Raw genomic sequence first — 115,343 nt, 5'->3', positions numbered from 1 at the left:
GGTCCTTTGTACATCGGTGCGAGCACTTGAATATCACGGGGTTCGTATCCTTTTCCTGCTGCATTTTTAACGACCTTTTCAATGACTTCTGGAATTTGTTCAGTCCGGCAGCGAAGAAAAGAGCGGTCTTTTTGTGGCTGTGTAAGCGTATCAGGCACATGGCCGTCTTTTATGCTGTGCGCCAGGCTAATAATAGACGAGCCTTCTTCCTGTCGATAAATATCCGTTAAACGGACAGACGGAATCACTTGGGATGCCAGCATATCTCTTAATACTTGTCCGGGACCGACCGACGGCAGCTGATCCTCATCACCAACGAGCACAATTTGCATATCATCCGGTACCGCTTTAAACAGTTGGTGCGCAAGCCAAATGTCCACCATCGACATTTCATCCACAATTAACAGCCGTCCGGCGATTTCTTTTCCTTCTTCTTCTGGCTCTTCCTGTCCGTTAAAACCGAGCAGCCGGTGAATCGTAACCGCAGGCAGACCGGTCGATTCCATCATTCGCTTAGCTGCACGTCCAGTCGGCGCGCACAATTTAATTGGAAACGGCTCTTCTTTATCGTACCGCTTCGAATCAAGGGACAGTCCGTGCAGTTCACCGTATAGTTCAACAATCCCTTTAATAACAGTCGTTTTTCCGGTACCGGGTCCACCTGTTAAAATCATTAACGGAGATGACAGCGCCGTTTGAATTGCACGCTTTTGGGATGGTGCGTATGATATACCCGTACGATCTTCGAGTTCACCAAGCGCCAATAAAAATTCAGATTCAGGAAACGAATTTGACTCTTGATCGAGCACTCTCTGTATATTCGTCACAAGCCCTTTTTCCGAAAAATAAAGAGACGGCATATAGACGCGCTTATCTTCACCTGACACCTTTCCTTCTTCTTCAAGTTCGATAAGACGAGATGCAATAACGTCAAATTCAGCCGTGCCATTCGCACTTTTGTCCAGCAGTTCCTTTATATGGGTTAAAAGCGTGTCCGCTTCTACATAGCAATGCCCGTCTTGTAAGCATTGCTGTTCAAGCGTAAATAAAATCGCCGCTTTCAGCCGGTCCGGATGTGCCCCGCTGATCCCGATTTTCGCCCCAATTTCATCTGCACGGATAAAACCAATCCCATCAATGTCTTCCACAAGTTTATACGGATTTTCTTGAATAATATTTAATGACTCATTGAAATACATTTGATAAATTTTCATCGATAGCTGGGGCCCAAAGCCGAAATCATTTAATGCAATCATAATTTGTTCAAGACCCTGGTGTTGCATTAACGTTTCGTATAACATGTTGGCTTTTTCTACAGGAAGCCGCGGCACTTCTTTTAAACAGGTCCGGTCTGCAATAATTTTCGAAATCGCCTGTTCACCAAGTGTTTCAACAATCATTTCTGCTGTTTTTTTACCGATTCCTTTAAATAGATCGCCGGATAGATAGGTGATGACGCCCTGCTTCGTCTTTGGCATTTCTTTTTGTGCTGTCCTAGCAATAAACTGGCGTCCAAATCGTGGATGATCTTTAAATTGACCATGAAATATATACATCTCTTGCTCATGAACAGCGGGGAAATAACCCGTCACGACCGCTTCTTTTTCTTCATAATTTCCATCCGTTTCCGTGACGCGGACACGAAGAACAGTGTAAAAGTTTTCGGTATTCCGAAAAACCGTCACAATATGCCGTCCTTTTAGAAACTGTTCACCTTCTGTAAATAAATCTCTTTTCTCTTGTGCCACCGTGCCTCCACTCCGTTATTCTGCTTTTTCAAGCAGTTTTTTGCCATATCCAGCGAGCATATGATCCGGCTGAATATCCAGTGCATGGTCGAAACACTCGTGCGCTTTTTCTGTATTTTCAAGGTGTCCCGCATATAAGACGCCAAGATTATAATAGGCATCTGCATGATTTGGATCCTGTTCAATCACGGTCTCTAGCTGACTTGTCGCATCCGCGTATTGCTCCGTTTTAGCGAGTGCCAATGCAAATTGAAATCGTGCTTCTGTATCTTGTTCATTCAATTCAACCGCCCGCATTAAAAAAGGAAGCGCCATAACGGTCTGTTCAAGCTGTACAAACGACAGTCCCAGCATGAAAAAGGCATCGGCTTCATCCATACCATTTCGGGTTGCTTTTTCAAATGACTTGGCTGCTTCTTCAAATTGCTCTTGACTGAAATAAAAGGAACCTAGTGCATAATGAGCGGCGCCTGCAGCGGAGTCCACTTCTACCGCTTTTTTATAAAATTTCAATGCCCGTTCGTCGTTTCCCATTTCAGCTAATACATGGCCGAAATTAATGTACGCGGCTGAATCATTGGGCTTTTCCTCAATTTGCTCTGTAAATAACTTTAGTGCCTCTTCCCATTTTCCTTCTTTTAAAAATTCAATACCTTGCTCGTTTTTGTCCATCGTATCCTCCGAAAAAGTTGTTTCTTTCATTATAACAAAGACAAGTAAATGTCCCAAAAAATACTTTAAGCCAACCGATCTATTATTTTTATAAATCGCCTTCAAATAAAACAATCCCGCCGGGCATAAGCGGCGGGATTGTTTTATCATCCTACATAGTCAAGCTGTTTTCCTTCTTTAAATACTTCATCGATCGTGCCCCCGCCAAGACAAATGTCCCCGTCATAAAAGACGACAGCCTGACCCGGTGTAATGGCGCGTACTGGTTCGTCAAATGTAACACTTGCCTGGCCGCCAGCGATCATCTTAACCGTTACGCCTGTATCTGCCTGGCGGTAACGAAATTTTGCCGTACAACGAAATGTATCCGGCATGTCCCTATCTGATGTAAAACCAACATTTACAGCAGTCAATGAATCCGAATATAGCTTTTCGTGATCAAATCCTTGCACCACGTACAATTCATTTTTCTTAAGATCTTTCCCACCGACAAACCACGGGTCGCCGGAGCCGCCGATGCCAAGACCGTGGCGCTGACCTATTGTATAGTACATTAACCCGTCATGACGGCCCATTTTCGCACCGGCAAAGGTCACCATATTCCCCGGCTGTGCGGGTAAATACTGGCCTAAAAACTCTTTGAAATTGCGTTCACCAATAAAACAAATACCTGTTGAATCTTTTTTCGCAGCAGTTGCAAGTCCTGCTTCAGCCGCGATTTCACGGACGCGTTTTTTCTCGAGCTCACCAATCGGGAACATCACTTTATCAAGCTGACTTTGCGATAGCTGATTTAAAAAATACGTTTGGTCTTTATTGTTATCAACACCGCGCAGCATTTTGACTTCGCCGCCGCTCCGGTCAATTCTTGCGTAATGACCTGTCGCTAGATAATCGGCACCTAGCTTCATAGCGTGGTCTAAAAAGGCTTTAAACTTAATTTCCTTATTACACATGACATCCGGATTTGGCGTACGTCCCGCTTTATATTCATCTAAAAAGTACGTAAATACTTTATCCCAGTACTGCTTTTCAAAATTGACGGCATAATATGGAATGTCAATTTGATTGCAGACGCGGATGACATCCTCATAATCTTCCGTCGCCGTGCAGACGCCAAATTCATCTGTATCATCCCAGTTTTTCATGAAGATGCCGATGACGTCGTATCCCTGCTCTTTAAGCAGCAGAGCCGCAACCGAAGAATCGACACCACCGGACATGCCGACTACAACTCGTGTATCTTTCGGTGCTTTCATTTCTTCACTCTCTTTCTATGAGAGCCGCTTGACGATTTCAGCCGTTTTTACCGCAGCTCGCTCAATTTGTTCTTTTGTATTGTTTAATCCGAAGCTGAATCGGATGGATGAACGTAATTTATCAGAATCTGTACCGAACATCGCTGTTAATACGTGAGATGGCTCGATGGATCCTGCTGTACATGCCGAACCGCTCGATGCTGCAATTCCTTCCATGTCAAGATTGACAAGAAAAGCTTCAATATCGACTCCCGGAAAAAATAAGTTTAGCACATGTACAAGTGACTGTTCAACTTTACTGTTTACCGAAAAATCGATGTTCTGTTTCTCTAATGTTTCAATGAACATCGATTTTAATTCTTTGTATTGACTGGTTCGTTTTTCCATCGATTCGACCGCAATGGAGGCTGCCGCAGCCATTCCAGCAATGGAGGCAACATTTTCCGTTCCAGCCCGACGTTTTCGCTCTTGTTCACCGCCATATAAGAGCGGGGATAGCGGCGAGCCTGCCTTTGCATACAAGGCACCAATTCCTTTAGGCCCATTAATTTTGTGGCCCGAGATGGCTAGAAAATCAACATTTAATTCCTGAACGTTAATGGGTAAAATACCATACGCTTGAACGGCATCGACATGGAATAGTGCCGAATGTTCACGGAGAAGATCTCCAATTTCTTTCACAGGCTGAATAGCCCCTGTTTCATTGTTCCCATACATAATTGACACAAGAATGGTATCCTCGCGGAGCGCTTTCTCTACATCTTGAACGCTGACGACACCTGATTCATCTACTGGCAAATATGTAATGTCAAATCCTTCTTTTTCAAGTGCTTTGCACGCGTGCAGGACAGCATGATGTTCTATTGCTGTTGTAATAATATGACCTGTTTTTTTCAAACGGGCCGTGCCAAAAATAGCTAAGTTGTCTGCTTCTGTACCGCTCCCGGTGAAGATAATATCATTGTATCCAGCATGCAGCGTGCCTGCAATTGTCGTTCGTGCTTCATCCACTACACGGCGGGCATCACGCCCAAAAGAATGAATACTTGATGGATTTCCATGCGTGTCGGATAACACATCAAGTATCACCTTTGCAGCATCCGGATGAACAGGAGACGTGGCAGCGTGATCTAAATAAATTCGGTCCATTTTCACACCCCGTTAAATATAAAACATGTACGCATCAGATTCGCCGGTTGCCGTATGGTTTGCCAGGTCATCAAGCGTTGTATTTTCAAGCACATTTTTAATGGCATCACTGATCCGGATCCATAGTTCGCGTTTCGCAGGCTCTTCCTCTTCAATGCCTTCAACAAGCGTAATCGGTCCTTCAAGCACACGAATAATGTCACCTGCTGTAATTGTTTCTGGCTCATGACCGAGCACGTATCCACCGTATGCACCGCGAATGCTGCGGACAAACCCTGCATTGCGCAGCGGTGCAATCAGCTGCTCTAAATAATGTTCTGATAAATTGTGTGCTCCGGCAATTACTCGCAGTGATGTCGGTCCGTCACCATGTCGTTTTGCCAGTTCAATCATAATCGTTAATCCGTATCGCCCTTTAGTAGATATCCTCAATTTTTACACCTCTTTTTTCTTCCATACAAGTATTTTGCTATTGTTATATCCTTCATTTATACACCATTTTTATTCATTACATAATAAGTTCCATCACCTGCTCATCATAGTATACCATTTCATAGGAACAAAAAACATGCCGGAATACTATGGATTATGATACAGTGAGACAATATACAATGATTGGGGGGTTTTTATGAAGCCGCTTGCCTACCGGATGCGGCCGCGTACGATCGATGAAGTCACCGGCCAAGATCATTTAACTGGAAAAGGAAAAATTATTCGCCGTATGACAGATGCAAAGCAATTGTCATCGATGATTTTATACGGACCGCCTGGCACCGGGAAAACGTCTATTGCCGGCGCGATTGCCGGTAGCACAAAATATGCGTTCCGGATGCTGAATGCGGTCACAAGCAACAAAAAAGACATGGAAATTGTGGCAACTGAAGCAAAAATGTCAGGCAAAGTTATCTTGCTGCTAGATGAGGTTCATAGGCTGGATAAAGCAAAACAAGATTATTTATTGCCGTTTTTAGAAAACGGGATGATTACACTGATCGGTGCGACAACGAGCAATCCTTATCATGCGATCAATCCCGCGATTCGCAGCCGATGTCAAATTTTCGAGGTGAAGCCACTCACACCGGATGCAGTGAAAAAACTGCTTTTGCGTGCGCTTGATGATTCAGAACGAGGACTTGGTTCCTACAAAACCGATGTGACAGACGAAGCGCTTAATCATTTTGCGGAAGCATCTGGAGGGGATGTGCGAAGTTCATTAAATGCGCTCGAGCTTGCCGTTACATCAACACCGCCAAACTCAGATGGTGTCATTTCCGTTACACTTGAAACAGCCGAAGAATGTTTGCAGCAAAAAAGCTTTGCGCACGATAAAGATGGGGATGCACACTATGATGTGTTAAGCGGCTTTCAAAAATCGATTAGAGGCAGCGATGTCAATGCGGCGCTTCATTATTTAGCACGGCTGATTGAAGCGGGCGATCTCGTTAGTATTGCCCGCCGTCTACTCATCATCGCTTACGAAGATATCGGGCTTGCAAGTCCTCAGGCAGGTCCCCGTACACTTGCGGCCATTGAAGCAGCGGAACGGACTGGCTTTCCAGAAGCACGTATTCCACTTGCCAATGCTGTTATTGAACTTTGTTTATCTCCAAAATCAAATACAGCTTATAAAGCGATTGATGCAGCCCTTGCCGATATCCGTGCTGGACGCGCAGGCGAAATACCTGCTCACGTAAAAGACGCAAGTTATAAAAGTGCTGGAAAACTTGGTCGTGGCGTAGACTACAAGTATCCGCATGATTTCGAAAACGGCTGGGTCCCTCAGCAATATTTGCCGAATACGCTAAAAAACAAACGCTACTATGAGCCAAAAATGACTGGTAAATTTGAACAGGCATTAGCCAGTGTATACGAGAAAATTGAAAAAGGAAAACGATAATTTTTAGCTTTTTCATTTTTTCGTCTATTCTTATAACGAAATAATCAATTGTATACTAAAAACAGCAGTGCTGACGAAATCATTGGTCGGCACTACTGTTTTTATGTAGTGGAACATATGCATACAGATGTTCCATTTACCAAAAACCCGAGACGTTCATGTAAAAGCAGAAAAGAGCTGTCTCAAAATACATCAATTCGAGACAACTCCCCTATTAATCATTTACACGGGCTATTTTAATGTCTTTTAATACTTCTCGCACAACGTAGCTGGCCATAATTAATCCGGCTACAGACGGTACAAACGCATTGGACGCCGGCGGCATTTTTGCTTTGCGGATTTCCGCATCATCGTTGCCGACCACCTTACGCACATCTTCGCGAATAACAATTGGACTTTCATCAGAGAAGACGACAGGTATACCTTTTTTAATGCCTTCTTTTCGGAGACGTGTCCGAATGACTTTCGCAAGGGGGTCCGTGTGTGTTTTGGAAATATCAGCAATGGTAAAACGGGTCGGATCCATTTTATTGGCCGCACCCATACTAGAAATAATGGGTATATCCCGTTTTAAACATTCTTTCATCAAATGAATTTTATATGAAATTGTATCAGAAGCATCCACAACAAAATCAAGGCTATAGTTAAAAAATTGTTCATACGTTTCCTCCGTATAGAACATTTTTAGCGCAATAACCTCACATTCCGGATTAATATCAGCAATACGCTCTTTCATTAAATCCGCTTTTGGCTGACCCACTGTTGATAATAAAGCAGGCAGCTGGCGATTTATATTTGTAATATCAATGACGTCTTTGTCAACAAGAATTAAACGACCGACACCAGAACGGGCAAGGGCTTCTGCTGAAAACGAGCCAACACCGCCAATTCCGAGTACGGCCACTGTTGTTTGCTTTAATAAATCAAGTCCTTCTTTTCCAAAGGCTAGTTCATTTCGTGAAAATTGATGAAGCATATACACTCACTCCTGTTTTGGACATAAAAAAAAGACGGCGAACCCCAATTGTGCCGTCGTGTAAGATTATATGTTTTGAACCCGCTCACTCGCAGGTGGGTGCCCTGCTTCAGGCGTTGCAAGTCCCCGCAAAGGGCATGTGCGCTGTCCAAAAACCCGGACTCCCTAAACATATGGCGTTCGGTCAAAACAGATAGAAAAACTAACGTACACATCAGGATTCGCCTTTCTGATTACATATTATCATATGCTTTTTAAGCCGTCAACTCTAGACATCTGTATTAATCAGAAAATTTAAATTATTATTCTTTCTTATTTATTTAGCTGTTTGACGGACACGCAAATGCAATTCTTCCAGCTGCGCTTCAGACACTTCGCCCGGTGCATTTGTTAATACACATGACGCACTCGCTGTTTTCGGGAATGCAATCGTGTCACGCAAGTTTGTACGGCCTGCAAGAAGCATGACCATTCGATCAAGTCCTAAAGCAATACCGCCATGTGGAGGCGCGCCATATTCAAATGCTTCAAGCAAGAAACCAAATTGTTCTCTCGCTTGTTCTTCTGTGAAACCAAGCAATTTAAACATTTTCTCTTGAATATCGCTTTCAAAAATACGGATTGAACCGCCGCCAAGTTCATAACCGTTCAAGACGATATCATACGCTTGCGCATGAACAGCACCTGGATCTGAGTCAAGTTTGTCCAAATCTTCACGGGCAGGCATCGTGAACGGGTGGTGAGCCGCATAGTAGCGCCCTTCTTCTTCATCATACTCAAGAAGCGGCCAGTCTGTCACCCAAAGGAAGTTGTATTTTGATTCGTCAATCAAGCCAAGTTCTTTGCCAAGCTTGAGGCGAAGAGCACCTAGGGCATCCGCAACGATTTGCTTTTTATCCGCTACGAACATAATTAAATCGCCTGTTTTAGCGCCGGCTGTTTCAAGCATTTTTGCTTGTTCTTCTTCTGTAAAGAATTTAATAATAGGTCCTTTTAATCCATCTTCTTCGACTTTAAGCCAGGCAAGACCTTTTGCACCATATATCGCGGCAAATTCAGTCAAATGATCGATGTCTTTACGTGAGTATTTTATGCCGCCACCTGGTACGTTCAGTGCTTTTACTTGACCGCCAGATTCAACAACTTGTGCAAATACTTTAAAACCAGAGCCTCGAACAACGTCCGCCATGTCAATAAGTTCAAGGCCGAAACGTGTATCAGGCTTGTCAGATCCGAAACGGTTCATTGCTTCATCGTATGTCATGCGCTGGAACGAATCCGTAATATCAACATTCTTCACACGCTTTACAACACGTTTTAGCATTTCTTCTGTCATTTGCATAATATCTTCCTGACTCATAAAACTCGCTTCAATATCGACTTGTGTAAATTCAGGTTGACGGTCTGCACGCAAATCTTCATCGCGAAAACAGCGGGCAATTTGATAATAACGGTCAACACCAGATACCATTAATAACTGTTTGAAAATTTGTGGTGACTGTGGCAATGCATAAAATTCACCTGGATGAACACGGCTAGGTACTAGGTAATCCCGCGCACCTTCTGGCGTTGATTTTGTTAAAATTGGTGTTTCAACGTCAAGAAAGCCGCTGTCATCTAAATAATCACGGATTGTTTTTGTCACGTCACTGCGCATTTTCAATGTATCAAACATAACCGGACGGCGAAGATCCATGTAACGATATTTCAAACGGATATCCTCTGATACTTCCATACCATCTTCAATCATAAATGGCGGTGTTTTCGCTTCGCTTAATACATTGATTTCTGTTACATGTACTTCAATCGTACCTGTTGCAATGTTTTCGTTAATCGTTTCCGCATCACGCTTTACGATTTTCCCTTTAATATCTAGAACATATTCATTCCGTACTTTTTCAGCGATAGCAAGTGCTTCTCGGGAAATTTCCGGATTAAATACAATTTGCATAATGCCTGTACGGTCGCGTAAATCAATAAAGATGACGCTTCCTAAGTCACGGCGGCGCTGCACCCATCCTTTTAAGGTTACTTCTTCTCCAATATGCTGCTCGGTCATTTCACCACAATAATATGATCTTCCAAACATTTATTTCGCCTCCATTTTTGTTTTTAGATAATCTGCAAGCTCCGAAAGTAGAACATTGTCCTGCGATCCCTCTGCCATATCTTTTACCGTAATTCGATTCTCGGCCAGCTCATCTTCACCAAGAATAGCCGTGAATCTTGCTTTTTGACGGTCAGACGCTTTCAGCTGTGCTTTCATTTTTCTGTCCTGATAGTCACGGTCTGCTGAAAATCCAGCTGTTCGAAGCTCATGTACCAGAGCAACAGAACGGTCTTTTGCCTCCATACCGAGTGCGACGATAAAACAGTCTAGTCCGCTGTCAACCGGCCACTCGACCTTTTCTGCTTCCATAGCCGCAATAAACCGCTCAATGCTGAATGCAAACCCAATCCCCGGTGACTCGGGTCCACCAAGATCCTGCACAAGGCCATTGTAACGGCCGCCGCCGCATAACGTTGTAATCGCACCGAATCCTTCCGCTTCACTCATCACTTCAAATGCAGTGTGATTGTAATAATCAAGGCCGCGAACGAGCTTCGGATCAATTGTATACGCTATACCGATTGCATCCAAATAACCCGTCACTTTTTCAAAATATGTTTTTGATTCATCATTCAAATAATCAAGAATCGACGGTGCCGTGGCCATCAAGTCATGATCACGATCTTTTTTGCAATCAAGAATGCGAAGCGGGTTTTTCCGAAGACGCGTCTGGCAGTCTACACAAAATTCATCGATACGTGGCTCAAAGTGTGAAATAAGGGCTTTACGATGTGCATTCCGGCTTTCAGCATCGCCCAGTGAATTGATGACGAGGTTAATTTTTTTTAATCCTGCTGACGTATAAATATCCATAATGAGCGCCATTACTTCAGCGTCAATCGCCGGATCTTCACTGCCAATTGCTTCAACACCAAACTGGACGAATTGACGATAACGTCCAGACTGCGGACGTTCGTAGCGGAACATTGGTCCTGTATAAAATAATTTAGTCGGCTGATCCGGTATACCAAACATTTTATTTTCAACAAATGAACGGACAACAGCTGCCGTACCTTCTGGACGAAGGGTTAAGCTTCTTTCCCCTCGATCTTCAAACGTGTACATTTCTTTTTGAACGATGTCGGTTGTATCCCCAACACTTCGCGTAAATAGTTCTGTATGTTCAAAAATCGGCGTGCGAATTTCTTTATAGTGATAACGGCGGCATACATTTTTTGCGATCGACTCAATGTACTGCCATTTTTCCGATTGTCCTGGTAAAATATCTTGCGTGCCGCGTGGAACTTTCACTGACATGCTCATTTCCCCCTCGTGTATGTATAAGCACATAAAAAAACTTCCATCCCTACAACTATTTGCAGGGACGGAAGTTTCCGCGGTGCCACCCTCGTTAAAGCCGAAGCTTTCACTTTTTTGATAACGCAATACGCGGTTTTTCCTACTCTTGTTCAGAAAAACGCCTCAGAAGTGTCTTTTCATGAAGATGTACCGTAAATGCTCTCAGTCTCGGCATTTTTCTCTGTCCGGTCAGGCTTTCATTACTTTTCTTCATCAATGGCTTTTATAATTATATAAGGATCAAAGGCTAAATTCGTGACTTCCTGTCACAACGCCTTTGTGACCTGCTTCCTGCAGGCCCCCGATGAAAGAATTATAAAAAACTTTCGCTTATTTTTCAAGCACGTTTTATGCTTTGCTGTCGAGAATAAGCGTGACAGGACCATCATTCACAAGCGATACATCCATCATAGCACCAAATATACCTGTTTCCACGTGTACCCCTTTTCCCCGTAGCAGGTCATTAAACTGTTCATATAAAACGTTAGCCTGTTCACCGCCAGCTGCTGCCATAAAGTTTGGACGGCGGCCTTTTTTACAGTCTCCATAAAGCGTAAACTGCGAAATGGATAAAATCGAACCCCCGCGGTCAAGCAGCGATTCATTCATTTTGCCATTTTCATCTTCAAAAATACGCAAGTTGATAATTTTTTCAGCAAGCCAAGCCACATCTTTATCTGTATCGTCATGTGTGACACCAACAAGCAGAACAAGACCCGATTCAATACGGCCGATTACTTCCCCATCTACTGCTACAGACGCTCGTTTACTGCGTTGCAAGACAATTTTCATTTGCATAACACCTTCGATCAATTCATAATTCGACGAACCGCATAAATCTCTGGGATTTGCTTCACACGTTCAACTACTTTTTGCAAATGATTCACATTGCGTATGAAGATAGACATATCAATTTTTGCCATTTTATTGCGATCAGACCGCCCGGATACGGCGGAAATATTCGTTTTCGACTCACTGACTGCTTGTAGTACTTCGTTAAGAAGTCCTTGGCGGTCGTAGCCGGAAATTTCGATTTCCACCAAATACTCTTTCTTGTTTGCCGCATCCGATTCCCATTCAACTGAAATAAGCCGATTCTCCGTATCATCCTCTACCTTGACGTTTGGACAATCTGTACGGTGAACAGAAACACCCCGCCCTTTCGTAATATACCCGACAATATCATCACCCGGTACCGGATTACAGCAGCGTGATAGACGGATAAGTAAATTGTCGATCCCTTTCACTGTCACACCGGCATTTTTCTTTTGAGCGGACGGACTCGGCGGCACTTTAATTTCTTTGACAACTTCTTGATTAACCACTCCTTGATCGCGTTGCTTCCGCAATTTTTCTGTTAGACGGTTCGCGACTTGCAAGGCTGTAACCCCATTATAACCGACTGCTGCATACATATCTTCTTCGTTTAAAAAATTGAATTTTTCTGCGATGCGTTTTAAATTTTGCTGGGTCAGTACATCTTTCACATCAAATTCCATGGCTTTAATTTCACGTTCTACCATGTCGCGGCCTTTTTCAACATTCTCTTCGCGGTTTTGCTTTTTGAAAAACTGACGAATTTTATTTTTCGCTTGCGACGTTTGAGCCATTTTAATCCAATCTTTACTTGGACCATACGAATGCTTTGATGTGAGCACTTCCATAATATCGCCTGTTTTTAATTTATAATCAAGGGTAACCATTTTACCATTTGCTTTTGCACCGATCATTTTATTGCCTATTTCTGAGTGAATTCGATACGCAAAGTCAATTGGCACTGAACCGGCAGGCAATTCCAATACATCGCCTTTCGGTGTAAAAACAAACACCATATCGGAAAATAAATCAATTTTCAATGACTCCATAAATTCTTCAGCATCCTGTGACTCATTTTGAAAGTCAAGAATTTCCCGGAACCATGTCATTTTCTTTTCAAACGATGAATGTTCATCTACCGTGCGTCCTTCTTTGTATGCCCAGTGTGCCGCCACCCCGAATTCAGCGATACGATGCATCTCTTTTGTGCGAATTTGCACTTCGAGCGGGTCACCTTTCGGGCCGATAATCGTCGTATGAAGCGATTGGTACATGTTCGTTTTCGGCATCGCAATGTAATCTTTAAACCTTCCGGGCATTGGTTTCCAGCACGTATGAATAATTCCTAATGCTGCATAGCAGTCTTTAATGCTGTCCACAACAATCCGGACGGCAAGCAAATCGTAAATTTCATTAAACTGCTTATGCTGCATCGCCATCTTCCGGTAAATACTATAAATATGTTTAGGACGGCCAGAGATTTCGGCTGTAATTTCCATATTCTTAAGACCCGTCCGCATTTCGTCAATTACATCGTCTAAATATTGCTCTCGTTCATCGCGCTTTCGCTTCATTAAATTTACAATCCGATAATATTGCTGCGGGTTTAAGTATCGGAGTGCTATATCTTCAAGCTCCCATTTAATTTTTGACATTCCGAGACGATGAGCGAGCGGCGCAAAGATTTCCAATGTTTCATTGGAAATGCGGCGCTGTTTTTCCTGCGGCAAATGCTTCAATGTCCGCATGTTATGAAGGCGATCAGCGAGCTTAATTAAAATAACCCGGATATCTTGTGCCATGGCGATAAACATTTTTCGATGATTTTCCGCCTGCTGCTCCTCTTTGGATTTGTATTTAATTTTCCCTAGCTTTGTTACACCGTCGACAAGCATCGCTACTTCCGCATTGAACACATCAGTCAAATCTTGTAATGTAACCTCTGTATCTTCTACTACATCATGCAGAAAACCTGAAGCCACCGTTGCTGGGTCCATTTCTAAATCAGCAAGAATCCCCGCTACTTGAATCGGATGAATAATATAGGGCTCACCTGATTTGCGGAACTGATGCTTATGAGCCTCTTTCGCATATTCATATGCTTTACGGACAAATTCGACGTGTTCCACGTTCAAATAGGTACGAGTCAAGTCAATGACCTGATCGGCGGTTAATATCTGGTCTTTCGCCATATGCTTTGTTCACCTTCGCCCTTTCCGAAAAAACTAATTGTTCTTATTATCGAAAAAAAAGCACAGGATGTAAAGCTATCCTGCACTTTTTTTATAAATCGGGCTATTTTATCGAATCAATTGTAAGCAAGGAGCGTTAAAATATCATATCCATCCAAATTCACTCGGCCATTCAAATACTCTAATTCAATTAAAAATGCAATACCAGCTACAATACCGCCGAGCTGTTCAACAAGTTTAATCGTTGCCTCAATCGTACCGCCTGTCGCAAGTAAATCATCCGTAATCAGCACGCGCTGGCCGGGTTTCACTGCATCTTTATGAATAGTCAATACATCTTTTCCATACTCAAGGCCGTATTCTACTTTGATCGTTTCACGCGGCAATTTTCCCTCTTTCCGAACGGGAGCGAAACCAATACCAAGAGAGTACGCTACCGGGCAGCCAACGATAAAGCCACGTGCTTCCGGACCAATCACAAGATCAATTTCTTTTTCACGTGCATACTCAACAATTTGATTTGTCGCATAACGAAATGCGTCACCATTTTCCATTAATGGTGTAATATCTTTAAATTGCACGCCCGGCTTTGGCCAATCTGGCACTATTTTAATATAGTCTTTTAAATTCATCTTTCTTGTTCCCCCCTTAATATGAAGCAGGCTGCTTGATCCATTCATCAATCACATCTTTCAGTTCACGATAAGATGAATATAGAAGCTTCTGTTCTAGCTTATATTGTGTCTGCTTACGGTTGTATGATGGTGATTCAGTTAAATCACGCTTTTCTGCCCCTTTTTGCAGCTCAATCTTTCCTTCGTTTATTTTAACAAATCCAAGTTCCAGAAACACTTTTGACATGAAACGAACCGCATCATAGGACCAGCCTTGCCTTTTAGCGAATACATCACCTTGATTTTTCACATCAAATGCTTCTCTTTGAAATAAAAAGGCATAATATCGTTTAAAATGATCACGTGTGGGCATTGTACTAAAAAAGTGCCCTTCACGGCTATTGAAATGAGCATAAATACGAGCCGGATTTTTCCCACTGAGAAGAGCTTGAATGATCGTTTCATCTTCCGGTAAATCGATGAATACAACATTCTTTTCATCAATTGACAAGGCAGCCGCTTCGGCAATCGTCGTCAACGTGTAAATCGATGGATCTGCTGTTTTTGTTTTCGTTGAAAAGGCTATGCCGATTCGTTTTTCCGGTACATCGGCATACCAATTTGAAATCGGCTGGCCACCGCGCATATCAAACAATTGACAGTCATCCACGCGCATATCACGAAGCATCAGCTGTGGACGGCGCATATGATTCCATTCGTTGATTGATAGCTCACCGATCACTGAGACGTTGGACGTTTTAGCAATTTGATCCGCATACTCGCCCATGCCGAATCCAACACCGTCAATCGTCTGTCCCTCTCGTTCCAGTGCTACTTTTAAATGGGTTTGACTTGCTCCAATTTTTTTCATTGTTGCTAATTTCGCATCTTTAATAAAGAAAATCGGCTTTGGATTATTCACACCAAACGGTGCTAATTTTTGCAGCTCTTCAATGCCCTGTACAGATATATCGCCTATATTTGCTTCCGCATCAACATTCACAATAGGTGTAAAGTCTTCTTCGGTTAATGTGTCCTTTGCAATTCTCACCATTCTTCTGCGCAGTTCATCTACATTCTCAATTGATAAGGTCATCCCGGCTGCCATAGGATGGCCGCCAAAGTGAGGCAGAATATCACGACAAGCTGATAAGCTTTGGAACAAATCAAATCCTTTAATACTGCGGGCTGAGCCTTTCGCAATACCTTTTTCACGATCAAAGCCTAGCACGATCGCCGGGCGATAAAACGTTTCCGTCAATCGTGATGCGACAATACCGACAACACCTGGATTCCAGCCTTCTTTGCCTACAATAATGACTGGAAATTGATCAGCCGGAAAATCACGGTTCACAATGTCAATCGCTTCTTTCGCCATTTCGTTCACAATGGACTGCCGTTCTTTGTTCACTGCATCAATTTCTTCTGCGAGCATGAGCGCTTCATCCATATCCTCGGTCATCATTAAATCAACGGCGGGTCCAGCATCATCTAAGCGTCCCACTGCATTAATCCGTGGTCCGATCATAAAGCCGACTGTTTCTTCACTAATTGTAGACTGTTCTGTCCCCATTTGTTGACACATGGCAACGATTCCCGGACGTTCAGATTGGCGAAGTACTGCCAGTCCTTTTTTCGCTAGTAATCTGTTTTCCCCATTTAAAGGCACAAGATCGGCAATCGTGCCGATCGCTGCAAGATCCAATAATTGCTCCGGGACATATCCATACAGTGCATGTGCGACTTTAAATGCAACACCAACTCCCGCTAAGTAACCGAATGGATAAGATCCATCGGGATGTTTTGGGTGGATAATGGCAAGTGCTTCGGGCAACTTGGGACCCGGTTCATGGTGATCGGTAATGATTAAATCAATGTCAATTTCTTTTGCTACTTGCGCCTCATGAACAGCTGAAATACCCGTATCAACTGTTATAATTAAACCGAACCCACTTTCTTTTGCATTGCGGAAAGCCTGTTCATTCGGTCCATATCCTTCTGTAAATCGGTTCGGTATGTAATACTCTGCCTGAATGCCATAATCGCGAAGAGCTGTCAATAAGACAGCAGTACTGCTTACACCGTCGGCATCATAGTCACCAAAAACGAGAACAGGCTCATTTTGTTCCTTCGCCTGCTTTATTCGGTTCATTGCTTTTTCCATATCTTTTAATAAATATGGATCGTGAAAGGAAACACCTTCTTCAAATAAAAATGTTCGTGCTGCTGAAACGTTATCAATCCCCCGGCTTAAAAGCAATGAAGCCGCAAGTGGACTTACCTTGATTTCTGCGGCAAATGTTTCACTTTTTTGCCGATCGATATCCTGAACGATCCAGCGCATTTTCGATTTCAACATAAATTTCACCTCATAACTCTCTCATTATACGGCGCACTTTCCCAATTGACAACAATGAGAAAAAACCGTTGACATAACGGCTTTTCAGTCGTTTGACAACGGTTTTTTATTCAACACTCCCGGATTAAACCGAAGTTGAATTCACTTTAGAAAAATCCATTTTACGCTGTTCAAGCTTTAATTCATGCATTTCTTTTTTCAACTGTTCATTTTGACGGATGATCTCTTTATTTTGATGTTTTAACGCCATCATCCGGAACATACTGAACATAAATATCGCAAGCCCTCCCATTAAAACAGCAAATATAATAACAAGAATAAGCGGCCACTGTGCTTGTCCAAAAAAATAGTTCACTGTGACAGGATCAACATTCATAACAGCAAAAATAGCAATAATGAGTGCAAAAATTAATCCTAGAATAAATGTTGTTTGCGTTTTCATCTTCTCCCCTCCCCGTACTCCTTTCTTTTCCCAATTTTGTATGTATTTAAAACATAAAAGCCGCTTTTTTAAAATAAAAAAAGCGAGGGCAGTTCATTCCCCTCGCTTTTTTGCTTATACTTGAAGCTCATCTTTATTCGTATTTTTTTCTTTATACGTAATAAGCTTTCCTTTTTTCTTCAATTCTTTCTTTTTCCAAATGAGCCACAATTGAGCAGCGATAAAGATGGATGTATACACCCCGCCTATTAAGCCAACAAACAAAGCAATCGAGAAGTTCAAAATAGCCGAACTGCCAAAGATAATAAGCGCGATAACTGCAACGACAACCGTTAAAACTGTATTGATTGAACGGGTCAACGTTTGGCGTAAACTTTTGTTTACAATCTCATCTAGTTCTTCTGGTTTTTTAATGACTCGTTTTTTCGTCATATTTTCGCGCATTCGGTCAAAGGTCACGATCGTATCATTGATCGAGTAACCAACAATCGTTAAGACAGCCGCAATAAATGTAATATCGACTTCCAGGCGTGTTAAGCTAAAGAAGGCAATGATGAAAAATACATCGTGTAAGAGCGCCAAAATCGCAGCCAATCCCATATAAAGTTCAAACCGAAAAGCAACATATAAAATGATGCCTAACGCTGCAATAAGAAGCGCGAAAACGGCATTTTTAGCGAGTTCCTTTCCGACTACCGGTGAGACCGTGCTAATATTTGGTTCTGTACCGAAGGCTTCCTTAAACTGTGCTTTCACTTCCGCAATTTCGGTTTGAGTGAGTGCTTCTTTAAACCGGGCAGAAGCAATATTATTTTCTTCTCCGCCAATCGTCACATTCGCATCATGTCCAAGATCTTCAAGCTCAGTCTGAATAACTTGTTCTGTTATCGGTTTATCGGCAAGCAGTTCCATTCGTGATCCACTTGAGAAATCAATCCCTAGATTCAAACGGAAAATACCGAGCACGACCATCCCGGCAATGATAGCTATGGCAGACGCAGCAAACAATTTTTTATGAGGTTTAACAAAATCAATTTTATCGAAGCGCGTTGGCAAATCAAGTGCGTCATACCCTTCACTAATCGGATGAATATCTGATTTTTTCACTCCGAATAATCCAGGTTTGTCTTTCAGCCAATTGCTGTTTACAAGCAAACCAAGCAGAACACGCGCACCCCAGATTGCTGTAATAAAGCTGACTAAAATACTAATAATAAGTGTTGTCGCAAATCCTTTTACCGAACTTGTCCCAAAATAAAACAGGACACCGCCAGCCAAAAGTGTTGTAAGGTTTGCATCCACAACGGTTAAGAACGCATTCTTGCTGCCTGTCTGAAAGGCTGAGCGAATCGACCGGCCAATTTTTATTTCTTCACGAATTCGTTCAAATGTAATAATGTTCGCATCTACAGCCATTCCGACTCCAAGAATAATCGCTGCGATCCCAGGCAGTGTTAGAACGGCGTTTATCAATTCAAAGAATAACAGTGTCAGATAAAGAAAAACAGACAATGTGATAGCCGCAATAACACCAGGAAGCCGATAATAGAAAATCATAAATAGAAAAACGAACGCAATCCCAATAATACCAGCAAAAATCGTTTGATCTAATGCTTGTTCACCGAATTGGGCTCCAACAGATGTTGAATAAATTTCATTCAGCTTAACCGGTAATGCACCAGCATTCAGCATTGCCGCTAAATCCTGTGCTTCTTCCACCGTAAAATCACCTTCGACGGTGACATCCGTTGTGTTAAATACTTCTTTTACATTTGGTGCAGATAAAAATTTCGGGTCTTCTTTTTGAATTTCAGCTGCGAAAGAATCGGTTCCTTCTTCAAAATCAAGCCAGATGACAAGCTGATTATTGGGTGCCATGGCGACGATTTTTTCCGTAACCTCTTTAAATTTCCCGCTGTCTTTTAGCTTAATAGCTACATTGGGCTGACCTGTTTCTGTAAAAGACTGTACAGCGCCGCCTTCGGCAAGGTCGGATCCATCCATCATTAATGTATCATTTATATCACGAAACGATAGATTTGCCTGGGTAGACAGCATGCTTCGTGCCTGATTCTGGTCTTCTACACCAGCCAGTTGAACCCGAATTCGGTTCCCATCCTCCACTTGAATGCTCGGTTCACTCACCCCGAGGCCGTTAATTCGTTTATCAAGTGCTTCTGCTGTATCCGCTACAACGCTTTCCGTAATCTTTTGCCCTTCTTTTGCAGGCTGTACTTCATACAATACTTCAAACCCGCCCTGCAAATCCAGACCGAGTTTAATATTCTTGACGATATCATTTGCTGTACCGCCCATCGTGCCAAACAAGACAAGCACGACGAGGAGAAACGCAACGATCCGGCTCCGCTTTACCATATCAATTCCCACTCCTTAATTTATGTAAAAAAATAATTGATTAAAAAAATTCCGGTAACGAACACCAGAATTCATCAGCACAGTTCATTATGAATGAGAAAAAAGAGACTGTCAATTTACTCACTTTTTTTGCGCGGTTCAAATAATTTTGTCATTTCTTCCTCTGAAAGTGGTGTATCCCATTCGAGTGATTTGTAAGCACTTACTTGTGTGAAATTCATATAATCACCTGGCTTCACGGCTAGTATATCTGAAACCAATTTTGAGACCGCCGGCTCTTCCTGCACAGCTTTCCATTTCTTTTTCGTTAAATAATGCCAGAGCGTTTGTAAACTCACTGTCTCATAATCAAATAACTTAAATTCTTCTACTTTACTAACCAATGCCGGTAAAAGCTTTCGGTAATATATATCATACGGATGTTTGTCCATCACTTATGCCCCCCTGTCATGCTCGTCCCTCTTTGTACATATATCTCATTATACAATATTTTCTTCATAATTACTTTTCCAGAAAAGGCGGTGGCACATTGTCATCATTTATAAAAGGAACGATGTGGCTGGCAGGGGCCATTTTTTTCGTCAAAATACTTGGTTTCGTGAACAGAATGATCATCGCCCGTTTAATTGGCGAGGAAGGGATCGGTCTGTATATGGCCGTATTCCCTGCATTTATTTTAACCGTCACAGCTGTTCAGTTTGGATTGCCTATTGCTGTCACAAGAAGTGTGGCAGCTGCTGAAAATGATCAGCAGCGAAAACACATTTTAATGAGTTCTCTTTTTTTCACCTTATCGCTTGCATTCATTTTCACACCGCTTCTTTGCTTGCTTGCACCCTATCTTGCTGAAACGCTTTTTCAAGACAAACGGGCTGTTTATCCTCTTTATGCGATTGCGCCATCTATTCCGATTATTGCCATTTCATCAATCTTGCGCGGTTATTTTCACGGAATGATGAATATGAAGCCTGCTGCACTGTCACAATTGCTAGAGCAGGTCGTACGAATTGCCCTTATTATCGTTTCTGGGCGCATCCTTCTGCCATATGGAATTGAATATGCAGCTGCCGGCGCAATGGCCGCTGCTTCTGCCGGTGAACTGGCTTCTCTTTTTTATTTGCTTGGGGCTTTTCGTTCAGATTGGCGAAAGCTACGCAAATGGCCTGGCAAAAGAACAAATCGTCGTTTGACTAATGAACTGGCTGAAACCGCTCTTCCAGCAGTTGGAAGCCGGCTAATCGGATCTGGCGCCTGGTTTTTAGAACCGATCGTCGTTGTCAAAAGTTTAGCCATTGCCGGACTGACAGCAGGGGCTGCAATGAAGGAATATGGAGTGTTAACGGGCTATGCCCTCCCGCTTATGTTTTTGCCCTCTTTTTTAACACTTGCACTGTCTTCTTCACTCGTACCAGACATTAGTGAATCATTCAGTAAAAAAAAATACAGTGCAATTGCATGGCGCATTAATGAATCTTTGCGATTTTGTCTTTTTTCAGGCGGCTTTGCGGTAATTGTTTTGTTTTTATTTTCAAAACCGCTCATGTCCATCATGTATCATACTGAAAAAGGCGTTGATTTAATTCAGCTTATGGCCCCGTTTTTCCTTTTATATTACTGTCAAGGACCTCTTCAAGCTGTCCTGCAAGCCTTAAATTTGTCCCGTGCTGCAATGCTCAACAGCTTTTTTGGTAATGCGGTAAAATTATGTGTCATATTTTTATTTGCTAAGCAGCCTCAGTTTGGCATTACCGGGGCAGCTATCGGCGTTGCATCAAGCATTGTGCTCGTTACACTTCTTCATACAGCATCTATGCTAAAAGTGGTTCCGATAAAATTAGATTATGGCCTTTATATAAAAATGGCGCTCCTCATGCTCTTTACATATCTTGCGATGGACGCAGTGACGCCATTTTTATATACAACACCTATCCTCCACCTTTTAAGCGGCATCCTTGCTTGTTTCATTATGTATGTATTTGGTGCAGCGGCTCTCGGTATTTTCAAGAAGAAAGATATATCCACACTGCTATTTTGGCGTTCTTAATAAAAACAGCCTCCAGAAGCAATAGCTCTTGGAGGCTGTTTTTCAATTAAATAGTCCCTTTATCTACAACTTCACGTATAGATGCACGATCATACGTTAAACGGGTGCCATCCCCGCATACGATCACGATCGTTTTTTCATCAGAGGTTTCGATTCTGCCGTGAAGTCCACCAATCGTGACGATTTTGTCCCCTTTTTGCAGGTTGTTTTGCATTTCTGCCACATGACGCTGACGTTTTCGCTGTGGACGGATCAACAGGAAATAAAACAGCGCAAACATAACAATTAATGGTAAAAATTGCGATAGTTGGTTCAAATTCTTTTTTCACTCCTTTCCAAAAACATGTAGACGTCAAAAGTTTTTTGCATCCGGACGGTTAAAACCGTATTGTTCAAAGAACTCTTCACGGAAATCACCAAGCCGGTCCTCTCGGATCGCTTGACGTACGTTTTCCATTAAGTTTACCAGAAAATGAAGATTATGATAAGTGGTAAGTCGAATTCCAAACGTTTCATTGCAATGAAGGAGGTGACGAATGTACGCGCGTGAATAGTTTTTACATGTATAACAGTCACAATTCGGATCAAGCGGACCGAAATCGCGCGCGTATTTTGCATTTTTAACGACAAGACGGCCTTCGCTTGTCATCAATGTACCATTACGGGCAATGCGTGTTGGCAGCACGCAGTCAAACATGTCAATACCACGTATCGCCCCATCAATTAATGAATCAGGTGAGCCAACACCCATTAAATAACGCGGTTTGTCTGCCGGCAAGTGCGGCGTTGTGAACTCAAGCACGCGGTTCATGATATCTTTCGGTTCGCCAACGGATAATCCACCGATCGCATAGCCGGGGAAATCAAGCGATACGAGATCGCGCGCACTTTGACGACGAAGTTCCTCGTATTCTCCACCTTGCACAATACCAAATAGCCCTTGATCCCCGGGACGCTTATGCGCAGTTAAACAGCGTTCCGCCCAGCGAGACGTGCGTTCAACTGATTTTTTCATGTATTCATATTCAGCTGGATACGGGGGGCATTCATCAAATGCCATCATAATATCAGAACCGAGCGCATTTTGGATAGCCATTGCTTTTTCCGGAGATAAGAACAACTTGTCTCCGTTTATATGATTACGGAAATGAACACCCTCTTCTTCAATTTTCCGAAATTCACTTAATGAAAACACCTGGAAGCCGCCAGAATCCGTTAAAATGGCACCATCCCAATTCATAAACTTATGAAGTCCGCCTGCTTCTTGCACAATATCATGACCTGGTCGAAGCCACAGATGGTATGTGTTGCTCAATAAAATGTTCGCACCCATTTGTTTAATGTCTTCCGGTGACATTGTTTTGACTGTTGCAAGCGTACCTACCGGCATAAACACGGGCGTTTCAAAGCTTCCATGCGGTGTATGGACACGGCCTAAGCGTGCACCTGTCTGCTTGCACGCTTTAATAAATTCATATTTAATAGCTGACATCCTCTATCCCACCTTTCAAATCAATAATGAGCATCGCATCACCAAAACTAAAAAAACGATACTGTTCTTGTACGGCTTCCGTATATGCATTTAGTACTTCTTTTTGTCCTGCAAGCGCACTGACCAACATAATAAGCGTTGATTTTGGTAAATGAAAGTTCGTAATCATCCCATCAATGGCACGAAATTCAAATCCCGGATAAATAAAAATATTTGTCCAGCCGCTTGATTCTTTTACAGCACCATGATCGCGTGCTGCTGTTTCCAGCGTTCGGACAGAAGTAGTCCCGACAGCAATCACACGTCCGCCCTTCTCTTTCGTTTCACGAACCGCGTCTTCCGTCTGTTTTGAAATCATATAATACTCCGCATGCATATCATGTTCTTCAATCGTATCCACTGATACCGGACGAAATGTACCAAGACCAACATGCAATGTAATAAACTCAACACGCACGCCTCTTATTTTTAAATCATGTAATAGCTGTTCTGTAAAATGCAGTCCTGCCGTCGGGGCAGCAGCCGATCCGCGCTCTTTTGCATAGACAGTCTGATACCGATCTTTTTCCTCTAGCTTTTCTTTTATATAAGGGGGAAGCGGCATTTCGCCAAGTTCCTCAAGCACTTCATAAAAAATACCCTCATATTCAAAGCGAAGTATACGGCCGCCGTGTTCTTTTTCAGCTGTGCATACAGCGCGAAGTTTTCCATTACCGAATGAAATGACGCTTCCTTCTTTAATTCGCTTCGCTGGTTTTACAAGCGTTTCCCATCCATCTTTTTCTTCCTGTTTTAAAAGAAGGACTTCAATATTTGCACCCGTTCCTTCTTTTACACCATGAAGACGGGCGGGAAGCACTTTCGTATCATTTAAAATAAGCAAATCGCCTGGTTTCACATATTCAACAATATGTTTAAATATGTCATGATGTATGTTGCCCGTTTGTTTGTCCAGTACCATCATTCTGCTTGTTGCCCGTTCTAAAAGCGGTGTCTGCGCAATGAGTTCTTCCGGTAAATCAAAATCAAAATCTTCTACTTTCATGTTCACACCTCTAATTATTTCCATTTTCCAACTAAATAAAAAATAAGTGACAGTACAATGCTTGCAACAATTGATGTGACAATTGGAAAGTAAATAGTCGCATTTTCTTTCTTAATGATAATATCGCCGGGCAGCCGGCCAAGCTTTGTAAATTGCATCAACATACCGAGGACAAGCAGAACAGCTCCAATGATCATGAATAGTTTGCCCATTCCCGTCATTGTGCCGGTATCTCCATATGAAAATGTTCATAGGCAGCAGGCAGTGCTGCACGTCCACGCGGTGTTCGTTGTAAAAAGCCGATTTGTAATAAATATGGTTCGTACACATCTTCAATCGTTGTTGATTCTTCCCCGATACTGGCTGCTAGCGTATCAAGTCCAACCGGTCCGCCTTTAAAACGGCTGAGAATGGTCGTGAGCAGCTTATGATCAATATGATCAAGCCCAAGCCGGTCGACCTGCAAAAGTTCAAGGGCTTCCTTTGCTTTTTCAAGCGTAATATTCCCATCACCGCGCACTTGTGCATAGTCACGTACACGCTTTAACAAACGGTTGGCTATTCGAGGCGTGCCACGTGAGCGGCGTGCCAGTTCTTCCGCCCCTTCTGCTTTGATCGTTGTACCAAAAATATCAGCAGTCCGCAGCACGACAGCTGTAAGCTGCTCCGTTGTATAATATTCGAGACGGGAATGAACACCAAACCGATCACGCAATGGTGCAGACAGAGCTCCTGCACGCGTCGTTGCACCGATAAGTGTAAATGGGGGCAAATCAAGTCGGACAGAACGCGCTTCCGGTCCTTTGCCAATCACAATATCAAGACAAAAGTCTTCCATCGCCGGGTACAACACTTCTTCTATTGAACGCGGCAGACGATGAATTTCATCAATAAACAGCACATCACCCGGTGCAAGAGCCGTTAATACAGCCGCTAGATCACCCGGTCGTTCAATAGCCGGTCCCGATGTTGTCCGAAATCCGGCACCCATTTCGTTTGCAATGACGGCTGCCATCGTCGTTTTCCCGAGTCCCGGCGGTCCATATAATAACACGTGATCCAGTGTTTCTTCTCTTTTTAAAGCTGCTTCAATAAAAATAGACAAATTTTGTTTTACTTGATCCTGCCCAATATATTGATTTAGTGTTTGCGGACGGAGTGACTGCTCTTCAAACCGCTCATCGGCTCCGGCGCCGCCTGAGAGTACACGATCCTCTTCCGGCATATGGATTGCCTCCTTTTGTCGCAGATTAATGGACAGTAAGACCTACTTTAACACGTAAAAAAATTGAAATTTGGTAAGAGGAGACAACTGCCTGCAAAGACCCGATTGGTTTAGGCCAAGACTGAGCTTGTTCACTCCATTATTGCAAAGAAAGGATGCGGTGTTCTTTATCACGGGCCTCTTTACTCAGTCACGGCTAGCCAAACATAGCCGATGACCCCCGTTCTACCGGTCCAAACCTCACAGTTAGAAAATTCATTTTATCCAAGTAGCAGCTGTAGTCCTTTTCGGATGTATTCATCCGTTGACATCCTGCTTTCCTTTCCAAGACGTGGGGAAATCCGTTTAATTTCCCGTGCAGAATAGCCAAGTGCTTCAAGGGCGAGAAGAGCTTCTTCCAACTCTGTATTCCCCGGCACTGCGGCAGCCGTTTCTTTTTCAGGCTGAAATAAACCTGAAAGCCCATCCATTGTCACACCATCCAGTTTCCCTTTTAAATCAAGAATCATCTGGCGCGCTGTTTTTTTGCCGACTCCTGGAAACTTCATTAAATACGGTTCGTCTTCCCGTTCAATAGCGCTCACTACATGTGATGGCTCACCTGATGCAAGTACCGCAAGCGCTCCTTTCGGTCCGATGCCCGAAACGCTGATCAGCTTTTCAAACAGCCGCTTTTCCTCTGATGTCATAAACCCAAACAAAAGCTGCGCATCTTCCCGCACATGATGGTACACATAAACCGTCATAGTGGTTTGTTCATATTTGGAAAACGCAAATGGATTTGGCGTTAACAGCCTGTATCCCATTCCATTGTTTTCAATCACAATGTATTCTGGTCCGATAAATGAAATAGAACCTTTTATGTACTCGTACAATTTTTTGTCTCCTTTAAACACGATTCGTTCATTCTATCATACCATACACAAGCTAAAAAGGAAACGTTTGTTCCATCAATATTCAGTTCGCTTTGTAATACTCATCGACAGCCACCACTAATGCTCCCATCCGTTCATGCTCTGGTGCGACGATACGGGTGACTCCATGCTCATTTAACGTTCCTGTCGTCACTTTACCAACAGATCCAGCGACGGTTATTTCATTAAATGCTTTTGCCAAATCAGCTGATAAATGGCGTTTTTCTGCTTCTTGAAACAGTACACGTACTTGCGGAGTAGCAGTAAATAGTACGGCTTCGACTTTACCTGTGATCACCTCATCAACAAGCTGAGTGACGATTGCTGGATTCGGAACGGTCGTTTTATAGGGCAATACCCGAATTATATTTGCTCCTTTTTCAGCCAATGTATTTTCAAGGGCAGGGACTGGTTCTCCATGCAGCTGCATAAAAATGCTGCGGCCGCTAAATGAAATATCTCGAAGTGCGTTAAGCAAACCCGCATTCGTTCCATCCCCATCAACAATTTCAGGTGTAAATCCGTACTTCTTCAACGCCTGTACTGTTTTATATCCACGGCTAGCAATCCGTGATGTCCCAATAACCTGTATGAATTCATCAAGCATTCCAAGTGATTCAGCCGCTTCAAATAATGTATGAGTACCAACACCTGTTGTAAAGATGCTCCAGTCCGTTCCATTTTGTCTAACTGACTCAATAGCTGCTTTCATTTCTTCCGGTGTACATTTGACCGTTTCTTGCAGCGGACGTTCAAGCGGAATGCCCCCTTTTTTTTCAACCATCGTACTCATTTCATTCATTTTCCTTGAACCTGTAATAGCCAGTCGCTTCCCATGTAAGTTCCCCATCTTTTCTCCTCGCTTCTCTTTTCTTCTAATACTATCTTTTTCACTTTCTTTTTTCCACAAAAAGACGGCTCAACCTATTGTTGAACCGCCTGTTCGGTCATTCCTTATTCGGTTTTTTCAAAATACCTAGCAGGACAGCTGTCACGAAAGATCCGATTATGACAGCTGCGAGATAAAGAAATGGATTGCCTTGTACAATTGGGAAGACGAAAACTCCCCCATGCGGTGCCTGAAGCCCGATGCCAAACATCATCGTCAGCGATCCAGCTACAGCCGAACCGACAATTGCTGATGGAAGAACACGTGCCGGATCTTTGGCCGCAAATGGAATCGCTCCTTCTGTAATAAATGAGAGTCCCATAATATAGTTTGTTTTACCCGCTTCTTTTTCTTGTGTTGTAAATCTTGATTTAAAAAATGTGGTTGCAAGAGCAATCCCTAACGGCGGAACCATACCACCAGCCATAATCGCTGCATGCGGGGCGTAGTTTCCTGCATCGATCATCGCAATACCAAATGTGAACGCCGCTTTGTTCACTGGTCCGCCCATATCAACAGCCATCATACCGCCAAGAATGGCGCCAAGAAGAACAAGGTTGCTTGTCCCCATATTGCCAAGTACTTCAACCAGCCACGTATTCAATGCACCAACTGGACCGTTAATAACATAGATCATGATAATTCCAGTAATAAAAATACCGAAAAGCGGATATAAAAGAACCGGCTTAATTCCGTCAAGTGACTGCGGAAGACCGCTAAACAATTTCTTTAAACCGACAACGGCATAACCAGCAAGGAAACCAGCAATTAAACCGCCGAGGAATCCCGATCCGCCACTCGCCGCTAAAATACCGCCGATCATCCCAGGTGCAAGGCCTGGACGATCCGCTATACTCATCGCAATGAAACCCGCTAATACAGGAATCATAAGCGCAAAGGCACTGCCGCCGCCAATATCAGAAAGGGCTTTTGCAAACGCATTATAAGATGGATCATCTGGATTCACTGCATCGATACCAAATGCAAAAGAAAGGGCTATTAAAATACCGCCGCCGACAACGAACGGAAGCATGGCAGATACACCGCTCATCAAATGTTTATAAAAAGCATTTCCTGCTGATCTATCATTTGATGCAGGAGATGATGAACCGCTCCCTTGATACACTGGCGCATCTTGCTTCACTGCACGTTCAAGCAGCTCGTCTGGATTACGGATCCCTTGAGCAACTGGCACTTGAATGACATGTTTACCTTTAAAACGGCCCATCTCCACTTGCTTGTCGGCCGCTACGATGATTGCTGTTGCGTTCGCAATTTCATCATCTGTCAGCGCATTTTTCACACCGCTGGACCCATTTGTTTCTACCTTTAATTGAATATTTTTTTCTTTCGCTTTTGCTTTTAACGCATCCGCCGCCATATACGTATGCGCGATGCCGGTCGGACAGGCTGTCACAGCTAGAACAGACGGTGCATCCGCTTGAACAGGTACAGCTGTTTCTTCTTCAACAGGCGCCTCTTCACTCGATTCAAAGGCATCGATGATGTCTTCTTCTGTGCGCGCGTTCATCAGTAGTTGGCGAAATTCGGGATCCATTAAGAAAGAAGACAGGCTCGATAATGTTTCGAGATGGGCTTCATTTGCGCCATCTGGAGCTGCAATCATAAAGAATAGATGGGCAGGCTGTCCATCAAGTGATTCATAGTCAATGCCTACTTTTGAACGGCCGAATGCGACCGCTGCTTCTTTAACAGCAGCTGTCTTTGCATGTGGAATCGCAATACTATCACCGACACCAGTGGTACTTTGTGCCTCCCGTGCTAAAATTGCTGCTTTAAAGACGGCACAGTCGTTCAAGCGGCCGGCTTGATCTAATTTCGCTGCGAGTTCATCGATAACAGAAGCTTTATCTGTTGCTGAAAGGTCCAGGATCATCGTATCCTTTTTCAATAAATCAGTAATTCTCATTTTGATCGTCCCTCCTACCCTGCTTTTACTATCTTCACACGGCTATAGATATCTTCTACTTCTTGTTTCGTACATAAATCGTCAGAGAATGCCGTTGCACTGCCGGCTGCAACGGCCCAGTGAAATGCTTCATGCGGCGGGAGACCGGCATCCGTTTTCGCCATAAACGCGGCAACCATTGAATCGCCGGCCCCGACTGTGTTTTTCACCTTCCCTTTCGGTGATGCCGCAAAATAAACCGATTCATTATTAACAAAAACCGCTCCAGCACCGCCCATGGAGACGATGACATTTTTAATGCCGCCAACGACCAGCTTTTTCGCCATAAATGCTGCTTCTTCTTTCGTATGGACTTCTGTATTAAATAGTTCGCTCAATTCGTAATGATTTGGTTTAATAAAAAATGGGTTGTAGGGGAGTAATGCTTTCAATGCTGCACCGCTCGTATCCACGACGACACGTGCCCCTTTTTTATGTGCAGTGTCCATTAATATTCCTGCATAATCGGCTGGAAGGGACGATGGAACGCTGCCGCCAATATGAAACCAATCATGCTCTGTCAATTCTTCCGTCAGCTGCACAAGTCGATCGGACTCTTCTTCCGAAATAACTGGAGCCGGCCCATTAACTTCTGTTTCGATGTCTGATTTTAATTTTACGTTAATGCGTGTGATACCACTAACGGATATAAATCGATGAAAAACACCTTCACCGTCTAGTTCATTTTTAATAAAATCACCTGTAAATCCGCCCGCAAACCCGACGGCGCACGTCTCGCTTCCAAGCCGCTTCAACAGGCGTGACACATTGATCCCTTTCCCGCCGGCATATAAATCGGCGCTTTCCGATCGATTTAAGTCACCTGTCTGAAAGTTCTCCACCCGCACAACATAGTCGACAGCTGGATTTAACGTACACGTATAAATCATGTTAACGCCTCCTTAATATCCGTTTTTTCTATGAAAAGCCGTCTTGTTTTATCCGTTAATTTATCTGTCAAAATGACCGCTTCATCCAATTCAGCAATATGTGCAAATGCACTTTCCTGAAACTTCGATGCATCTGTTACAACAAACGGCTGTTGTGCACGTTTAAGTGCTTCTTTTTTCACTGCCGCTTCTTCTGGATCCGGTGTTGTATAGCCTGCCGTCAGGTGAATACCGTTTACGCCAACAAACGCTTTATCAAACCAATATTGCTGTAAACTATGAACAGCACCGGTACCGGTTAAGGCTTTTGTCGATTCTTTCAGTCTGCCTCCTGTCCCATATGCTTCAATTCCCCGTTCAGCAAGCTGTTTTAAATGATCAAATCCGTTCGTTACCGCCACAATATTTTTTGCTTGAATGTAAGGAATAAGGGCTAATGTGGTTGTACCTGCATCTATGAAAATACAGTCATTGTCTTCGATGAGGGATGCAGCAAGACGGCCAGCTGCACTTTTTTCTTCAGTAAAACGAGTCTTTTTTTCATCCATTGTCGGTTCTATTCGTTTCCTCGATACTTTTGCTGCACCGCCATGAACACGTCTGAGCAGGCCTGCATCTTCTAAATCGGTCAAATCTCGGCGTATCGTCGATTCCGAGGCCCCTGTCGATTCAGTCAATTCATGAATTTTAACTACTTCTTTTTCTTTTAAAGAGTTTAATATGGCCAAACGACGCTCTTCCGTCAACACTGCTTGCCTCCCCCTTTTCTTTTTATTTTCTTCTATTATAAAATCGCTTTCATAAAAAATCAATCATTTTCAATCAAATAAAATCAAAAACAATCAATTTAGTTCAAAAACAATCAAAACGAACATATCATTCTTGCATATTGATTGTTAACCATAAAAAAACCGATGAGCATATGCTCATCGGCTTCTTTTCTATATTAATATTAAGGTGAAACCATGCCGCCTGCACCTGCTGAGTTCAAATCTGGCTGTACTTGAATGCCGTCTTTTTTATCGGTTCCACTTTCTCTGATCGTTTCCCCTGGCTGTTTATCTGTCACAGCGATAACGTTTATCCCATGTTTCGAAAGAGCATCTTTTAACTTAGATTGAATATCACCTGAAATTTTCGTTTCATCAAATGTTAATTCGGCATATACAGTTTTCATTTTACGGCCTCCTCTAATGCTCATTTAAAAGCAGTATTCCCTTTAAATGTGCATTTAAACAAGAGAAAAGACGCACATACCGCGCGTCTTAAGTTTCACTTTATCGATTGCAGTATGGACAATGCGGCATCATGTGCGGAAATCCATGTGCCTTCTTTTCTTCTGCCTGTTCCTCCATCATGTGCGGAAATCCATGTTCCTTCTTTTCTTCTGCCTGTTCCTCCTCATGCTCTGTTTCCATCTCATGCATATAAGGCATTACATGAGGCATTGGGTACGGCATCGGAAAAGGCATCGGGTAAAAATAGCATGGCATCGGTGGACATGGCATCATCATCATTTCGTGCTCATATCCCTCTTCAGCAGGAGAAGCTTCTGGAACAGGCTGTGTCATCCACTGTTCTGGCATTGTGAATCCCGGCATTGGTGGACATGGCATTGATGACATCGGTGGACATGGCATCGGTGGACATGGCATCGGTGGCATCTGTGACTCTGACATCGGCGGGAGCGGCATCGATGGCATCTGTGATTCTGACATCGGCGGGAGCGGCATCGACGGCATTGGCGCTTCTGACATCGGCGGGAGCGGCATCGATGGTTCCTTCATCTCATCCATTTCCGGCTCTAGTTCCGGCGGACGGCCATTCGGTTTTTCATTCGCATATGGATGCTCACTGCCCTTAAATGGAGGCTCACTGCCCTTAAATGGACGCTCACTACCCTTATTATGACCGGCACTGGCCGTATCAGGCAATTTAATTTTCATACCCGGTACAATCATATCCGGATTCGCTAGATGAGCGTTTAGCTTTTTTACTTCTTCATATGAAACGCCGTACTTTTCAGAAATTGACCAGAGTGTATCACCGCGCTGAACAATATGGATTTTCATTGTTTCCCTCCTCAATGAGCATTCAACATATTGTATGCGCCCGGTAGCCCACTGTGCCGAAAAATTGTCAGTTTGCCCGTGCTAGCATCCGGTCAAGCGACATCTTTGCCTGTAAAGCTGTTTTCTCATCTACTTTAATAATATTGCCTTTTTCGCCTGCCATAATCGTTTCGAGCGACCAGAGCAAATGTGGCAAATCAATTCGATTCATCGTCAAACATGGACACATATTTGGATTCAGTGAGATAATGTCTTTATCCGGATGATTCGCAATAATCCGTTTCACTAGATTCATTTCTGTTCCAATTGCCCAGGCTGTTCCAGGTTCTGCCTTTTCGATTACATCAATAATGTATTTTGTGGATCCATTATCATCAGACAGTGCCACTACTTCCCGCCGGCATTCTGGATGAACAATGATGTTCATGTCCGGTCTCGTCCGGCGTAGTTCTTCAATATTCGAAACAGTAAAGTTTTCATGAACAGAGCAGTGCCCTTTCCATAAAATAACTTGAACGTCTGCGATATCTCCTTCATATTCAAGCGTGTCTGTGATCGGATTCCAAACCGCCATATGGTCAAGTGGCACACCAATGTCAAATGCCGTATTCCGACCAAGATGCTGATCCGGTAAAAATAAAATACGTTGTTTTTGCGTAAATGCCCATTCTACCATCGAGCGTGCATTTGATGATGTGACGCATGAACCGCCATTTCTTCCAGTAAATGCTTTAATAGCAGCGGTTGAATTCACGTACGTGAGCGGAATGATTGTATCACCAAATGTTTGCTGAAGAATCGTCCAAGCCCGTTCAGTTTGATAAATATCCGCCATATCCGCCATTGAGCACCCCGCACGCATATCAGGCAAATAAACCGTTTGGTTGTCATTTGTTAAAATATCAGCTGTTTCCGCCATAAAATGTACACCGCAAAAGACAATGTGCTCTGCTGCCTGGTTCGCAGCGGATACTTGTGCTAACTGCAATGAATCCCCAATAGCATCAGCAAATTGAATCACTTCATCCTTTTGATAATGGTGACCTGGAATGAACAAGGCAGAGCCCAGTTCTTGTTTAATCTCATGCACTCGCTGCTCCATTGCTCCCCGTTCCATATGCCGGTATATTTCCGGAAGCATTCCCTCACTCGTCTTTAACAGTTCATTTAATGCCATTTAAAACAGCTCCTTTCATGTCCACTCTTGCGCTTATATCTAGTGCTTTCACTGAATGCGTTAACGCACCGAGAGAGATCCAGCCAACACCCGTTAACGCATAGTCACGTATATTTTCAATCGTAATTCCTCCGGACGCTTCTGTTGCAATATGCGCCGGTACAATCGGTATCCATAATTTAATCTGTTTAGGTGTGCAGTTATCAAACATGATAATATCTGCCCCTGCTTCCACTGCTTCTATCAGCTGCTCTTTCGTTTCAATTTCCACTTCAATTTTCATCGTATGCCCACAAGCAGCACGTGCTTTTTCTACAGCACGGGTAATACTTCCAGCAAAAGCAATATGATTGTCTTTTAGCATAACAGCATCATATAAACCAGTGCGATGATTAAAGGCTCCACCTGTTCTCACCGCATATTTTTCTATCATCCGCAAGCCCGGCACCGTTTTTCTTGTATCACAGACACGTGCATTCGTTCCTTCTGTTTCTTTTACAGCCTGCGCTGCCGCTGTTGCGATACCCGACATCCGCTGCACAAGATTTAATATGACCCGCTCCCCAGCTAGCAGCGAGCGCATTGAACCTTGAATACGAGCAATCACTTCACCTTGCTTCACAACGTCCCCGTCTTTTTTCAAAACGGAAACCTTGATATGTTCATCGACTAACCGATATCCTCTTTCGATAATAGCTCGTCCGCAAAAAATACCGGTTTCTTTCGCCGTAAATGTAAAAGATCCTATTTCCTCTTCAGAAAAAATGCTTTCCCCTGACACATCCCGGTCGCCAATATCTTCAATAAAAAATGCTGTAAGCAGTTGATCGAGTTTGATTCCATTCATGTTCTCCGCTCCTTACCGATAGTTTTCCTTTTTCAAGCATTACCCAGCTTTGTCCCCACTGCTCTTTCGCTTCTGGAAAATCCTCTCGAATATGAGCGCCCCGTGTTTCGTTACGCTCAAGTGCTGATCTTGCAATTAAGTACGCTGTTGTATGCATAAACAACCGTTCTATTGCTGAAACAGACAAATGACTGATATCTCCGCTCGTGTTTTCAACAACCTTTAAACAATCTACCAGGCGATTGAGCCCTTCTTTCGTTCGCGTAATACCTGCGTTTTCCATCATCAGCGCCTGTAATTCATTTATTTCAAAAAGAGGAGGTACTGTAAGCGGAAAAGCAATGGCTGCTCTTTTTTTATTCTGTACGTTTTGATCACAAGACAAGATATACTCGGCCATCCGTTTTCCAAAAGCGATGCCTTCTAAAAGGGAATTGCTTGCGAGCCTATTGGACCCATGCACACCTGTACAGGCTGTTTCCCCGACTGCGTATAAGCCTTTAATCGACGTTTTCCCTTGCGAATCCGCCTTTACTCCTCCCATTAAAAAATGGCTGCCAGGTGCAACGGGGATGAATCCGTCTTTTATATTGATTCCATTTTTGATACACAGCGCAGTAATTGTCGGGAAGAATTGTTCAAAATGATCAATCATGGATATATCAAGAAAAACATCATGGCCATTTTTACGTGCTTTGTACAGCTCAAACGCGGTAATATGCCGTGGAGCAAGATCTTTCATCGGATGAACGCCAGCCATAATACGACGTCCGCTTTCGTCCACAAGCACTGCTCCTGCTCCGCGGACCGCTTCTGATACAAGCCCTTTCGCTTCGTCATTTACATATAAAAGAGTCGGATGAAACTGGACGAACTCCATATCTGTCACAACAGCACCTGCACGATAAGCAAGCGCAATCCCGTCACCCGTCAGTGTTTTCCTATTTGACGTAAACGGATAGAGTGCCCCTGCTCCGCCTGTTGCCAGCACCGTATGACCTGCTTCATATGTGTGTACCGTCCCATCAACCGTTTTCGTTTTCACACCTGTGCATCTTTCATTTGACACGATAAGTTCAAATGCCATTTCCTGTTCCACAATGCGTACATTATCCGGCATAGACTTTAATAAATGCTCGATTGTCATTTTTCCCGTCGCATCACCGCCAGAATGAACAATCCGATGTTCGCTATGTGCCCCTTCTAAACCGAGAGATAGCATGCCCGTTGAATGGCGGTCCGCTGGAAATCCCTCCTTTAAAAGCTGTTGTACACTATGTGCCCCTTCTTCTACAAGCTGCTCGACAGCAGACAAGTTATGATGATGTTCCCCTGCCTTTAATGTATCTTCTATATGAGAACGGTACGTATCATTTGTGGACATCACAGCAGCGATGCCTCCCTGTGCATAATACGAATTACTGTCCTTGATCGTTGACTTTGTGATAATAATCACATTTAATTGCGTTGCTAAATATTTGGCTGCCTGCAAAGCGGCAATGCCTGACCCAATAATGACGACCTGTGACGTAAATTTCATCGCTTACCCTCACTTTACAGTTGTCTTGACACCTATCTTCACATAAAATAAACAATATGACAAGATTAAATTTACAATAGAGAGAAGTGTAAATAATGTATTTCGACTACGCGGCTACTTCACCAATGCGAAAAGAAGCCATTGATGTTTATATAGAAGCGGCAATGCATTTTCCTGGAAACACATCCAGTCCTCATGATGAAGGGACGAAAGCTCATTTATTGTTGCAGCGATGCCGTGAACAAATAGCCAAAATAGCAGGTGTACCGGCAGATGGGATCTACTTTACGGGAAGCGGTACAGAAGGAAACATACTGGCTATTTTATCAATGGCTAAAAATCGAAAAGGACGGCATGTCATCACATCAATGGCAGAGCATACTTCTGTTCATTCTGCCATGACGTTGCTTGAAGCTGAAGGATTCGAAGTAACAAAATTGCCGATGAATGAAAAAGGTGTTATTTCCGCAGAAGATGTTTTTGCGGCTATTCGTCCTGATACAGTACTCATTTCCATTCAACACATTAATCCTGAAATCGGCACCATTCAGCCTGTTAAACAAATTGCCAGGCTGGCAAAAAAACACGGGGTTTTATTTCATACGGATTGTGTACAATCTTTCGGGAAAATAGATGTAACCGGAATTGAAGCCGATGCAATGACATTTTCAGCTCATAAAATTGGCGGCCCTAAAGGATGCGGTGCCATTTATTTGTCACCGCATTGTTTAATCACACCGGTCTTTCCTGGACTAACACATGAAAAAGGAGTAAGAGGCGGTACAGTAGATACCCCTGCGATCGCTGCCTTTGCCGAAGCTTCCCAATTTTCGATTGACCTGAAACATCTCGCTCATTTAAGAAACTTGTTAAAAAAAGAACTGAATGGTACGGTTTGTAAATGGATTGAAGCTGATAAAGCAGAACAGTTTCCTGGTGTAATTGGGATGTGTATTCCTGGCATGGAAGGTCAGCTCGTTATGCTCGCATTAAATGCAAAAAACATATATATTTCGACTGGAAGCGCGTGTGATACATCTGCTGCTGCAGGGACGAAAGCAGCCATTGCAATGGGCCTGTCAATCAATGAAGCACGGCAGTTTTTCCGTATTTCACTTGGCCCCGGAACGACAGAAGAAGAAGTACTGGCACTCGCCCGTTCACTCGCTCATGTTGCCGCAGATGCAGCTATGATATGATATGGATGGGGGGGATAACGGATGTTAGATAAAAAGAAACTCGCTGGTGAAGAGCGGCGTTCGTTGCTCTTAGACTGGCTTCAACATGAAAAAAAACCTTTGACGGGCAGTGAGCTCGCTAAAAAAGCTAACGTAAGCCGTCAAGTAATCGTTGGCGATATCACATTATTAAAAGCACGCGGTGTCCCTATTATGGCAACGAGCCAAGGATATGTGTATTTGACAAATCAGGAAGAAACCGGGCATGAAAGAACTGTCGCCTGTGTTCATCCACCGGACAGAACAGAGGAAGAACTGCTGCTGCTTGTCGATCTTGGCGTTCTTGTAAAAGATGTAAAAATTGAACATCCTGTTTACGGAGATTTAACAGCTTCCATTATGGTCTCAAATCGAAAAGAAGTTACCCGCTTTTTAGAAAAAATTAATGAAACGAATGCCGCTTATTTGTCTGAATTAACGAGCGGCATTCACTTACACACCATTTCTGCGAAAGATGAAGCGACACTTAATGAAGCAGAGCAGGTCTTACAAAACGCGGGGCTTTTACTGGAATAATTAAAAAGCAAAATAAGACTGCCCTTTTCAGGGCAGTCTTATTTTGCTTTTTCGGCTCTGTTAGGGAAGTCAGTTGATTTTTGGTTCATTTTGAGAAAGCCCGGTTTCTCCTTTGTTTCACGAGGCTAGAGTAACCTTTCAGTCTATTTAAAAGGCGTCCAGAAACTATGATTTTGGATGATTTGAACCAGAAATGTGAGATCCAAAATATATGGCTTATAGTTTACTTGCCGTTTTCCCTACTTCATATCCATAGTAGCTGCCAAGTACTTGCACTTTGCAGCCGAGCGCTTCCATTTCAGCAAATGCGCCTGGAACGAGTACATCATCAATTCGCTGTGCAACATCAATAATAAAAAAATAGTTACCGAGCCCTGTTTTAAGCGGGCGCGATTCGATTTTTTCTAAGTTCAAGTTACGCCAGGCAAACGTCGCCAGTACTTGATGAAGAGATCCCGGCCGGTCTGTTGGCAGCGTCACAACAATCGTCGTTTTCCCCCCTGTTTGCGGCAAAGGGAATGTTAATTCTTCATGTGTTTTTGACAGCACGAGAAAACGTGTATGGTTAAAATGATAATCGTGAATATCCGTCTGTACGATAACAAGGCCGTACTCTTCTGCCGACATTGAATTCGCAATAGCGGCAATACGCTGTTCTGGATGTTCGCTTACGTATTTTGCGGCAGCTGCTGTTGATGTCGTTTGCTCTGTTGGAATTCCAGACAATTCACGGGTCAAAAATTTATGGCACTGCGCAATCGCATGCGGATGCGACAGGACACGCTCTGATTTTTTCCACTCTTTTACATGATCAGGATGTACGAGTAAGTGCTGCTGGATCGGCGCTGTCAACTCCCCCACAATCGTCAAATCTGCCTCATGAAAAAGATGATCGATCGTCATATTAACAGTGCCTTCAAGTGCATTTTCAATGGGTACAACAGCTAAATCCGCTTTTCCTTCTAACACAAAATCCATACATTCTGGAATCGTTACACATGGAATCCGTTCATCATCCGGAAATGCATCCGACACAGCGATATTCGTAAACGTCGCTGCGGGTCCTAAAAAAGCAATCTTCCTCAAATCATTCACTCCTAATCTCTGTTAAAACACGTCAAGCACCCGAACCGAGCACTTCCACTGTATCGACAAACTCAAGCTTTTTTAAACGGGCTAACAGTTCATCAAGACCTACTTTCATACCAGTCACATTTAAAGAAATCGTCACGTTTGCGCGCCCCTGCAGTGGAATAGTCTGATGTATCGTCAAAATGTTTCCACCGCAGCTAGCTACAACCGCCAGCAGTTCAGACAGGGTACCGGACCGATCTTCCAGATAAAAAAACAGCGTAATAATCCGCTCTTTAACAATTGTATGAAAAGGAAACACCGTATCTCGGTATTTATAAAAAGCGCTCCGGCTTAAGTCCACTTTCTGAACAGCATCCCATACTGAATCCGCTTTTTTTCGCTCAATCAGCTCTTTTGCATCGAGCGTTTTTTTCATTGCTTCTGGAAGTACATCTTCACGCACAAGATAAAATTTTTCATTTTGCTCTTTCTTTCCCAAGTCCATCCCCCATTTTCCAAACCGCTGTCAGCTGTTAGTCAATAAATTCAAACTCATAGTCCATAAGACGCACGATCTCACCATGTTTTGCCCCTCGTTCGCGTAAGGCATCATCCACTCCCATTGAACGAAGCTGCCTTGCAAAGCGGCGGATCGATTCTTCGCGCGAAAAATCGGTCATTTTAAACAGCTTTTCAATCTTGCTGCCCGTCAATTCGAATGCCCCATCTACACCACGAGAAATAATAAATTCCGCTTCCTGCTTTTCATGGCGGTATACAACACGGTTTACAGACAAATCTTCTTCTTCGTGATCAAGCGGGAATTCCGGTGTTTCATCCACTTTATCAGCAATAGCAAATAATAGATCCCGCAAACCGCTTTGTGTTAACGCTGAAATCGGAAAAATAACAGCTTCTGGATCAACTTTTGTCTTGAATGCCGCTAAATTTTCCTCCGCATCCGGCATGTCCATTTTATTAGCCACAATAATTTCTGGACGCTCCGTCAAACGGAGATTATATTCTTTTAATTCATTATTAATTGTGAGGTAATCTTCATATGGATCACGGCCTTCCATACTAGACATATCCAGTACATGAACGATGACACGCGTCCGTTCAATATGGCGTAAAAACTGGTGTCCAAGGCCTGTTCCTTCATGCGCTCCTTCAATCAATCCAGGTAAATCAGCGAGAACAAAGCTACGGCCATCTTCCGTCTCTACCATGCCAAGATTTGGTACGAGCGTTGTAAAATGATACGCTGCAATTTTCGGTTTCGCTGCTGTCACAACTGATAAAAGTGTTGATTTACCGACGCTTGGAAAGCCAACAAGACCGGCATCTGCCAGCAATTTTAATTCTAGCGTGATGTTGCGTTCAATACCGGGCTCACCATTCTCTGAAATTTCTGGAGCCGGATTTGCCGGTGTTGCAAAGCGGCTGTTCCCGCGTCCACCGCGTCCACCACGAGCGATCACTGCCTGCTGTCCATGTTCAACTAAATCTGCAATAACTTCACCTGTTTCATCATCTGTTACGACCGTTCCGGGTGGGACTTTAACGATCATATCTTTTGAATTTTTGCCATGCATTCCTTTACTCATGCCATGTTCGCCTCGTGGCGCTTTAAAATGACGCTGATAACGGAAATCCATCAGTGTGCGTAAACCTTCTTCCACTTCAAATACAACATTTGCTCCGTTTCCGCCGTCCCCCCCAGCGGGCCCTCCATTTGGCACATATTTTTCACGTCGGAATGCAACCATGCCATTCCCGCCATCGCCGCCTTTTACATATACCTTAACTTGATCTACAAACATATTGTTTTTTTCCTCCTAAAAGTTCACTTCTATTAGTATATCCTGATCATCTGATTTCATGATTTCGCCGTACACTGCCCCAGACTGAAATAACTGCATAATCTGTTCGATTAAATAAAATCGGTCGACAAGCTCACCAGTCCATTCAATCCTTACAGCTAGACGTCCTTCTTTTTCAAAAAACTCAGCATATACATGCTGACCGCTATATTGTGAAATATGCCGGTCTAACAATGAAAAGACAGATTGAAAAAAACGGGTTACAAGTTGATCATCCACTTTTTCTATAACGAGTTCATCATTTATGTCAAATTCAAGCAAAAATTTATGTTTCTCCCAGTTAAACGTAATAAACATTTCTGCCATCCCGGGCATGCCAAGATTGCACAGTTTCGATTCCTGTACAGCTTTGACAATAATATGATCCGCTGCCCGGACTGCATCATCTAATTTATTTAAAGCTAAAAAACCTTTAATTAGCTGTATATCATTCATCCAGTCATGCCGCGCATGACGAAGTCCTTCTATAAGAGTCCATTCTTTTTCTTTCATGTACGCGTCTGCACCTCCCGTGTCCGTTCCAAAACAACACATTCCTTTCTGTTAGTATAGCAGAAAAATTTACAGTTTGAACGGGAAAGATCGATTACAATGCATAAAAAATAGAGGTGTTCCGAAAGTATGACTTTCAGAACACCTCCATTTGACCGTCTGCTTATTGAGCAGCTGGATAAACACTTACTTTTTTCCGATCGCGTCCAACGCGCTCGAAACGAACGATACCGTCTGTTTTTGCAAACAATGTATCATCTCCGCCGCGTCCTACGTTTTCACCCGGGTGAATTTTCGTACCGCGTTGACGATAAAGGATGGATCCGCCTGTTACGAATTGACCGTCTGCACGCTTAGCGCCAAGACGCTTCGACTGAGAGTCACGTCCGTTTCGAGTAGAACCTACCCCTTTTTTGGATGCGAAAAATTGAAGATTTAGTTTCAACATGTGTTTTCACCTCCTATTGGAAGTTTATTTGAATATACTGTCCGTACTCGCGTTCAATCGTCTGCAATGAGACAATCATACCTTCTAAAAGAAGCTGCACCTGTTCTCTAACTTCAACCGGCAAACCTTCCGGAATAACGCATGAGAGCAGTCCGCCATCTTCGCCTTGATCGATATCAGGCGTTACGTTTGTCAGTGCTATGACTGCATTTAATGAACCAAATGAAACAGCCGACGCACCAGCGCAGACAAGGTCTTCACCTTTTTTAGCGTAACCAGCATGTCCTTCCATTGTGAACGATGAAATAAAGCCGGACGGATCTTTTTTGATATTTACATAAATCATCGGATCATCGCCTTATGCGTTGATTTTTTCAATGACTACTTTTGTGTAAGGCTGACGGTGTCCTTGCTTTCTGCGGTAATTTTTCTTCGCTTTGAATTTAAAAACGATGATTTTTTTCGCGCGTCCATGCTTTTCAACCTTCGCCGTTACAGTTGCGCCTTCTACGATCGGGCTTCCAACTTTTACGTCGTCGCCGCCAACGAAAAGAACTTTATCAAAAGTGACAGAGTCACCATCTGCTGTGTTCAATTTTTCGATGTAGATTTCTTGGCCTTCTTCAACTTTGATCTGCTTGCCGCCTGTTTCAATAATTGCGTACATTCCTGCACCTCCCTAGTTACTCAGACTCGCCACGTGACAGGTGATCTTTCGATTCTTGAACCTGCTGTGTGCGGTTGTAGCACAGGTGCTACAAACAATAACATATGAATTTTATCACTTTCAAAATTCTATGTCAATCGTTATTTTTCATGATCTCATCGACCATTTTCTTTCCTTTAAAATAATTTCTCAATAAATAAGATTCTGCAAGGGTCTCTTTTCGGTCGACGATAAAAAGATGTGTTCTATTTCGCCGAAAGAGGCGAACCATTTCCATTAATGACTGGTGACTCGCTGTCTGAATTCGGATTAATCGCAGCGGCACAGGTTCATAAAAACGCGCCGTTAAAAATCGGATGAACATATACTCTTTTTCCTTCCACATAACAAGAAGCTGCACGGTAACATAAGAAACGGTGAAAATTATTTGTACATAAAATGGAAGAAAATAGACGGCCGCACCAAACAGACAAACAAGCATAAAAAAAGAAGAATGAATGGCTAGCCTGTACGCAGCGTAATAAGGCCGGACAGCAGATAATAAAAGCAGCGCCATTTTTCCGCCGTCAAGCGGCAGCACTGGCAATAAATTGAAGAAAAGAATAAGAAGATTCAATTGAAAAAACAGTTCATAGACCGCCGGCTCCATTACACCTGCTTTCAAAAGTAACATAGCTATACCGATCATCGGAATATGCATCAATGGACCAGCCAAGACGACAAACCATTCTTCTGTAAGCGGCCGACCGGCATGTTCATTCGTTTCCAGCTTTCCTCCAAACGGAAGCAATTCAATTTTAACAATGCGCCAGCCGCAATATTTTGCTGCCGCCGCATGACCCAGTTCATGTATAAAAACAATGAGCAATAAACAAAGAGCTTCTGCAAACATTCCAATCGCAGCAGCAACCGCAGCTAACAGCCATGTAAGCGGATGAACACTAATCAATTTCTTTAGGCTCCATTATTTTTTCTGATATTACTTGTCCGTTTTTGCGCACGATAACATGAACCGACTCCATAGCCGCTTCCCCGATTAATTCTCCTTTATTGATTTTTTCAAATAGGCGAAAATCCTGTACAAACAATCCCTTCACTTCTGTTTCACTGTTATCTTTATGCTGCAGGACAATAAAATGATCTTTTCGATTAATTCGTACGACCATGCCTTCTTTATCTGCTTTTAGCCCGTGTGAAACATTAACAGCCATAATGGCTCGATCCGTTCCCTTCTCTAAAGAGGGCAGCAGCATACCGAGATGCTGTTCATACATAGAAGCATTACGGGCGAATGTGAAATCATCCGTAAATAGCCAAATGACAGCCGCGTGATCTCGGTTTGCGTATACGAATAAAAATAGAAGCAATGAACCGGCTATTTTTTTCTTCACTTTGACGCCTCCTGCCTTTTCTTAAGTGTATGCAAAAAGAGGAGATAATACGAAAAAAAACCGCTTTATTGAGCGGTTTCCCCTATTATCGGCTTATGCCAATAAATCGTTTAAATTTCGTGAAAATAGTTTCTTGCTGCTGATCTGGCTGCTGAAGCGGCACAGACTCTCCTAAAATACGACGTGCAATATTGCGGTATGCTATGGAAGCTTGATTGTTCGGATTATGCGCCACTGGCTCTCCATTATGAGAGGATTTAATCACTTCATCGTCATCTGCCACTATACCGATCAATTCAATTGACAAATGTGATGCTACCTCGTCGACATCAAGCATATCGCCCTCTCTTACCATATGGCTGCGAATCCGATTAACGACGAGTTTCGGCGGTGCCATACCTTCTTCTTTTTCGAGAAGACCGATGACACGATCTGCATCGCGTACAGCGGACTTTTCAGGCGTCGTTACAACGATCGCACGATCTGCACCAGCGACGGCGTTTTTATAGCCTTGTTCAATACCCGCTGGACAGTCAATTAGTATGTAATCGTAATCTTGCTTTAATTCTTTTATTAATTTTTTCATTTGCTCCGGTGTTACGGCTGACTTGTCCGTTGTCTGAGCGGCCGGAAGCAAGTAAAGAAGATCGTTAAAACGCTTATCTTTGACAAGCGCCTGATGTGTTTTGCAGCGTCCTTCGACAACATCGACAAGATCATATATAATTCGATTTTCAAGCCCCATAACCACATCAAGATTCCGAAGACCAATATCTGTATCTATGAGACACACTTTCTTTTCTTGCAGCGCGAGCGCTGTTCCTAGATTGGCTGTCGTTGTCGTTTTTCCGACACCACCTTTTCCAGAAGTAATGACGATTGCTTCACCCACTTCAAAAGCCCCCTTTAAACGTCGATATATCAGGCCGCAAATACTTTAACACCTGCAGCCGGTCAATGACAAGTTGATCCGCTTCATTAATAAAAGCGCATTCAGATTCTGTTATTTCTTCTTCGTCATAACGGTCAGGAGATCTTGTCAAATGATTACTGATGCGTAGCTGTGTTGGCATCATTTTTGCCGCTGCGATAACAGCTCTATCGTTTCCATAGCATCCAGCATGCGCGACACCTTTTAATGCGCCTACCACATAAATACTGCCCCCGGCCATGATTGTACCGCCTGGGTTTACATCCCCGACTAATAATAAATTACCTGGTACTTCAAGAACTTGTCCCGAACGAATCCGGCCCGCATAAGAGACAATTTCTTCTTCTTCTTTCCAGCGCATCGCTTCCTCAACTGTGATTACATTTGATTTAATATCCTCAACGATGAGGTGCTGACGCTTTCGAATCACACTTTTTAATGTTTCTTTGTCTTCTTCCGTCACATAACGATTACCAGTCTGCACCGTTACAGTAATAAGAGTATCCCGCCCTTCATTCGTAACGGTGTCAAGTTTTTCTACTAATTCTTCTATTAATTCATTATACGCACATTTATCATTTAATTGCAGAGTCAGGCCGTCTTTCGTGCCTTTAATGACCACATTTTGTCCCATTTTCATAGCTAGTTTCCACCTCTGTACGTCTCATTATTCGACAACATGATGCCAAGTTCCTTTTTTTAAGGTGTTAGCCGAATATGTTTTTTAATTTTTGAAAGGCATTTCGGAGCGGAATGGCGAACAGAATATAATAGAGTGTGTTTAATGCGAGTGTTGGGTAGAGCCGCACAGAAACAAATTGTTCAAATGACATATCTGTCCGCTGAACAAGCAAATTCAATCCATACACAATCATTTCAAACAATGCAATGTCGAATATAATAATAATAAAAAAAGTGAAAAGTGTACTTTGCAGCCATTTCGTTAGTTTTGACGTAATATAGACAATTAACGGCAAGAAAAACAAATAGGAACCGAGCAGCTCTGTATAAAATAGATCGAATAAAAAGCCAAATAAAAAGCCGTATTTAATCGCCGTATTCCGATCAAAGAAGATCGACATAAATAAAAGACTGATAATAAAGAAATGCGGTGCCGGTACGTATGCTCCATCAAATGCATTTTCCGGGAAAAAGAGCATAAATACGCTATCACTATAAAAAAGGGCAATCATCAAAAGAGGAAGAAGTCCTTTTTTCACAGCTCTTCCTCCTCAATTAATACTTGTTGACGGTTCTCTTCTTCCGGAAGCACTTGCGGCATAGCACGTTTAGACACCATTACATGCTCAAGATCGTAAAAACTTGCGGCAGGCTCTACAAGTGCTGTCTGCGTTAAACCAAATTCATCGGGGACAAGTTCCATTACTTTTCCGATGACAAGTCCTTTCGGGAACACACCGCCAAGACCTGACGTTGTCACAGACTGTCCTTTTTCCACCTTCGCATCAGATGGAATTTTTGTCATTTTAAGCATTCTTTTTTCTTCGTCATATCCTTCAATCAATCCGTAATTCGATTTATCCGATTGAACCAAAGCAGAAACACGGTTTTGCGCGTCATTTGCTGACAGCAGCTGCACGGTTGATGTGAATTTAGACGTACTTTTTACTTTTCCAACAAGCCCACTTGCTGTCATAACAGCCATATCCGGCTGAATGCCATTGGATTCACCTTGATCGATTGTAATTAGATCATACCAACGGTCCGGATTGCGGGCAATAACGGTTGCCTGCACCGGCTCGTAATCTGCTAAACTCTCTTCTTTTTCAAGTAACTTCCGCAATTCCTTGTTGTCTTTTTCTAACCTGGTAACATCACTTTCCAACTGAGCTAACTTATCTAAATGAGTTCGCAGTTTTTCATTTTCTTCGTATGTATTCCGCAAACGCCCGACATTGCCAAAAAACTCTTCTACTGCACCAGCTGGTTTTGATATAATGTTCTGTCCAAAGCCGGTCACATCTTTTACAAACTTTTCAGACCATGTAATATTCCCGCGATCACGAATGGAAAAGCCAATCAATGCCACAAGAATAATAATGCTGCCCAGCAAAATGATCAATCGCTTGTTTGTTAAAAATTGCGGCATGAATTCCACCTCAGTTTTCTAAGCATTCAAAACGGTGAGGCAGGTTCCGCGCACCAGAAAAAACCGGTTAGAACGCGCGGAGAACCAGCCTCATCGTCATAAATTATTTGTTTTTAAATAAATGGATATGATCGAGCGCAAGACCTGTCCCGATAGCTACACAGTCAAGCGGATTTTCCGCGATAATTACCGGCATGTTCGTTTCTTTACTGATTACTTTATCCAAATTGCGAAGAAGGGCGCCGCCGCCTGTTAATACAATACCCCGGTCCATAATATCTGCTGCCAGTTCAGGCGGTGTTTTTTCAAGCGTACTTTTTACCGTATCGACAATCGCATATACAGTATCTTTCAATGCATCGGCAATCTCTTTCGCTGTAATTTCAATTGTTTTCGGCAATCCTGTCAATAAGTCACGGCCTCGAATTTCTAAATTCGGAATATCATCTGTATCACCAGCCGAGCCGATTTCCATCTTAATCATTTCTGATGTACGATCACCGATTAACAGATTGTATTGCTTGCGGATATAGGCAACAATCGCATCATCCATCTCATCACCGGCAATGCGAAGTGATTCACTTGTAACAATGCCGCCAAGTGAAATAATCGCCACTTCGGTTGTCCCGCCGCCAATGTCAACCACCATACTGCCTGTCGGTTCCCATACAGGTAAATTCGCACCGATTGCTGCAGCAAATGGTTCTTCAATCGGATACGCATCACGGGCACCGGCTTGACGTGTCGCATCGATCACTGCACGGCGTTCAACCGCTGTAATCCCTGAGGGTACGCACACCATCACATACGGCTTGCTTGAAAGAAAACTTGAGGTGCCTTTTGTTGCCTGTTTAATATAGTACTTAATCATCGTAGCAGTCGTTTCGTAATCTGCAATTACACCGTCTTTCATCGGACGCGTGGCAATAATATTTCCTGGTGTTCTTCCAATCATATTTCGCGCGTCGTTCCCGACGGCGACAATTTGCTTCGTATCTGTCTGCAATGCGACAACGGACGGTTCACGAACAAGGACTCCTTTTCCTTTCGCATAAACAAGTGTATTTGCAGTCCCTAGGTCAATGCCTAAATCACGGCTCCCAATTCCAAACATGTAATGTATCTCCCTTTCTTCAGCGGATCCTTTTTATCGTAATTGTTTCACTATTGATGGTCGTTAAATTGTGTGAAAAGCGTCTCAAAAACCATAACTTATATTATAGCGGAACGAAAAAAAAAAGCATAGCGTTATAAATAACCTTTTTCTTTCAAACTGACATATTTTTTCTCTCCTATAATGAGATGGTCAAGCACATCAATCCCTAAAATTTTGCCGCATTCAACAAGACGCTTCGTAACTTCGATATCCTCCCGGCTCGGTGCTGGGTCACCGGATGGATGATTATGCAAACAGACGATTGATGCAGCGGAACGTCTAAATGCTTCCTTGAACACTTCGCGCGGATGCACGATACTGGCATTTAAGCTGCCAATAAACAATGTTTGTTTATGCATGACTTGGTTTTTCGTATTTAAGTATAGACAGACGAAATGTTCTTGACTAAGAAAACGCATTTCCTCCATCATATAATTCGCGGCATCTTCGGGAGAACGAATCATAAACCGGTTTTCATATTTTAATCGCCCGATTCGGCGGCCGATTTCAACAGCAGCCATTAATTGAATCGCTTTCGCACTGCCGATTCCATGGATAGCCGTTATTTCTTCAAGAGAAGCATCTTTTAACAGGCGCAGCCCTTCAAATTCATTTAATATGCGGTTGGATAACTGCAGGACTGACTCTTCTTTCGTTCCTGTCCTGAGTAGAATGGCTAGGAGTTCATGGGTGGATAGACTTCGCGGTCCGTTTGCGATCAGCCGCTCGCGCGGCCGGTCATGGGGTGGTACGTCTCTAATCATGATGGGCTTCACTGGCAACTGTTGATCATTTGTCATTCGTTCGTTCTCCTTTTTCATTTAAGAAGAAAAGGTGCCTGTTACGATTCCAAGACGTTTTAGATGGCGATACAAAGAGGATAACGGGAGGCCGACAACGGTAAAATAATCGCCTTGAATCGCTTTAACGAACAGCGCACCAGCTGATTGAATGCCGTAGCCACCCGCTTTATCAAACGGTTCGCCCGTCTGGATGTAGCCAGCTATTTCTTCCTCCGATAGTTTCCAAAATTCAACATCCGTTTTTTCATGAAAAATGATTTTTTCATTTTGCGTCATGATGGCAACGCCTGTATAAACAGAATGTATCGTACCAGACAGGCTGGCGATCATTGCATAGGCTTCCGCTTCGTCTGCTGGTTTGCCAAGAATATGCCCATTATGAACAACAACTGTATCCGCACCGATCACAGCCGCATCCGGATAGAGCATAAAAACAGCTTCCGCTTTGCGAAGAGCAAGCTGCTCAACCGCATCCGACGGCGCAGTTCCTTCTAAAATCGTTTCATCTGCATTAGCAGCATGGACAGTATATGGAATGAGAACCTGAGAAAGTAATTCTTTCCTGCGGGGTGATGATGAAGCAAGAACGATGTTAGTCAAAGTGGATCACCTTTCTGTTGAAGAATTGGGAGAATACGCACTCATCATACCAAATAACTATATGTAAATCCAACATTAAACGATCATCTGCTCATTAGGCTGCATTACGTTTTCTAAGATAAGAATGCTTCTCTCATCAAACAATAAAAACCTGCCGAAAAAGGCAGGCTATCGAGACATTGCTTCTTTTAATTGATCTAGTTTTTTTTGCGGATCGGTTTCTCCTTTCATCCTTGTTTCAGCCGCTTCTGTCATCGAAGCGGTCACGTCTTTCACATAAACAGCCGTCCCTTTTTCTTCTAGTAGCCTAGCAGCACTTTTTGCTTCATCCGGTGATGAAAACACACCGTAAAGGACCATATATTGCCCTGCCGATGAAACATAGTCTGCGGTAATTTTTTTTACTTTTGCCTTTTCAACACTTTTTTTAGCTGCTTCCTCCGTTGAATAAAGACCTCCTTGAATGACCGAAACCGTTACATCCACTTGTTTCGTTCCCTGTACAGGCGCCTCTTGCACAGGCATCTCGCTTACAGAAGCGGCTGGCGGTTTTGCCTCTTCCACATTCACAGCGCGAATCATCGTCACACCAAACAGTGTCCCGGTAATAAGCGCAGATAAGACGATTGCCGCTCCAGCAGCCGGCCGAATGATGGATTTCTTTTTTTTCGGGACAGCGGGCCCTTCTTCCCCTGGCAATTGCCAGACGAGAACATCACTATTTGGCCGTGTCCAGTCCAGCTCGTCCATCTTCATTCCTCCCCTATTTATCCTTCCGTAAGATCCCGCTTTAAGACATTGAAAAGAAGACTTCGTTTAAGGTATATGAAGTTTCACTTTATTATATATACGATTTTTCGCTATAAAAAGAACAGAACGGCAGGCGTTCTGTTCTTTTTATTCTTACACATTCCCTATTTCATTCACACTTGCTTTCACTCTTCAATCGTGACGAACGGGTCTTTTTTATGAGCGGGGTCCGGTGTATCGATTTCCGGAGAATCTTGGAGCAAGTCCAGCAATTCCGGCATGTAATACGCCGCAACGGTTATGTTGTACGTAATCGGTTCTTCTTCCCCTGTTAATTTTTGCGCTTCTTCCGGCCCCGTAAATTCAAGCTGCTCCACTTTTAACATACGCATTTGGTTTTCAAGCGTGTGAATGAACATGTCCATCTCTGCATAGCCCGGTGATTCAACGGTCATTTGCGCACGAATTTTACGGATTCCTGCCGGAAGTACTTCTTCAGGAAGCGGCTGTTCAGCAGGGGCTATCTCTTCTTCTGATGCATCTGTCACGTTTTCACCTGTTGATTCTTCCGCTTGATCGGTTTCATCCGCATTTTCCGGGTCAGCCGCTGTCTCTCCGTTTTCTACTTGAGCAATATCTTCTTCCGGCGTGGCAGGGAGTGTTTCTTCTTCCCCTTCTGTAAACACAATCGTTGTAATCAAGCTTTTTGACAGCAATTCTGCTTTTTCAAAATCAAGTATGAGTCTATCACTCATCGGTTTGACTGGTACTTTCTGCTGCAGCGAGCCTGTCGCAACAGATGGACCGCTCACTGCCGTCCGTTCGGCCTGCTGCTCAAGTGCAGCAATTAATTCTTCTTCTGACTGCAGCTGCTCATTCATCGTCTTCATATTTAGGACGATCGGTCGATACATAGCAAAATACATATAAGCAAAAAGGGCAATGACAACAAGCGAAAGGAGAATAACATAAAAGCGCGTTCTGCTCATTTATCGATTCGCCTCCTGCAAGAGTGCTTCATTGACCACTTTCGTATTAAACACGATTTCATATTCCACTGCATAACGAGGCAATGCATTCCCTGCATCCAAAATCGCTTGCGCCTCTTCTTCGCTTTCTTCAACAGACGTATTCAATGTTAAAATCTTCGCCGAATCGACCCATTTGGATGATTTCAGCTCACTTAAATAATAGGCTGCTTCCCGGCTCGTATCAAATTGAATCGTGACGATCAGCGACTCCTCACTCGTATAAGAAAGAGCTTGGAAAAAGCCGCGTTCGGGCAGCCGCTCAACTAAATGCGTGATGATTGGCGAGACAGGCACTTTCATACGGTCTGCCCATATGATCGCTTCATTTAGCCTTTCAGCGCTGCTCACGGTTGCCCCGCTGTTATTCACTACATTCATTTCAAGCGTTTCCCGCAGTTGGACAGCGTTGGACAGCTGCTGCTCTACATTGTCGAGCTCTTTATTTTTCATATAAAAGACAATAAATGCGCTGGCTGACGCCGTTAGAAGCAGCACGATGAAAAGGAGAATTACGAACAATGGCACTCTTCTTTTCTCTTTTTGAGGCAGTAAATTAATTTCAATTAACATTGTCCATTACCCCTCTTTCAATCCAAGTCCAGCTGCTTCGTAAAAAGAAGGAGAGAGTACAAGTCCCTCTTTCGTTACCGCTTCAATCGCATCATTGCCATACACACGAAGTCCAAGTCTCGTCTCTAAATGACGATGAACGAAATCAGACTGCGGATGATCGCCATTAAAAAAGACTTTCTCAATACGAATTTGGCCTTTATGAAGCGAATTTTCATAAAAGTTAATGACTTTTTCGAGTTCATTCAGTACATCTGTCAATTCGCCTGATTCTTCTCTTTCGATTCCTAACACTTCTACCCTGTCTTCATTTTTTTCGATAAACACCGGTTTCATAAACTTCGGCCGATTTCCATGAAAGATCGACAGCATCATGACGTTTTCCGTTAAATGAATCATCAGCTCGTGCGCCTTTGAATTTGTCGTATCTTCTTGGTGATAAAGACGGTACAAACTGAGCGGACCGATATCCGCCGCAACAGGCTTTAATTTCGCTTCTTCCATTACATTCATATAGTCACGCACTTTTTCTTCCGGTGCCGCAATTAATAACACGTCTTTTTTTCCGTCATGTTCTCCAATCACCGCCACGTCAAATACCGGCTCTTCAAACGGCAAATGAATGGTCGACCCGATTTGCATGAAAATGTAATTTTTCATTTCATCCTCTTGCAAATCAGCATCGATTTTTTCTTCTCGCATCGCGACGAATTGATCTGGTACGATAAATCGGGCCGTACGGTGTTTTATTTTCCATTCATCCACACAGTTTTCCAATACCTTCAGCAACGCATCGAAATCGATAATCTCGCCTCTTCGAATAAGTCCGTCCGGAATGAATCGCTCCCCGCACCGTTCAATAATGAGCGGATACATCTGCTTAATTTCCACGTAACGAATCGCATAATCAGTAAACACAAGATTAATCGTTTTATCTTTTTTTGAAAATAATCGAAACGCCATTTACATTTCTCCTTCATGAAAAAAACTGGAGATACCAGTAGATTAGCCCATCGCCATGAAAATAGACGGTGATCGCTGCCATCGCAATATATGGCCCAAACGGCATCGGTTTCCCTCTTTTCACTATACCAAAAATCAGAAGGACAAGCCCAATGACAGCGCCAAATAGACACGATAAAAAAAAAGTCAAAAGCATCCATTTCGTCCCCATTATAAACCCGAGAACACCGAATAATTTAATATCGCCGCCGCCCATTCCGCCTTTTGAGACGATGGCGATCAACAATAAAAGAGAAAAGCCTGCCAGAGCACCGAGGAGCGAATCCCACCACGGTGTAAGAGGGTAAATCAGTCGAATGACAAGGAACAAACTGAAAAAGAACAGTATGATTTTATCTGGAATCCGCATATAAGCAAGATCGGAGACGACGATGATGATCAGCATCGAAATGAAGAGAAGAGCGAGTAGAAAGTCGATCGTTAACCCGAAATAAAGATACGCATACAAAAATAACAGCGCCGTCAGCAGCTCTGTTAAAGGATAATTGGGGGATATACGTGACCCGCATTTGCGGCACTGCCCCTTAAGGAATATGTAGGAAACAACCGGGATAAGATCTAATGCAGTCAACTGATGACCGCACAGCGAACAAGCGCTGCGCGGTTTCACAATCGACTTCCCGATCGGAACCCGGAGACCAACGACGTTATAAAATGAGCCGAAGACGAGGCCGTAGAGGAAGATTAATAGATAGATCATTTATTTAATTACTACATCTGCTCTGTCAAGATCAGTCTGCGTTTGTGTTGCAATCTTTCTTTCATTACCAATTAGTGTAACTGTATAAGTATATGTGGCAGCTTTTGCTGTGACTCCAGTAGCTGCTGCTGTAGCAGGTACTTTTGTGATAACAACTAAAGAATTCGCTTTATCATAATTAAGCGCACCAGTATCTGGATCTTCCATTTCATCAATGAGGCCTTGATCAATCAGTTGTTGTAAAGTTACATTGCCAGTACCAACAGTTGGATTGCTTGCAACATACGTTTTGGCTGCACTAATCATTTGCTGCGCATTCGCGACATGCGCATCTTTTTTCGAGTTATCAATAAGTCCACCAATAGACGGGATGGCAATGGCTGCAATAATTCCGAGAATGACGACGACGGCGAGCAATTCAATTAACGTTAAGCCTTTTTCATTTTTCATGTTTCGTTTCATCGCTGCAAACATGTTTTTTCCTCCTGAACCTCTATTATTTTGTTCATTTCTACCAACCTATGAATATCTTGCTGTCTCTTTTCATCTTACTCCGGTTATCGTCTATTATCAATGAAAGTTTAGTGATTTTATCACATTTTTTTATGCTTGTACGTTATTAAAAATTTCAAACATAGGCACAAGGATAGATGTGACGATCGTACCGACAATGGCGGCGAGCAGAACGATCATAAGCGGTTCAATTAATGATTTCAGCCGGTCGGTCGTTGCCTCCACTTCCCGTTCGTAAAAGTCCGCTACTTTTGACAGCATGGAATCGAGTGAGCCTGTTTCTTCACCGATTGAAATCATATGATGAACGAGCGGCGGAAAAGCCCAATGTTTTTTCATCGGCCCGGTTAACGATTCTCCCCGTTCGAGCGCATTGCGGGATTCTTTGATCACACGCTCGATCACTTCATTTTCGACGACTTCGCCGACAATTTCCATCGCCCGGATAATCGGTACTGAATTTGAAAATAACGAACTGAGTGTTCGTGTCATTCGGGCCAATACGGCTTTCTGCATAAGATTTCCGATAATCGGCATTTTTAACATCGCATAATCGTAATAATATTTTGTTTCTTTCCGCTGCTGAACACTCCAAAAGAAAAAGCCGATCAGTGCAATCAAACCGATCATCATATACCAATAGGCTTGCATCCATTCACTCGATGAAATAACGAACTGCGTAATCGCCGGCAGTTCGCCGCCAAAATCAGCAAACATCCCGACAAATGTCGGGACAACCGACACGAGCAAAAAGATGACGACCACAAGGGCAATAACGCCGACAGCAGCAGGATAAGCAAGTGCCGAGACGACTTTCTGACGTGTTCGGTGCTGGCGCTCGTAATATTCTGCCATGTCATGAAACGTTTCGTCGAGATTCCCTGTCGCTTCGCCGGCCCTGAGCATGTTAATAAACAGCGGTTCGAATATTTTTCGCTGGTGGGCAGCAGCATCTGAAAGCGGCCTGCCTTCGCGTATTTCGATTTCCATCTGATTAAGTGTTTTTTTCAGCGCTTTGCTTTCTGTTTGCTGTGACAAAATGGCTGTCGCATCAATGACCGTTATCCCCGCTGCTAACAGTGCCGAAAACTGGCGAAGGAAAATGACCATATGTTCAAGTTTCACTTGTCTTCCGATCATAATATCGCGATTTAAAAACGTTTCCGCCTGCTGCTGAATGTCAGTTACGCGAATCCCGTTTTGCTGTAGTTTAGCCAGTGCTTCTTTTTTCGTTTCGGCTGTAATCGTCCCTTTCCTTAGTCCTCTCCGGTCCCGTCCTTTGTAATGAAATTTAGCCATTCTCTTTTTCTCTTTCTCTTAAATAAGGGAGAGCAGCATCATGGGAAAGTGCCTCCTGCTCAACTAAATCTTGCACATGGTCAGCCATCAGCTGCATACCGGATGCTTTTGACGTCTGCATAATATTTACAATTTGATGCACTTTTTCCGAACGGATTAAGTTGGAAACGGCCGGGTTATTTAGAAGCACTTCAACAGCCGCCCGCCTGCCTCGCAGATCAGGCGTTGGGAAAAGACGTTGTGAGACGATTGCAGCTAATACCGTAGCCAGCTGCGTCCGAATTTGCGGCTGCTGTTCAGCTGGAAACACATCAATAATCCGCTCAATCGTTGCCGGTGCGCTCGATGTATGCAGCGTCGCCAATACAAGATGGCCTGTTTCAGCCGCTGTGATCGCTGTTTGAATCGTTTCTAAATCGCGCATTTCCCCGACAAGAATAATATCCGGGTCTTGCCGCAGCGATGCACGCAGCCCATTAGCGAAACTTTTCGTATCGTATCCGACTTCTCGTTGATCAATAATGCTTTTCCCATGCTTATGCAAATACTCAATCGGATCTTCCAGTGTAATAATGTGCTTTCTCGTTTCTTTATTGACATAATCAATCATGCTTGCAAGAGTCGTTGATTTGCCGCTCCCGGTCGGACCAGTGACGAGGACAAGCCCATTCGGCCGACTGACGACTTTTTTCAATACAGGCGGCATAGACAAATCTTCAAGTGAAGGAATCTTCGTTGGAATCACCCGAATTGCAATCGATACACAATTTCGCTGATGAAACGCGTTTACCCGAAAGCGCGACACTTTCGGTATCCCAAATGAAAGATCAATTTCTCCTTGCTCTTGAAACGACGCCCACAATGATTCCGATATAATCGATTTAGCCATCTGTTCTGTGTCCTCTGGTGTCAGCACTTCTTTCCCATATCGTTTCAAATCACCATGAATACGGAAAACCGGTGCTGTTCCGACAGTCAAATGAATGTCCGATGCCTGCAATTCGTATGCTGAACGTAATAAAAATTCGAGTTTTTCTTTCATTCCGTCTACTCCATTAAAACAGCGCGTAATATTTCTTCTGTCGTCGTAATGCCCTGCCGCACTTTCAGCAAGCCATCGTCGAGCAGAAAAATCGTTTTTTGCTTTTGCGCTGCTTCCTTTAATTTTGAAAGCGGTTCTTCATTTAAAATCAATCGCTTCATTTCTTCTGTAACCGTGAGCACTTCATGAATCGCGATCCGGCCTTTGTAGCCGGTCATATTGCAAGAAGCACAGCCGCCGCCTCTTTTGATTTTTTCGATCTTTAATCCGCGCTTGCCGAAAATATCAATCTCCCGTTTTGTCGCTTCTTCTTCACGGCCGCAGTCACGGCATACTTTCCTCACAAGCCGCTGGGCGACAATGCCACTTACCGATGACGCCACTAAAAACGAGTCGACACCCATATCAATGAGGCGGGTAATGCTTGAGATCGAGTCGTTCGTATGAAGAGTACTTAACACAAGATGCCCCGTTAATGAAGCCCGAATCGCGACTTCAGCCGTTTCTTTATCGCGTATTTCTCCGACCATAATGATGTTTGGATCTTGCCGTAAGATGGACCGGAGACCTGCTGCGAATGTTAAGCCGACATTTGGATTGACTTGAATTTGATTGACACCTTCTAATTGATATTCAACGGGGTCTTCAACCGTAATAATATTGACTTCTTCTTTGTTTAACCTGTTTAGTGCAGCATAAAGAGTCGATGATTTACCAGAACCTGTTGGGCCTGTAATAAGCACAATCCCATTTGGCCGTTCAAGCATTTTTTCCACACGCTGCAAATTGACTTTATTAAACCCAAGGTGATTTAAATCGTTTAGTGAACTGCTTAAATCCAAAATCCGCATAACGATTTTTTCTCCGTACACTGTCGGCAATGTTGATACACGCAAATCAATCGGCCGGAAATCAATGTTTATTTTAATCCGTCCATCTTGCGGAATGCGATGCTCGGTAATATCAAGATTTGCTAAAATTTTAATGCGGGCAGTAAGCATGCTTTGCATATGCTTTGGCAGCTGCCGTTCCACTTGGAGCATCCCATCCACGCGAAGACGAACCATCACTTTTGTTTCATGCGGGTCAATATGAATATCACTCGCCTTTTCCGCCATTGCATGAGAAAAAATCTGATTGACGAGACGGACGATCGGTGAATCATCATCTGTATTTTCTTGTTCATTGGCCGCTTCTTCGGTATTTGCCTGTATCATTTCTTCAAACGAATCATCGATATCATAATACTTGTTAATCGTCCGAATAATATCGTCTTTCGATGCAATGGCCGCGACAATTTGAAAACCGGTTGAAAGACGCAAATCTTCTATCGTGTAGTAATCCATCGGATCTGCCATCGCCACATACAAACGGTTTTCCTCTTTTTTAAGCGGCATAATTAAGTTTGTCTTTGCCATTTCTTTCGGAATGAGCGTTAAAATATTTGCATCTATCGGATACCGGTACAGACTGACATGAGGGATTCCCAGCTGGAATTCAAGCACTTCAATGAGCTGTTGCTCGGTAATATAACCGCGCTGCAGCAACGCATCCCCCAATTTTTGATCGGACGTTTTTTCCGACAGCGCCGATTCGAGCTGTGCTTCTGTTATGAGCCCTGTTTCAACAAGTATGTCTCCGAGTCGTTTTCGCTGCGTTCTCATCGCCTATCACCCTTAGTTTGTTATTCTTCTTCTTCATAACAGTCTTTTTCTTCACACTGTTTTACTTCTGTTGAATTTTCTTTCGGAACTGTTCCTGCGTTTGATCCTGTGCCTGTATTTGGATTCGATTTTGCATCGGCGTCTGATTCTGTTCTGGTATTTGAATTTGACTCTGTACCTGACCCTGTTTCGGTATTTGGATTTGATTCTGTTCCTGCGTCTGATCCTGTTCCGGTATTTGGATTTGATTCTGTTTCTGCCCCATTTTCATTGTCTACGTCTTGATCCGTATCCAATTCCGGTTCAAGAGTTGTTTCTGGCGGGGGATCCTGTGAACTATGCCATTCTATTTGATGGACAGGCAAGTAAAAATCTTCCGCTATTTTATCTTCTTTCAGCTCAAATGTCCCTTCTCTTACCTGCCGATACACGTCAATCATCATCCCGCTTTCACCGAACCGCTCCACGCGCGTCGTACCGTATGGCATACGAGGATCAAATTGCAAAATCGTTTTCGGCTCTAACTCAGCTTTATTTTTAAGCACTGGCGTATACGTATAATAAAAAGGGATTCCTTTTAACACAACGTATACTTTTCCATCTATCACTTGCCATTCGACTGTATAACTCGTATTGTTTTCATTTAAAAAGAGAAAATCTTGACCGTTCGCCTCGTCTACTTTCGCTTCATATCCGAGATCGATCTTGTCTGGCAACGCCATACTTTGATTTTTTTCCAAGATCACAAAATTCGTCTGCATGACGAGCCGATATAAAGCAGAGGAAAGAAGATTGATGCTTTCTTTATCTAACAAATTCCCTGATTGGGCAGTTGACAACCATTGATTGAACGATATGACGTCTCCACTTTTAACAGGGATGGACGGATTTGTTTTAAGAAAGGCCACAAGCGGCTCCACAGTGGCTCCTGCTAAAGATTCAGCTGCAATCGACTGCCTCGCTTCTTGATTCATATATAAAGTAAGATCAATGACTGTTTCGTTCGGTTTTAAATAATCGCCGATATCCGCTATGTCTGATGCAAGCATTTCAACATTAAGCGGTGTGTCACGAAGCGCTGGAAACTGTTCATCGAGCTGTTCTTGAAGACGTTCTGCCGAAACGCTCGTATATAATTCATTTTTTTGTCCCGGAACCGCTTTTTCAATCGATTTTTCGATTTGAAATTCAACTAAGTTTGTGCTTATACTTGCTGATTTTTCAACGTATTGAAACGTTAACGCCGCATTAATCTGCCAGGCTGTTACTTTTTCTATTAATGTGCGCATCGCTTCCGCTTTTGTCGCATGGTCAAGTGATTCAGATCCTATTACCGTTCCTTCGTCAAAACGCTCGTTTGATTGAAAAAATTTCTCATACGCAGCCGTTCCGTAATACGAAAAGCCAATGAAGTACAACGTCAGCATCATAAACATAGCGGCGATTTTTACTGTCTCTTTTTTCTTCATATACGGGCGCTCCAATCTGCCATGATGCTCTATCATTCTTTCTTATCTTCAAAGTGAAGCAGCGGAATGTCCATGTCTTCATTGCTGTCATCCGCTTCGTCAAATAGTTCTTCTAAATAGTGTGTTCCTTCATTTGGGATAGACGGATCATCCATTTCGATTTCATCGTCCTGCTCCCCATAAAACAACGCCTCAATATAGTCATCTTCTTCCCCGACAGGCATGGCTGGCAACTCATCTGATTCACTAATTTCTTCTTCCTCTTCCATTTCTTCTGTCTCTTCCCTTATCGGTAATTTATGCGGCTGGTTCGTCTCTTCATCAGGCAGATCTAGGAAAGCAAATACCCCATCGCCTTCTTCCCAATCATTATCATTATCTATCGCCCAGTTTGCGACGCCGTATTTCACCGTTAAATATCCTGCCGTGAGCACGATGAGAAAAACAAGAAGACCTGTTTGCCAAAGCAGCAAATAGGGGGAAAGCATGATCCCTCCTATAGCGGCCGCTAAACATTGAAGCGCAATGAGCAGCTTTCCTTTCAGCGACAATCCGAGCGGCAAATAGATTAAGAGAGGCAGCGCGAGAAGAAACGCAATAAAAGCCATGATTATATGTATCATTCACAACCTCCTCGATCTAATGGTAGTCCATCTGCTTGCTTGATTTATCATTTAAAGATAATGGTAGTTTTAAAATATTGTATAGGACAATTGTCTAATTTGAAAGAAATGAGTGATTAAAAATGTCGAATTTTATTACATTTTGCCAAAAAGACACATCACTTGAATGATTTACTTTTATTAGATGGCAGAGCATTCCCATAGAAAAACAGGCACCTTTTTTAGTTGGGTACCTGTTCTTCTGTAGCCTCGCGGATCGGTTCAGCGTTAATGATTCCGTTTTTCGGAAGGGTGTTATCCTCAGTTCCATGCTCAACTGTTGCATTCCCGCTTGCAATGAATTTATCAGCCACGACTGTTCCTTTAATCAAACCTCCATTAACATCGATAGTCCCATTTTCCGCATAAAGCAGCCCGTAAATTTCTTGGTGGTCATTTTTTAAACTTAGTGTACCGGCTCCTTTCCAATAGATATTGAGCTTCTCCTGATTTATATTGTCGTTTATTATACTTTTGTTAGCCATCGTGAATTCACCACTGATATATATGGTTAATTTCCCGTTACCCTTAATACGAATCTGTCCTTTTTGACCAAGTTTTAAATTGTTTATAACAATTTTTTTATCTGATTCCCCTGTATTAATTGTTAATATACTATCGTTAATCTGAAAATCGTTAAAAAATGATATGTTTTCTGAAAGCAGCAGTTCTTTATCTTGATTGACGATGTAATCTTCTGCCTCTTCTAAAGAAGAATTCTCCGGAAACTTAGGGAATTTCGGTATCAATTGATTTGTTTCTGACAAACTATAAACGTTTCCAGTAATTTTTGCATTCCCCTTTATACTAAGCTTAGACTTATCCTCCATCCATACGTTTCCATTAATTGTCACACTCCCGCCTATATCGAGCATCGACTTAACAATTAAAGCTGTTGTTGCTGTTGAAAACGATCCATCATCTTCATCCTTTCCTACAGTAAATGTCTGTATCACTGTTCTCTCCACTTTCCCCGGATCATTTTCCTCTGAATTACTGCTAATTGTGCCTGTGGATGTCACGATATATCCATCAGCCTCATTTGGATTCCTCTCAATCTCAATTTCAGCTATCGTTTTGCCATACGTGCCTTCAAAACCAAGTTCGTATCGGTTTATTGCATCAATCCTGTTCTTAAGATGTCTAATAAAACAGGCTCGTCTGGTTTCATCCTCCTCATCACACTGTAAAGCTGTTCCTTTTAAATCTTCTTCTTTTTTTCTTACTTTAATTAACGCATCAGCAGCACCCGCTTCGGCAATATAATAGACAGCTTCATACTTCTGTTCATAATTGCTCATTTTTGTGTTATTCAATGACAATCCTAAAAGCGCCATACCGAGCACAGATAAAACGGTCAGCACGAGCAACACTATAATTAATGCCATGCCGCGCTCATTATGAATCGCTTTTCGAATACATAGAGGACCCTTCATCGGTACTACCTACTTTCTTATGTAAATGACCGTTTTAAATTCTTTTGACAAGTCTTTTTGATGAGGCGTTTCCGCACTTTTAATCGTCAACGTCAATTTCTCTTGGGCCTCATATTCCAGTCTAAACGAGTCTATGTTTTCGGCTATCACTGCACCGTCCCGTAAGATCGTCTGATCTGCTTTGCTGTACGTATAGGAAATGGCGCCAACCTTCATCGATGATTGAACTTCATTTACATCATGAACATTTCCGTACTTTCGAACATCGGTCGTCATCCATTTAAATGCCAGCCGGACGTTAGCTTGTCCATCGATTTGTTTCGTCTGATCTGTAAACTGCCGCTGTCCAGACAAATGAACATTACTAATTAACAAAAGAATCATCGTCAGGAGTGCAAAAGCAACAATGACTTCGATTAATGTCACGCCGCGCTCATTTTTCAGCCATTGTTGCATGTTTCATATCCTCCTTTTATCTTATAATCGTTTCCATGCGCGCTTCTCGTTTCTCATTATCTGCACTGAATACTTCAACAACTGCCTTACTGCCCCCTTCGACACGGCCTTCTATCGTTATAATCACACTGTAGTTGTCCTTCTCCCCCTCCCATCTTCCATTGGACACAATGCAACTGCTTTTACTATCACTTGAGCAATGAGTAATGACTTCCTCCATATATTGCTGAGCAACATAGGTAGCATCCATCCTTGATTCTGTTTGTTGATTTGTGCGAGCAGATTGAATGAACATCGTTGAGAAAGAAAGAACCACAATGGTTAAAATAACGATTGAAAGCAGTATTTCAATTAATGTTATTCCATCGTTCGACATCATTTTTTTTATTCTTTTATTCACACATTTCCCACCTCGTCTGTCTTTCCCGCCTTCATCTATACTTCTCTATTCCCGATAATTTACTAGGTTAATAGTCATTATTTATTTAATTTTAGCATATTAAAGAAAAGATGAATATATAAGACGAATACAGACCATATCAAAGAAAGTCCTTATTTAAAGACAATCTTTAAATAAGGACTTTATTCCTTTTTATAACAAATTTCACTTTTAATACGCACCATTTACTCTCTAGAAAACAACGCTGTGTTTTTCACAGCGGAAATGAAATAAAGGGAACCTGTTATCATTAAAACGTCTGTTTCTTTTGCACTTTTTTGGAACAGTTGAATCATTTTTTGATAGTCTTGTACAATGTCAGATTTTTCATCTGTATACGATTCATAATCTTCTTTTTGCGCCGCACGCGGAAAATCAAACGGTGCGAAATACAATAGATCAGCTACACTTTTTAATTGCTGAATCATCCCGTCAAGCGGCTTATCTTTCATCGCCGCAAATAAAATGGTGATTTTTTCATTTGGAAATCGCTGATGGATCGTTTGAACGAGTGCCTTGATGCCTTCTTCGTTATGCGCACCGTCTGCAATAATGAGCGGACGCTTATAAAGTGTTTCAAAACGGCCTGGCCAGTTTATCTTTTTCAGGCCTTTTTCAACATGTTCCTCTTTAATGTAAAATGAATAAAAGGCACACAAATAGTCGGCAGCCATAATGGCTAGTGCGGCGTTGTTCACTTGATGCAGCCCGGCTAATCCCGTTTCTATTGGTCCTCGTTTGCTAAATGGGGACTTGAATTCAAATTGCTCGCCCTGTTCCGTGGATGAAAGCCAGGTTCCGCTAAATTCACGACCATTCAAGTAAAGAGCCGCTTTTTTCTCTTTTGCCGCCTCTTCAATGACGCTAAGCGCTTCTGGCTGCTCAACCGCCGTCATGACAGGTATGCCATTTTTAATAATACCCGCTTTTTCAAAGGCAATTTCGGACAGTGTATGACCAAGAAATTGAACATGATCCATTCCAATTGTTGTAATAATAGAAAGAACCGGATGAATGATATTCGTTGAATCTAAACGGCCGCCGAGACCAACTTCAAATAATACAATATCAACCGGCCGAACGCGGGCAAAATAGTAAAGTGCCATTGCTGTAATAATTTCAAATTCACTTGGACCGCCGAATGGCATGTCTTCCATTTCATCAGCTAATACCCGAATTTTTTGAGCCAATTCTGTAATCTTATCATCAGAAATTGGCCTGCCATTTACGCTGATCCGTTCATTAAACTGCTCGATGTAAGGAGAGGTGAACGTTCCGACTTCATAGCCCGCTTCACTCAAAATAGAGCGCAGCATAGCCGTTGTCGAGCCTTTTCCGTTCGTCCCGCCGATATGAACAGCTTTCAGCCTCCGTTCGGGATGGCCAAGACGCTCCATCATCCATTCCATCCGCGCAAGCCCCGGTTTGATTCCCGTGCGGAGCCGTCCATGTATCCATGATAATGCTTCTTCATATGTCTCCATTTATTTTTTTCTCCCTCTATGTACGAAAAAGACGAATCCGCCCCGCAGAGCGAGCGATCCGTCTTTTTCTGCTTCTTAATTTTTTAAATCTTCAATCCGTGCTTCTACAGCGGCAAGTTTCGTTCGGTAATCTTCTTCTTTCGCCCGTTCTTCATCCACCACTTTTTGCGGCGCTTTTGACATAAAACGCTCATTCGAAAGTTTCTTCAGCACGCGGTCTACTTCTGACTGCCATTTTGCTTTTTCTTTTTCAAGACGGGCAATTTCTTCGTCTAAATTAAGAAGTCCTGCAAGCGGCATAAACAATTCAGCCCCTGTGACCACAGCAGTCATGGCCTTCTCCGGTGTTTCTGGATTAAGTTCAATGACAAGCTCTTCCGGATTACAAAAACGCTCAATATAATAGCGATTTTCTGTTAATGTAGACAATACAGATTCGTCTGTCGCTTTAATGATGAGCGGCACTTTTTTGCTCATCGGTGTGTTTACTTCTGCGCGAATGTTACGCACGGAACGAATGATATCAACAAGCAGTTTCATGTCCATAGCCGCTTCTTTATTTGTTAAAGAGTGATCGGCTACTGGCCATTTTGCTTCAACGATCGTTTCCCCTTCATGAGGCAAGTTTTGCCAAATTTCTTCTGTAATAAATGGCATAAACGGATGCAATAGACGCATTGTATGATCGAGCACGTACGCAAGAACAGAACGCGTCATTTGTTTTGCTTGCTCATCTTCTCCGTACAACGGCAATTTCGCCATTTCAATATACCAGTCACAGAAATCATCCCAGATGAAGTTATAAAGTGTACGGCCCACTTCACCAAATTCATATTTCTCCGATAACTGCGTCACATTGTCGATCGTTTCGTTTAAACGCGTCAAAATCCACTCGTCTGCTACGGATTTTTTACCAGATAAATCAATCTGGTCATACGTCATACCGTTCATATTCATTAAAGCAAAGCGGGAAGCATTCCAAATTTTATTGGCAAAGTTCCATGTCGCTTCTACCTTTTCCGTTGTGTAACGCAAATCCTGTCCTGGCGAGCTTCCTGTCGCAAGGAAATATCGAAGTGAATCGGCACCGTATTGATCGATAACTTCCATCGGATCCACACCATTGCCAAGTGATTTTGACATTTTGCGGCCTTCCGCATCTCGGACTAGTCCATGAATTAATACATCATTAAACGGACGTTTGCCTGTAAACTCAAGTCCTTGGAAAATCATACGCGATACCCAGAAGAAAATGATGTCATAGCCTGTGACGAGTGCAGCAGTTGGGTAATGGCGTTTAAAATCAACAGCTTCTGTATCAGGCCAGCCCATCGTTGAAAACGGCCATAGAGCAGATGAGAACCACGTATCCAGCACATCGTTGTCTTGTTCCCAGTTTTCTGCATCCGCCGGCTCCTCATGCCCGACATACACTTCGCCTGTTTCTTTATGATACCAGGCTGGAATACGGTGGCCCCACCATAATTGACGAGAAATACACCAATCACGAATATTGTCCATCCAGTGCAAGTACGTTTTCTCGAAACGATCCGGCACGAAATTCACTTTTTCCTCTGTTTTTTGCAAATCAACAGCAGCACCAGCAAGCGGCGCCATTTTCACAAACCATTGTGTCGATAAATACGGTTCAACGACCGCGCCGCTTCGCTCGGAATGACCGACTGAATGAAGATGATCTTCAATTTTGAATAGAATGCCTTCCTCCTGCAAATCGCTCACAATTTGTTTCCGGCAGTCAAAACGATCAAGGCCATTATATTTGCCCGCTTCCGCATTCATTGTGCCATCTTCATTCATGACAAGAATACGCGGCAAATTGTGACGGTTACCGATTTCAAAGTCATTCGGGTCATGCGCTGGCGTAATTTTTACCGCGCCGCTTCCAAATGCCATATCAACGTAATCATCCCCAACAATCGGAATAATACGCCCTGTAATTGGCAGCACGACATGTTTGCCGATTAAATGCTTGTAACGTTCATCTTCTGGATGAACGGCAACTGCCGTATCGCCAAGCATCGTTTCCGGACGTGTCGTCGCAACTTCAATATAGCCGGAACCGTCTTCAAGCGGATATTTCATATGATAAAACGCACCTTGTACGTCTTTATAAATAACTTCAATATCAGACAGCGCCGTTTTCGTCGACGGGTCCCAGTTAATAATGTATTCGCCTCTATAAATTAATCCTTTTTCATAGAGCTTTACAAATACTTCACGAACCGCTTTTGACAAGCCTTCATCGAGTGTAAAGCGCTCGCGGCTATAATCAAGACCGAGACCTAGTTTCGCCCACTGCTCGCGAATATGGGTTGCATATTCTTCTTTCCATTTCCACGATTCTTCTAAAAATTTCTCGCGGCCGAGATCATAGCGTGTCGTTCCTTCTTCTTTCAACTTTTGTTCTACTTTCGCCTGCGTCGCAATGCCTGCGTGATCCATGCCTGGCAGCCAGAGTACGTCATAGCCTTGCATGCGTTTCATACGTGTTAAAATGTCTTGCAGCGTCGTATCCCATGCATGTCCAAGATGCAATTTCCCTGTTACGTTTGGCGGCGGAATAACGATTGTATAGGGCTCTTTTGTTTCATCGTTTTTTGCTTCGAAAAATTGGCCGGCTGTCCACCAGTCATAACGTCCTTTTTCGATGGTCTTTGGATCATATTTTGTCGGCATCGTTGTTTCATTTTGTTGTAACATTCCGTTTTTCCTCCTTAACAAAAAAAAGCCTCCCGTCTTGAAAAGGACGAAGAGGATTGTTCACGGTACTACCTTTTCCAGGTCCACACTTTTCTTTTTTAATACCATTATCTTATCCGAAATAGATAAAGCCCGTCAATGCTTGCACACACGTTTTCCGCCTTTTTTACATACAATATGAAAAAAGGCAGGTGTATAAATATGATGCGCCATTATGATCGGTGGCCGCCCTGGCTCCGACGCTGCCGTCGTGTAGCATGCGGGATCATTGTTCCGTTTTGCTGTTTTCAAGGACTCCGCACGTTATTTTTTCCAACAACGATGGATGTTATTTTGCTAGCCCTTCTCATTCTTCTTGCGGCGGCGCTTCATCTTGAGTGGATATAAGCGCAACCTCACCGGACGGCTCAATTGCAAATCGCCATTCGGCCTGATGTTCAGACCGTTCTTCGAGCCAGCTAAATATAGATGGCTCTTCTGTATGTCCCTTTTGAACTTGTACGGACGCTGATTCATCTACACTCTCTTCATGCTCTTCGACAGATGCTTCCTCTACCTCTACCTCTGCCTCTACACTTTCTGCGTGCTCTTCATTTGAATTCGAGTCAAATTCAAACACTGTTTCATCTTCCTTAAGAGAAACTGCAACGGCGAGCTCGGCTGTGAGAACTAAACGGTCGGGCTTTTGTACGTCGTAATCAAATGAGTGTATTTGAATATCTGTATCATCTGCGATCCGGCGGTCAGGCGGGATAAATGCATGAATAGGGATGTGCCGGAAAAATTGCCGGATGTTCTCTTCTTCTTCCGTTAAAACACAATACTCACCCGTCACTTCAATTGTACCGTTAAGGGCTGTGCCTTCATCTTTGGAGTCCATTGTCACTTGCGGGTCAAGCGAGATCGACAGTAATTCTTCCACATTTTCTCCATCAGGGAACACGACACCTTCTTCAATGGATATGAAAAATAATTCATCCACCAAAATCAGCTCCTTTTTTATCCTGCTGCTTATTTTATGAATGGAGCTGCGGTATCATTCCGATTAAATCGGGTTTGTCCAAATAGAGCCCCGCACGATTGTTCAAAACGTTTCTTTCATTCTGGATAGTAAAAAGCCTAGCGCATATCCGTACACAATATGACCCGTTAGCCAATAAGACAAAGCAGGTACGCTAGTAACAGAAGGTGTCCTATGAGACAGAGCCGTGGTTGGAAAAAGTATGAACCCAATAATGAAACAGCTAGCCATACATAATAAAATGATTCTTTTATGGGAGCTTATTCTCCTGTAGCCTATAGCAAAATACAGGAGAAGACTTACTACAATAGAAATGATAAGATGAAACGCAACTTCAACCCATTCAGGCAAAGTGTAGCGGTTAAGAATCGGGATATAATCGATGTTTAATAAAAGAGTGTATACTTTATGATTAGTTGTTTGCTCGATCCCTTTTAAGAATACAGCTAAAACCATACCTGCGAGCAGTCCAGATAGACTGGCTTTTCGGATGACTCGCTCATTCACTTTCATTCATCCTCTCCATCTTGCTTATGACTGGATTTTTTCTTTTATTTATTGTTCCTTTTTTTCTTATATTGTGCGTAAAATAGATTGTAAACAAAAAGAAATGACCCGGGCACAACATACCGAGGTCATTTCTTTCAATTGGCTGGCTGTAGAAACCACCCTTCCAATAGAAAAATTATTTTTTCAGCCGGCTGAATGCTTTTTCAGTGGCTGCAATTGTTTTCTCAATGTCTTCATCTGAATGAGTTGTTGATAAAAATAGTCCTTCAAATTGAGATGGTGGCAGGAAAACACCTTCCAGTGCCATTTCACGGTAATACTCCGCAAATAAAGCAAGGTCAGAGTTCTTCGCATCATCATAGTTATGAACAGGCCCTTCATGGAAGAAAAAGCCGATCATTGAGCCTGCCCGGTTGAATGTAATGGGAATGCCGTGTTTTCGAGCTGCTTCCGTCAATCCTTTTTCAAGTAAGTCTGCTTTGCGCGCAAATTCGTCGTACGTTTCCGGCGTGAGCTGGCGAAGCGTTTCGATCCCTGCTGTCATCGCCATCGGATTGCCGGATAATGTACCGGCTTGATAAATCGGACCAGCCGGGGCAATTTGATTCATAATTTCTGCTTTTCCGCCGTATGCTCCAACGGGCAGACCGCCTCCGATCACTTTGCCGAGACAGGTAATATCCGGTGTCACACCAAAATGACCTTGTGCACAATTGTAGCCTACGCGGAAACCGGTCATCACTTCATCAAAAATAAGCAGTGCGCCATATTGTTCTGTAATGTCACGCAGCCCTTCAAGGAATCCAGGCTGGGGCGGAACCACACCCATATTGCCGGCGACCGGTTCAACGATTATACAGGCGATATCCTCTCCAAATTGTTCAAACGCGTAACGAACACTTTCTAAATCGTTATAAGGCACTGTAATCGTATTTTTCGCCACACTTTCCGGGACTCCCGGACTGTCAGGCAAACCGAGTGTTGCCACACCAGAACCGGCTTTAATTAACAATGAATCACCGTGTCCATGATAACATCCTTCAAATTTCAAAATTTTATTTCGGCCTGTGTAGCCGCGTGCAAGGCGAAGCGCACTCATCGTTGCTTCTGTACCGCTTGAGACCATGCGGACCACTTCAATCGATGGAACGCGTTCAATGACAAGTTCAGCCATTTCATTTTCAAGTAATGTGGAAGCACCGAAACTTGTACCGGTTTCTGCTGTTTTTTTCAATGCTTCCACTACGTTTTCATTCGTATGGCCTAAAATAAGGGGCCCCCATGACAAAACATAGTCAATATACTCATTTCCATCAATGTCATAAATATGAGACCCTTTTCCACGCTCCATAAAGATCGGATCTATGTTAACGGATTTAAACGCCCGAACGGGACTGTTTACACCGCCCGGCATTATTTTAACGGCTTCCTTAAAGGCTGCTTTCGATTTTTCAAATGAACGCATATATGTCTCCCCTTCCTGTTATTGTTCGTTTATCCAGCGCGCTGCATCTTTTGCGTGATACGTCATGATCAAGTCGGCGCCTGCCCGTTTCATACTCGTTAATTTTTCCAGAACGATCGCTTTTTCATCCACCCATCCGTTCAATGCCGCAGCTTTTACCATGGAATATTCGCCGCTTACGTTATACGCCACAACAGGTGCGTCAAATTCAGTGCGTACGTCGCGAATAATATCAAGATAAGAGAGAGCCGGCTTAACGATTAAAAAGTCCGCGCCTTGCTCTATATCAGCTGCCGCTTCACGCATCGCTTCACGTCGGTTTCCCGGATCCATTTGATACGTTTTCCGGTCGCCAAACTGCGGCGTAGAATCCGCTGCTTCACGAAACGGTCCGTAAAACGCGGATGAGTACTTAACCGCATAGGACATGATCGGAATCTCCGTATAACCCGCTGCATCAAGCCCCTGGCGGATCGCCGTCACAAAGCCATCCATCATGTTGGATGGCGCAATGATATCTGCCCCTGCTTCTGCCTGGCTTACCGCCGTTTTTACGAGCAGCTCAAGCGACGGATCATTTAACACGTTACCGCCTTCTACAACGCCACAATGGCCATGATCTGTGTATTCACATAGACACGTATCTGCAATAACCACTAAATCAGGATACTGTTCTTTAATGTAGCGCGTTGCCTCCTGAACAATCCCGTGATTGTGATAGGCGCCTGTTCCAACATCGTCTTTGTCAATCGGCAAACCAAATAAAATAACCGATTTAATGCCCAGGCTGACGATTTCATCGAACTCTTCCTTCAAATTATCAATGGAAAGCTGAAATACACCGGGCATTGAAGACACTTCATTTCGAATTCCTTTTCCTTCTGCCACAAATAACGGATAAATAAAATCATTCACACTTAACACTGTTTCCCGTACTAATGCGCGCATATTGGTGCTTTGGCGTAAGCGGCGGTGTCTCGCAAATTCATTTGTCATGTTCTTCACTCCTTGTAGTAATAAATCATATCAGAAACAAGCGAATCAATCGTGTACTCATCCGGACAGATCGAAACCTTTATTCCATATTTCTCTGCTTCTATTTTCGTTACTGGTCCAATGCAAGCAAAGTCAGCCTCTGGAAGTGGCTCTTCTGCTTCGTTTAACGTATGGATAAAATGGCGGACAGCCGACGGGCTTGTAAATGTATACATATCAATTTGTTCATGCCGGATAAGATGAAGCAATGCTTCTTTTTCTTTTTCAGGAAAATACGTTTCGTACACAACCCAGTCATCCGCTGCCGCTCCCGTGTTGCGAATCGTCTCGCCTATTAAGTCACGGGCAAGATTTCCTTTAGGAATAAGCGCATTTTTTGGCGTAAATCGGCCTGTTTCGATGTCTTCCGCCAAATCATCTGCGGAGAAGCGTTTTGGTATATAGGAAACGGTGATTCCATACCGTTTAAGTGCTTCAGCTGTTTTCGTCCCGATCGCCGCAAATTTAGCCGGAACCGTTTTTATATCCACACCCATTTTTTTCACTTTCTTCATAAAAAAATCAACACCATTTTTACTCGTGATGATGATCCAGTCATATGTAAACAGCTGATTCAATACCGCTTCGTCCTGAATGCCTTCATTCATTTTAAACGCAATAAGCGGCACTGCGTATGCTGTGCCGCCCGCTTTTTCTATTTTACCAATAAACGGTGCTGCCTGTCCCCTAGGACGCGTTACAACAATTCGTTTTCCTGATAAAGGATGATCGATATTCACTCTGATTCCGCTCTCGCTGCTTCAATTAAATCCACAGCACCACGTTCTTTTAATAGACGAGCCGCCTCTAAACCGACTTGCTCTGCATGACGGCCTACGACTGTTTCTTTTAGCACCGTTTTGCCGTCCGGTGACGCAACAAGTGCTGTTAAAGAGAGTGTTTCACCATCTGCTTTCGCAAAGCCCGCAACAGGCACCTGACACCCGCCATTAACAGCCGTTAAAAAAGCACGCTCTGCTGTCGTCGTTTTCTTCGTGTTTTCACATGTGAATTTCGCAAGCAACTCCAAAAGTTCCGCATCGTTTTCACGGCATTCAATTGCAAGCGCTCCCTGTCCAACCGCAGGAACGGATAAGTCTTCATCTAAAAATTCTGTGATAACGTCAGATGACCATCCCATACGTGCGAGACCAGCTGCTGCTAAAATAATCGCATCGTATTCTTCACTTTCCAACTTTTGAAGACGTGTATCAATGTTGCCGCGAATCCATTTAATTTCAATATCAGAACGCACGGCAAGCAGCTGAGCACTGCGGCGAAGGCTGCTTGTGCCAACTATTGAACCCGCTGGTAAATCGTGAAACTTTACATGTCCTTTTGAAATAAAGGCATCTCGGTGGTCCTCACGTTCTGGTACCGCTCCAATGACAAGTCCCTCAGGAAGTTCAGCCGGCATATCTTTCATGCTGTGAACCGCCAAATCGATTTCGTGATCAAACATCGCTTGCTCAATTTCTTTCACAAAAAGGCCTTTGCCACCGACTTTAGATAAGGTGACATCTAAAATCCGGTCCCCTTTTGTGACAATTTCTTTCACTTCAAATTCAGTCTCAGGTGACAGTTTCTTCAATTGATCGATAACTTGATTCGTCTGCGTTAACGCGAGACGGCTTCTTCTTGATCCGACAATAATTTTTCGCATAGTACCCTCCATCTAGACCGAAAGCCGGATGTCACGAATACCAGAAATGGAATGTGGACAGCCGGCTTCCGAGGAAAAAGTTAATTAAAATAATGAGAAACGCTGCCGTATTCATAATTGCAAGCGTTCTTCCTGAGCATTCTTTTCGTACTTTTACATATAAAAAAATGCTGTATACCAATAGTAAAACAAATGACGCGACAATTTTCAAATCAAACCAGCTAATATCCGGCAATTTAAGTGTTTTCCAGACAAGCCCAAGAATAAGGCTAAGCAAGAGAAGCGGTACGCCCACTGCATTTAGAATGACCGACAACTTTTCAAGCTTGCCGAGATCACCAAGACGCCAGAGACGCTCATTCCATTTTTTCGTTTTCAGCAGACGATATTGAAGTAAATAAAGTACTGAAAAAATAAATGAAAAGGAAAAAGCGCCATATGACAAAATCGCCATCGTAATATGAATAAGTAAAAGCTCTGAAACAAGCTTTTCTGCTGCTGCCTGCGATTCGACTTGTACGGGCGCAAATGTATGGATCGTCATTATTAAAAAGCCAATCACATTTGTAAAAAGAACAGTAAAGTCCATTCGAAGTAACTTATTTAAAATAAGCGACATTGTGAGCAATACCCATGCATAAAAATAAAGTCCCTCAAATAATGTGAGGACCGGAAATCTGCCTGTATTATACATGTAAAGACATAAAAAAATTGTTTGAAGGCTCCAAACAATCGATAAAATCCAGAAGGCGATTTTATTCGCCTTCTGATTTCGCTGTACAAAATCCAGAAAATAGAGAAGTACACTTACTGCATATAAAATAATCATTAATTCATGGAGCCGAGTCATTCCCTGTTCAAACATTGCGTAACCTCACTTAAAACTGGAGTAAAGGCTTTGCATGAACTGTCTGAACGCGTTCCTTTTCTTTTGCCTGCGACTGCTTTAATCCTTTCACCTCTTCTTCGATATTGAAGATTTGCATGAATAGATCAAGCTTCTCTGCTGCACGCTTATCGCCTGCAAGTTCCTTCGCCTGCAATACAGGATCTTTCAACATTTGATTAACGATGCTTTTCGTATGCTTGCTTAACACTTTCCGATCACGCTCACTCAAATGCGGCAGTTTGCGATCAAGGCTTTCCATCGTCTCTGCCTGAATTGCTAAAGCCTTTTGACGGAGAGCGGAAATAACAGGCACAACACCAAGCAGATTAACCCATTCGTTAAACGCGACAATTTCTTTTTCAATCATAAGACCGATATTTGCTGCCGCTTTTTCGCGTTCAGCCAGGTTCGCCTGCACAATGCCTTCTAGATCATCAATATCATATAAAAAGACGCTGTCAAGATCGGCAATTTCTGGTGAAATATCTCGTGGAACCGCAATATCTACCATAAAAAGCGGGCGCCCTTTCCGCATTTTTTGCACGCTTGTCATTAATTCTTTCGTAATAATATATTCCTTTGATCCTGTTGAACTAATTAAAATATCCGCTTCCATGAGCGCACACTGCAGTTCATTCATCATTTTAGCCTGTCCGTCAAAACGACTAGCAAGCACTTCTGCTTTTTCAAAAGTCCGGTTCATAACTGTTACTTTTGTTGCACCGCTTCCGTGCAAGTTTTTAATCGCAAGTTCGCCCATCTTTCCGGCACCGATAACGAGTATATGACGCCCATCAAGTTTCCCGAAAATTTTCTTTGCGAGTTCAACTGCTGCATAACTTACCGATACGGCATTCGCACCGATTTCCGTTTCTGCATGTGCACGCTTAGCAAGCGTAATCGCTTGTTTAAACAACTGATTGAAGACGGTGCCAGTTGCGTCTATTTCCTGCGATTGCAAAAAGCTTTGCCGAACTTGCCCAAGAATTTGTGTTTCACCAAGCACCATTGAATTTAAGCCTGCTGAGACACGGAAAAGGTGCTCAATCGCTGCTTCCTGCTCATAAATAAACAAGTAAGGCGTAAATTCTTCTTGTGCAATGTTAAACCATTTGGATAAAAATTCTTTAATGTAATAACGACCGGTATGCAGCTGATCAACGACCGCGTAAATTTCTGTACGGTTGCACGTCGAGATAATGACATTTTCGAGCACGCTTTTCTGTTTTTGGAGCTCTGTCATTGCTGTTGCAATTACGTCTTCTTGAAAAGAAAGACGCTCGCGAATTTCTACCGGGGCTGTTTTATAGTTTAATCCCACCGTAATGATATGCATGTTACTGCACCCCCGAAAACGAATCATTGTTGTTTGTATTATATCACACTTAAATCATTTTTCTCATTCATGAATTGTGAACATATGCTAACATTAAAAGCAGCACTTTTTTTAAAAAGATTAAAGACTAAGATCGTAATATCTTTGTGACCCACATCCTGTGGGCCTCTACATTGTAAACATTATCAAAAAGAAACGATTTTTGCAATAGAATCATTTGGAAAGCGGGGACTTTGATGATGAATGGACAACGTATTTTTCCAGGGTTTATTTTAATCGGGTTTGGATTATACTTTTTTTTTCAGCAATCCGCCATTTTATGGGTAAAACCTTATCTTGGCTGGCCGGCACTTTTACTCATTACAGGTATCGCATTTTTAGCAGAGGGTTATAAAAGTGATGGATACGGCATTTTGCCAGGTACAGTATTAACCGGCTTCGGCATTCATTTTTATGTAATCGACTACCTCGGCTGGTGGGCCAATGATACCGGTGTTTTTATTTTAATTATTGCACTCGGCTTTTTATTGCAGTATCAAAAAACAGGCAGTGGCTTGTTTCACGGCATTCTTTTTTTAATACTTGCCGCTTTAACACTGTTTTACGGTACCATCACGGGCTGGTTTGGACTTCTTGAAGAAAAAGCGTTTTCTATTTGGCAATTTTGGCCTTTTATTTTAATTGCTGCCGGTGGATATTTATTGTTTGTGAAAAAAAGTGCCAAGAAACCATCAAAATATTGATCACTTGCCTTGATTAAGTTTATTTTTTTTAATCAGCAAGAAAAAGCTGCTCCCATCCATTAACGACTGGGAACAGCTTTTTTTATTCATTTTCTTGACGATTTTCTTTTTCATATTCTTTATCCTGATACATTCTTCTCTTGACCGCTTTCCACACTTCCTCTTTTCCAAGACCGGTTTCTGATGAAAAGACGATCATTTCATCAAGTGGATCAAAGTCGAGTGTTTCTTTTACGATTTTTACATGCTTTTGCCATTTACCTTTTGGAATTTTGTCCGCTTTCGTTGCAATGACAATCGCGGGGATTTCGTTATGTTTTAAAAAGTCGTACATCGCCACATCATCTGCTGATGGCGCATGCCGTAAATCGACAATGTGTATACATGCCGCAAGCTGTGGCCGATCTGTCATGTATGTTTCAATCATCGGTCCCCATGCAGCTCGTTCTGTCTTCGCCACTTTCGCATAACCATAACCCGGAACGTCCACGAAAAACAAAGTATCTTCAATTTTGTAAAAGTTAAGTGTCTGCGTTTTCCCCGGTTTTGATGAAATGCGTGCCATACTTTTACGGCCGATCATTCGGTTAATAAATGATGACTTTCCAACATTTGAACGGCCAGCCAGTGCAAACTCCGGCAATCCGATATCTGGATATTGATGCGGTTTCGCAGCACTGATAACCAATTCTACATTATTTACTTTCATTTATTACTTCCTCCGATCGCGATGTCCATCACTTCATCCATCGTCGAAACTGTTAAAAATGTCAGCCCCTCACGGATACTTTTTGGCACATCATCGATATCTTTTTCATTTTCTTTTGGCAAAATAATTGTTTTTAATCCTGCCCGATGCGCACCGAGTGATTTTTCTTTCACACCGCCGATTGGCAGAACACGTCCACGCAATGTAATTTCACCGGTCATTCCCACTTCACGGTGTACAGGACGGCCTGTTAAAGCAGAAATGAGTGCGATAGCCATCGTAATACCGGCCGATGGACCGTCTTTTGGGACGGCACCCTCTGGAACATGAATATGAATATCATGATGTTCATGGAAATTTCCTTCAATGCCAAGCTCAGTTGCTTTAGAACGGACATAGCTGAATGCGGTCTGCGCCGACTCTTTCATCACATCACCAAGCTTACCCGTTAAAATCAATTTGCCTTTTCCGGGTGAAAGCGATACTTCAATTTGCAATGTATCGCCGCCTACTGTTGTATACGCCAGACCATTCGCCACACCAACTTGATCTTCTGTATCCGCCTGGCCATAGCGGAAAATACGTTTGCCTAGATAATCATCCAAATTTTTGTCGGTAACCGAGATTCGCTTTTTCTCGCCAGACACAATTTTCTTTGCTGCTTTCCGGCAAATAGCTGCCAGCTGACGCTCGAGACTACGAACACCCGCTTCACGCGTATAGTAGCGAACGATATCAACAACAGCTTCTTCTTTTAATCGAATTTGATTACCTGTCAATCCGTTTTCTTTTACCTGCTTCGGAAATAAATGATCTTTTGCAATACGAACTTTTTCTATTTCCGTATAACCAGCAATTGAAATAATTTCCATCCTGTCACGCAAAGGCCCCGGAATGGCGCTTAAATCGTTTGCTGTCGCAATAAACATCACATTCGACAAATCATATGTTTCTTCAATGTAATGATCGCTGAAGTTCGCATTTTGTTCCGGATCGAGTACTTCAAGAAGGGCAGATGATGGATCACCGCGAAAATCGTTCGACATTTTATCAATTTCATCCAGCAAAAAAACGGGATTAATCGTACCTGCTTTTTTCATTCCTTGAATAATCCGACCGGGCATTGCACCGACGTATGTGCGTCTGTGACCCCGAATTTCAGACTCATCACGAACACCGCCAAGTGAAATACGTACAAAATTACGTCCAAGTGATTCAGCAATGGAACGGACCAAACTGGTTTTTCCGACACCTGGAGGCCCGCCAAGACAAAGAATTGGACCTCGAAGCGATTGAGTTAATTGACGAACGGCCAAAAACTCAAGCACACGCTCTTTTACTTTTTCAAGACCATAATGATCACGGTTTAAGACATCTTCTGCTTTCATTACATCTAGATCATCTTCCGTCGCATTTGACCATGGAAGCACGATAAGCCATTCCAAATAATTACGAATGACAGCACTTTCCGCTGCACTTTGCGGGATTTTTTCATAGCGATCTAGTTCTTTCATTGCGGTTTTTTCAATCTGCTCTGGCATAGTCGCTGCTAAAATTCGTACTGTGAGCTCTTGCACTTCAGACGTTTTACCTTCTTTATCGCCGAGCTCTTGCTGGATTGCTTTCATTTGTTCGCGTAAATAATATTCTTTTTGCGTTTTTTCCATCGATGTTTTCACACGCTGGCCGATTTTTTTCTCTAAATTCAGCACTTCGCGTTCATTTTGTAAAAGTGAGATAAGACGCTCTAGACGCGCCTTTACTGAAAATATTGCTAAAATTTCCTGTTTTTCTTTCACTTTAAGTGACATATGTGATGTAACAATATCAGCAAGCCTGCCTGGCTCTTCAATATCCGAAACAGAGCTTAGTGTATCCGAAGAACCTTTTTTTGACAGTTTTACGTACTGTTCAAACTGCTTCAAAAGCATTCTCATAAGCGCTTCCATTTCGGCATCTTTTTCGGCTTCTTCTTCATGCACTTCAACGACTGCTTCATAAAAAGAAGTCTGATCAACGACGGAAATCAATTTTGCACGGTTAAGCCCTTCCACAAGAACCCTCATCGTCCCATTTGGAAGTTTTAACATTTGTTTTACCTTTGTAAGTGTCCCCACTTCATATACATCATCTCCAGACGGGTCATCTTGTTCCGGATCTTTTTGTGCGGATAAGAAAACAAGCTGATCATTCATCATAGCGGCCTCCAACGCTTCAATGGAACGATCGCGCCCAACATCAAGATGAAGTACCATCGTCGGGTATACGTGCATCCCGCGCAACGGCAAAAGCGGTATTGTGTAGATTGTTTCTGCCTTCATAACATATCCCTCCTTGCAAAAAAAACATCCCAGTGTTTACAACCGGGGTGCTTCTCTTTCTTTTATCTTATCTTATCGTAAAATGACTAACAATGTCGATGAAAAAGAAGGGACAGTGCCCTGAATAGGCACTGTCCCTTTTAAAACACCTGATTACGCAGATGTTTTATCAGCTGAACCGACTTCATTACCATTTTCGTCCAAAAGACGCGGTGCTGTATGATCAGTCACTGCTTCCTTTGTAATGATACATGTTTTAATATCATCACGTGAAGGGAGTTCATACATTACTTCAAGCATGATGCTTTCAATAATAGATCGAAGTCCACGTGCACCTGTTTTACGCTCAATTGCTTTTTTGGCAATTTCACGCAGTGCATCCTCTTCAAACTCAAGCTCAACATCATCAAGCTCAAGCATTTTCTCATATTGCTTCACAAGTGCATTTTTCGGTTTCGTCAAAATTTCAATAAGAGCACTTTCATCAAGTTGCTCAAGACTTGAAATAACCGGAAGACGACCGATAAATTCTGGGATTAAGCCAAAACGAAGCAAATCTTCTGGAAGAAGATGAGATAAAAGTGATTTATCTTCTACTTCCTCTTTTTTAGTATCAGAGCCAAAACCGATCACTTTTTGACCGAGACGGCGTTTGATAATCTGCTCAACACCATCAAATGCTCCTCCACAAATAAAGAGAATGTTTGTTGTATCAATTTGGATAAATTCCTGATGCGGATGTTTACGTCCGCCTTGAGGCGGCACGCTTGCAACCGTACCTTCTAGAATTTTCAGTAATGCCTGCTGTACCCCTTCTCCGGAAACATCACGTGTAATCGACGGGTTTTCCGATTTACGGGCTACTTTATCAATTTCATCGATGTAAATAATGCCTTTTTCTGCTTTTTCTACATCATAATCAGCCGCTTGAATTAACTTTAGCAAAATATTTTCAACATCTTCCCCAACGTACCCTGCCTCTGTTAATGACGTTGCATCTGCAATAGCAAATGGCACATTCAAAATACGGGCAAGTGTCTGCGCCAAAAGTGTTTTACCGCTTCCTGTCGGCCCGATTAAGCAAATGTTTGATTTAGCTAATTCTACATCGTCTACCTTGCTGTTAGAATTGATACGTTTATAGTGATTATAAACCGCAACAGCAAGTGATTTTTTCGCCCGCTCCTGACCGATAACATATTCACCTAAAATTTCACGAATTTGTGTCGGTTTTGGCACGTCTTTAAACTCTACTTCTTCTTCTGTGCCCAGTTCTTCCTCTACGATTTCTGTGCAAAGCTCAATACACTCGTCACAAATATATACGCCCGGTCCGGCTACGAGTTTACGCACCTGGTCCTGCGATTTGCCGCAAAACGAGCATTTTAACTGTCCTTTTTCTTCATTAAATTTAAACATTTAGTTCACCCCTTATGCTATGTTGGTGCAGCCGGAAAAATTCAGTAGACCGACTTTTTGACTACCCCTTAGTTAAGTTATGTATCGCATTGTAGCATATTTGCCATAAAACAAAAACGAAAAAGCATTTTCCTCATGTTTTATGGTAGAAAACAAGGCACGATTAAGTCGTGCCTTGTCAGTTCATCCTTTTATTATGCACTAGTTTTGCTGTTCTCTACAAGAAATTCAACTGCTTTGCGAATTTTCAAGTCTGCTTTCATGCCATCAAGACTGCCAAGTGCTTTTTGAATATCTTCTTTTGAAAGGCCAAATTGCTCAGCCATTTTATTTACTTCGGCTTCTACATCTTCATCTGTTGGCTCAAGGTTTTCAGCAACAGCAATGGCTTCAAGCGTTAAGCTCGTACGCACACGGGTTGCCGCATTTTCTTTCATTTGTGCGCGTAAATCTGCTTCTGATTGTCCTGAAAACTGGTAATAAAGGTCAAGGTTCATTCCTTGCATCGAAAGGTTTTGTGTAAACTCTTGAAGCATACGGTCGATTTCACTGTCAATCATGACATCTGGAATATCAGATTCTGCATTTGCTACCGCTTGTTCCACAAGATCATCACGCAATTTTTGTTCAGAAGCGCTTTGCTTTTGCTCAGCTAACCGTTCTTTAATTTTTGCTGTCAACGCATCAAGTGTTTCCACTTCTTCGTCTGTTTCCTTCGCGAAATCATCATTTAGCTCTGGAAGTTCTTGTGCTTTTACTTCATGAAGTTTCACTTTGAATACAGCAGGTTGGCCCGCAAGCTCTTCTGCATGATATTCTTCAGGGAATGTCACTTCTACTTCTTTTTCTTCCCCTGTTTTCATGCCGATAAGCTGCTCTTCAAATCCAGGAATGAATGTACCAGAACCGATAACGATTGAATAGTTTTCAGCTTGTCCGCCCTCAAATGCTTCACCGTTAACGAATCCTTCGAAATCGATTACAACGGTATCCTCATTTTCAACAGCGCCGCCTTCTTTTACAACCAGCTCAGCATGACGTTTTTGAAGAGCTTGAAGTTCGTTCTGAACGTCTTCCTCTGTTACCTCTGTGCTTGCCTTTTCTACTTCAAGGCCTTTGTATTCCCCAAGTGTCACTTCAGGCTTCACTGTAACTGTCGCTTTGAAGATGAATGTTTTGCCTTTTTCGAACTGCTCTACATCGATTTCAGGGCGGTCTACAGGCTCAATACCTGCTTCATCAATCGCATTTCCATACGCTTCCGGAAGAATCGCATCGATCGCATCCTGATAAAGTGATTCAACGCCGAAACGTTGTTCGAACAATGGACGAGGCATTTTTCCTTTACGGAATCCCGGTACATTAATTGTTTTTACGACTTTTTGGAACGCAGCGTCAAGTCCTTTTTTAACTGTTTCAGCATCAACTTCAACAGTGAGCACTCCCTGGTTCCCTTCTAATTTTTCCCACTTTGCAGACATAAAAAATTCCCTCCAACAATCTATTAATAAAGATGAACGTTCGCCTTATGTATATTCTTTCTGATACAAAAAGGACACAATACGACTTTTACATTATACCATATAGCCACTTTCTTTCAACTAAAAGGATGAAATTTCATCGAGTTCTTTCATAAATAAAAGTGCCTTTTCTATCTCATTATCTATATTAGAAAGCGTCTCTCCAGACCGATAAAGCGATTCAATGTAGAGAACCGCTGCATTCGCCCAGACAGATGGTTCTACTTCCGGATCAAACGGATGCATTAAAAATAACTGTTGCTTAATCAATTCTACTGCTTGCTCAAATAAAACTGGGTTTTCCTGGCTAATCGTTTGATCAAGGCGGGCGCATGTTTCCTTATAAAATGGCCGACTGAACACTTCGTCCGTCAGCACGGGAATAACCTCTTTTTCAAAATGAAATTTCCGAACGTTTACATTTTGAGCAATCCCCATTTCCCGGAGCAGCCCGAGTGATATCGTTTGAATAAACGGATGCTCTTTCTTATTTGCAAGCATCTTGATCAATTCTTTTTCGTAAGGCGCTGCACCGTTCGGCCCAAGTTCCGCAAGTTTTATCATTTTATCCTGCAGCGTATCTTCTTGTTTAAACAGTGCCTCTGCCGGGATATTCGGCTTTATACTCATTCGATCAGCGAGCGCTTTCAAATGGGCGAAATGCTCATATCGATCTGGAGGAAGCCCCTCTTCAAGTAGTGCTCCTAACGTATCCGCTACTTCTTGATAACATTTTTTTTGAATAAGCATTAGTACATGTAAATCAAGCACATCAAAGTAGTGCCCTTCACCTGCATGAAGCATACTTCGTGACAACTGAATTCCTTTATCATAACTTCCGCTTTCATGATAAGCAATAAGCAAAGCCATTTTAAGCTCTTCAGCACGGTCTGTCTCAAAACGGAGTGCTTCTGTGTAGAAACGAATCGCATCATCAAACCGCTTTTCTTCCAGTGCCGTCTGCCCCTCTCTCTCCAGATGACCTAGCGTGCCCGGAAATTGAATAACATTGCCGTCTTTGATCCTCTTTTTCTTTTTCATTTTATGTATCACCCGCTCCGATTTTTAATAAACAAAGTGTAGCATGTGATAAATCGAAAGAACAGAAAAAAGGCGATCCGCACCATTACGTGACAGATCGCCTTCTTGATTTTTTATATATGACGTCCCTTAGAAGGATTTGAACCCCATCGGCATACTTTCATTAATGATTAATCGTTTTTGCTTTTGGTGCGATGACAGTAACACCTGTTGTCTCTTCAAAATTATACATATTGACTGGAACGTCTATAAAGCGTTCAAGTTCGTTGTAAGCCGGGATACCGTGGTACGACATATCGAGTCCTTCGATTTCTTCTTTTTTCGTCGCACGAAGACCTACTGTTGCTTTAGCAAGATACGCAATGAATAGTCCACTTGCAAAACCCCACGCACATACAGCAAGTGCACCGATTAGTTGAACTTGCAAAAGCTCAGTTTGACCTGTTGTGAACAGACCATCTGTTATATCGAACAAACCAACTGCGATTGTACCGAATAATCCGTTAAAGCCATGTACCGCAACTGCACCAACCGGGTCATCTACTTTCATTCGATCAATTAATAATGTGCCGAAGACAACGATTACACCACCAATTGCGCCGATTAAGATGGTGCTCATTGGCGCAACGAACGCGCAGCCTGCTGTTACCGCAACTAGCCCAGATAAAATCCCGTTAATTGTCATACTTGGATCTGTTTTTCCATAACGGAACATTGTCAATAAAAGAGCCGTCGTACCACCAGATGCTCCAGCGAGCATGGTGTTGAGTGCGATGACGGCAAGTGACGCGTTGGAGGCATCAAGTGTGCTGCCGGCATTGAAACCAAACCAGCCGAACCATAATAGGAATGCACCCGCTGATGCAAGTGGAATATTACTTGGTACAAAGACATTGACACTGCCGTCGCCGTTAAATCGGCCTTGACGTGGCCCAAGTACAATCGCCATGGCGAGTGCTAAAAAGCCACCCATGCCGTGAATAACCGCTGAACCCGCAAAATCTTTCATGCCGAGCTGGGCGAGCCAGCCGTCTGCATTCCATACCCAATGACCGGAAAGAGGATAGACAATCGACGTAAGGAGGATGGCTGTTACTATATAGGCTTTAAAATTCATTCGTTCTGCAAGTGCCCCGGAAACAATGGATACACAAGCAATCGCAAAGCCGATTTGGAATAATACGAATGCTGCACCTGGAAGTTCCATTCCTAATTCAATTCGTTCTGGTGCTCCAAATAAACTTGTGCCAATGAATCCGCCGGCGTCCTCTCCAAACATAATGCCAAATCCAACTACCCAGAATGTAAGTACTGCAATCGTCAAGTCGACGAAAATTTTCATCGTTACGTTTACTGCATTCTTCGTCCGTACAAGACCTGCTTCAAGCAAACTAAATCCGCCTTCCATTAATAACACCATCGCTGCTGCAATGATAACCCAGACGGTATTCAAATAAATAAGTTCCATCTTACTCCACCCCATCTTCTGCTAGTTCCGTAATCGTTGTATCAATTTGTTTTGTCCGAATATTGTATGCTTCCATGACAGGATACACAAAAATTTTCCCATCGCCGGCTTCACCAGTGTACGCTGCGTTCATCACCGTTTTGATAACGCCTTCCACCATAAAATCGGATACGATAATTTCCATCTTTACTTTTGGATGCAAATTAACTTTGTAATTTCGTCCCCTGTATACTCCGTTGCCATCCACCTGTTGACCTCGTCCCACGACTTGGGTGACTGTAAAAGCCGTTACACCGATGTCGTTGAGTCCATTAATCGTGTTTGATAACAGTTGAGGACGAATAATTGCTTCTACTTTTTTCAAAATAATCACATCCACTTTGTTGAATTTCTTTCGATATATCTATATTAATCATCAATATGTACATAAACAATGTCTTTTTGATATCTATATAATCTTATTCAGGAAACAGTAAGCAAATTGAACGAGAAGGAAGATTAACTTGGCGACCAGTCGAGGACAAAACTATCAAGAGGAAAAGAAAAAGATGATCCACACCATTACGCGACAGACGGCTTTTTAATACGACTAACTGACATTCATTCTATCTCTATATGTTTCATCGTTTTTATTTACTAAGAAAATGGACAAAAAAACCTTCTCCACTCGTTTCAGGGAAGAAGGTTTTTTTCTTTTCGTTATTGTGCTGTGTAGCCGCCATCAATGAGTAAAGAACTGCCTGTAACAAAGTCATTTTCACATAAGAAGACAATGGCGTGTGCAATTTCATCGGGTCTACCGAGTCGGCCGACCGGATGCTGCGCAACGAGTCCATCATAATAGTCACCGAGCGCTTCTTTGTTCACCATGCCTGATTCTACATAGCCTGGGCAAACAGCGTTTACCCGAATGTTTTTGTCTGCATATTCAAGAGCCAGTGATTTCGTTAAAATATTGACGGCGCCTTTACTTGCATTATAAGCAAAAGCTCCGGCTTGCCCGACATGACCTAAAATAGATGCTGTATTTACAATCGAACCGCCACCTGTTTTCAGCATCTCGCGAATCGCATATTTTGCACCAAAAAATACGCCATTTTGATTAATCAATGGCAACTCAATACTGCACTGTTCATTTCACCATTTAGATAAACGGACAATTTCCGTACTTAGACTGTTGTTAACTTTCTTTTATATGCTTTTACACAGAGATGAGAGCATAAAGAAAAAGGACATCAAAAGACGCCCTTTTTTGGTATACATAATAGTTATTTGGGATTTTTATTATTCACTTATTATTTTGGTGATCTACATGAACTCTATTGTACCCTTTAACCGGATCTAACTCCCTTACTTCCTCTGACATTCTCTCGTCATCCTGACCGCTCTCGGGGGGATGTAAGACGTTTTCCTGTGGGTCTGCTTGTGGATTACGCGGTTGTTTATCTTCACGTACCATTTTTTGATAACTCCTTCCCTATTTCGAAATAATTGCGTATAATCTCGTTCTTATCTGTAAATAATGCTGGCTTCTGTTCAAGTGTAGTTTTACCAACCCCGGCTTTGTTCATTACTTTATTCAAAACTCAAAGGCAGCTAACTAAGAAATATATTCTTTCACATGACGCGTAATAACCTCAAGAGCCGCTTTAACTGTCATTGAATTTGTATATTACCCACACTTGTTTAAAATAAATTTCAGATGTGGTGTGGACGGTTTCAGTTAACATTTTTCTCACATCGACCTTTACATCAGGTATCCCGCTTCTTTTTATCATAACAAAAAAACACCTCCACCATTGGTAAGGTCAATAACGGGCAAATTTCGCACATGACCGTTTCACTTACATGAATAAAAGTGTTTAAGAAAAAAGACGATCCGCACCATTACGTGTCAGACCGCCTTCTTGATTTCTTATGTATGGCGTCCCAGGAGGGATTCGAACCCCCGACCGACGGCTTAGAAGGCCGTTGCTCTATCCAGCTGAGCTACTGGGACATCCTTAAAGACAATACTTATAATAGCAATGAGTGGAAGTGATGTCAATAGGTTTTTAATTATAAAAGTAATAAGGATCGCTGACTCTTAAAAAGCCCCGCATGAAACGTGCGGGGCACCCGTTCCTATCAATCAGTGTTTAAATATTGTACGTATTTCTTCAATTTCGTGATGCTTTTCATCATAAAAGCGCACGATCGTTTTTTTCTTGTCCACTTCCGCGATCGCATATGTTTTTTCTCGGCGGCCTTTAGGGAGCGAAATACTCCCCGGATTTAAATATATAACGCCATCCTGCTGTTCAGCCCCCGCTGTGTGTGTGTGGCCGAAAAATACAAAATCAGCGCTGTTTTCTTTCGCTTTGTACGCTAGATTCAAGAGGGTCATTTTCACATCATATCGATGACCATGCGTAACAAAAATACGGAATTCTCCAACGCTCTCTAACACATCATTTGGAAACTGATCTTCTATATCGCAGTTACCCCGTACAATTGTAAATCCTTCTATAGCCGGATCATCTGCGCTAAGTTCTGAGTCGCCGCAATGAATCATCACGTCGACTTTATTTGCATAACGGCGTTTCAAATCTGTTAGTACTTTATCCCACCCGTGGCTGTCACTGACAACAAGCAGTTTCATTTCCTTTCACCTTCCAATTCGGTTAGTGCAATCTGTAATTTCTGAAGGGCCTTTGCCCGATGGCTGATCTCATTTTTCACGTTTGGCTCGAGTTGCGCCATCGTTTGATCAAATCCATCCGGAATAAATAACGGATCATAGCCGAATCCATTTGTGCCACTTTCCCCACGAGCAATGCGGCCCTCGCAGTTACCCTCTACTAGTATAGGTTCCCGACCGTCTGGAAATGAAACCGCAAGAACACATTTGAAGCGGGCGCTTCGGTGATCATCTGCTATTTCAGCCATTTCCTCAAGCACTTTTCTGTTGTTTGCTTTGTCATCTTTATCAATCCCTGCATATCGAGCAGAATAGACGCCTGGTCTGCCGTCTAACGCATCTATGACAAGTCCAGAGTCATCTGCAATGGCCGGCTGTCCGGTTAAACAAGCAGCAGATTCAGCTTTTAAAAGCGCATTTTCCGCAAACGTTTTGCCTGTTTCTTCTACGTCCGGCAGCTCCGGGTAATCAATTAATGTTTTGACAACGATTCCGTATGTTTCGAACATTTTTACAAATTCTTTTGCTTTTCCTCTGTTTTTCGTAGCAATTATCACTTCGTTCACTGCTCGGCCTTCCTTTCATTAATAAGGTTTGCCGCAATACCAAGAATGTCTGTCTGAATCTCGAAAAGTTCTTTTATTCCCGATTGTGCAGCTTCAAGCAGCTGCTGTAGTTCGTCCATCGAAAATGTCGCTTCTTCCCCGGTTCCCTGTACTTCGACAAATTGGCCTGACCCCGTCATGACAACATTCATATCGACGACAGCTGTACTGTCTTCCTCATAATTCAAGTCTACCACGACACCATGATCTTTGACGATCCCTACACTCGTCGCTGCCAAAAAATCAGTAATGGGGTACACTTGAAAATCTTTTTCAATAGCTAGATGATGAAGCGCCATGGTCATCGCTATAAATGCGCCGGTAATAGCCGCTGTTCGCGTCCCGCCGTCTGCTTGAATAACATCACAATCGATCCACACAGTCCGTTCACCAATGATATCAAGGTCAACGACAGCACGTAGCGCCCTGCCGATTAGCCGCTGAATTTCCATCGTCCGTCCAGTCACTTTTCCTTTTGTTGATTCCCGCATGTTACGCTGTCCTGTCGCACGAGGAATCATGGCATATTCCGCTGTTACCCATCCTTTGCCACTCCCTCGCATAAAAGGAGGCACACGATCTTCAATACTCGCTGTGCAGATCACTTTCGTTTGACCGACTGAAATTAACACTGATCCTTCCGGATGGGTGAGAAAATGAGGTTCAATTTCTACTGGCCTCAGTTCATACTCTTTTCGTCCATCTATGCGCATCATTCATAACCTCCGTTTTTACTTCGTCCGTTGTTCATTTTCCGGAATTTGTGCGCATCTGTCAAATCTTCATTCTGCTGAAACAATACTTTGTTGATTAATAAACAATGGAGCCGTAATAGAAGCTGGGACTTGTTCACCTGTTTCAAGCTTTACATTTGATTGCCCATCTACTTGAATGGCCATGCTTTCAATGCCAGCGGACTCAGCCAGTGTTAACGAAAGCGGCTTGAGTACCCGGCTGGAAAGAAGCGCTTCTCCGTTATTTTCTAGAATAGCATCATTAAAATGCAGCACAGCCCGTCCTTTTTGTACAGTAGGCGGCTCGACGAGTTTTGTTTCCGGCATAAGTTCAGAAGCCAGGCCGCTTCCGGCATCAGGTCCTTTTGACAGTTCCGTTACGGCTGCTGAGATGAGATCCTTTGTATCATTTGTATCAGCCGAAATCCGGCGTGTCACCGGTACATAGTAAGGCCCCTGCTCATTTTGTGCAGAAAAATAGATGGTTAGTGGTTTCGTTGCCCCTGTTTTTGTATAGCTTGCCTCCATATTAATACCATCTTCACGCCGCATACCGGCTGCTGCAATCGGCATTCCGCCGATCGGCATCGTTTGCAGCCTTTTTCCGTCCAATTCAATTTGAACACGGTCTGCTTTCCCAAATCCTGTCACTGTCCATGTGATGGCTGCTGCAATATTTGCTTCATCTTCCGGGGCATAATCCGCAAATGTTCCTGACACGCTTACAACTGCTTCCCGTCCTTTTATCTCCACATTTTCAATGACTGTTCCTTCAGGCAGTGGTGTACGGAATCCATTACCAATTTCTCCTGTAGCCAAATACTGTAAGGCTGCTTTTTCTTCATTATCCGTCCTTGCAATAGGAACAGCCTGCGGGACAACAAGATTGTTCTCGTCAATTACATACAGTTCGGCCATGATCGTCTCGTTTGCCGATACCGGACTGTCCACTTCTGATTCTGAATAGACAACGCGTTTCGGCAGCTCATCTGTTTCGCTGTCCTGTCCAAATGGATAACTGCAGCCTGAGATAACCATAACCGCGGCAACAAACGACGCTTTCCGAAATAAACGCACACAGATCGCCCTCCTGAATATGCAATGGTACATGTATATGAACCGCTTTTTTTTGCAGAACAAAAAAAGCTGACATTACGCCAGCTGAATGTTCTTAATTTGAATAGGTGTGTCCCCTAGCCAATCAGAAGCAATTTTATAAAATGATTTTGTATGACCCGTTGTAAAAAAACGGTGTTCAGGCATTTCGTCTTCAGCCATCATATTATTAAATTCTAGTATTGAACTAACACCGTATGCTGTTTCATCACCGGAACTAATAACCGATACACCTGGTCCCATAAATTCAGCAATAATCGGTTGTAATAGTGGATAGTGAGTACATCCTAAAATAACCGTATCAGCAGGCGTTTCTTTCAAAGGCTGCAGCGTTTCGGCCACAATTTTTTTTGCCCGTTCACTTTTGTATTCGCCGCTTTCAACAAGCGGCACAAAATCCGGACAGGCCAGCGGATAAATTTCCGCATCGGAATCGGTCGCGTTAATCGCTTTTTCATACGCCTTGCTTTTAATTGTTCCTACCGTTCCAAGGACTGCTATATGGCGATTTTTCGTTTCTTTAATTGCCGCACGCGCTCCCGGCTGAATAACACCAACAACTGGAATCGGCATTTCTCTTCTAATCTCTTCTAGTACAACAGCTGTTGCTGTATTGCAGGCAATGACGAGCATTTTTATATCGTAACGTTCCAAAAAGCGCGTCATTTCCCACGTAAATTTCCGTACTTCGCCTGGCAGCCGCGGCCCATATGGACAACGTGCTGTATCTCCTACATAATAAATCTTTTCTTTCGGGAGCTGGCGCATCATTTCTTTCGCTACTGTCAGCCCCCCGACACCCGAATCAATCACGCCAATTGGTTTGTTCAACAATTCCGCCTCGTTCCACTTTCATTTCAACCTATCCTTTTGCGAAGAAGCCCATTTAATCTGACTCCTCATTAATAATAAAAAAAATTTTAGCTTTTCACGTATATTTTCCCTGTTTTTCGTCTAAAATGCAAGTGAACGGAAATAGGGAAGAGCAGCGCTGTCAATCAGCACTGCTCATAAATTAATTTCACCAAGCCGCAATAGCTCTACAATCGCCTGTGCACGCCCTTTTACACCTAATTTTTGAATTCCATTCGAGATATGGTTTCGCACCGTTTTTTCACTAATTCCGAGGAGCTGTGCAATATCATATGTCGATTTTCCGACAATAAGCCAGTCAAAGACCTCTTTTTCACGTTTCGTTAAGATGGATGCAGCCACACACAATGTCACCCTTTCACAAGTCGGCCTTTATTGGTTAGCCGTCGCTACCCATATCATATGCTTGCAGTCTACAATTGGTCGCGGCCAATTTTCACTTATCTTTGTTAGGTTCCCTTAATTTCTTAAATAAGCGTTTTTTTACTGCTTATTAAAGCAGAATTCACCGCTGTACGCACAAAAAAACCTTCAGCAAACGCTGAAGGTTTTTAATCATTAATCAACGGCATGGTCGCTTCCGAAAAATCTGCGGAATGAATGGACAGTTGCTTCACGATTCAGGGCAGCAATGGATGTTGTTAATGGAATACCTTTTGGACAAGACTGCACACAGTTTTGCGAATTACCGCAGCTCTCAAGGCCGCCGTCGCCCATAATGGTTTCCAGACGTTCATCACGATTCATAGCGCCTGTTGGATGCGCATTGAATAATCTTACTTGTGAAAGCGGTTGAGCACCGATAAAATTCGATTTACTATTTACGTTCGGGCACGCTTCAAGGCATACTCCGCATGTCATACATTTAGACAATTCATAAGCCCACTGGCGTTTACGCTCTGGCATACGCGGTCCGGGACCGAGGTCATACGTCCCATCAATCGGCACCCATGCTTTTACACGTTTCAAGGTGTCAAACATGCGGCTGCGGTCGACCTGCAAGTCACGCATAACCGGGAATGTGTTCATCGGTGCAAGGCGAATCGGCTGTTCAAGCTGATCGATAAGCGCTGTACACGACTGGCGTGGCTTCCCGTTAATATTCATTGAGCAAGCGCCACATACTTCTTCTAGACAGTTCATATCCCATGTAATTGGTGTCGTTTTTTCACCTTTTTTATTGACCGGATTACGACGAATTTCCATCAGTGCGGAAATAACATTCATATTCGGGCGATAAGGTACTTCAAACTCTTCATCGTACGGAGCAGAATCAGCCGTGTCCTGACGTGTAACGATGAAGCGGACTGTTTTTTGCTCATTCATTATTTTTTCTCCTCCTTAGTCTTCGTATAATCACGCTTACGAGGCGGAATTAGTGACACATCTATGTCCTCATAATGAAAAGCTGGCGCAGTGTTTTCACCTGTAAATGTTGCCATTGTTGTTTTCATAAACTGATCATCATTGCGGTCTGGGAAATCTGGTTTGTAATGGGCTCCCCGGCTTTCGTTCCGGTTCAACGCACCGATCGTAATAACCCGTGCTAGATGAAGCATATTTTTGAGCTGACGTGTAAACATCGCACCTTGATTGCTCCATTTTGCTGTGTCATTAATATCGATATTTTGGTAGCGTTCAAGCAATTCGACGATTTTATCATCTGTTTGCTGCAATTTATCATTATAGCGGACAACCGTTACGTTATTTGTCATCCATTCTCCTAATTCCTTGTGAAGAACGTATGCATTTTCTGAACCTTTGTTTAGTGACATAATGCCGTTCCATTTTTCTTCTTGCTGTTTCGTATGGTTATCGAAAATAGAAGATGAGATGGAATCTGCACTTTTCTCTAAGCCGCTAATATAACGGACTGCATTTGGACCTGCAACCATACCGCCATAGATAGCAGAAAGAAGTGAGTTAGCACCGAGACGGTTTGCCCCATGCTGTGAATAATCACACTCACCGGCTGCAAATAGACCAGGTATGCTTGTCTGCTGTTCATAATCAACCCATAGTCCGCCCATTGAATAATGAACCGCAGGGAAGATTTTCATTGGAACTTTACGCGGATCGTCCCCCATGAATTTTTCATAGATTTCGATAATACCGCCCAATTTAATATCAAGTTCATGCGGGTCTTTATGTGAAAGATCCAGATAAACCATGTTTTCACCGTTAATACCAAGTTTTTGATTTATACAAACATCAAAGATTTCACGTGTTGCGATATCACGCGGCACAAGGTTTCCGTATGCCGGATATTTTTCTTCAAGGAAATACCACGGCTTCCCGTCTTTATACGTCCAAATGCGGCCGCCTTCACCACGCGCGGATTCACTCATTAGTCGGAGCTTATCATCCCCTGGAATCGCTGTTGGATGAATCTGGATAAACTCGCCATTTGCATAGTTAGCGCCTTGTTGATACACAATGGATGCCGCAGAACCTGTATTGATCATTGAATTCGTTGATTTACCAAAAATGATACCAGGTCCACCCGTTGCCATAATAACCGCGTCACCAGGGAATGAACGAATCTCCATCGTTGAAAGATCTTGTCCAACGATTCCGCGGCAAATGCCTTCATCATCAATAACCGAACCGAGAAATTCCCAGCCTTCATATTTCGTCACAAGTCCTTCTACTTCATAACGGCGTACTTGTTCGTCAAGTGCATATAAAAGCTGCTGTCCTGTTGTTGCACCAGCAAATGCTGTACGGTGATACTGTGTTCCTCCGAAACGGCGGAAGTCAAGAAGTCCTTCCGGTGTCCGGTTGAACATAACGCCCATCCGATCAAGAAGATGAATAATTCCTGGCGCTGCTTCCGCCATTGCTTTTACAGGTGGCTGATTAGCAAGAAAATCACCGCCATATACTGTATCATCAAAGTGCTCCCAAGGAGAATCTCCTTCCCCTTTTGTATTAACTGCACCATTAATACCACCTTGTGCACAAACAGAGTGAGATCGTTTTACCGGAACAATCGAGAACAGCTCAACGGGTGTTCCCGTTTCTGCCACCTTAATCGTAGCCATTAACCCAGCGAGACCTCCACCGACTATAATAACTTTACCTTTACTCATTGTGAGATTCTCTCCCTTTTTTCCAGTTCTGTACTATATTTTTCTATTTACAGAAACCGATTCATTGCCGATATAATTAAACAAATGCGAAGATTGCACGCAAACCGATGATTGATAGAGCGACAAATACGAATAGTGTTGCATATGTAACGATTTGCTGCGAACGTGGTGATACGGCAATTCCCCAGCTAACACAAAATGACCACAGACCATTGGCAAAATGAAAAATAGCTGATAGTACGCCGACTATGTAAAATACGAGCATAAATGGGTTATTTAAAATATTCTCCATCATTTGAAAATCAACTTCTGCACCTAATGCTGCCTGGACTCTTGTTTCCCAAACGTGCCATGCAATGAATACTAGTGTTATAACGCCTGACACACGTTGAAGCATGAACATCCAGTTCCGGAAATAACTATGTGCGCCAATGTTATTTTTCGCTGTAAATGCAATATACAAACCATAAATAGCATGGAACAACAGCGGCAAGTAGATGACCAATACTTCTAGCACCAGAACGAATGGCAAATTTGCCATAAAGCCGGCCGCTTGATTAAATTCATCTTCTCCTTTTGTCGCAAAATGATTGACGACCAAATGCTGCGTCATAAACAACCCGATTGGAATGACACCGAGCAATGAGTGCAGCCTACGGTAAAAAAATTCTCGATTGTCAGCCACCATTTTCCCTCCTTATCCTTGAAGCACAACACAAATATTCTTATATTCGTATACTGCTTCATATGTTTAATTTACGATGTGACAAGGTTCATTTTACTCTCATAAAGTACGAGCGTCAAGGAAAGGTGGGCACATTTTTGTCCAGATCTTAGAACAGAATATTCTTTTTTCAAATGTTGTATTTGTATATAATATTAGAAAGAAAGTGGGGAGTTTATTTTGACGAAAGAAAAGGAAGAGCAGGAACAGCAAGAACAGATGGTACAGCCGGATGCGTCCGTCTCCGTTTTTGGGTATGAACTAATTCGCGACGTGCTTCTTACAGATATTTTAGGAAGTGATTCCGCTGATATTCTATACTGGGGCGGCAAATTACTAGCCCGCCGTTTTCCTTGTACAGATGTGAAAGAGTTATCCTCTTTTTTTAAAGAAGCGGGCTGGGGACAGATTGAACTTATAAAAGAACATAAAAAAGAGATGATTTATCGCTTATCTGGCGGATTAACAAAGCGCCGATTTGATGTTCAAACCGATCCTGCCTTTACGCTTGAAGGCGGATTCTTGGCTGAACAGATGGCGGCACGATTTGATGCTGCAGCCGAAGCGATCTGCAGTTTAAATAAACGCAGTAAATATGTTGATATTACGATAAAATGGTAATAATTAAAGCAGGCTGTCCATAATGGACAGCCTGCTTTTCCTCATAAAAAAGATCTGGTTATCACTCTTCTTTTAATGCATTTAACACAGCATCCGCTACTTTATCCGGAATGCCTGCTGCCACAATTTCTTCTTTCGTTGCTTCTTTTAATTTTTTTAATGAACCGAATGTTTTTAATAGCTGCTTTTTCCGTTGCGGACCAACCCCTTCAATCTCATCAAGTATAGATTGAAGGGCTCCTTTCCCGCGGATTTGCCGGTGAAACGTAATCGCGAATCGATGCACTTCGTCTTGAATACGCTGAAGCAAATAAAATGCCTGGCTATTATGTTTAAGCGGTACAACTTGTAACGGATTTCCATATAGAAGCTGTGATGTACGGTGCCGGTCATCCTTTGCAAGGCCAGCAATTGGAATATCGAGTCCAAATTCATTCAGCAACACATCGCGGGCCGCTTCAATTTGCCCTTTTCCGCCATCTATAATAATTAAATCAGGGAGCGGCAAATGCTCCTGCAAAACGCGTGCGTAACGACGGCGGATGACTTCACGCATCGATCCGTAATCATCCGCTCCTGTCACTGTTTTAACTTTATATTTCCGGTACTCTTTTTTCTCCGCTTTCCCGTCGATAAATACGACCATTGCGGAAACAGGTGACGTTCCTTGAATATTGGAGTTATCAAACGCTTCAATACGTAAAGGTACATGAATATTCATTGCTTCCCCAAGCTGTTCCGCCGCTTTAATGGTACGCTCTTCGTCCCGGTCAATCAATGCGAATTTTTCACCCAGCGATGCTCTTGCATTGCTTTCAGCAAGCTTCACAAGCTCTTTTTTCTTTCCTCTTTGCGGCTTGATCATTGGCACTCCAATAAGTTGTTCCGCTAGGTGTTCGTCTACTGTATCAGGCAATAAAATTTCTTTCGGTTTAAAATGTTCGGGAGCTTCATAAAAACGGCCAAGGTATGTTAAAAATTCTTCCTCTGGTTCACTGTAAATAGGAAATGTGGAAACGTCGCGTTCAATCAATCTTCCCTGTCTGACAAAAAACACTTGTACGCACATCCAGCCTTTATCTACGATGTAACCAAAGACGTCACGGTCGGTAAAATCGATCATATTAATTTTTTGTTTTTCCATAAGCGTATCAATGTGGGAAATCTGGTCCCGATATTCTTTTGCGCGCTCAAATTCCAGCTTTTCAGCTGCTTCATTCATTTTATCGGTAAGTGTTTTTTTCACATCATGATGGCCGCCGTTTAAAAACCGAGTAATTTCTGCTGCTATTTCTTTATAAGTCGCAGCGGGCACTTCTTTTATACACGGCGCGAGACACTGCCCCATATGATAATAAAGACAAACGCGGTCTGGCAACACCGAACATTTTCTAAGCGGGTAAAGCCGATCGAGCAGCTTTTTCGTTTCATTTGCCGCATATGCATTCGGATAAGGGCCAAAATATTTTGCTTTATCTTTTTTCACTTTTCGTGTAATCAATAAGCGCGGATGGCGTTCAGCTGTCAGCTTAATAAACGGATAGCTTTTATCATCTTTCAGCATGATGTTGTATTTCGGATCATGTTTTTTAATTAAATTCAGTTCTAAAATAAGCGCTTCTAAATCCGATGACGTTATAATATATTCGAAATCAACAATTTCACTGACCAGACGAGTCGTTTTCACGTCATTTGAGCCCGTAAAATAAGATCGCACCCGATTTTTCAATATTTTTGCCTTACCTACATAAATAATGGTACCATGACGATCTTTCATTAAATAGCAGCCCGGTTCATCTGGCAAAAGAGACAGTTTATGCCGGATTCGTTCATTCACTCCTGTCACCTCTTTCGTACAAAAAAAGCGCCCCCGTCAAAGCGGGACGCCTCATGCCAATTATGCATTGCGGTTTATAAGTTCTTCAAGCGCTTCTTTTGGCTGGTAACCGATGACTTTGTCCACCGGCTGTCCATCTTTAAAAAGAATCAATGTTGGGATACTCATAACACCATACTCGCCTGCTGTTTGTTGATTTTCATCTACATCAAGCTTAACGATTTTTACTTTTTCACCAAGTTCCGAGTCTAATTCTTCAAGAACGGGAGCGATCATTTTACAAGGCCCACACCAAGGTGCCCAAAAATCAGCGAGTACGAGGCCACTGCCTGTTTCAGTTGCAAAGTTTTGATCCGTTGTTTTTACGATTGTCATGTATACATACCTCCTATATTTCTAAATAATAAGGAAAGTATATCACCGTTCTTTAACGGATGCTATTAATTTGCCTCTAAAAGACAATGACCTTTGGTTAAGGCTGAGCCACTTTCCATTTTTTAATTTCTTCTGTCAGCATGGGCACCACTTCAAACAAATCACCGACGATGCCGTAATCCGCTACATTAAATATGTTGGCTTCCGGGTCTTTGTTAATGGCTACGATCACTTTGGAATTAGACATACCCGCAAGGTGCTGAATCGCACCAGAAATCCCGCACGCAATATATAAATCGGGAGTCACCACTTTCCCTGTCTGTCCAATTTGCAAAGAATAATCGCAGTAACCCGCATCACATGCCCCCCGGGAGGCGCCGATTGCTCCTCTAAGAACAGCAGCCAGTTCTTTGAGCGGTTCAAATCCTTCATCACTTTTCACACCTCGTCCGCCGGCAACAACGACTTTCGCTTCCGACAAATCTACACCACTCGCTGCTTTGCGGACAACATTTTGTACAACCGTGCGTAAATCGGCAATCGATACAGATAGGCTTGTAACGTCTCCTAAACGTTGATTATCTTTTTCAAGCGGTTCCATATTATTTGGCCGTATAGTGACAAATATGATTCCGTCTTTTACCTTGATTTTCTCAAAAGCTTTTCCCGAATAAATGGGGCGCGTAAACACGACTTCCGCACCCTCTTCTTCTACAGATGTGGCATCGGATATTAAACCGGCATTGAGCTTCGCCGCTATTTTTGGTGATAAATCTTTTCCAAGCGCCGTATGGCCAAACACAATCCCTTCAGGCTGTTCCTGCTCTACTGCCGCCATAAATGCCTGCGAATAGCCGTCAGGTGTATATTGAGCCAGTTTCGCATCTTCAATCGTTATCACACGATCTGCTCCGTATTGGATGAGTTCGTTTGCAAGCATACGGACTGATTCACCTATTAACACACCAACCACTTCGCCGCCTTGAGCCACTTTTTTACCGGCGGCAATCGCTTCAAATGACACATTGCGCAGATGATCATCCCGGATTTCACCTAATACGAGTACTTTCTTTCCCATGAAAAACCCCTCCTTCATGTAAGAAGATTAAATGACTTTTGCTTCTGATCTGAGTAAGCTGACAAGCTCTTGTACTTGATTGGTCAAGTCTCCTTCGAGAACGCGTCCATCTGCTTTATCCAGAGGTAGGAAAGTATCCAGTATCTTCGTTTTCGGCTCAACGTCTTCTTCTTCGAGACCAAGGTCATCGAGTTCCAATTCTTCAAGGGGCTTTTTCTTCGCTTTCATAATACCAGGGAGGGACGGATAACGCGGATCATTTAATCCTTGCTGGCATGTAACGAGTAATGGCAGTGTCGTCCTAATCGTTTCTGAATCTCCTTCAACATCCCGCGTAACAGAGACATTCGATCCATCGATATCGATGTTCGTAATCGTCGTTACATAGGGAATGTCGAGCATAGCAGCCACACGCGGTCCGACTTGCCCGCTCCCGCCGTCAATCGCGACGTTTCCAGCTAAAATGAGGTCCACTTCTTTATTCTTAAAAAATTCCGTTAAAATTTTAGCAGTTGTAAATGGATCGCCTTCTGTGAGATCATCTTCTGTATTAATTAAAACAGCTTTATCGGCCCCCATCGCAAGTGCTATGCGCAGCTGCTTGCCCGCTTCCCCGCTGCCGACTGAGACGACAGTTACTTCACCTTGATGCTTATCACGAATTCGAATTGCTTCTTCTACGGCATATTCATCGTATGGATTAATAATAAATTCAATGCCATCCTCGTCAATTTGACCGCGGGTAATTGAAATTTTTTCTTCGGTGTCAAATGTTCTTTTCATTAAAACATAAATGTTCATTGCCAGCCCTCCCCGTTAATAGCCTTTAAAGTGAGGTGTTCGTTTTTCAATAAATGCGTTAATGCCTTCTTTCGCATCATTTGATAAAAAAACGGTTCCAAAAACATCTGCTTCTTTTTCAATCCCTTTATAGTATTCGGCGTGTTTGGCATAATAAAGTAAGCTCATAGCCGCTTTTACACTAACTGGGCTTTTCGCCGCTATTTTTTGTGCTAATATTCTCGCTTCGTGAAGCAATTCTTCTTCTGTAAATACGGCATTCGCAAGGCCCCACTGAACAGCCTCATGACCTGATATTGGTTCACTCGTTAACATCATTTCTGCCGCTTTTGCCATCCCCACATAGCGGGTAAGCCGTTGTGATCCACCAAAACCAGGAACAAGACCAAGCTGCAGTTCCGGCAAACCGAGTTTCGCCTCTTTTGTGACGTAACGAATGTGACAGCTCATCGCAAGTTCAAGTCCCCCGCCAAGTGCAGCACCATGAATCGCGGCAATTACCGGCTTTGGAAAGGTTTCAATCCGCTCCATTAAACGCTGTCCTCTTGTAGAAATTTTCACAAATTCTTCTTTCTGTGAAACAGCAGTAAATTCTTTTATATCGGCCCCCGCTGAGAAAAAGCGGCCTTCTCCATATACAATAACAGCCCGTACATCTTTATCATGTTCAATTGTATCCAAAGCCTGTTCCATATCAGCTATGACGACACTTGAAAGGGCATTAGCCGGCGCATGGTTTATGACAACCTCTGCTACCCCTTGTTCTTTCCTGACAGATATACAGAGCATGATTAGTTCCTCTTTTCTGCTGAAAATCCATTCAAGAGCATTTCGGCAACGTCCTGTGCAGACACAATTAAATTATATTTTTGATCATTCATAACCCACGTTGTAATCATCTCATCAAGCGTTCCAAAGATCATTTGCCGGGCAAGACGAATATTTAAACCGCTTCTAAATTCCCCGTTGTCGATCCCGTCTTGTAAAATCTGATCGATTAACAGCAAATATTCTTTTAACACTTCATTAATTTTCAATCGCAGCTCTTTATTAGACTGCCGCAGTTCAAGCTGTGTGACAACGGCCAAATGCGGGTCTTCTGTCAGCATTGTAAAATGATTTTCAACAAGCAGCCTCAATTGTTCAGCTGCTTTCGCTTTTATTTGAATGGTTTCCCTCATTTTTGCAACAAACGTCCCCACTTTTTCTTGAAAAACCGAGATAAGGATGTCTTCTTTATTTTTAAAATATAAATAAATTGTTCCATCAGCCACGCCCGCTTGCCTGGCAATTTTGGACACTTGCGCTTGATGATACCCGTTTTCAGCAATTGTAATCACAGCGGCATCGATGATTTGATGGTATTTTGGTTTGTTTTTTTTCATAATAAAAAAATCGCCTTCCTGACCGAAATAAAATGAATGGTTATTCATTCATGTTCTTATCTTACAACCAATATTTCACTTCGTCAAGCAGACAGACAATCAAGCAAGGGTATTCTTCTCTTCCCGTTTTTTCTTTTCTTCATCTACCAGCACACGCCTTAAGATTTTTCCAACAGCTGTTTTAGGCAGTTCATCGCGGATCTCATAAACGTGCGGCACTTTGTACACAGCTAAGTTTTTGCGGCAATGCTCATCAAGTTCTTTTTCTGTCACTTGGCGGCCCTTTTTTAATACAATATAGGCCTTCACTGTTTCTCCGCGATAGGTGTCCGGTATCCCTGCAACGATTGCTTCTTGAATCGATGGATGCTCATAAAGCACTTCTTCTACATCACGGGGATAAATATTAAATCCGCCGGCTATAATCATATCTTTCTTTCGGTCAACGATGTAAAAAAATCCATTTTCATCCATATATCCAATATCTCCCGTTAAAAACCAGCCGTCTTTAAATGACTGTTCTGTTTCTTCCTGACGATTCCAATATCCTTTCATTACTTGCGGACCTTTCACGACAATTTCACCTAATTCACCTGGCTTTTTCACCAGTTCATTCGTTTGCATTGAATAAATAGCGGCATCTGTATCCGGCCACGGTACGCCAACGCTTCCTTTTATCCGGTCTCCCCAGATGAAATTCGCGTGAGTGACCGGTGACGTTTCCGTTAATCCATAGCCTTCAACGAGCTTACCGCCTGTCACGTCCTCAAACTTTTTCTGTACGTCTACAGGAAGCGGAGCAGATCCGCTAATACACGCATCAATGGAGGATAAATCATATTTTTTCATGTTGGGATCATTTAAAAGAGCGATATAAATCGTCGGTGCACCCGGAAATATGGTCGGCTTTTGTTTTTGAATCGTTTTCAATGTTTTTTTGGCGTCAAACTTCGGCAGCAACACCATTTTATAGCCTTGCATAACGGATAAAATCATCACTGTTGTCATCCCGTATACATGGAAAAAAGGAATAATGCCAAGAATAATTTCGGCACCCGGACGATACTTATACATCCATGCAACACACATCGATGTATTCGCCACAAGGTTTTTATGCGTGAGTATAACCCCTTTTGGAAAGCCTGTTGTTCCTCCTGTATACTGTATAACGGCAGGATCATTTTCAATATTTATATTTAGCGGCTCTTCTTTTATGGCTGGTCCCGCCATAATTTTTGTGAAATGATGATTATTGTTCCGGTTTTCAATATGCACAACCATACCGGTTTGTTTCTTTTGAATAAATGGATAAATCATATTTTTGGGAAATGGCAAGTAATCTTTGATAGCGGTTACAATGGTGTGTTCAAGTTGAGTATTGTTGATGATGTTTTGGATGCGTGGATACAACAGGTCGAGTGCGATTATTACTTTCGCGCCGCAGTCTTTCAACTGGTATTCGATTTCCCGTTCTTTGTATAGTGGATTAAATTGTACGACAATAGCACCGGTGTACAGGACACCGTAAAAACTAATGACAGCCTGGGGACTGTTTGGCAGCATAATCGCTACACGATCTCCTTTTTTAATGCCTATCTTTTTTAAATAGGCGGCCATTTTTAATGCGGAATCGTACAATTCTTTATAGGTCAGTTCTTTCCCGAGGAATTCAATCGCTGTTTGGTCCCTGTATTGTGTAGAAGCTTTCGTTAAGAAGAGCGGCAGCGGCTGTTCTGCATATTGGATTGTGGCAGGAATTTCCGGCGGATAATGCGTAAGCCATGGTTTTTCAGTCATCTTCATCCACCCCTTGTCAGAAGAATTCGTACTCTCATTACAGTATAATGAATACCGATTCATTATACAAGAAAATTAAAACTGTCATGACGACAGCTTTAATTTAAATACATGTATACAATTCCGACTATTAAAAAAGCAGCGCAAAAACCGAGCAGTACTTTTGCCAATGTTTCCATTTAAAAACTCCCCTTTTCTCTACAGAAGGGCCGCACCAATCATATACGAGAGCCCGGCTGAAATAATGAACGAAATAAAACCAACTGCCCGGTTGTCACGTTCAATTTCTTTATCAACATTAAATCCAGGCGTCAAAAATTCAAACATAAAATAACCGATGAGAAGTAAAATAAAACCAAAAATGCCCCAGCCCGCCATCGCCAACACCGTATCATTATTTAAGATCGAGTGTCGAAATACGTTGGCGATTCCGAATATTTTCCCGCCTGTTGCAAGTGCAACGGCCATATTGCCCTTTTTTATCTCTTCCCAGTTTCGATAGGATGTAACCAGTTCAAAAACAGCCAGACATAATATGATACAAATGGTCGCGATGCTGTAATAGCCAGCGAGCTGTACAAATTGATTTTCCCAAAAACCAGTCATGTAGTGGGGGCCTCCTCATTATTTCAATTCAGCAATTGTAACGCCGAGTCCACCTTCTCCAGACCCGCCAAACCGGATGCTTGAGACCATACGGTGCTTTGTTAAATAGCTGCGTACCCCTTTCATAAGCGCTCCCGTGCCTTTTCCATGAATAATCGATACTTGATGGTAACCCGCCAGCAATGCGTCATCTAAATACTTCTCCACACGGTTGAGTGCATCTTCATATCGCTCACCCCGCAAGTCAAGTTCCGACGATACATGATGGCCCTTGCCCCGAATGGTCGCAATTGGTTTTGGCTCTTTCTTTTTTTCTGATTTAATAAATTGCATATCGCTTTCCGCGACTTTCATCTTAATGATCCCCATTTGAACAATCCATTCATCGCCCGTTGCTTTTTCAATAATGCTGCCTTTTTGACCGAAGCTGATTACTTTCACTTCATCGCCTGGTTTCCATGAACGCTTTGCGGGTTCAATAACCGTTTTTTTCTGTTTTTGTTCTGGTACCGCTCCTTCAAGCCGTTTTCTCGCTTCAATCAATTCATGTTCTTTTACGTTTGATCCGCCTGCCAAGCGGATCGCACGGAGGTCACGCATTACTTCTTCTGCTTCTGCTTTTGCCTTTTCAATAATAGCGTTCGCTTCAGCCCGCGCTGCTTCTTCCATTTTTTCTTTCTGTTCATGATAAGCAATCACTTCTTTTTGCAGATCACGATGCAGCTTCTCCGTCTCGCGTAAATAATCCCGTGCGTCCTTAGCATCTTTTTCTGCCTGGCGGCGGCTTGTATCAAGGGCCGCAATCATATTATCAACTTCCTGCGAATCCACACCGATTAAACTGCGTGCCCGTTCAATAATCATTGGGTCAAGACCAATTCGCTTTGAAATTTCAAATGCATTGCTTCGTCCTGGAATTCCGATTAATAATCGGTATGTCGGGCTGAGCGTTTCAACATCAAACTCTACACTTGCATTAATAACGTGTTCACGGTTGTATCCATATGCTTTCAATTCTGGATAATGTGTTGTTGCAATAATCCGTGCCCCTCTAGCAATCACCTCATCCAAAATTGAAATGGCAAGTGCTGAACCTTCCTGCGGATCCGTTCCAGAACCGAGTTCATCGAATAGTACAAGGCTTTTATTGTCGACCTCTTTTAAAATACCTGAAATGTTCACCATGTGAGATGAGAACGTACTTAAATTTTGCTCAATCGACTGCTCGTCACCAATGTCGGCAAAAACAGATTGGAAAATGGCCGTCTCTGAGCCGTATTCTGCCGGAATAAATAAACCTGACTGCGCCATTAAGACGGATAACCCTGTCGTTTTTAGCGTGACTGTTTTACCGCCTGTATTCGGTCCCGTAATGACGATCGCCGTGTAATCTTGACCAATTTCAATATCGCTTGGTACTGCCTCATCTGCCGGTAAAAGCGGATGGCGCGCCTTTATATACCGTATGTAACCATTCTCATTAATGAGAGGTTTTGTCGCTTTCATTGAATGAGCGAACTTCCCCTTTGTAAAAATAAAATCAATTTCAGACAGCATTTTTGTCATTGTGAATAACGAGGGAGCATGTTCAGCTGTTTCCATCGTTAATTCACCTAAAATTTTCTCTACTTCATATTGTTCTTTAACTATCAATTCACGCAGTTCATTATTTAAGTTTACAACTGAGGCCGGTTCAACGAATAACGTCTGTCCCGTGGAAGACTGATCATGAACAATACCTCCATAATGAGAACGGTATTCCTGCTTAACCGGTATGACATAACGGTCATTTCGTATCGTCACGATCGCGTCTGAGAGCATTTTTTGTGCGCTTTGACCGCGTGTCAAGCTTTCTAGTTTGGAGCGAATTCGCGATTCTGCTGACCGTATGCCATGACGAATGTGCCTTAATTCATCGCTCGCTGAATCAAGAACCCGCCCATTTTCATCAACCGTCCGCTTAATTTTATGTTCAAGATCTGTCACCACCGGAATGACTGCTGTTTTCTCCGGCAAAATACGCATTGTCACCTGACCTTCCAAACGAACATCTTCTATAAATTGACGTATCACCCGGCTCGCAAAAATCGTACTTGCAATTCGAACAAGCTCGACACCGCTTAATACGCCGCCAATTTGAGCCCGCTTCGCGTGAGGACGGATGTCATAAATGCCATCTAGCGGCACATTGCCTTTTATGCGGAGGACTGCAGCTGCTTCTTCCGTTTCATCAAGCCAAGCTTGTACTTCTTCTGCATGAAGAGATGGCTTTAAATCTTCTGCAAAGCTGCGCCCGATCTCCGATGAAGCATGGCGTGCCAACTGTTGGATAATTTTATCAAATTCAAGGGTTGCCAGCACTTTTTTATTCAAATCCGGTTCACTCCTCTATTAACATCATTTGCCGCGTACAAAAGAAAGAAACTGCTCTTTCGGCCACGTATTTACCACTGTTTCTGGCCGCAGCCATCCTTTTCGCCCTGCACTCGCACCCGTTTCCATAAAATTAAGGTGTTCAATCGCATGAGCATCTGTATTAATAAATATCTTCACACCCGCATCTTGTGCCCATTTTAAATGATCAGCAGATAAATCAAGCCGGTGTGGATTTGCATTTAACTCAAGGGCCGTATTTGTTACAGCTGCTATCTTCACAAGTTCTTCCATATCAACAGAATAACCATCACGGCGGCCGATAATCCGGCCAGTCGGATGAGCAATTAATTTTACATATGGGTTATTCATCGCCGTTTTTAACCGGTCCATAATCTTTTTCTGCGGCTGTGAAAAACTTGAATGAATCGACGCGATCACAAAGTCGAGCTCTTTTAGCACATCGTCCTCATAATCAAGCGTTCCGTCCGGTAAAATGTCCATTTCAATGCCCGATAATACTTCAATGTCACTGTATTTTTCATTCCACTCTTTTATTTCCGCATTTTGACGCAGGAGGCGGTCAACAGTCAACCCATTCGCCACTTTTAAATACTGCGAATGATCTGTTATAGCCATGTACTCATATCCTCGTGCACGGCATGCTTCAATCATTTCTTCAATTGAAAAGGCACCATCTGACCAGGCCGTATGCATATGCAAATCGCCTTTAATATCAGAAAAATGAATCAATGTGCCTTCTTTATACTTATCCGTTTCTGTTCCATCTTCACGGATTTCAGGCGGAAACCACGGCAGATCGAAGTGATGGTAAAGCGCTTCTTCTGATTCAAATGTTTTCACCGAACCGTCCGGCTGTTCAACACCGTATTCACTCACTTTTTCATTTCGCTCTTTGGCGATTTGACGAATTTTCACATTATGATCTTTTGAGCCTGTAAAATGATGCAGTGCACTCGCATACTGAGCCGGTGCCACAATACGAAAATCAATCGACACGTCAAACTCGCCATCAATAATAATCGAGACTTTCGTCGGGCCGGCCGCGATGATTTCTTTCCTATTTGGAATCGAGAGCAGTTTCTCTTTTACTTTTTCTGGCTCTTTTGTCGCAATAATAAAATCAACATCTTTCACTGTTTCACGCAAGCGGCGCAAACTGCCTGCACGCGAGAATGCAGTCACTTCCGGCAGATCAGCTAAATACGTTTCCACTTTTTCTGCAATCGGCAGCATGTACATAATCGGCAGACGATCCGGCTGCGTACCTGCTTTTTCAACGGCTGCGAGAATTTTTTCTTCCGTTTTCGCACCAAATCCGGCGAGCTCCTGTACACGATGCTGCTCACATGCTTCTTTCAATTCTTCCATATTGGTAATGCCGAGCTCTTTATATAGTTTGGCAATCTTTTTTCCACCGAGTCCCGGCAGCCCTAACAGTGCAACAAGCCCTTCTGGTACTTCGCCTGAAAGTTCTGTCAATACAGTTGATTCACCGGTTTCGATGTATTCTGTAATGACGCTGGCTGTGCCTTTGCCAATACCTGATAATTTTGTCACATCATCAATTTCAGACAAACTTCGATCATCCGTTTCTAGTGCTGCCGCTGCTTTGCGAAATGCCGATATTTTAAACGGGTTATCTCCCTTTAATTCCATATAGACTGCAATTTTTTCAAGTAACCGAATAATATCTTTTTTATTGACCATCTATGTCACCTGCTTTTCTTTATATAATATAGTAGCAGAAAAAAACTTCTCTACCAAATCGAGAGAAGTTTTTCAGCCGTTGACGGCTGTTCTGTTTTTCAAACGGGTTAATTCCATCTTCATTTCCTGCAGCTCTTCTTCCATCTTCAAATAGTCATTCACCATATTGACAGCGGTCAGCACCGCAATTTTTTGCGTATCCAGTGTAGCGTTACGGTTGCCGATTTCACGCATTTTATCATCGACCATTTCCGTTACACGGCGAATATGGTATTCTGATTCAGTTCCCACAATGGTGTACTGATATCCGTAGATGTCAACTGTTAGGCGAGTTTTTTGTCCGTCCGACAATTGTACGGCCCCCATTTCTCATGAAATCCTGTTACTAATCATACCACGACTGTTTTAGTGTGAAAAGGAAGAAAGTCTGGAGGTTGTTGAATTGAGTCATACTGTATTAATTGTTACAAAGGAAATATTGCAAAAAATGAAAAAACATTATGGTTCCCCGGCTAAATTACCAGCTGGTGCCATCTTTTCAGCAAAAGTAGACGGCTGTTCGGTGACTGGCTATCATTCTGGAAAAGTGCTATTTCAAGGGAAAAACGCAGCTCAAGAATCATCAAAATGGGCCGGTAAAACAGCGGAGCCAAAAAAGAAGCCCAAGTCAAGTGCTCTTCTGCCAGATGGATTTGCATCGATGTCTGTCATGGGCAGCGATGAAGTCGGAACAGGTGATTATTTCGGCCCCATCACAGTCGTTGCGGCTTATGTTGATAAAAACCGGATTATGGAATTAAAAGCACTCGGTGTACGCGATTCCAAAGATATGAAAGACCCTGAAATTGTGTCAGTAGCGAAAAAATTGCTGAAAGACATTCCGTATAGCTTGCTTATTTTACGCAATGAAAAATACAACGATTTACAGGAGAGCGGAATGTCCCAAGGGAAAATAAAAGCCCTTTTACACAACCAGGCACTCGGCAAACTGCATGAAAAAATAGCGCCGATCCGACCAGAAGCAATACTTATCGATCAATTCGCTGAAAAAACAGTGTATTATCGGTATTTAAACGAGCAAAAAAAAATTGTGCGTGAAAATGTTTTCTTTAGTACGAAAGGCGAAAGCATCCACCTGGCCGTTGCAGCTGCGTCGATTTTAGCCCGCTATGCCTTTTTAAAAGAAATGGATAAGCTGTCTGAAGAAGCGGGCTTCACTATTCCAAAAGGCGCTGGGCCTCTTGTTGATAATGCAGCCGCCCGTTTGATGAAAATGTATGATGAAAGTGTCCTGCGCCATTTTACAAAACTTCATTTTGCCAATACAAGCAAAGCAAAAAATATACTGCGCGGACTCGATTAACAACGCATCAAAAAAGGACTCGGTTATGACGACCGAGTCCTTTTTCTAATTGGCTATTTGAAACAACATCCTATAACAGAGACTTCTTATTAGGCACGCAAGTCAGCTCCGGCCTTCTCTTTTAGTGCAGCAAGTACTTTTTCATGTACAGCGGTTACTTCTTCATCCGTTAACGTTTTCTCCGGATCCGCGTACGTCAGGGCAAAGGCGACCGATTTTTTGCCTTCTTCCATTCGTTCACCTTCGTATACATCAAATACCCGAACACCTGTTAAAAGTGCACCGCCTGCCTGTTTAATAATGACCTCAAGAGCAGCAGCTTCAACTGTACGGTCGACAACGAGCGCGATGTCGCGACTAATGAATGGATAACGCGGGATAGCCGTATAGGCCAGATCTTTACGGGATGCATTTAATAAAACATCAAGCTTCAATTCAAACAAATACGCTTCTTTCACATCCACTTCTTTAGCATTTGTCGGGTGAAGCTGCCCGACAAATCCGATCGATTCCGAGTCAAGCAATACTTCAGCTGTACGGCCTGGATGGAACCCAGCAGGTGTTGCTTTTTGGAATGTAATTCGCTCCGCAAGACCTATCCGTTCTGCAAGTCCTTCAACAATTCCTTTTACCGTAAAGAAATCAACGGCTTTTTTTTCACCTTGCCACAAATGTTCATGCCACATGCCCGTTACGATACCAGCAAGTCTCTCTTCTTCTTTCGGCTGAACATTTTCGCCTTCATTTAAATAAATCGAGCCTGTTTCATAAAAAGCGGCCGATGGCATTTGACGGGCATTATTGTATGCCGCAGCTTCAATTAAATGAGGAATCAAGCTTTGGCGCAAATACGCACGTTCTTCACTCATCGGCATGGAAAGCGCCACTGGAGGGCGGTGCTCAAGTGCAAATTCAGATGCTCGTTTTTCCGATGTAAGAGAATACGTAATCGCCTGGTTGAATCCGGCTCCTTCTAAATAACGGCGCACAACGCGGCGGCCTAATTGATAAGATGTAAGCGACCCTGGCTGCACAGCTCCTTCCGGCAACGTGAGCGGAATCTGGTCATATCCATAGAGGCGCGCAACTTCTTCTGTCAAATCTTCAGGAATCGTAATATCTAAACGGCGTGTTGGCACCGTTACGGTAATCTCATTGCTATTTGTTTCTGTTTCAAATTGCAAACGGCGGAATATCTCTTCCACATCTCCCATTTGAAGATCTGTGCCGAGTCTCATATTTAATTTTTCAAGTGTAATAGATACTTGTTTTGGTTCAATCGCTAATTCACCGGCTACGACACTTCCTGAAAGGACGGTTCCACTTGCTAGTTCTGCCATTAATTCAGCAGCACGGTCACATGCAGCTTGGATACGGGCTGGATCAACACCTTTTTCAAAGCGGGCGCTTGCCTCAGAACGAAGTCCGTGTGCTTTCGACGCGGCACGGATGATCTGGCCGTCAAAATAAGCCGATTCAATTAATACGTTAACAGTGCCGTCATGTACTTCTGAATTAGCTCCGCCCATTACGCCTGCAAGGGCAACTGGCTCTTTGCCGTTTGTGATGACAAGTTGATCCGCAGACAATGTGCGTTCTGTATCATCGAGGGTGATCAATGTTTCGCCTTCAACCGCGCGGCGAACAACGATTTCATTTGAGCCGAGACGGTCCAGGTCAAATGCATGAAGAGGCTGGCCATATTCCATCAAAACATAGTTCGTAATATCAACGACGTTATTATGCGGGCGGACGCCAGCATTCATCAAATAGGTTTGCATCCAAAGCGGTGATGGACCAATTTTAATATTTTTGACAACCCGCGCGATATAAATCGGATTGTCTTCTGGTGCATCGATACGAATATTTATCGTATCAGAAGCTTGTTCCTCGGATTCTGACAGGTTTGGTGCAGGAAGACTCACATCACGGCCTAAAATGGCCGCTACTTCATAAGCCACACCTATCATACTTAATGCATCAGAACGGTTTGGTGTCAATGACAATTCGAGTATCGCATCGTCACGGTTTAATGCAGCGAGTGCATCTTCCCCAGGTGTAACATCGTTCGGGAAGTTAAAAATACCTTCTGCGTATTCTTTCGGCGTGAGACGGCTTTCAATGCCTAATTCAGATAGCGAACAGATCATGCCATTTGATTCTTCACCACGCAGTTTTGCTCGTTTAATTTTAAAGTTTCCAGGAAGGATTGCTCCTGTTTTTGCTACCGCCACATATTGCCCTGCATCGACATTTTTTGCACCGCAGACAATTTGTACCGGTTCTTCTTCTCCAACATCAACGAGGCATTTGCTTAATTTATCAGCATTTGGATGCTGTTCGCGTGTCTTCACATAACCAACTACAATATTTTTCATTTCAGAAGCAGGGATTTCCACTCCTTCTACTTCAATACCGGCACGTGTAATTTTTTCCGCCAGTTCCTGCGGAGTTTGGTCTGTCAAATCAACATATTGCGTGAGCCATTTATATGAAACAAACATGTATATACTCCTCCTTATTTATTCATGTACTGTAAATTGCTTTAAGAACCGAAGATCATTCGTATAAAAATGGCGGATATCATCAATGCCGTATTTCAGCATCGCAATGCGCTCTTGCCCCATACCAAATGCAAATCCTGTGTATTTATTTGAATCAAAGCCAGCCATTTCAAGCACATTTGGGTGCACCATACCTGCGCCAAGCACTTCAATCCAGCCCGTACCTTTACAAATGGAGCAGCCTTTGCCGCCGCACATGCAACTTACATCAACTTCAACAGAGGGCTCTGTAAATGGGAAAAAGCTTGGACGGAGACGAATTTCACGATCTTCGCCGAACATTTTTTTCGCAAATAAATCAAGTGTCCCCTTCAAGTCGCTCATGCGGATGCCTTCACCGACGACAAGCCCTTCAATTTGGGCGAACTGGTGGGAGTGTGTTGCATCATCACTGTCACGGCGATACACTTTACCAGGACAAATGATCTTGACCGGTCCCTGGCCTTTGTGCTTCTGCATCGTTCTCACTTGCACCGGTGACGTATGCGTCCGCATTAACAGTTCCGGTGTAATATAAAACGTGTCTTGCATATCGCGTGCCGGATGGTCTTTTGGCAAATTAAGCGCTTCAAAATTGTAGAAATCCTGTTCGACTTCTGGTCCTTCTGCCACGGTGTACCCCATACCAATAAATAAGTCTTCAATTTCTTCTGCAACACGTGTCAATGGGTGATGACTGCCTAGCTTTACAGGACGACCTGGCAGGGTCACATCGATTGATTCCTGTGCCAGTTGCTGCTCAATCGCTGCAACTTCAAGCCGTTCTTGTTTTTCTTCAATTCGTGTCGAAATGGTTTCACGTAATACATTTACAAGCGCCCCCATTTTCGGGCGTTCTTCTGCCGAAAGCTTGCCCATTCCTTTTAATACTTCTGTCACCGGCCCCTTTTTGCCGAGATAAGCGACGCGTACATCGTTTAATTCTTTTAAGTTTGCTGCAGCTGTGATTTTTTCAAGTGCCTGACTTTGCAATTCTTTTAACTGTTGTTCCACGCTGACTCCTCCTTTTTTTTTTGACAAATAAAAAAAGCCCCTTCCCGGAAAGGGACGAGGCTTTAATCGCGGTACCACCCTTTTTAATACGCATATATACACGCATTCTCTTCATTCGGATAACGGCTTTTTAAAACCGGTGTGCCTTTACGTCTAACGGTCCCGGCACCGGCTCAGGAGGTGAACTTCTGCCGTTTCTTTTTAAAAATGCTTTCAGTCAAGGCATTTTCTTCCTAAAAAAAGAGGCGCGGCATACTTTTCTCCATCATCGCCTTTTATTATCTAATTTACACTCATCATTATAGACAACCCGTTTTTGAAATTCAATTGTTTTCCCGAAAATGATAGAGAAGAATGCCCGCAGCAACGGCTACATTAAGCGATTCACTTCGGCCAAAAATCGGGATATACACGTTTTTCGTCGTTTCCTGCAGCAATTCAGAACGAACACCGCTTCCTTCATTGCCGACTAACAGCGCAAATGGGCCAGATGATTCGCTGCGGTAATCAGTTGCTCCTTCAAGCGCTGTTCCATAAACCGGGATGTTCCGTTCTTTTAGCTGCTGTATCGCTTCGCCTAAATCGACGCTGACAACCGGCAAATGAAAATGGCTTCCCTGTGCCGAACGAAGAACCTTTGGATTGTACACATCAGCGGAACCCATACCAAGAATAACTGCATCCATTCCTGCCGCATCGGCTGTACGGATCATTGTGCCCACATTACCTGGATCTTGTACCGCATCAATTAATAAGAACATGTTCCCTTCTGGCAATCCAATTTGTTCTGATTTCCGGCACACGGCAAAGACACCTTGCCCGTTTTCTGTATCAGACAACTTTGCTGCCACTTCCGGCGATGCAATCGTCAGTTCTAAATCATCTGTATTCCATCCAGATGGAATAACCGCCTCTTCTGAAAAAATCAATTCATCAATTATTTCTTTATGATTAAGCGCTTCTTCGACGAGATGAAACCCTTCCAAAAGATACCGCCCCGTTATGTCACGCTCTTTTTTTGTCAGTAACTTTTTAAGCTGTTTTATGTGCGGATTTTTCGCTGATTGGATATAATTCACGTTCAAATCCCCTTTCATCGATTTATTATAGCATTTTTTCTGCATAACATAAGCGACTCCGGTCAAAATAAGACTAACAAGGAGGGGAAAACATGAATTTACGAAATGCGATTATTCAAAATTTACACGGTCAAAATGAAAATCAGCTGTCTGCCACGATTCAAGATGCAGTGGCCCAAGGTGAAGAAAAAACACTGCCTGGTCTCGGTGTAATGTTTGAACTATTCTGGAAAAATAGCCAGAATGATGAAAAGCAAGCCGTTCTTCAAAAAATGGCTGCCGCCCTTCAATCGTAATACTTAGTCCTCTTTTCTATTAAAGAAAAGAGGACTTTTTTGCAAAATCATTCCATATGACGTATACTTGTCCATTACAAATGAGTATACAATGGGGTGAGATTAATGTGTGGTTTTGTCGGCGTATTTCACCATGATCAACATACAATCTTCAATGATGAAACAATTCAAAAAGCAAACCAATCCATCTTCCACCGAGGTCCGGATGATGAAGGATATTTTAGTGATAATACCGTACAATTCGCCTTTAGACGCCTTAGCATTATTGATACGGAAAACGGTCATCAGCCGCTTCCATATGAAAATGAACGTTATTGGATTATTTTTAATGGTGAAATTTATAACTATATTGAACTTCGCAACGAGTTAATAGATTTCGGTTATACGTTTCATACACACTCGGATACAGAAGCGCTTCTTGCTGCTTACTGTCACTGGGGCAGCGCCGCTGTGGAAAAACTGCGCGGTATGTTTTCTTTCTTAATTTGGGACAAGCAAGAAGAAGTGTTATTTGGGGCGCGAGACCGATTTGGTATTAAGCCTTTTTATTATAGTGAGCAGGATGGCTATTATTTGTTCGGATCGGAAAGCAAGAGCTTCGTGGCATTTTCGTCTCAAAAAGAGATCAATGATTGTTCATTTCAGCATTATTTAACATTTCAATATGTACCGGAGTCGGCTACGATGATCCCAGGTATTCAAAAACTGGAGCCAGGCACCTGTTTTACGTTACGAAAAAATAAGTCTATGTACATTGAGCGCTATTGGAAACCGTCTTTCCAGCCTGTTATACAAGCAGAGTCAGAAAAGATCAAAGCGATTCAAGACGTTTTATATGATTCTGTAAAATATCATATGCGCAGTGATGTCCCGGTCGGCTGCTTTTTATCAGGCGGGATTGATTCATCCATCACAACGGCGATCGCAAAAGAACTAAACCCAGACCTTCATGCGTTTTCTGTTGGATTTGAGATTGATGGCTACAGTGAAATAGATGTAGCAGCTGAGACAGCAGATAAAATTGGTGTTCACCACCACACGTACAATATTACACCAGAAGAATTTTTACGGGAGCTTCCGAAGATTGTCTGGCATATGGATGATCCGCTTGCAGATGCTGCAGCCATTCCTCTTTATTTCGTCGCAAGAGAAGCGAAAAAGCACGTAACGGTCGTTCTATCAGGAGAAGGAGCAGACGAGCTGTTTGGCGGCTACAATATTTACCGTGAACCACAGGCACTCTCTATTTTTCAATACTTTCCGGATTGGTTAAAACCTGGCATGAAAGAAGCATTCCGAAAGCTGCCTGCCGGTTTTAAAGGCCGCAACTATTTAATGCGCGGCTGTACATCGATTGACGAGCGGTATGTCGGCAACGCGAAAGTGTTTTTAGAACGTGAGAAAAATCAATTTATGCAGCATTACAACGTGAATGTTCCTTATACGGATATTACATCCCCTTATTATAAAGAGTGTGCTTCTTTAGATGATGTAGAAAAAATGCAATATATCGATATGCAAACATGGCTGCGTGGAGATATTTTATTAAAAGCAGATAAAATGACGATGGCGCATTCGCTTGAATTGCGTGTGCCCTTTCTTGATAAAGAAGTATTTGATGTGGCCCGCCGCTTAAATACAAAAGATAAAACATCACATAAAACAACAAAATACCTACTCAGGCAGGCTGCTGGAGGGATCGTCCCAAATCACGTACTTAAGCGGAAAAAGCTTGGTTTTCCTGTACCGATTCGCGTCTGGTTAAAAAATGAACTGTATGACTGGGCTCGCACAATGATTCAAGAAAGTGCAGTCGATCATTTAATGAACAAATCATACGTTCATCAGTTACTTGACCATCATGTTGAAGGAAAAGAAGATAACAGCCGCAAATTGTGGACACTGCTTATTTTTATGCAATGGCACAAGCTATTTATTGAAGATTCAGCAGTAGAAAACAAGAAAGAACCGCTCACAGTGTGAGCGGTTCTTTTATGCGTCATATGTGATCTTGTTCACCGTATTGCGATCGAGGCGAAGAATCACTTCACCAAGCAATTTTACTGTATTTTCGTAATCATCACGATGAAGCATTGCCGCATGACTATGAATATAGCGCGTTGCAATCGTCACGGACAGTGTGGGTACACCATTTGCTGATTTATGGATCTCCCCGGAGTCTGTTCCACCGCCTGCCATCGCATCAAATTGATACGGGATATCGAGTTCATCCGCTGTATCTGTTACAAAGTCACGCAATCCTTTATGGGATACCATTGATGCATCATACAAAATAATTTGCGGGCCTTTGCCCATTTTCCCCATGGCTTCTTTTTCTGTCACGCCTGGTGTATCACCCGCAATGCCGACATCAACACCGAATGCGATATCCGGCTCAATCATGTGAGCAGACGTTCTCGCACCGCGCAGTCCGACTTCTTCTTGTACCGTAGCGACACCGTATAAAATATTCTCATGTTGTTTCTCTTTCACATACTTCATCACATCAATGGCAATCGCGCAGCCAATTCGATTGTCCCATGCTTTAGCGAGAAGCATTTTCTCATTGTTCATAACCGTAAATTCAAAATAGGGAACGATCATATCGCCCGGACGTACACCCCATTCGGTTACTTCATCACGGCTTGATGCCCCAATATCAATGAACATATCTTTTATATCAACCGGCTTTTTACGCGCTTCCGGAGACAAAATATGCGGCGGTTTTGAGCCAATGACACCTGTTACATCCCCTTTTTTCGTCACGATTGTCACGCGCTGTGCCAGCATTACCTGACTCCACCAGCCGCCTACTGTTTGAAAGCGGATAAATCCTTTCTCATCAACACGCGTCACCATAAATCCAACTTCATCAAGGTGACCAGCGACCATAATTTTG

111 protein-coding genes, 1 tRNA gene, 1 other RNA gene, 1 pseudogene and 3 other annotated features (2 of these 117 running past the window's edge) are annotated in these 115,343 nt (G+C 42.9%); of the genes and pseudogenes, 10 read left to right on the top strand and 104 right to left on the bottom strand.

Translation table 11 applies throughout. The annotated features are described in order from the left end of the window. The 5 genes from recD2 to cymR form a co-directional block, all read right to left on the bottom strand. A protein-coding gene (gene recD2, locus ACZYRN_RS01220) for an SF1B family DNA helicase RecD2 (RefSeq protein WP_488909682.1) crosses the window boundary here: on the bottom strand, positions 1-1,748 show its 5' portion. 634 nt of this gene lie to the left of the window's left edge; 1,748 of the gene's 2,382 nt are visible here — the first part of the coding sequence; the start codon lies at positions 1,746-1,748; its stop codon lies off the left edge, out of view. Positions 1,749-1,763: 15 nt separating this feature from the next. Beyond that, positions 1,764-2,420 carry a tetratricopeptide repeat protein gene (locus ACZYRN_RS01215; protein ID WP_488909681.1) on the bottom strand — a complete coding sequence of 219 codons (657 nt, stop codon included), beginning with the start codon at positions 2,418-2,420 and terminating at the stop codon, positions 1,764-1,766. Between the two features lie 146 nt (positions 2,421-2,566). Next, complete coding sequence (gene mnmA / locus ACZYRN_RS01210) at positions 2,567-3,679, bottom strand: tRNA 2-thiouridine(34) synthase MnmA (RefSeq protein ID WP_488909680.1); 1,113 nt, start codon at positions 3,677-3,679, stop codon at positions 2,567-2,569. A gap of 15 nt (positions 3,680-3,694) precedes the next feature. Continuing rightward, the gene (locus ACZYRN_RS01205) at positions 3,695-4,828 is read right to left on the bottom strand and encodes a cysteine desulfurase family protein (protein ID WP_488909679.1); all 1,134 of its coding nucleotides are present in this window, start codon (positions 4,826-4,828) and stop codon (positions 3,695-3,697) included. Positions 4,829-4,840: 12 nt separating this feature from the next. Further along, a complete protein-coding gene (gene cymR / locus ACZYRN_RS01200) occupies positions 4,841-5,260 on the bottom strand; it encodes a cysteine metabolism transcriptional regulator CymR (protein WP_488909678.1) in 420 nt (139 codons plus the stop codon). A 196-nt stretch (positions 5,261-5,456) separates the two neighbouring features. Here cymR and ACZYRN_RS01195 point away from each other — a divergent pair, with 196 nt between their 5' ends. After that, positions 5,457-6,725, top strand: a complete 1,269-nt coding sequence (locus ACZYRN_RS01195) for a replication-associated recombination protein A (protein ID WP_488909677.1) — start codon at positions 5,457-5,459, stop codon at positions 6,723-6,725. A 214-nt stretch (positions 6,726-6,939) separates the two neighbouring features. Here ACZYRN_RS01195 and ACZYRN_RS01190 read toward each other — a convergent pair whose 3' ends face one another. The 11 genes from ACZYRN_RS01190 to ACZYRN_RS01140 form a co-directional block, all read right to left on the bottom strand. After that, positions 6,940-7,701, bottom strand: a complete 762-nt coding sequence (locus ACZYRN_RS01190; protein ID WP_488909676.1) for a tRNA threonylcarbamoyladenosine dehydratase — start codon at positions 7,699-7,701, stop codon at positions 6,940-6,942. Positions 7,702-7,738: 37 nt separating this feature from the next. Continuing rightward, positions 7,739-7,925, bottom strand: a non-coding RNA gene (gene ssrS, locus ACZYRN_RS01185) — 6S RNA. 92 nt (positions 7,926-8,017) lie between these two features. Continuing rightward, positions 8,018-9,790: an aspartate--tRNA ligase gene (gene aspS, locus ACZYRN_RS01180; protein ID WP_488909675.1), complete on the bottom strand. Its 1,773-nt coding sequence runs from the start codon at positions 9,788-9,790 to the stop codon at positions 8,018-8,020. Then, a complete protein-coding gene (gene hisS / locus ACZYRN_RS01175) occupies positions 9,791-11,068 on the bottom strand; it encodes a histidine--tRNA ligase (RefSeq protein WP_488909674.1) in 1,278 nt (425 codons plus the stop codon). It lies immediately after the preceding gene. 60 nt (positions 11,069-11,128) lie between these two features. After that, positions 11,129-11,336: a binding site (T-box leader), on the bottom strand. Between the two features lie 122 nt (positions 11,337-11,458). Next, positions 11,459-11,902 (bottom strand): D-aminoacyl-tRNA deacylase, encoded by a 444-nt coding sequence (dtd, locus tag ACZYRN_RS01170; protein ID WP_488909673.1) that lies wholly within the window; start codon positions 11,900-11,902, stop codon positions 11,459-11,461. 17 nt (positions 11,903-11,919) lie between these two features. Next, entirely contained in the window at positions 11,920-14,118 is a 2,199-nt protein-coding gene (locus ACZYRN_RS01165) for a RelA/SpoT family protein (RefSeq protein ID WP_488909672.1), read from the bottom strand. Positions 14,119-14,234: 116 nt separating this feature from the next. After that, a complete protein-coding gene (locus ACZYRN_RS01160) occupies positions 14,235-14,750 on the bottom strand; it encodes an adenine phosphoribosyltransferase (protein WP_488909671.1) in 516 nt (171 codons plus the stop codon). Between the two features lie 16 nt (positions 14,751-14,766). Next, complete coding sequence (gene recJ / locus ACZYRN_RS01155) at positions 14,767-17,091, bottom strand: single-stranded-DNA-specific exonuclease RecJ (RefSeq protein ID WP_488909670.1); 2,325 nt, start codon at positions 17,089-17,091, stop codon at positions 14,767-14,769. Between the two features lie 124 nt (positions 17,092-17,215). Next, complete coding sequence (locus ACZYRN_RS01150; protein WP_488909669.1) at positions 17,216-17,533, bottom strand: LapA family protein; 318 nt, start codon at positions 17,531-17,533, stop codon at positions 17,216-17,218. A gap of 114 nt (positions 17,534-17,647) precedes the next feature. Then, a complete protein-coding gene (gene secDF / locus ACZYRN_RS01145; RefSeq protein ID WP_488909668.1) occupies positions 17,648-19,909 on the bottom strand; it encodes a protein translocase subunit SecDF in 2,262 nt (753 codons plus the stop codon). A gap of 116 nt (positions 19,910-20,025) precedes the next feature. Beyond that, a complete protein-coding gene (locus tag ACZYRN_RS01140) occupies positions 20,026-20,340 on the bottom strand; it encodes a post-transcriptional regulator (RefSeq protein ID WP_488909667.1) in 315 nt (104 codons plus the stop codon). Positions 20,341-20,438: 98 nt separating this feature from the next. Between ACZYRN_RS01140 and spoVB the strand changes: the two genes are divergently transcribed. Next, positions 20,439-21,953, top strand: a complete 1,515-nt coding sequence (gene spoVB, locus ACZYRN_RS01135) for a stage V sporulation protein B (RefSeq protein ID WP_488909666.1) — start codon at positions 20,439-20,441, stop codon at positions 21,951-21,953. A 46-nt stretch (positions 21,954-21,999) separates the two neighbouring features. On the opposite strand, the gene yajC is transcribed toward spoVB, so the two are convergent. The 15 genes from yajC to nadB all read right to left on the bottom strand — a co-directional run bounded on the left by yajC (position 22,000) and on the right by nadB (position 36,013). Further along, positions 22,000-22,233 (bottom strand): preprotein translocase subunit YajC, encoded by a 234-nt coding sequence (yajC, locus tag ACZYRN_RS01130; RefSeq protein WP_488910513.1) that lies wholly within the window; start codon positions 22,231-22,233, stop codon positions 22,000-22,002. A gap of 72 nt (positions 22,234-22,305) precedes the next feature. Further along, a complete protein-coding gene (tgt, locus tag ACZYRN_RS01125; RefSeq protein WP_488909664.1) occupies positions 22,306-23,445 on the bottom strand; it encodes a tRNA guanosine(34) transglycosylase Tgt in 1,140 nt (379 codons plus the stop codon). Further along, on the bottom strand, positions 23,432-24,490 hold the full coding sequence (gene queA / locus ACZYRN_RS01120) for a tRNA preQ1(34) S-adenosylmethionine ribosyltransferase-isomerase QueA (protein WP_488909663.1): 1,059 nt from the start codon (positions 24,488-24,490) through the stop codon (positions 23,432-23,434). Before queA ends, tgt begins: the two co-directional genes overlap by 14 nt. A 14-nt stretch (positions 24,491-24,504) precedes the next feature. Then, positions 24,505-24,711: a DUF2905 domain-containing protein gene (locus ACZYRN_RS01115; protein WP_488909662.1), complete on the bottom strand. Its 207-nt coding sequence runs from the start codon at positions 24,709-24,711 to the stop codon at positions 24,505-24,507. Next, positions 24,708-25,715 carry a Holliday junction branch migration DNA helicase RuvB gene (gene ruvB / locus ACZYRN_RS01110; protein ID WP_488909661.1) on the bottom strand — a complete coding sequence of 336 codons (1,008 nt, stop codon included), beginning with the start codon at positions 25,713-25,715 and terminating at the stop codon, positions 24,708-24,710. Before ruvB ends, ACZYRN_RS01115 begins: the two co-directional genes overlap by 4 nt. Positions 25,716-25,975: 260 nt before the next feature. Further along, positions 25,976-26,590: a Holliday junction branch migration protein RuvA gene (gene ruvA / locus ACZYRN_RS01105; RefSeq protein WP_488909660.1), complete on the bottom strand. Its 615-nt coding sequence runs from the start codon at positions 26,588-26,590 to the stop codon at positions 25,976-25,978. A gap of 82 nt (positions 26,591-26,672) precedes the next feature. Further along, positions 26,673-27,479, bottom strand: a complete 807-nt coding sequence (locus ACZYRN_RS01100; RefSeq protein WP_488909659.1) for a uroporphyrinogen-III synthase — start codon at positions 27,477-27,479, stop codon at positions 26,673-26,675. Positions 27,480-27,576: 97 nt separating this feature from the next. Then, positions 27,577-29,448, bottom strand: a complete 1,872-nt coding sequence (locus tag ACZYRN_RS01095; RefSeq protein ID WP_488909658.1) for a PTS fructose transporter subunit IIABC — start codon at positions 29,446-29,448, stop codon at positions 27,577-27,579. 14 nt (positions 29,449-29,462) lie between these two features. Further along, on the bottom strand, positions 29,463-30,377 hold the full coding sequence (gene pfkB / locus ACZYRN_RS01090; protein WP_488909657.1) for a 1-phosphofructokinase: 915 nt from the start codon (positions 30,375-30,377) through the stop codon (positions 29,463-29,465). Further along, the gene (locus ACZYRN_RS01085; RefSeq protein ID WP_488909656.1) at positions 30,374-31,126 is read right to left on the bottom strand and encodes a DeoR/GlpR family DNA-binding transcription regulator; all 753 of its coding nucleotides are present in this window, start codon (positions 31,124-31,126) and stop codon (positions 30,374-30,376) included. The genes pfkB and ACZYRN_RS01085 overlap by 4 nt, the downstream gene beginning before the upstream one ends. A gap of 203 nt (positions 31,127-31,329) precedes the next feature. Beyond that, on the bottom strand, positions 31,330-31,554 hold the full coding sequence (locus ACZYRN_RS01080; protein ID WP_488909655.1) for a hypothetical protein: 225 nt from the start codon (positions 31,552-31,554) through the stop codon (positions 31,330-31,332). A 100-nt stretch (positions 31,555-31,654) separates the two neighbouring features. After that, positions 31,655-32,449, bottom strand: coding sequence for a LysM peptidoglycan-binding domain-containing protein (locus tag ACZYRN_RS01075; protein ID WP_488909654.1), 795 nt, complete (start codon positions 32,447-32,449; stop codon positions 31,655-31,657). Positions 32,450-32,516: 67 nt separating this feature from the next. After that, positions 32,517-33,626: a quinolinate synthase NadA gene (gene nadA, locus ACZYRN_RS01070; protein WP_488909653.1), complete on the bottom strand. Its 1,110-nt coding sequence runs from the start codon at positions 33,624-33,626 to the stop codon at positions 32,517-32,519. Beyond that, positions 33,613-34,473: a carboxylating nicotinate-nucleotide diphosphorylase gene (gene nadC / locus ACZYRN_RS01065; RefSeq protein WP_488909652.1), complete on the bottom strand. Its 861-nt coding sequence runs from the start codon at positions 34,471-34,473 to the stop codon at positions 33,613-33,615. The genes nadA and nadC overlap by 14 nt, the downstream gene beginning before the upstream one ends. Then, the gene (nadB, locus tag ACZYRN_RS01060) at positions 34,427-36,013 is read right to left on the bottom strand and encodes an L-aspartate oxidase (RefSeq protein ID WP_488909651.1); all 1,587 of its coding nucleotides are present in this window, start codon (positions 36,011-36,013) and stop codon (positions 34,427-34,429) included. Before nadB ends, nadC begins: the two co-directional genes overlap by 47 nt. Positions 36,014-36,108: 95 nt before the next feature. On the opposite strand from nadB, the gene ACZYRN_RS01055 reads away from it, so the two are divergent. Beyond that, entirely contained in the window at positions 36,109-37,212 is a 1,104-nt protein-coding gene (locus tag ACZYRN_RS01055; protein WP_488909650.1) for a cysteine desulfurase family protein, read from the top strand. Positions 37,213-37,233: 21 nt separating this feature from the next. Then, positions 37,234-37,767: a transcription repressor NadR gene (locus ACZYRN_RS01050; protein WP_488909649.1), complete on the top strand. Its 534-nt coding sequence runs from the start codon at positions 37,234-37,236 to the stop codon at positions 37,765-37,767. Between the two features lie 216 nt (positions 37,768-37,983). On the opposite strand, the gene pheA is transcribed toward ACZYRN_RS01050, so the two are convergent. The 32 genes from pheA to ACZYRN_RS00890 form a co-directional block, all read right to left on the bottom strand. Further along, positions 37,984-38,853, bottom strand: a complete 870-nt coding sequence (pheA, locus tag ACZYRN_RS01045) for a prephenate dehydratase (RefSeq protein WP_488909648.1) — start codon at positions 38,851-38,853, stop codon at positions 37,984-37,986. Positions 38,854-38,884: 31 nt separating this feature from the next. Beyond that, a complete protein-coding gene (locus tag ACZYRN_RS01040) occupies positions 38,885-39,346 on the bottom strand; it encodes an ACT domain-containing protein (RefSeq protein ID WP_488909647.1) in 462 nt (153 codons plus the stop codon). A gap of 28 nt (positions 39,347-39,374) precedes the next feature. Further along, a complete protein-coding gene (gene obgE / locus ACZYRN_RS01035) occupies positions 39,375-40,664 on the bottom strand; it encodes a GTPase ObgE (protein ID WP_488909646.1) in 1,290 nt (429 codons plus the stop codon). Positions 40,665-40,679: 15 nt separating this feature from the next. Further along, complete coding sequence (locus ACZYRN_RS01030; RefSeq protein ID WP_488909645.1) at positions 40,680-41,216, bottom strand: Spo0B C-terminal domain-containing protein; 537 nt, start codon at positions 41,214-41,216, stop codon at positions 40,680-40,682. 163 nt (positions 41,217-41,379) lie between these two features. Next, positions 41,380-41,664 (bottom strand): 50S ribosomal protein L27, encoded by a 285-nt coding sequence (gene rpmA / locus ACZYRN_RS01025; RefSeq protein WP_018394054.1) that lies wholly within the window; start codon positions 41,662-41,664, stop codon positions 41,380-41,382. A gap of 13 nt (positions 41,665-41,677) precedes the next feature. Beyond that, positions 41,678-42,010: a ribosomal-processing cysteine protease Prp gene (locus ACZYRN_RS01020; RefSeq protein WP_488909644.1), complete on the bottom strand. Its 333-nt coding sequence runs from the start codon at positions 42,008-42,010 to the stop codon at positions 41,678-41,680. A gap of 12 nt (positions 42,011-42,022) precedes the next feature. Beyond that, positions 42,023-42,331, bottom strand: coding sequence for a 50S ribosomal protein L21 (rplU, locus tag ACZYRN_RS01015; protein WP_488909643.1), 309 nt, complete (start codon positions 42,329-42,331; stop codon positions 42,023-42,025). A 12-nt stretch (positions 42,332-42,343) separates the two neighbouring features. Continuing rightward, positions 42,344-42,417, bottom strand: a sequence feature (ribosomal protein L21 leader region). A gap of 47 nt (positions 42,418-42,464) precedes the next feature. Next, positions 42,465-43,280: a M50 family metallopeptidase gene (locus tag ACZYRN_RS01010; RefSeq protein WP_488909642.1), complete on the bottom strand. Its 816-nt coding sequence runs from the start codon at positions 43,278-43,280 to the stop codon at positions 42,465-42,467. Beyond that, positions 43,273-43,722: a hypothetical protein gene (locus tag ACZYRN_RS01005; RefSeq protein ID WP_488909641.1), complete on the bottom strand. Its 450-nt coding sequence runs from the start codon at positions 43,720-43,722 to the stop codon at positions 43,273-43,275. Before ACZYRN_RS01005 ends, ACZYRN_RS01010 begins: the two co-directional genes overlap by 8 nt. Before the next feature lie 85 nt (positions 43,723-43,807). Continuing rightward, complete coding sequence (minD, locus tag ACZYRN_RS01000; RefSeq protein WP_488909640.1) at positions 43,808-44,614, bottom strand: septum site-determining protein MinD; 807 nt, start codon at positions 44,612-44,614, stop codon at positions 43,808-43,810. 1 nt (position 44,615) lies between these two features. After that, entirely contained in the window at positions 44,616-45,293 is a 678-nt protein-coding gene (gene minC / locus ACZYRN_RS00995) for a septum site-determining protein MinC (RefSeq protein WP_488909639.1), read from the bottom strand. A 67-nt stretch (positions 45,294-45,360) separates the two neighbouring features. Then, positions 45,361-45,873, bottom strand: coding sequence for a rod shape-determining protein MreD (mreD, locus tag ACZYRN_RS00990; protein ID WP_488909638.1), 513 nt, complete (start codon positions 45,871-45,873; stop codon positions 45,361-45,363). After that, positions 45,870-46,763, bottom strand: coding sequence for a rod shape-determining protein MreC (mreC, locus tag ACZYRN_RS00985; protein ID WP_488909637.1), 894 nt, complete (start codon positions 46,761-46,763; stop codon positions 45,870-45,872). Before mreC ends, mreD begins: the two co-directional genes overlap by 4 nt. A 103-nt stretch (positions 46,764-46,866) precedes the next feature. Next, positions 46,867-47,877 carry a rod shape-determining protein gene (locus ACZYRN_RS00980; RefSeq protein ID WP_488909636.1) on the bottom strand — a complete coding sequence of 337 codons (1,011 nt, stop codon included), beginning with the start codon at positions 47,875-47,877 and terminating at the stop codon, positions 46,867-46,869. 134 nt (positions 47,878-48,011) lie between these two features. Then, the gene (radC, locus tag ACZYRN_RS00975; protein ID WP_488909635.1) at positions 48,012-48,719 is read right to left on the bottom strand and encodes a RadC family protein; all 708 of its coding nucleotides are present in this window, start codon (positions 48,717-48,719) and stop codon (positions 48,012-48,014) included. A 21-nt stretch (positions 48,720-48,740) separates the two neighbouring features. Further along, a complete protein-coding gene (locus tag ACZYRN_RS00970) occupies positions 48,741-49,322 on the bottom strand; it encodes a Maf family protein (protein ID WP_488909634.1) in 582 nt (193 codons plus the stop codon). A gap of 168 nt (positions 49,323-49,490) precedes the next feature. Further along, entirely contained in the window at positions 49,491-50,072 is a 582-nt protein-coding gene (locus ACZYRN_RS00965) for an SPOR domain-containing protein (RefSeq protein ID WP_488909633.1), read from the bottom strand. A gap of 185 nt (positions 50,073-50,257) precedes the next feature. Further along, on the bottom strand, positions 50,258-51,061 hold the full coding sequence (locus tag ACZYRN_RS00960; protein WP_488909632.1) for a hypothetical protein: 804 nt from the start codon (positions 51,059-51,061) through the stop codon (positions 50,258-50,260). Beyond that, complete coding sequence (locus tag ACZYRN_RS00955; protein ID WP_488909631.1) at positions 51,062-51,673, bottom strand: hypothetical protein; 612 nt, start codon at positions 51,671-51,673, stop codon at positions 51,062-51,064. A 6-nt stretch (positions 51,674-51,679) separates the two neighbouring features. Continuing rightward, positions 51,680-52,636 carry a type IV pilus biogenesis protein PilM gene (gene pilM / locus ACZYRN_RS00950; RefSeq protein WP_488909630.1) on the bottom strand — a complete coding sequence of 319 codons (957 nt, stop codon included), beginning with the start codon at positions 52,634-52,636 and terminating at the stop codon, positions 51,680-51,682. 13 nt (positions 52,637-52,649) lie between these two features. Further along, on the bottom strand, positions 52,650-53,396 hold the full coding sequence (locus tag ACZYRN_RS00945) for a prepilin peptidase (protein ID WP_488909629.1): 747 nt from the start codon (positions 53,394-53,396) through the stop codon (positions 52,650-52,652). Continuing rightward, positions 53,397-53,870: a type II secretion system protein gene (locus ACZYRN_RS00940; RefSeq protein ID WP_488909628.1), complete on the bottom strand. Its 474-nt coding sequence runs from the start codon at positions 53,868-53,870 to the stop codon at positions 53,397-53,399. A gap of 129 nt (positions 53,871-53,999) precedes the next feature. Then, entirely contained in the window at positions 54,000-55,208 is a 1,209-nt protein-coding gene (locus tag ACZYRN_RS00935) for a type II secretion system F family protein (RefSeq protein ID WP_488909627.1), read from the bottom strand. Then, the gene (locus tag ACZYRN_RS00930) at positions 55,201-56,250 is read right to left on the bottom strand and encodes a type IV pilus twitching motility protein PilT (RefSeq protein ID WP_488909626.1); all 1,050 of its coding nucleotides are present in this window, start codon (positions 56,248-56,250) and stop codon (positions 55,201-55,203) included. Before ACZYRN_RS00930 ends, ACZYRN_RS00935 begins: the two co-directional genes overlap by 8 nt. Before the next feature lie 5 nt (positions 56,251-56,255). Beyond that, on the bottom strand, positions 56,256-57,914 hold the full coding sequence (locus ACZYRN_RS00925; protein WP_488909625.1) for a GspE/PulE family protein: 1,659 nt from the start codon (positions 57,912-57,914) through the stop codon (positions 56,256-56,258). A gap of 20 nt (positions 57,915-57,934) precedes the next feature. Beyond that, a complete protein-coding gene (locus tag ACZYRN_RS00920; protein WP_488909624.1) occupies positions 57,935-59,383 on the bottom strand; it encodes a VanW family protein in 1,449 nt (482 codons plus the stop codon). A gap of 32 nt (positions 59,384-59,415) precedes the next feature. Further along, entirely contained in the window at positions 59,416-60,006 is a 591-nt protein-coding gene (locus tag ACZYRN_RS00915; protein WP_488909623.1) for a hypothetical protein, read from the bottom strand. Between the two features lie 221 nt (positions 60,007-60,227). Beyond that, positions 60,228-61,481 carry a DUF7305 domain-containing protein gene (locus ACZYRN_RS00910; RefSeq protein WP_488909622.1) on the bottom strand — a complete coding sequence of 418 codons (1,254 nt, stop codon included), beginning with the start codon at positions 61,479-61,481 and terminating at the stop codon, positions 60,228-60,230. 9 nt (positions 61,482-61,490) lie between these two features. After that, a complete protein-coding gene (locus ACZYRN_RS00905; RefSeq protein WP_488909621.1) occupies positions 61,491-61,937 on the bottom strand; it encodes a PilW family protein in 447 nt (148 codons plus the stop codon). 16 nt (positions 61,938-61,953) lie between these two features. Next, complete coding sequence (locus tag ACZYRN_RS00900; RefSeq protein WP_488909620.1) at positions 61,954-62,337, bottom strand: type IV pilus modification PilV family protein; 384 nt, start codon at positions 62,335-62,337, stop codon at positions 61,954-61,956. 224 nt (positions 62,338-62,561) lie between these two features. Continuing rightward, positions 62,562-63,860 (bottom strand): bifunctional folylpolyglutamate synthase/dihydrofolate synthase, encoded by a 1,299-nt coding sequence (locus ACZYRN_RS00895; protein WP_488909619.1) that lies wholly within the window; start codon positions 63,858-63,860, stop codon positions 62,562-62,564. Positions 63,861-63,935: 75 nt separating this feature from the next. Then, positions 63,936-66,581 (bottom strand): valine--tRNA ligase, encoded by a 2,646-nt coding sequence (locus tag ACZYRN_RS00890; RefSeq protein WP_488909618.1) that lies wholly within the window; start codon positions 66,579-66,581, stop codon positions 63,936-63,938. Between the two features lie 201 nt (positions 66,582-66,782). Between ACZYRN_RS00890 and ACZYRN_RS00885 the strand changes: the two genes are divergently transcribed. Next, positions 66,783-66,968: a hypothetical protein gene (locus tag ACZYRN_RS00885; protein ID WP_488909617.1), complete on the top strand. Its 186-nt coding sequence runs from the start codon at positions 66,783-66,785 to the stop codon at positions 66,966-66,968. On the opposite strand, the gene ACZYRN_RS00880 is transcribed toward ACZYRN_RS00885, so the two are convergent. The 8 genes from ACZYRN_RS00880 to hemA form a co-directional block, all read right to left on the bottom strand. Beyond that, positions 66,928-67,563: a hypothetical protein gene (locus ACZYRN_RS00880; protein WP_488909616.1), complete on the bottom strand. Its 636-nt coding sequence runs from the start codon at positions 67,561-67,563 to the stop codon at positions 66,928-66,930. The two genes, ACZYRN_RS00885 and ACZYRN_RS00880, sit on opposite strands and share 41 nt — an antisense overlap. A gap of 102 nt (positions 67,564-67,665) precedes the next feature. Continuing rightward, entirely contained in the window at positions 67,666-68,115 is a 450-nt protein-coding gene (locus ACZYRN_RS00875; RefSeq protein ID WP_488909615.1) for a hypothetical protein, read from the bottom strand. Positions 68,116-68,287: 172 nt separating this feature from the next. Further along, the gene (gene hemL / locus ACZYRN_RS00870; protein WP_488909614.1) at positions 68,288-69,577 is read right to left on the bottom strand and encodes a glutamate-1-semialdehyde 2,1-aminomutase; all 1,290 of its coding nucleotides are present in this window, start codon (positions 69,575-69,577) and stop codon (positions 68,288-68,290) included. Between the two features lie 18 nt (positions 69,578-69,595). Beyond that, positions 69,596-70,573: a porphobilinogen synthase gene (hemB, locus tag ACZYRN_RS00865; protein ID WP_488909613.1), complete on the bottom strand. Its 978-nt coding sequence runs from the start codon at positions 70,571-70,573 to the stop codon at positions 69,596-69,598. A gap of 5 nt (positions 70,574-70,578) precedes the next feature. After that, complete coding sequence (locus ACZYRN_RS00860; RefSeq protein ID WP_488909612.1) at positions 70,579-71,352, bottom strand: uroporphyrinogen-III synthase; 774 nt, start codon at positions 71,350-71,352, stop codon at positions 70,579-70,581. After that, positions 71,349-72,275: a hydroxymethylbilane synthase gene (gene hemC / locus ACZYRN_RS00855; RefSeq protein ID WP_488909611.1), complete on the bottom strand. Its 927-nt coding sequence runs from the start codon at positions 72,273-72,275 to the stop codon at positions 71,349-71,351. Before hemC ends, ACZYRN_RS00860 begins: the two co-directional genes overlap by 4 nt. Before the next feature lie 31 nt (positions 72,276-72,306). Next, the gene (locus tag ACZYRN_RS00850; RefSeq protein ID WP_488909610.1) at positions 72,307-73,140 is read right to left on the bottom strand and encodes a cytochrome C assembly family protein; all 834 of its coding nucleotides are present in this window, start codon (positions 73,138-73,140) and stop codon (positions 72,307-72,309) included. Positions 73,141-73,153: 13 nt separating this feature from the next. Further along, on the bottom strand, positions 73,154-74,500 hold the full coding sequence (hemA, locus tag ACZYRN_RS00845) for a glutamyl-tRNA reductase (RefSeq protein ID WP_488909609.1): 1,347 nt from the start codon (positions 74,498-74,500) through the stop codon (positions 73,154-73,156). A gap of 239 nt (positions 74,501-74,739) precedes the next feature. Between hemA and ACZYRN_RS00840 the strand changes: the two genes are divergently transcribed. Continuing rightward, positions 74,740-75,243 (top strand): hypothetical protein, encoded by a 504-nt coding sequence (locus tag ACZYRN_RS00840; RefSeq protein WP_488910512.1) that lies wholly within the window; start codon positions 74,740-74,742, stop codon positions 75,241-75,243. Positions 75,244-75,325: 82 nt separating this feature from the next. Here ACZYRN_RS00840 and yihA read toward each other — a convergent pair whose 3' ends face one another. The 18 genes and pseudogenes from yihA to ACZYRN_RS00750 form a co-directional block, all read right to left on the bottom strand. Next, positions 75,326-75,952 (bottom strand): ribosome biogenesis GTP-binding protein YihA/YsxC, encoded by a 627-nt coding sequence (gene yihA / locus ACZYRN_RS00835; RefSeq protein ID WP_488909608.1) that lies wholly within the window; start codon positions 75,950-75,952, stop codon positions 75,326-75,328. Next, positions 75,949-78,273 carry an endopeptidase La gene (lon, locus tag ACZYRN_RS00830; RefSeq protein ID WP_488909607.1) on the bottom strand — a complete coding sequence of 775 codons (2,325 nt, stop codon included), beginning with the start codon at positions 78,271-78,273 and terminating at the stop codon, positions 75,949-75,951. The genes yihA and lon overlap by 4 nt, the downstream gene beginning before the upstream one ends. 153 nt (positions 78,274-78,426) lie before the next feature. After that, positions 78,427-79,692 carry an ATP-dependent protease ATP-binding subunit ClpX gene (gene clpX / locus ACZYRN_RS00825; RefSeq protein ID WP_488909606.1) on the bottom strand — a complete coding sequence of 422 codons (1,266 nt, stop codon included), beginning with the start codon at positions 79,690-79,692 and terminating at the stop codon, positions 78,427-78,429. A 194-nt stretch (positions 79,693-79,886) separates the two neighbouring features. Further along, positions 79,887-81,173 carry a trigger factor gene (gene tig / locus ACZYRN_RS00820; RefSeq protein ID WP_488909605.1) on the bottom strand — a complete coding sequence of 429 codons (1,287 nt, stop codon included), beginning with the start codon at positions 81,171-81,173 and terminating at the stop codon, positions 79,887-79,889. Positions 81,174-81,293: 120 nt separating this feature from the next. Beyond that, positions 81,294-82,253 (bottom strand): tetratricopeptide repeat protein, encoded by a 960-nt coding sequence (locus tag ACZYRN_RS00815; protein ID WP_488909604.1) that lies wholly within the window; start codon positions 82,251-82,253, stop codon positions 81,294-81,296. A 163-nt stretch (positions 82,254-82,416) separates the two neighbouring features. Next, positions 82,417-83,721, bottom strand: a complete 1,305-nt coding sequence (locus ACZYRN_RS00810) for an ammonium transporter (protein WP_488909603.1) — start codon at positions 83,719-83,721, stop codon at positions 82,417-82,419. Position 83,722: 1 nt separating this feature from the next. Then, positions 83,723-84,085, bottom strand: coding sequence for a P-II family nitrogen regulator (locus ACZYRN_RS00805; RefSeq protein ID WP_488909602.1), 363 nt, complete (start codon positions 84,083-84,085; stop codon positions 83,723-83,725). A 335-nt stretch (positions 84,086-84,420) separates the two neighbouring features. Next, a pseudogene (locus ACZYRN_RS00800) lies at positions 84,421-84,828 on the bottom strand (SDR family NAD(P)-dependent oxidoreductase); the annotation flags it as partial. An 815-nt stretch (positions 84,829-85,643) separates the two neighbouring features. Then, positions 85,644-85,720: transfer RNA gene (locus ACZYRN_RS00795), tRNA-Arg, on the bottom strand. Positions 85,721-85,852: 132 nt separating this feature from the next. Further along, positions 85,853-86,362 (bottom strand): metallophosphoesterase, encoded by a 510-nt coding sequence (locus ACZYRN_RS00790; RefSeq protein WP_488909601.1) that lies wholly within the window; start codon positions 86,360-86,362, stop codon positions 85,853-85,855. Beyond that, positions 86,359-86,967, bottom strand: coding sequence for an XTP/dITP diphosphatase (locus tag ACZYRN_RS00785; protein WP_488909600.1), 609 nt, complete (start codon positions 86,965-86,967; stop codon positions 86,359-86,361). The genes ACZYRN_RS00790 and ACZYRN_RS00785 overlap by 4 nt, the downstream gene beginning before the upstream one ends. Continuing rightward, complete coding sequence (rph, locus tag ACZYRN_RS00780) at positions 86,964-87,719, bottom strand: ribonuclease PH (protein WP_488910511.1); 756 nt, start codon at positions 87,717-87,719, stop codon at positions 86,964-86,966. Before rph ends, ACZYRN_RS00785 begins: the two co-directional genes overlap by 4 nt. Positions 87,720-87,788: 69 nt before the next feature. After that, the gene (locus tag ACZYRN_RS00775) at positions 87,789-88,817 is read right to left on the bottom strand and encodes a GerMN domain-containing protein (protein ID WP_488909599.1); all 1,029 of its coding nucleotides are present in this window, start codon (positions 88,815-88,817) and stop codon (positions 87,789-87,791) included. Positions 88,818-88,892: 75 nt separating this feature from the next. After that, positions 88,893-89,687, bottom strand: coding sequence for a glutamate racemase (gene racE / locus ACZYRN_RS00770; RefSeq protein ID WP_488909598.1), 795 nt, complete (start codon positions 89,685-89,687; stop codon positions 88,893-88,895). 177 nt (positions 89,688-89,864) lie between these two features. Further along, positions 89,865-90,071: a helix-turn-helix domain-containing protein gene (locus ACZYRN_RS00765; RefSeq protein WP_018394100.1), complete on the bottom strand. Its 207-nt coding sequence runs from the start codon at positions 90,069-90,071 to the stop codon at positions 89,865-89,867. A 216-nt stretch (positions 90,072-90,287) separates the two neighbouring features. Then, a complete protein-coding gene (gene sdhB / locus ACZYRN_RS00760; RefSeq protein ID WP_488909597.1) occupies positions 90,288-91,055 on the bottom strand; it encodes a succinate dehydrogenase iron-sulfur subunit in 768 nt (255 codons plus the stop codon). Further along, a complete protein-coding gene (sdhA, locus tag ACZYRN_RS00755) occupies positions 91,055-92,821 on the bottom strand; it encodes a succinate dehydrogenase flavoprotein subunit (RefSeq protein WP_488909596.1) in 1,767 nt (588 codons plus the stop codon). Before sdhA ends, sdhB begins: the two co-directional genes overlap by 1 nt. A gap of 76 nt (positions 92,822-92,897) precedes the next feature. Next, entirely contained in the window at positions 92,898-93,506 is a 609-nt protein-coding gene (locus ACZYRN_RS00750; protein WP_488909595.1) for a succinate dehydrogenase cytochrome b558 subunit, read from the bottom strand. Between the two features lie 219 nt (positions 93,507-93,725). Here ACZYRN_RS00750 and ACZYRN_RS00745 point away from each other — a divergent pair, with 219 nt between their 5' ends. Beyond that, on the top strand, positions 93,726-94,166 hold the full coding sequence (locus ACZYRN_RS00745) for a YslB family protein (protein WP_488909594.1): 441 nt from the start codon (positions 93,726-93,728) through the stop codon (positions 94,164-94,166). A 61-nt stretch (positions 94,167-94,227) separates the two neighbouring features. Here the strand turns inward: ACZYRN_RS00745 and uvrC are convergent, their stop codons facing one another. From uvrC to zapA, 11 genes are all read right to left on the bottom strand, one after another. Next, a complete protein-coding gene (gene uvrC / locus ACZYRN_RS00740; protein WP_488909593.1) occupies positions 94,228-96,003 on the bottom strand; it encodes an excinuclease ABC subunit UvrC in 1,776 nt (591 codons plus the stop codon). A gap of 60 nt (positions 96,004-96,063) precedes the next feature. Continuing rightward, on the bottom strand, positions 96,064-96,378 hold the full coding sequence (gene trxA / locus ACZYRN_RS00735) for a thioredoxin (protein WP_488909592.1): 315 nt from the start codon (positions 96,376-96,378) through the stop codon (positions 96,064-96,066). 97 nt (positions 96,379-96,475) lie between these two features. Beyond that, positions 96,476-97,456, bottom strand: coding sequence for an electron transfer flavoprotein subunit alpha/FixB family protein (locus ACZYRN_RS00730; protein WP_488909591.1), 981 nt, complete (start codon positions 97,454-97,456; stop codon positions 96,476-96,478). A 27-nt stretch (positions 97,457-97,483) separates the two neighbouring features. Then, positions 97,484-98,257, bottom strand: a complete 774-nt coding sequence (locus ACZYRN_RS00725) for an electron transfer flavoprotein subunit beta/FixA family protein (protein WP_488909590.1) — start codon at positions 98,255-98,257, stop codon at positions 97,484-97,486. Between the two features lie 15 nt (positions 98,258-98,272). Then, entirely contained in the window at positions 98,273-99,046 is a 774-nt protein-coding gene (locus ACZYRN_RS00720; protein ID WP_488909589.1) for an enoyl-CoA hydratase, read from the bottom strand. Between the two features lie 2 nt (positions 99,047-99,048). Continuing rightward, positions 99,049-99,642: a fatty acid metabolism transcriptional regulator FadR gene (gene fadR, locus ACZYRN_RS00715; protein ID WP_488909588.1), complete on the bottom strand. Its 594-nt coding sequence runs from the start codon at positions 99,640-99,642 to the stop codon at positions 99,049-99,051. Between the two features lie 99 nt (positions 99,643-99,741). After that, entirely contained in the window at positions 99,742-101,439 is a 1,698-nt protein-coding gene (locus ACZYRN_RS00710) for a long-chain-fatty-acid--CoA ligase (RefSeq protein WP_488909587.1), read from the bottom strand. 198 nt (positions 101,440-101,637) lie between these two features. After that, entirely contained in the window at positions 101,638-102,045 is a 408-nt protein-coding gene (locus ACZYRN_RS00705) for a DUF350 domain-containing protein (RefSeq protein WP_488909586.1), read from the bottom strand. An 18-nt stretch (positions 102,046-102,063) separates the two neighbouring features. After that, positions 102,064-104,418 (bottom strand): endonuclease MutS2, encoded by a 2,355-nt coding sequence (locus tag ACZYRN_RS00700; RefSeq protein ID WP_488909585.1) that lies wholly within the window; start codon positions 104,416-104,418, stop codon positions 102,064-102,066. A 24-nt stretch (positions 104,419-104,442) separates the two neighbouring features. Next, positions 104,443-106,149: a DNA polymerase/3'-5' exonuclease PolX gene (gene polX, locus ACZYRN_RS00695; RefSeq protein ID WP_488909584.1), complete on the bottom strand. Its 1,707-nt coding sequence runs from the start codon at positions 106,147-106,149 to the stop codon at positions 104,443-104,445. A gap of 72 nt (positions 106,150-106,221) precedes the next feature. Next, entirely contained in the window at positions 106,222-106,500 is a 279-nt protein-coding gene (zapA, locus tag ACZYRN_RS00690) for a cell division protein ZapA (RefSeq protein ID WP_488909583.1), read from the bottom strand. Between the two features lie 91 nt (positions 106,501-106,591). Here zapA and rnhC point away from each other — a divergent pair, with 91 nt between their 5' ends. Then, positions 106,592-107,512, top strand: a complete 921-nt coding sequence (gene rnhC, locus ACZYRN_RS00685) for a ribonuclease HIII (RefSeq protein WP_488909582.1) — start codon at positions 106,592-106,594, stop codon at positions 107,510-107,512. An 89-nt stretch (positions 107,513-107,601) separates the two neighbouring features. Here rnhC and pheT read toward each other — a convergent pair whose 3' ends face one another. The 3 genes from pheT to ACZYRN_RS00670 all read right to left on the bottom strand — a co-directional run bounded on the left by pheT (position 107,602) and on the right by ACZYRN_RS00670 (position 112,148). Further along, positions 107,602-110,016, bottom strand: coding sequence for a phenylalanine--tRNA ligase subunit beta (gene pheT / locus ACZYRN_RS00680; RefSeq protein ID WP_488909581.1), 2,415 nt, complete (start codon positions 110,014-110,016; stop codon positions 107,602-107,604). Positions 110,017-110,034: 18 nt separating this feature from the next. Next, positions 110,035-111,069, bottom strand: a complete 1,035-nt coding sequence (gene pheS, locus ACZYRN_RS00675; protein WP_488909580.1) for a phenylalanine--tRNA ligase subunit alpha — start codon at positions 111,067-111,069, stop codon at positions 110,035-110,037. A 47-nt stretch (positions 111,070-111,116) separates the two neighbouring features. Next, positions 111,117-111,347: a binding site (T-box leader), on the bottom strand. Between the two features lie 45 nt (positions 111,348-111,392). Next, a complete protein-coding gene (locus tag ACZYRN_RS00670; RefSeq protein WP_488909579.1) occupies positions 111,393-112,148 on the bottom strand; it encodes a TrmH family RNA methyltransferase in 756 nt (251 codons plus the stop codon). Positions 112,149-112,240: 92 nt separating this feature from the next. Between ACZYRN_RS00670 and sspI the strand changes: the two genes are divergently transcribed. Next, a complete protein-coding gene (gene sspI / locus ACZYRN_RS00665) occupies positions 112,241-112,444 on the top strand; it encodes a small acid-soluble spore protein SspI (protein ID WP_488909578.1) in 204 nt (67 codons plus the stop codon). A 105-nt stretch (positions 112,445-112,549) separates the two neighbouring features. Then, positions 112,550-114,427, top strand: coding sequence for an asparagine synthase (glutamine-hydrolyzing) (asnB, locus tag ACZYRN_RS00660; protein WP_488909577.1), 1,878 nt, complete (start codon positions 112,550-112,552; stop codon positions 114,425-114,427). A gap of 9 nt (positions 114,428-114,436) precedes the next feature. Here the strand turns inward: asnB and ACZYRN_RS00655 are convergent, their stop codons facing one another. Continuing rightward, positions 114,437-115,343 carry the 3' portion of a M42 family metallopeptidase gene (locus ACZYRN_RS00655; protein WP_488909576.1) on the bottom strand. Its footprint extends 182 nt past the window's final position, so the window shows 907 of its 1,089 coding nt (coding positions 183-1,089); the start codon falls outside the window, past its right edge; its stop codon occupies positions 114,437-114,439.

The sequence above is a fragment of the Domibacillus sp. F004 genome (assembly GCF_057814295.1).
The sequence above is the reverse complement of the archived record's forward strand: the minus strand, read 5'-3'. Positions and strand labels throughout refer to the sequence as shown.

Coding starts and splice junctions, on each gene's coding strand:
- ACZYRN_RS01215 (WP_488909681.1), bottom strand. CDS start 2,420: ATGGACAAAAACGAGCAAGGTATTGAATTTTTAAAAGAAGGAAAATGG.
- mnmA (WP_488909680.1), bottom strand. CDS start 3,679: ATGAAAGCACCGAAAGATACACGAGTTGTAGTCGGCATGTCCGGTGGT.
- ACZYRN_RS01205 (WP_488909679.1), bottom strand. CDS start 4,828: ATGGACCGAATTTATTTAGATCACGCTGCCACGTCTCCTGTTCATCCG.
- ACZYRN_RS01195 (WP_488909677.1), top strand. CDS start 5,457: ATGAAGCCGCTTGCCTACCGGATGCGGCCGCGTACGATCGATGAAGTC.
- ACZYRN_RS01190 (WP_488909676.1), bottom strand. CDS start 7,701: ATGCTTCATCAATTTTCACGAAATGAACTAGCCTTTGGAAAAGAAGGA.
- aspS (WP_488909675.1), bottom strand. CDS start 9,790: ATGTTTGGAAGATCATATTATTGTGGTGAAATGACCGAGCAGCATATT.
- hisS (WP_488909674.1), bottom strand. CDS start 11,068: ATGTCAGTGAAAGTTCCACGCGGCACGCAAGATATTTTACCAGGACAA.
- dtd (WP_488909673.1), bottom strand. CDS start 11,902: ATGAAAATTGTCTTGCAACGCAGTAAACGAGCGTCTGTAGCAGTAGAT.
- ACZYRN_RS01165 (WP_488909672.1), bottom strand. CDS start 14,118: ATGGCGAAAGACCAGATATTAACCGCCGATCAGGTCATTGACTTGACT.
- ACZYRN_RS01160 (WP_488909671.1), bottom strand. CDS start 14,750: ATGAATTTAAAAGACTATATTAAAATAGTGCCAGATTGGCCAAAGCCG.
- recJ (WP_488909670.1), bottom strand. CDS start 17,091: ATGTTGAAATCGAAAATGCGCTGGATCGTTCAGGATATCGATCGGCAA.
- ACZYRN_RS01150 (WP_488909669.1), bottom strand. CDS start 17,533: ATGAAAACGCAAACAACATTTATTCTAGGATTAATTTTTGCACTCATT.
- secDF (WP_488909668.1), bottom strand. CDS start 19,909: ATGGTAAAGCGGAGCCGGATCGTTGCGTTTCTCCTCGTCGTGCTTGTC.
- ACZYRN_RS01140 (WP_488909667.1), bottom strand. CDS start 20,340: ATGGACAAACATCCGTATGATATATATTACCGAAAGCTTTTACCGGCA.
- yajC (WP_488910513.1), bottom strand. CDS start 22,233: ATGTTTGCGCTGTTTTATTTCCTGTTGATCCGTCCACAGCGAAAACGT.
- tgt (WP_488909664.1), bottom strand. CDS start 23,445: ATGTCAGCTATTAAATATGAATTTATTAAAGCGTGCAAGCAGACAGGT.
- queA (WP_488909663.1), bottom strand. CDS start 24,490: ATGAAAGTAGAAGATTTTGATTTTGATTTACCGGAAGAACTCATTGCG.
- ACZYRN_RS01115 (WP_488909662.1), bottom strand. CDS start 24,711: ATGACGGGAATGGGCAAACTATTCATGATCATTGGAGCTGTTCTGCTT.
- ruvB (WP_488909661.1), bottom strand. CDS start 25,715: ATGCCGGAAGAGGATCGTGTACTCTCAGGCGGCGCCGGAGCCGATGAG.
- ACZYRN_RS01100 (WP_488909659.1), bottom strand. CDS start 27,479: ATGGGGAACTTACATGGGAAGCGACTGGCTATTACAGGTTCAAGGAAA.
- ACZYRN_RS01095 (WP_488909658.1), bottom strand. CDS start 29,448: ATGAGAATTACTGATTTATTGAAAAAGGATACGATGATCCTGGACCTT.
- pfkB (WP_488909657.1), bottom strand. CDS start 30,377: ATGATTTATACGTGTACGTTAAATCCAGCTGTCGACTATGTTGTGCGG.
- ACZYRN_RS01080 (WP_488909655.1), bottom strand. CDS start 31,554: ATGAAAACTGTATATGCCGAATTAACATTTGATGAAACGAAAATTTCA.
- ACZYRN_RS01075 (WP_488909654.1), bottom strand. CDS start 32,449: ATGAAAATCCATATTGTTCAGCGCGGTGATACACTCTGGTCAATTTCT.
- nadA (WP_488909653.1), bottom strand. CDS start 33,626: ATGGCATTAAATGAACTGTTAAAGACGAGTGAGGGAATGCTTCCGGAA.
- nadC (WP_488909652.1), bottom strand. CDS start 34,473: ATGAATGGAATCAAACTCGATCAACTGCTTACAGCATTTTTTATTGAA.
- nadB (WP_488909651.1), bottom strand. CDS start 36,013: ATGAAATTTACGTCACAGGTCGTCATTATTGGGTCAGGCATTGCCGCT.
- ACZYRN_RS01055 (WP_488909650.1), top strand. CDS start 36,109: ATGTATTTCGACTACGCGGCTACTTCACCAATGCGAAAAGAAGCCATT.
- ACZYRN_RS01050 (WP_488909649.1), top strand. CDS start 37,234: ATGTTAGATAAAAAGAAACTCGCTGGTGAAGAGCGGCGTTCGTTGCTC.
- ACZYRN_RS01040 (WP_488909647.1), bottom strand. CDS start 39,346: ATGGACTTGGGAAAGAAAGAGCAAAATGAAAAATTTTATCTTGTGCGT.
- obgE (WP_488909646.1), bottom strand. CDS start 40,664: ATGTTTGTAGATCAAGTTAAGGTATATGTAAAAGGCGGCGATGGCGGG.
- ACZYRN_RS01030 (WP_488909645.1), bottom strand. CDS start 41,216: ATGAAAGAAAAAGAATGGACTCTTATAGAAGGACTTCGTCATGCGCGG.
- rpmA (WP_018394054.1), bottom strand. CDS start 41,664: ATGTTGAAACTAAATCTTCAATTTTTCGCATCCAAAAAAGGGGTAGGT.
- ACZYRN_RS01020 (WP_488909644.1), bottom strand. CDS start 42,010: ATGATTTATGTAAATATCAAAAAAGATCCGTCCGGCTTTATTTCATCG.
- rplU (WP_488909643.1), bottom strand. CDS start 42,331: ATGTACGCAATTATTGAAACAGGCGGCAAGCAGATCAAAGTTGAAGAA.
- minC (WP_488909639.1), bottom strand. CDS start 45,293: ATGAAAATGGGACAAAATGTGGTCATTAAAGGCACGAAAGACGGCCTG.
- mreC (WP_488909637.1), bottom strand. CDS start 46,763: ATGCCGCAATTTTTAACAAACAAGCGATTGATCATTTTGCTGGGCAGC.
- ACZYRN_RS00980 (WP_488909636.1), bottom strand. CDS start 47,877: ATGTTTGGAATTGGGAGCCGTGATTTAGGCATTGACCTAGGGACTGCA.
- radC (WP_488909635.1), bottom strand. CDS start 48,719: ATGACAAATGATCAACAGTTGCCAGTGAAGCCCATCATGATTAGAGAC.
- ACZYRN_RS00965 (WP_488909633.1), bottom strand. CDS start 50,072: ATGGACGAGCTGGACTGGACACGGCCAAATAGTGATGTTCTCGTCTGG.
- ACZYRN_RS00960 (WP_488909632.1), bottom strand. CDS start 51,061: ATGAGCAGAACGCGCTTTTATGTTATTCTCCTTTCGCTTGTTGTCATT.
- ACZYRN_RS00955 (WP_488909631.1), bottom strand. CDS start 51,673: ATGTTAATTGAAATTAATTTACTGCCTCAAAAAGAGAAAAGAAGAGTG.
- pilM (WP_488909630.1), bottom strand. CDS start 52,636: ATGGCGTTTCGATTATTTTCAAAAAAAGATAAAACGATTAATCTTGTG.
- ACZYRN_RS00945 (WP_488909629.1), bottom strand. CDS start 53,396: ATGATCTATCTATTAATCTTCCTCTACGGCCTCGTCTTCGGCTCATTT.
- ACZYRN_RS00940 (WP_488909628.1), bottom strand. CDS start 53,870: ATGTTTGCAGCGATGAAACGAAACATGAAAAATGAAAAAGGCTTAACG.
- ACZYRN_RS00935 (WP_488909627.1), bottom strand. CDS start 55,208: ATGGCTAAATTTCATTACAAAGGACGGGACCGGAGAGGACTAAGGAAA.
- ACZYRN_RS00930 (WP_488909626.1), bottom strand. CDS start 56,250: ATGAAAGAAAAACTCGAATTTTTATTACGTTCAGCATACGAATTGCAG.
- ACZYRN_RS00925 (WP_488909625.1), bottom strand. CDS start 57,914: ATGAGAACGCAGCGAAAACGACTCGGAGACATACTTGTTGAAACAGGG.
- ACZYRN_RS00920 (WP_488909624.1), bottom strand. CDS start 59,383: ATGAAGAAAAAAGAGACAGTAAAAATCGCCGCTATGTTTATGATGCTG.
- ACZYRN_RS00915 (WP_488909623.1), bottom strand. CDS start 60,006: ATGATACATATAATCATGGCTTTTATTGCGTTTCTTCTCGCGCTGCCT.
- ACZYRN_RS00910 (WP_488909622.1), bottom strand. CDS start 61,481: ATGAAGGGTCCTCTATGTATTCGAAAAGCGATTCATAATGAGCGCGGC.
- ACZYRN_RS00905 (WP_488909621.1), bottom strand. CDS start 61,937: ATGCAACAATGGCTGAAAAATGAGCGCGGCGTGACATTAATCGAAGTC.
- ACZYRN_RS00895 (WP_488909619.1), bottom strand. CDS start 63,860: ATGGAGACATATGAAGAAGCATTATCATGGATACATGGACGGCTCCGC.
- ACZYRN_RS00890 (WP_488909618.1), bottom strand. CDS start 66,581: ATGTTACAACAAAATGAAACAACGATGCCGACAAAATATGATCCAAAG.
- ACZYRN_RS00885 (WP_488909617.1), top strand. CDS start 66,783: ATGATGCGCCATTATGATCGGTGGCCGCCCTGGCTCCGACGCTGCCGT.
- ACZYRN_RS00875 (WP_488909615.1), bottom strand. CDS start 68,115: ATGAAAGTGAATGAGCGAGTCATCCGAAAAGCCAGTCTATCTGGACTG.
- hemL (WP_488909614.1), bottom strand. CDS start 69,577: ATGCGTTCATTTGAAAAATCGAAAGCAGCCTTTAAGGAAGCCGTTAAA.
- hemB (WP_488909613.1), bottom strand. CDS start 70,573: ATGACAAATGAATTTGCGAGACACCGCCGCTTACGCCAAAGCACCAAT.
- hemC (WP_488909611.1), bottom strand. CDS start 72,275: ATGCGAAAAATTATTGTCGGATCAAGAAGAAGCCGTCTCGCGTTAACG.
- ACZYRN_RS00850 (WP_488909610.1), bottom strand. CDS start 73,140: ATGTTTGAACAGGGAATGACTCGGCTCCATGAATTAATGATTATTTTA.
- hemA (WP_488909609.1), bottom strand. CDS start 74,500: ATGCATATCATTACGGTGGGATTAAACTATAAAACAGCCCCGGTAGAA.
- ACZYRN_RS00840 (WP_488910512.1), top strand. CDS start 74,740: ATGAATGGACAACGTATTTTTCCAGGGTTTATTTTAATCGGGTTTGGA.
- yihA (WP_488909608.1), bottom strand. CDS start 75,952: ATGAAAGTAAATAATGTAGAATTGGTTATCAGTGCTGCGAAACCGCAT.
- lon (WP_488909607.1), bottom strand. CDS start 78,273: ATGAAGGCAGAAACAATCTACACAATACCGCTTTTGCCGTTGCGCGGG.
- clpX (WP_488909606.1), bottom strand. CDS start 79,692: ATGTTTAAATTTAATGAAGAAAAAGGACAGTTAAAATGCTCGTTTTGC.
- tig (WP_488909605.1), bottom strand. CDS start 81,173: ATGTCTGCAAAGTGGGAAAAATTAGAAGGGAACCAGGGAGTGCTCACT.
- ACZYRN_RS00815 (WP_488909604.1), bottom strand. CDS start 82,253: ATGAAAAAGAAAAAGAGGATCAAAGACGGCAATGTTATTCAATTTCCG.
- ACZYRN_RS00810 (WP_488909603.1), bottom strand. CDS start 83,721: ATGGAACTTATTTATTTGAATACCGTCTGGGTTATCATTGCAGCAGCG.
- ACZYRN_RS00790 (WP_488909601.1), bottom strand. CDS start 86,362: ATGAAACTGCTTGTTGTCAGTGACAGCCACGGGTGGGATAAAGTACTA.
- rph (WP_488910511.1), bottom strand. CDS start 87,719: ATGCGCATAGATGGACGAAAAGAGTATGAACTGAGGCCAGTAGAAATT.
- sdhB (WP_488909597.1), bottom strand. CDS start 91,055: ATGAATGAGCAAAAAACAGTCCGCTTCATCGTTACACGTCAGGACACG.
- sdhA (WP_488909596.1), bottom strand. CDS start 92,821: ATGAGTAAAGGTAAAGTTATTATAGTCGGTGGAGGTCTCGCTGGGTTA.
- trxA (WP_488909592.1), bottom strand. CDS start 96,378: ATGACAATCGTAAAAACAACGGATCAAAACTTTGCAACTGAAACAGGC.
- ACZYRN_RS00730 (WP_488909591.1), bottom strand. CDS start 97,456: ATGGGAAAGAAAGTACTCGTATTAGGTGAAATCCGGGATGATCATCTG.
- ACZYRN_RS00725 (WP_488909590.1), bottom strand. CDS start 98,257: ATGAACATTTATGTTTTAATGAAAAGAACATTTGACACCGAAGAAAAA.
- ACZYRN_RS00720 (WP_488909589.1), bottom strand. CDS start 99,046: ATGCTCTGTATATCTGTCAGGAAAGAACAAGGGGTAGCAGAGGTTGTC.
- fadR (WP_488909588.1), bottom strand. CDS start 99,642: ATGAAAAAAAACAAACCAAAATACCATCAAATCATCGATGCCGCTGTG.
- ACZYRN_RS00710 (WP_488909587.1), bottom strand. CDS start 101,439: ATGACTGAAAAACCATGGCTTACGCATTATCCGCCGGAAATTCCTGCC.
- ACZYRN_RS00705 (WP_488909586.1), bottom strand. CDS start 102,045: ATGACTGGTTTTTGGGAAAATCAATTTGTACAGCTCGCTGGCTATTAC.
- polX (WP_488909584.1), bottom strand. CDS start 106,149: ATGGTCAATAAAAAAGATATTATTCGGTTACTTGAAAAAATTGCAGTC.
- pheT (WP_488909581.1), bottom strand. CDS start 110,016: ATGTTTGTTTCATATAAATGGCTCACGCAATATGTTGATTTGACAGAC.
- sspI (WP_488909578.1), top strand. CDS start 112,241: ATGAATTTACGAAATGCGATTATTCAAAATTTACACGGTCAAAATGAA.
- asnB (WP_488909577.1), top strand. CDS start 112,550: ATGTGTGGTTTTGTCGGCGTATTTCACCATGATCAACATACAATCTTC.